Source organism: Nannocystis bainbridge (assembly GCF_028368995.1).
GTDB classification, from domain to species: domain Bacteria; phylum Myxococcota_A; class Polyangia; order Nannocystales; family Nannocystaceae; genus Nannocystis; species Nannocystis bainbridge.
The window spans coordinates 1-114675 of the sequence record NZ_JAQNDL010000004.1; the positions used below are offsets into that span (position 1 = coordinate 1).

The following is a 114675-nucleotide window of genomic DNA, read 5'->3' on the forward strand; positions in this document are numbered from 1 at the left end:
GCCGTACCGCCGTGAGCTGGGCCGATCGCCGTGGTGTGGTGATTGGCGAATAGGCGGAGTCGACGCGCGTCCGTGCGCATCGAGGTTTTCATGCGAACGATCATCGTGACCCTGTTGGCGCTCCTCTTCAGCGTGGCTGGTTGCAGCTTCACGCTCTCGTCGAACGGCGGCTGGGCGGACGGCCCCGGGTCGCGCATGGCCGGCCGCGGTCACGGCTGGGCCTCGACCGGCGATCCGGGCTGGCATGGCCGCGGCAAGCCGGCCCGCCGCGTCGAAGCGAGCGATCAGCCCGGGGCCAAGCAGCCGGCGATCGCGTGGGCTGGCGAGGCGCCGAAGAAGGCGAAGAAGCCGGCGATCACGTGGGCCGGGGAGGTGCCAAAGAAGGCGAAGAAGCCGGCGATCACGTGGGCCGGAGAGGCGCCGAAGAAGGCGAAGAAGCCGGCGATCACGTGGGCCGGGGAGGTGCCGAAGAAGGCGAAGAAGCCGGCGATCACGTGGGCCGGCAAGGCGCCGAGCAAGCGGCCGGTCCCGCGGGCCGACAAGCCGAAGCCGCCGGCGATCCAGTGGGCCGGGACCGTCCCGCCGGTCCCGCAGTGAGTCCCGAGGCGGGGGCTTCGGTTCGGTAAATGACATGAACGAATGGCCATGTCCGCGAGGACATGGCCGTTCGTGCATCCGCCTGACGAGAGACCTCGGTCCGGGGTTGGTCCGTCTTCAAGAGCTGGCCCGAGGGACAGGCGAATTCTCGCGCTCCCGCAGCGTCAACCCGCCAGCGGCTGCGGGTCCCACGCCGCCAGGGCCCGGTAGAACTGCGCCGGATCCATCCGCGGCGGCAGCCCAGCGACCTGGCCGTCGCCGAGCTCGATCGCCGTCCAGCCGCCGGCAGCGCGCTCGGCGAGGTCGAGGCTGAAGAAGCGACACGGCACGCGCCGTGCGAGTTCGGTGAATTCGGGCGGCGCGATCGAGTCGGCGATCTCCCACGCGGGTGACTCGATCAGGGGGCGCCCGTCGGCGATGAAGCGCCGCCACTCGCGAGGCAACGGCATGTCGCTCCTCGGGTCGTTCCCGAGCGGCACCAGGGGTTCGTAGGCGCGGAAGACCAGCCCGCCGACGAGGTCTTCCCCCTGGCGCGCGAGGAAGTTGCCGACGACGCGGCGGACCTCCGCGTCGTCGTCGGCGGCGCGGATGAAGCACGCGTCGTTCCACTCGTGCTTGCGCGACTTGACGTAGTCCTTGACGATCAGCGCGCGCGCGCCGAAGGGCGCCAGCGCGGCTGCGATCCGCGAGTCCTCGAGGCCCGCCGCGAGCGGCAGCACCACGGTCGCCGGGGTGTCGTCGCCGAGGTGCGGCAGCGCGGCCGGGAGCAGGTGCGCGCTGCGGTGAGCCGCCGGATCGTTGACGAGCTGCAGACCTCGCGCGAGCAGGCCGGCGTGCAGCGCGTCGTACGCCGCGAGCGGCATCATCCAGCCGCGGTAGATCGCGACCTCGATCCGCTCGCTCGCCGGGACCCGTCGCAAGGCCGCGCCGACGTCGCCACCGACCAGCGCCTCGAAGTCGCAGCACGACCACGCGAGCCCCGCTGCGTCGGCGGCCGCGACCTCGGGCGCGAACGCGCGGTCGGGGCTGCGAGGCAACAGCGGGTCCGTGCAGAACAGTACGCGCATGCGGGCATGATAGCGGGCGCCCGCGCGCGTCGCCGCGTCCGTGGTGCCGGCGCGTGCGCGACATCGGCCGGCGGCGGCCGGACGACCCTCTGTTACGATGCCGCCGTTCGGGGGGTGGAAGGGCTTTGAACGCCAACTTGGTCTCGGCGCTGACGGGCAACGCGGCGCTGTTCACATTCACCGCCGGCGCGGGCGATCTCGAGGTCATCCGCTTCGCCGGCGTCGAGGCGGTGTCCTCGCTGTTCGAGCTGCGCATCGAGCTGGCGGGCGGCGAGCTCGATCTCGAGGCGCTGGTCGACAAGCCGGCGCTGCTGACGATCGGCGGCCTCGAGGCGCCGCGCCACATCCACGGCCTGGTGTGCGGCGCCGAGTACAACGGCGAGCTGCGGCAGCACCACATCTACGAGGTCACGCTGGTGCCGCGGGCGTGGCGGCTGACGCGGCGCCAGGACAGCCGGATCTTCCAGCGCAAGACGACGAAGACGATCGTCGGCGAGGTGCTCGAGAAGGCCGGCATCCCGCGCGACTGGTTCCGCTTCGATCTGTTCGGCTCGTACAACCCGCGCGACTACTGCGTGCAGTACCGCGAGACGGACTGGGAATTCGTCAGCCGGCTGCTCGAGGAAGACGGCATCTATTATTACTTCGAGCACACCGCCGAGAAGCACGTGCTGGTGATGAGCGACAAGCCGGCCGCGCCGGCGATCGCCGGCTCACCGGAGGTGTGGTGGGCCCCGCCGCACGGGTTCGTGCGCGGGCAGGAGCACATCACGCGCTTTCGCATGGCCGAGGGCGTGCGCACCGGCAAGTCGTCGCTGCGCGACTTCAACCTGCACAAGCCCGACCAGCCGATGGAGGCCCACGAGACGGCGCAGCAGGCGGCCGACCTCGAGGTGTACGACTTCCCCGGCGACTACCAGGAGCCCGGCGGCCGCGCGTCCGACCAGGGCGCCGGCCTGGCGAAGATCCGGCTCGAGGCGATGCAGCACGATCGCCGGCGCGGCATCGGCGAGAGCGACTGCCCGCGGCTCGTGCCCGGCTACTCGTTCTCGCAGTCCGGCCACCAGCGCGGCGACCTCGACGGCGAGTACAAGCTGCTGCGCGTCGAGCACAAGGGCGAGCAGTCGCAGGTGCTCGAGCAGGACGCCAGCACCGAGTTCTTCTACAACAACAGCTTCGTGTGCATCGAGGCCAGGACGCCGTACCGACCGCCGCGCGTGACGCCGCGGCCGACAGTGCGAGGCGTGCAGACGGCGACGGTGGTCGGCCCGCCCAACGAGGAGATCTACGTCGACGAGCACGCCCGGGTGAAGGTGCAGTTCCACTGGGACCGCACCGACGGCTTCAGCGAGGACTCGTCGTGCTGGGTCCGCGTCAGCCAGCTGTGGGCCGGCAATTCGTGGGGGGCGATGTTCATCCCGCGGATCGGCCACGAGGTGCTGGTCGACTTCATCGAGGGCGACCCGGACCGGCCGGTGATCATCGGCCGGATCTATCACGGCCTCAACCTGCCGCCGTACCCGCTGCCGGAGCAGAAGACCAAGAGCACCATCAAGTCGGACACCTATCAGGGGGCCGGCTACAACGAGCTGCGCTTCGAGGACCAGAAGGGGATCGAGCAGATCTTCATGCACGCGCAGCGCAACCTCGACATCCGCGTGCTCAACGACCGGATGGAGAGCGTGCTCCACAACCGCCACCTGACCGTCGGCAGCAACGACGGCGGGTCGAAGATCGGCGACTACCACGAGAACATCTGGCGCGACCACCACTGGCGCATCGATCGCAACCGCAACGAGCACGTCGGCGGCGACCTGCGGATCCGCGTCGGCGGCATCGACGGGGTCGGCCACGTCGACACCGTGATCGAGGGCAACCGCCGCGAGCTGGTGATGCAGAGCCAGAGCCTCGAGATCAAGGCCGACCTCAAGATCAAGATCGGCGGCGGTCACCACGAGCAGGTGCTGGGCGACGTGCAACGCAAGGTCACCGGCACGCTGTCGGTCGAGGCGCTGCAGGAGGTCCACTACAAGTCGTCGAAGGTGGTGATCGAGGCGTCGCAGGGGCTGACCATCCGCGGCCCCGGCGGCTTCATCACCATCCACGCCGGCGGCATCGACATCGTCGGCACGCTGGTCAAGATCAACAGCGGCGGGCGGGCGCTCACCGGCACGCCGGCGGGCCCGCTCGACCCCGACGAGGCCAAGCCGATCGAGCCGACCAAACCCGAGCCGGCCGACAGCGGCGGCATCTGACCCGAGGGACATGTCATGCCGCCCGCAGCCCGCATCACTGACATGCATGTGTGCCCGGTGCCGACCCACGTCGGCGGCCCGGTGGTCGTCGGCGAGACCTCGGTGCTGATCGGCATGATGCCGGCCGCGCGCGAGGGCGACAAGCTGGTGTGCGCGACCGGCCCCGACAGCGTCGCCCGCGGCGAGCCGAGCGTCCTCATCGGCAACAAGCCGGCCGCGCGCCTCGGCGACCCGACCACCCACGGCGGTACGATCGTCGTCGGCTGCCCGACGGTGATCATCGGTTCGCTGGCGCAGGTCGAGGCGCTGCGCACCGACAAGCCGTTCTGCGAGGAGTGCGAGAAGGCCCGCAACCGCGTGCTGATCCTCGACCACCGCTACCACGACGACGAGCCGGTGCAGGAGGCCGAGTACGAGGTCGAGCTGCACGACGGCACGATCCTCAAGGGCAAGCTCGACGCCGAGGGGCGGGCCCGCATCGAGGGCGTGCCGGCCGAGCGCGCCCAGGTCACCTACGGGCCCGACGTGCGCAGCTGGGAGCGCAAGGACCAGACGCCGAACCCGAGCTTCGCGGAGTCGTTCGCCGACGGCGACGCCGACGCGCTCATCGACGCCGTCATGGGCGAGGAGCCGCAGACATGAGCGGCGGCAGTTACATGAGCGCCATCACCGACGTCGGTGATTGGATCTGGGGCCTCGTCCGCGGCGGCTTCAACGAGCAGCAGTCGATCAGCCAGATCATCGTCGACGCGATCATCGGTATGATCCCCGTCGTCGGCGACGTCACGGCGGTGCGCGACCTGCTGGCGGTGGTCATCCGCCTCGCCGATCACCCGGAGCGGCGCCAGGAGACCATGCAGTGGGTCGAGCTGACGATCTGCCTGTTCGCGCTTATCCCGGTGGCGGGCGGCGCGATCAAGGGCGTCGGTCGCCTGCTCGCGCGGGTCGGTCGCAACGCCGCCGAGGCGGCGCCGGTGCTGCGCGAGGCGGTCGAGCTGCTCAACCGCCTCGGCTCCGGCAACGCGGTCCGCTTCATGCGGGAGCTCGATCTGTCGCGCTACACCGCCGATCTGCAGCGTCACTTCCGCACGATGGTCGGGCGCGTCACCACCACGATCGACGCCATCATGCGCCGCGGTGGCCGCATCCTGCCCAGCAGCATGACCGAGCGGCTGCGCGAGCTGCGGGCGGCGATGCAGCAGCTGCTGGCGCTCGGCGACCGCATGATCCCGCAGGCGGTGCGCGACCTGAACGGGTGGCTGCGCACGGTCCAGCGCCACCTGTACGCCGGGACGCCGCACCAGATCCCGTCGAGCCTGCGCGCCGAGACGCGGGAGTTCGAGCGCGGCCTCATCCGCCAGCGCCGGCTGCCGCGGCAGGCCGAGCTGCCGTTCCCGCCGTCGACGCTCGCCAACTACCGCCACCGCGTGCCGTGGCCCGACCTGCGCACGGGCGGATTCCACAACCCGGCGTGGAACCCGTACCGCAACATCCGCACCTTCAGCGGCAACCTGCAGGCGGTGGCGCTGCGGCACCCGCGGAAGATCTACCGCATCATCGAGAACGAGGGCGGCCGCTCCGGCGCGTTCTGGTCGCTCGAGCGGCCGGCCAGCGGCCGCCGCTGGCGCGAGGACTACGCGGTGCTCGAGTCGTGGAACCGCGACGGCTACTACATCGAGTTCGAGATCCCGCCGGGCCAGACGCTCTACGTGTGGCAGGGCAGGGTGGCCAGCCAGGTCGAGACCGACGCGGCCAAGGCGACCTACGGGCAGGTGCTCAACGGCGGCGCGCAGCAGCTGCTGATCGACCTGCGTCACCCGAGCAACGCGTGGGCGACGAGCCGCGTCGAGCGGCTCCCGCTGCACCGCACCGGCTGGCGCGATCACATGGGCGTCAACGTGCCGAACGAGCAGACCCGTGCCATCCTGCTCGGGCAGACCGAGCGCGCCCAGCGGGTCGGCACCTACACCGCGGTCACGCGCGTCACCGGTGCGGGGGTCCGCGGTCAGCAGAGCCAGCAGCGGCAGCAGCAGCAGAGGCGACAGTGACGGAGCTCCAGACGACCGTTCGGCCGGTCACGCCAGCCGACTTCCCGCTCGACGATGCGACCCGCGCGCAGATCTTCTATCGCCTGCGCCGCTACGCGTCGCTGACCTACGTCAAGCGCTGCACGCTGCTGCTGCAGAAGTTCATCGCCGGGTTCGACGCGTGGGCCCGCAAGTCGGGGCCCGATCACACGCAGTTCGCCCGCAAGGCGCTGCAGTCGCTGTACCCGCCGCTGGCGGCGCTCGAGCAGGTGCCGGGCCTCCTGCTGAGCAATCAAAAGACGCGGGCCTACGACGCGCTGAGCCAGGCCGGCTTCCTCACCGAGCTGCTCGGCCAGGGCTTCGACGGCGGCATGCGCTGGGAGCCGTTCGGCTACAACTACGGCGAGCGGCCGAGCGTCGGTCTGTTCGCGTGGGCCGAGAAGGCGCTCGAGATGGCGGCGCAGATGCAGCGCACCGCCGAGGCCGGGTGGTCGCTGTCGCTGATGGCCCTGCAGCGCCCGGCGCCGCCGCACGCCCACCTCGAGCCGATGCCGCGGGCCGACGGCATCGTCATCGATCCGGACGAGGACGTGCCCGTCACCGGCGTGTGGGTGCCGCTCGACGTGCCGTACGGCTGCCCCAACTTCCTGGTCGAGGGCGTGCCGGCGCCGCTGCTGTCCGTCGAGACCCAGCGCGTCGACGCCGAGGGCTACCCCGGCGACCCCGAGAACCCGCCGATCGCCGCGCGCACCGACTACGTGTACGAGGAGCTGCCGACCCGCTGGCAGCTGGCGTGGGACGACATCCGCTACCGCGCCGGCGTCGAGATCGACGAGCCCGAGTTCCTCGACGACGAGACCGAACTGCCGGTGTGGCCGCCGGCCCACCCGCCGTCGCCATGACCACGAGCGCCGGCATCACCCGCCCGCGCCTCGTCGTCGAGGTGCTGTGGGGGCCCGAGCAGGGCAAGAAGGCGGTGATCGCCGCCGGCGGCGCGATCACGGTCGGGCGCGACGGCGCGGCCGGTCTGTGCCTGGCCCACGACGAGGCGCTGGCGCCGGTCCACTTCCAGCTGGCGTGGGACGGCCAGGTCGCGGCGCTGCAGTCGCTGGTGAACGAAGAGACATGTCTCGACGGACAGCCGGTGCGCGAGGGCAGCAGCGGCCACGGCGGCTGGGTGCGCGCGGGCCGGTCGGACCTGGCGCTGGCGATCGAGCGCCACACGCCGCTCGAGACGCCGCCGACGCCGGAGATGCTGGCCGCGGCGGCGCCGGCGGCCCTGGCCCTCAAGGCCGAGCCGGGCCGGCTGTTCGCGGTCGTCGACGCCTCGCGCGACGAGCGGGTGCGGGTGCTCCTGCGCGAGTCGCCGGCCCGCTACCGCTCGCTGTACGACGGCTGGCAGGGCGACGCGCTGGCCGAGAGCGCGCCGTACCTGGTCGAGCTCGGGCCGCCGCACCCGCAGCTCGTCGACGACCTGGTGATCGAGGGCTGGCACACCGACGACGCGCGGCGCGACGGCGACGGCGGCTGGGCGATCTTCCTCTCGGTGCCCGACGCGCGCGAGTTCGAGGCGGTGCGCCGCCACCTGCGCAAGTTCCTCATGGTCGACCTGCACCGCGAGAAGGTCTACTTCCGCTTCTACGACCCCCGCGTGCTGCAGGCGTTCGTGCCGACCTGCAACGCGGGCGAGCGGCTCGAGTTCCTCGCCGACATGGCGTGGCACGTCACCTGTCCGCAAGGACTGCTGACGTTCCGCGCCTGAGCGGCCGCGGCGCTGGCGGGCCGCGGGGCAGCCGCCTGAACGGGACCGAGTGACGCGCCGCGCACCCGCCAGGTCCCGCGCCCTGACGGCCGCACCGCCGCGTCCTCGTCGACGCAGGTCGCTCGACCGGCTGCCCGGGGCTGCGCCTCCGCGGCCCGGCGCTACGCTTGCCGCGGTGTGACCGATCTGCGGCCGACAGCCGAGCCCGTGCGCTCCTCCGCCCGCGCGCCCCGCGGCCCGACGGTGGACGTGTCTCATGGGACAGGTGAGTTGCGCGGCCCCGGGGCGCTGAGAGAGCTGTCCGAAGAGACAGCCGACGGCGAACCTCCCGAACCGCCAGCATCCGGCCTCACGGAGGCCCGGCCGTGAAGCTGAGAGCGCGCATCGCCGCGGCGCTGATCGTCGTCGCTGTCCCGGTGCTGGTCGGCGTGAGCGCCGTGTCGGAGCCGCTGCCCGGAGGCGTGGGCGCGCTGAGCCTCGGCTTCGGGCTCGGCGTCGCCGCGGCGCTCGGGATCGCCGGGCCGCTCGTGGGCCGGGTCCGCCGACTGGCCGCGGCCGCCCGCGACGCGGCCGACAGCGGCCATCGCCAGGAGATCGAGGTCCGCGGCGACGACGAGCTGGCCGAGCTGGCCCACACCCTCAACGCGGCCGGCCGGGCGGTGCGCGACCACGTCGCGCTCGGCGAGCGGCGCAACGCGGCCCTGCGCGACATCGTCGTCGACGCCACCCATGACGTGATGCTGCCGCTGACGGCCCTGCACGGCCACCTGGGCGAGCTCGGTCCGGGCGCGGCGCTGGCCGAGGTGAACCACATCGCCGGGCTGCTGCGCAACCTGGCCGCGGCGGCGGCGCTGGCGACCGAGGTGGCGCCGGCGCGCTCGACGTTCGACCTCAACGCGGTGCTCTTGCGGGTGGTGGTGCGCGCGACGGTGCCGGCGCGGCGGGCGGGGATCGAGGTGGTGTCGGCGGTGCCGGAGGTGACGGTGTGGATCGACGGCGACGCGCTGCTGGTCGAGCAGGCGCTGGTCAACCTGATCGACAACGCGATCGCCTACAACTTCCGCGGCGGCCACGTGGCGGTGGTGCTGGTCCGCCGCGGGCCCGAAGGGTTCGCGCTGCGGATCGAGGACGACGGCCCGGGCGTGAAGCCGTGCGAGCTGCCGCGCCTGACCGAACGCTACTTCCGCGGCGCCCACGGCGAGCAAGCCAGGCCGGGCGGGCGCGGGCTCGGGCTCCACATCACCGCCCGCGTGGCCGAGGCCCACGGCTTCTCGCTCGAGCTGGCCCGCGGGCCCTACGGCGGGCTATGCGTCGAGCTGCGCGGCCGCCGACGCGCGAGCCGGTGAGCGAGGCAGGATCGGCCGGACCGCGTGCGCTGCGGAGGCTCAGCGAGCCAGTGAGCGACGCGCGCCGAGGTATGCTCTTTAGAGCATGTCCTTACGGAAATGCTCTCGAAGACATGTTCGAGGGGGCATGTCCGCCAGGACATGCTCCGAGGATCGCTCAGCGAGCCGTGCCCCGGCCGCGGCGCTCCATCGGCGATCAGGGCTGCGGCGCGGGCGGGGGGCCGGCGAGCGCGTTGCGGAACTCGGGGGTCTGCGCCAGCTTGATCGAGCCGTCGAGGGTGGCGTCGCCGAACGCCTGCAGGAAGTTGTTGTTCTCCTGGCTGCGGCCCCAGCGGCTGCTCCGGCCAGCGACCGGGCCCTGCCACACCGTCGTGCTGCTGCGGTCGATCAGCCAGCCCTGGGCCATCAGCGACGCCTGGTAGGTGTTGCCCTCGACGATCCAGAACTGGTCGAGCTGCAGCTGCAGGGTGTGCGTCGCGGCCTGCGGGTCGGCGGTGACCGGGAAGCCGAGCGCCGCCAGCTCCTTGGCGAACACGTTGCGCACGTACTCGGTCGGGACCTGGCCGCCGGCGGCGTTGTAGACCGGCAGGTCGGGGTTGGCGTCCTCGCTGACGCCGAGCAGGTGCGGGTCCTGGACCTGCCGCTTGTCGACGATCTGGGCGATGAAGATGACGGTGCCCGGCGGGACCGGGACCAGGCCCGCGACCTTGGACGGGTCGGCCTTGTCGCTCGGCGAATAGACCAGCGGGAACGAGATGATGTCGGGCGACGAGGCGCAGGCGCCTGCGGTCAGCGCGGCCGTCAGGAGGCCGCAGGCGAGGAGCGAGGAGCGAGCGCGGTGCTGCATGGCGGGGTCACAGTAGCACCGCGTGGCGGGCCCGGCGACGCGGCCCGCCGGTGCAGCGAAACGGCCCGAGGTGACGCCGATCACCGCCGCTCGCGGCGGATGCGCAGACGAACGCAAGTGCAGTTGACGGCGTTCAAACGGGCTTTTCGGGCTCGACGCCGGACGCCTGCGCGCTGCAGACAAGCCGCGCGCGCAGGGGTATCGTCGCGGTGGTGCTCGCCAACCTCGACGCGATCGACTGGAAGTCCCTGCGGCACGCCTACGGGGAGGCGAGCGATGTCCCCAAGCTGATCCGCGCGCTCGTCAGCGATCACCCCGGCAAGCGAGAGGGCGCACTCGACGCGCTGTTCTCGACGATCTGGCACCAGGGCAGCGTGTACTCGGCGAGCCCCGCCGCGGTGCCGTTCCTGCTCGAGCTGCTCGAGGCCGAGGGGCAGGAGGATCTGCCCGCGATCCTCGAGCTGTTGGCCCACCTCGCCACCGGCACGCCCGACGAGGACGCCGAGCCCGCGGCCAATCCGGCCGTCGCCGCGCGCGAGGCCGTGTCGCGCGGGATGCCGGTGTACGCGCGCCAGCTCGTCCACTCCGAGCCGGCGGTGCGCGTCGCCGCGGCCTACTTGCTGGGGCTGTTCGCGGTCGAGGAGGCCCGGGCGCCGCTCGCCGCCGCCATCGAGGACGACGCCGAGCCGGCGGTGCGCGCCGTCGCAGCCTTCGCGCTCGGCTGCGTCGCCGACCCGACCCGCGCCGACGAGCTGCGCGCGCGCCTAGTCGACATCAGCGAGCATCCGGCGGTGCGCCTCTACGCCGGCCTCGGTCTGGCGCGCGGCGGCGCCCCGATCGAGGGCCCGCAGTTCGCCGCGCTCGCCGAGCTCGTCGACGACGTCGACCTGTTCGGCCAGCTCGACGAGCTGCACGACAACGCCGCCCGCATGAGCTATGGCCCGGTCGCCGACGGGCTGCTGCGCCTGCCCGCGGCCGATCGTCTGCGCCTGGCGCCGGCCCTCGGGCGCGCCCTCGAGGCGGTCCGCGGCCGCGACGCGCTCGGCCTGGCGACCGCGCTGCTGGGGCTCGCGTTCGCCGACGCGGCCGTGCCCGCGGGCGCGAGCGCGGCGGCTCTCGGCGACGTCCAGCGCGAGGCCCTCGTCAGCCTCGTGCGCGCCCCGGCGGCCTGGCGCTACGCCAACATCGCCACCGCGCTCGGCGACATCGGCCTGCCGGCGGCGCTGACCGAGCGCGCTACCCTGGCGGCGTGGCTCGGCGTCGACGCGGCCGATCTCGCCGAGGACGACGACGACGACGACGACGACGAGGCGGGCGAGGGCGACGACGAGGAGGACGCCGGCGTCGATGTCGAGGCGCCCGAGCCCGACTTCGACGAGCTCGACCGGATCGGTCGGTTCGTCGCCTGTCTCGACGGCCAGGACTGGCGCGAGGCCCGGCAGTGGTTCGCCTTCTATCAGCAGATGCGGGGGGTCGCCCGCGTCGAGCCGCCGGCGATCGGCCGCTACGAGGGCGCCCACGCCAACCTCGAGGCCGGCTACTGGCTCTACGACCGCGAGCTCTCGCGTTCGCTCGGCACCTGCGTGCCGCTCGAGCACATCCGCCTGGCCGTCGGTCGCAAGGACACCGACGACCAGGTGGCCCTGCGGATCCGCGTCGACGACGACTGCCTCGACGCGGTCCTCGCCGCGATCGTCCGCCACCAGGACCGCGTCACGCCGACCGACTTCACCGCCCTGGCGATCGACCTCATCGGCGCCGCCCCCGAAGTGCTGCTCGAGACCGGCAGGGCCCAGCGTGCCCGCCTCGGTCGCGCGGCCGGCAGCGCCTGAGCGATCGCCGACCCGGCGGCGCATGGATTTCGCGCTGCTGCGAGCTCACGACTTTCTCGTCACGTGGGCCCCGGGGCCCGCGAGCGCGGATGTCTCGAAGGACATCCTGCCGCCGGCGAACAATCACCGGACCCCATCGATCAATAATAGGAGGGGTGCTGCGATTGCAGATGAAGGGCCGTACATGCAACGATCGCCAGCGACCCGAGCGCCGCCATTGGCGTCTTTAAGCGGCTTCATGCTCGGCGGTTTGTGCGCGCCGGAGCCCGGGGAAACGGACCGGACCTGCGACCCCGGGGCGGCGAGCGGGCCCGTCGAGGCCGGCTGTCTCGAAGGACATCCCTACGAAGTTTTCCTGAGTCGGGGTCGTGGGTATGGGTCGGCGGGCTCGACGACCTTGCACCTGCGCAACCGACCCGGGCGGGGGGAGTGTGCACCGCACGGCGCACTTTCGCTGGCGAGCCGCCGCGCATAGCATCCCCGCTCATGCGTAGGATTGCCCTGTACCTCCCCCTGTCGGCCGCGATCGCGAGCCTCACCGCGTGCGGCGACGATGCGGTCGTCGACACCACCGCCTCGACCACCGACACCTCGACCACCGACGACTCGACCAGCACGAGCCCGGGCACGACGACCGCGCCGACCACCGGCGTGCCGACGACGACCGACCCGACGACCACGTCGACGACGACGACCACAGACACCACCGATACCACCGACACGACGACCGACTCGACGTCGACGACCGACACGACGACGACGACGACCGACACCACCGACACCGACACCACCGATTCGAGCACCACCGACGCCTCCGGTTGCGGCGACGGCGTGATCGTCGATCCCGAGGTGTGTGACGGCGCCGCGCTGGCCGATCAGGACTGTATCAGCCAGGGCTTCGACAGCGGCACGCTGGCGTGCGCGGACGACTGCAGCAAGTTCGACATCAGCGGCTGCGTGCTGGCCTCGTGCGGCAACGGCGTCCTCGAGGGCGCCGAGGCGTGCGACGGCGACGACCTCGCCGGCGAGGACTGCATCTCGCAGGGCTTCGAGGGCGGCGAGCTGACGTGCATGGACAACACGTGCGTGTTCGAGACGTCGGCCTGCTTCTCCTGCGGCGACGGCAGCATCAACGGCTCCGAGGTGTGCGACGGCGACGAGCTCGGCGGCGCTGACTGCGTCAGCGAGGGCTTCGAAGAGGGCACCGTGACCTGCGCGGCCGACTGCGGCTCGATCGTCACCACCGAGTGCAGCACCTGCGGCGACAACGTCCTCGCCGGCGCCGAGCTGTGTGACGGCGCCCTCCTCGGCGGCCAGACCTGCAAGACCCAGGGCGCCGACTTCGGCACCCTCAAGTGCTCGGCCGACTGCGGCTTCGACCTCTCGGCGTGCATCACCGCCGTCGAGGAGACGGAGCCCAACGACGACGGCATGGTCGCCACTATCACCAACGACTTCAGCGCCGCCAACGCCAACGGCCCGTTCAGCGTCGACACCCTGATCAAGGCCAAGATCGACCCGGTCGGCGACGACGACATCTTCGCCGTCCAGAACCCCGGCAACACCCCCGCGATCCTGCGCCTCGAGACCTTCAGCATGGAGGGTCCGGGCAACTGCGTCACCATCGACACGGTGGTCGAGCTCCGCACCGCCGCCAACACCCTGCTCGTCAGCAACGACGAGGACGGCATCGAGCACTGCTCGCTGATCTCGGGCTACATCATGCAGCCGAACGAGACCCTGTACGTGCGCGTGATCGACTTCGGCGACAACACCGCCATCACCGCCGGCTACCTGCTCGACATCCAGATCGATCCGGTGGTCTGCGGCGACGGCTGGGCCGGCCCCGGCGAGCAGTGCGACGACGGCAACCTCGCCAACGGCGACGGTTGCAGCAGCGCGTGCGCCCTCGAGGACGCGACCGCGGAGATCGAGCCCAACAACACCAACGCCCTGGCCGACGCGAACGGCATCGTCTCCACCGGCAACGGGCTGTTCACCGGCTCGGTCATGCCGGTCGGCGACCTCGACCGCTTCCGCTTCGACCTGGCGGCGCCGCAGTTCCTCCGCTTCGAGAGCTTCAGCGGCTTGAACAACTGCATCGGCGCGACCCACACGCTGCGGCTCTACAACGGCGCCAACACCCAGATCATCGCCGACACCGCCGCCTCGGGCATCGCGGGCTGCGCGGCCCTGGTGTTCCCGCTGCCGGCCGGCACCAGCTACCTCCACTTCGAGGAGACCGGCAACAACGCGGTCGTCGGCAGCTACGTGCTCGAGGCCAGGACCCTGACCGACGCCGGGACGGAGACCGAGCCGAACGAGACCAGCGCGGCCGCCAACCTCAACATCCAGAACGGCTCCGACGTGCTGGTGTACGGCGACCACTCGGTCGCCACCGACTCCGACTACTACCGCATCGACGTGCCGGCCGGCGCCTCGCTGCGCCTCGAGATCATCGAGGGCAACCGTGCCGTCGAGACCTGCGAGAGCAACGGCATCGACTCGCGCATCACCCTGTATAACGCGCAGGGCGTCGAGCTCGCCAACGACGACGACAGCGGCCGCGGCTTCTGCTCGGCGATCGACGGCACCGGCACCAGCCCGCTGCACGCCGGCGCGCACAACCTGGCCGCCGGGACCTACTACGCCCAGGTGCGCGCGTCGACGCTCGCCAACGGCGCCAACGCCCAGTTCATCTACCGGCTCGCCGCCACCGTGCGCAAGCCGTAAGCCCGCCGGCCCCGGCGCGCCCGGGGCCCGCGTGACCGTTCCACGAGCGGCCGTGTCCTCCGGGGCCCGGCCGCTTTCGCATGCCCGGACGGACATGCTCATGACGACATGTCTCGATAGACATGGCTCCTCGGGCATGTCCCAACGGACATGCCCATGAGGACAGCGCATTCGCGCTGTGGACCCGCGACGCGTCGCCGGTCCTCGCCGGTGCCGGCCTAGGGGATCTTGCGCAGCCGGACGTCGCCGGCGGGCCCGGAGATGTCGGTGAAGATGCCGGACAGGCTGGTCGGGCTCTCGACCTTGCCGGCGTAGAGCGCCAGGTAGCCGGTCTTTTCGTTGACCTGGCGCAGGGAGAACAAAGTCCCCCGCGTCGACGAGATCAGGGTCCCGTGGAACTGGCTCGGGTCGTCGCCCGGGAACACCAGGCGGCCGACGAAGTGCTCGGGGTCGAGCTGGATGATGATCAGCTCGGACGGCACGGTGGTGGGCGCGAGCTGCCCGTTGAGGGTGCGATCGAAGCTGAATTCCCAACGTCCGCTGAGGTCCATAGGGGCTCCCGAGGCCCGACCGTAGGCCCCCGCCCGGCGGCCGTCAACAACCTCGCGCGCGCGTGTTCGCCAGCGCGCGCGGGGGCGGCGCGTGGGCCTAGTTGTCCTCGTCGGGCTGGACGCTCTCGCGGTAGCTGACGAGCGGCTTGTCGTCGTCGAGCAGGGTGCCGATGAAGTCGCCGAGGTCGACGCCCTCCTCCTCGATCTCGGTGTCGAGGTACGAGATGATCGACACGCAGTGGCTGTCGTTGAGGCCGCGCCAGTAGGGCAGGTAGTACGCCATGTTCGGGTGCGGGTCGTACAGCGCGGTCATGAGGTCGGTGTCCTCGGCCCAGTACTCGTGGATCTTCTCCTTCGTCATGTTCGGGTAGAAGCGCTCGTACGAGTAGCGCGAGTAGTTGAAGTCGCGCTGGAAGAACACGGTGCTGAGGCGATCCTCCGGGTAGAGCGAGGCGAGGTGGGTGTTGAGCACGCCGAAGTCGTCCTCGATCTCGAAGCCCGGCGGCAGCGCGCTGAACACCGAGTCGACGTCCCACGACGAGCGGATCTTGTCGTGCAGCGGCCCGGACCAGCCGCCGCTGGGGAAGATCGGGCCCGAGTCGTTCATCAGGTAGCCGCGCTGGGCGTCGATCTTCGAGCGGAAGAAGTGATAGTTGATGAGCGAGCCGGCCCCGCCCGCGCTGCAGCCGGCGACGAACAGCCGGTCGGTGCCCGGGAACTGGTTGGCCATCCAGTCGGTCGCCGCCATCACGTTGTTGTGGCCGTTGTGGTGGAACTCGAGGTCCGGCGAGACGCCGTCGGGGTCCTGGTAGGTGATCACGTTGTTGCCCGTGTGCACGTCGCCGGTGCAGTACGGGATGAACACCATGTTCCAGTCCTTGGTGAGGCCCTCGACGTCGCGGCGCATCAGCGGCGACAGGTTCTTCGTCAGCGGGTCGTAGAGGAGGTTGTCAGGGATGCCGTCGGGGTGCGCGGCGCCGAGGTCGGCCTTGCCGGAGCAGGTGTCGAAGTCCCAACAGGCGCCGCCCGGCTCGAGCATGACGATGAGGTCCTTGGCGCCCTCGTGCCAGTTGACGAAGATCTTGTACTGGCTGTTGTTGCCGCACACCGCGCCCTCGAGCGGGACCGTGATCCACTGGTCGTACGCGGGCGGCTCGATCGGGCCGGTGGTCGAGGTGCCCGTCGTCGTGTCGTCGGAGGTGGTGGTCGGCGCGTCGGTGGTGCCGCCGGTGGTGGTCCCGCTGGTCGGCTCGGCGGTCGTCCCGGTGGGGCCCGTCGAGCTGTCCGTGTCGGGGATCACCGCAGTGCCGCTGACGGTGCCGCCGTCGTCGCCGCAGCCCGTGAACACCGCCAAAACACCCGCAAGCGCGAGCCTGTGTCGCAAAAATCCGTACTCGATGTGCATGCCACCGCTCCTCAGGACTCCCACGGTAGCAAAACTCACCTGCGGACCACGAGAGCATCGAAACGCCGTATCTCGTGCGTTTCCATGGCGAGTAGAAACCCCTCGCGCGGTACCGCCCGATCACACCCACAGGGCCGCACCGCTTGGTCAGGCCTCGTTCGTAGTGCCATGGTAGGCCAATGAGGCCTCCAGCGTACATCTCAGCCGCCTTCGTCGCCCTCTCGTTCGCCACTCCGGCCGCCGCCGACGAGCCGGCCGATGTCCTCGGCTTCCCGGTCGAGCCGACCGAGATCTACGGCGGCGAGGACACGGTGTCGTGCGGCTGGCCGACGACGGTGTCGATGCTGGGGCAGTGCACCGGAACGCTGGTTCACCCGGAAGTGGTCATCTTCGCGGCCCACTGCGGGTCGGGCTACAACGCGGTCATCCTCGGCGAGTCGATCAACGGCCCGAAGCGCCAGGTGCCGACTGAATTCTGCCAAACCTTCCCGAACGGCGGACCGGGGAACGGCCAGGATTTCGCGTTTTGCAAGCTGTCGCAGCCGCAGCTCGACATCCCGATCGTTCCGATCCTGATGGGTTGCGAGACCGACATCTTGAAGCCCGGTCAGCCGGTCACGATCGTCGGCTTCGGCAACGCCGACACCGGCCCGTACGGGGTCAAGCGCGAGGTGGTCACGACGATCAACAACATCACCGGCAACGGCGAGGTCGACATCGGCGGCGGCGGCAAGGACAGCTGCCAGGGCGACTCGGGCGGGCCGGTGTTCGTGCAGTTGGCCGACGGCTCGTGGCGCGTGTTCGGCATCACCTCGTACGGCGGGCAGTGCGGGACCGGCGGGATGTACTCGCAGATGCACCGCGGCATCGACTGGTTCGAGCAGCAGAGCGGCATCGACCTGACGCCGTGCCACAACGTCGACGGCACGTGGAACCCGACGCCCGCGTGCAAGGGCTTCCCGCTCGACCCTGGGACCGGCGCCGGCGACTGGGGCGGCGGCTGCGGCGGCGGTCCGCTCGGCGGCCAGAGCGTGACCTGCGGCTCGGCGGCCTGCGACGAGGCGGCCGACAAGGAGCCCCCGACGGTCAGCGTGCTGACACCGACCGACGAGACGGTGCTGACGGCCCCCGACATGACCTCCAACGTGTCGGCGTCGATCAGCGTCGGCGCGACCGACAACGCCGGCGGCTGCGGGGTCAAGGAGGTCCGCCTCCTCATCAACGACAAGGACGTCGGCGGGATCGACCTCGCCGAGCCGTACGAGTTCGCCAACGTGTCGTTCCCGACCGGCTGCTGGGAGGTCGGGGCCCAGGCGATCGACTGGGTCGGCAACGCGGCCTCGGCCGAGCCGGTGACGCTGTGCGTCAACCAGGATCCGCCGCCGCCGCCGCCGCCGCCGCCACCCGACACGACCGACGGCGACGACTCGGAGAGCGACGGGGACGGCGTCTCGGGCGAGACGGCCACCGGCGGGCCCACGACCGGCGGCTCCGACCCGTCCGGCACCGGCGGCGGCCCGATCACGACGGTCGGCCCCGCGACCGCGGGCGATACGGCCGGGAGCGGCGAGGGCGACGGCTGCGCGTGCGCGGCCGACAGCTCGGGCCCGAAGGGCGGGGCGCTGCTGCTGCTCGGGCTGGCGCTGCTCGGCCGCCGACGCCGGCGCTGAGCTGCCCGCCGGCACAGGTCACGGCGCGGGGCTCCGCGCCGTGATGCGTTTAATAAGGGTGAACGATCGGGCATGCTCTCGAGAACATGTCGTAGTGGACAAGGTCTCGAGGACATGACCTATCGGACATGTCCATTTCGTACATGTCGTTCCGGACATGTCTTTGGGGACATGGAAGATCAGAACTGGCCGGTGAGCGTCAGGCCGATGAAGCGGGGCGTCACGCCGGGGTGGAGCCGCAGCTCGCCGAGGCGCGACAGGCGGGAGCCGCGGGAGTACGAGACGCCGTAGGCGAGCAGGCCGGCGCCGGCGATCGCGAGCGACTGGCCGGCGGCGGTGAGGACCAGCCAGGTGCTCCAGCGGTCGCGCACGCAGTCCATGGTGAGCGTGCCGTTCTGCCGGCAGGTCTCGGCCCCGAACGCGTCGCGCCACAGAGCCACGCGCGAGCCGACGTACATGGCGAGGCCGAGAGCCAGCAGGCCCGCGCCGCCGCCCATGTAGGCCGGACCGATCCGCTGCCGACGATCGTGTCGGGCCCGGTTCCACGCGGCGAAGCGGCCGCGCACGGTCCCACCGCCGGCCGCCAGCCCGAGAGCGGCGAAGTTGAAGACCGGGGCGACGGCGGAGAAGCCGAGGTAGCGCAGCGACTCGTCGATGCAGTTGGTCACGGTGATGTTCAGCTCGGGGAAGACGTGCTGCTCGCCGCAGCCGCGGCGGAGGATGGCGATCCGCCACACGTGCGCGGTGAGCCCGAGGCCGCCCGCGACGCCGGCGCTGACCAGGAGGCCCAGCCCCGAGAGCGGCAGCGCCGGCGGGAGCTCGCGCGCGGGCGCAGGCGCGGGGGAGCGGACGAGCGTGAGCGACACGAGCAGCGCGAGCGCGGGCGACATCGCGGCAAGGTGGGCGCGATCGCGGCCCCGGGCCAGCGCACGCGCGGGGCGGGTCGGGCGGAGTCGTCGTCGCTGTGCGCGGCGTCGCAGCGGGCCGGAGCGGAGCGCGGCGGATCGTTCGCCTGCCCTGCGCGGCGCCGGCGAGTCGATCGACGGCGCCTCGACGCGTGCTGCGAGCGCGGCCGTGGCTGTTCGACGACCGGGGCGTTCATCGCCGTGTCGACCACCCGATCGCGCTGCCAGCCGGGCATCGGCCTGCGCGTGATCGCGGGGCGCGAGCACAGCCGGCGTTTGCAGGAGGAGCACGAGCCTCGAGGACAGGCCGCTCGCGGCGCGGCTGCGACGGAACAGGGAAGCCTCCGCTCCGCAGGTCCGAGGCAGGCGCGGCGATGGTTCGAGCGGCTGGCCGCGGATCGAAGCGATCCTGTCGCGCGGCCGAGCTCAGCCTTGAGCCGAGTGACGATGACTTCGGACGCCGCCGGCGCGCCGCTGTGAGTCAGCCCGACACACGCAGCGACGACACCGGCGACGGCCAAACTCGCCCCGCTCGCGGCAGTGCGCGCGGGAGCGGCGGGCGCGGCTCCGGAGGTCCGGAGCCGCCGCCCGCCGCGAACAGGCGGTCGTGCGAGACAGAGACCGCGACAGCGCTCGACGAGCGGCCGTGGACGCTCCTGCTTCGCGGATGGACATCATGCACGACACCGACAGGGACTCGTCCCCAAGTCTGGGCGGAGCCCCCGGTCCGGCAATCCGGCGGCGATGACCTGGGCCACGAACGGGTCGCGGACGGCGCCGCGGCGTCGGTTCCGCCGCGCCGCCGCATCGCCAGGTCGCGAACGGCGCTCGGACAGGTGTCGCCCGCGCAAGTGCCACGGGCGAGCTGTGCCGCTGATTACGGCCGATCGTTCAGAACGCGCCGCTGAGCCCGATGTAGGTCGGACCGAGGCGCGCACGCAGACGGGTCTTGCCGCGATCGCGGGTGCGCAGGAGCAGCATCGTGCCGGCGGTGCCGAGCAGGGCGCCGGCGGCCAGCAGCCCCGCGCCGCCCCAGTCGGTGTCGAACACGAAGCGGCAGCGGCCCGAGAGGTCGACATCGGCGCCGTCGCAGCGTCCGCCGTACTCCTCGCCGTCGAGCGCCAGCAGGCCGACGCCGGCCAGCACCAGCGGGATGCCGGAGAACAGCAGGCCCCAGCCGGCCCCGCGCAGCTTGAGCGTCTCGGGCGTGCGCCGCAGATCGATCTGCAGGCTCTCGCGCAGGCCGGCCACCGCGACCAGCTCGCGCTCCTCCGGGACGTACCCTTCGGACATGACCCGAACGACATGCTTGCCCTCGAGCACGTTGCGCTCGACCGGGGCGACGCCGACCAGCTGATCGTCGATGAACACCAGCGCGCCGGGCGGGGTGGTCGCGATCTCGAACGCCGGCGGCGGCTTGGCCAGGGTCTCGAGCTTGGCGAGCAGGCGGGCGGCCTGGTCGGCGGTCAGCGCCCGCAGCTCGGCCAGGCCGCACAGCTCGCAGCCGCGCTCGCTCTCGGCGGCGCGGCCGAGGTCGCGGGTGGCGATCAGCTCGAGCCGCAGGGTGTAGTCGCGGTCGCTGACGGTGACCTGGGCCCGCAGCACGAAGGCGGCGCCGAGCTGGTCGCGCAGCCGCCCCAGGCAGGCGTCGTCGTCGCACGGCCCGCCGGCCACGCGCGCCACCGCCTCGGCCTCGAGCAGCTGCAGCCGCCCGCGCCCGAGCCCGCCGCGGAGGTCCTGCTCGAGCTGCGAGGCGAGCAGCGGATCGTCGGCGCCGGTGATGGCGATCGGGGCGATGGCCAGCTTCGGTGCGTCGGCCTCGGCCGCCGCCGGGGCGGGCGCCGGGGCCGGGGCCGGGGCGGGCGGCTGGGCGGCCGCGGGCGCGGCGCTCAGCGACATGGCCAAAAGGACATGCACGGCGGGACATGCCCTGCGGAGCATGTCCAAAAAGGACATGTCCCGGACGACATGTTGTTCAGGACATGTCCGAGCGGCTTCAGCCACCGATCTTCTCCTTGACCTTGTCGAGCCGGCCGGCCGCCTTGGCGTTGCCGAGCTCGGCCGCCTTGTCGTACTGGACCTTGGCGTCGGGGTAGCGCAGGACCTTGAAGTAGGCGTCGCCGAGGCGGATCCGGAAATCGCCCTTCTTCGGCTCGGCCTTGACCGCGCGCTCGGCGAGCACCACGGCCTGCTCGAAGTGGCCGCGGTCGAACGCGACGTCGGACAGGCCCATCAGCGCCGCGCCGTTGCGGTTGTAAGCGGCGAGCGCCTGATTGAAGGCCCGCTCGGCCGCCGCGAAGTCGCCGCGTCGGCGCGCCGCCTCGCCCTCGGCCGTCAGCTCGTCCGAGCGCGCGCGGTCCTGGGCCGCCTTCGCCAATTGCTCCTCGGGCTCGGCGGCGGGCTCGGGGGGCGTGGCGACCGGCTTGGCGTCGGGCCGCGGCTCGGGCTTGCCGGGGCGCGGGCGCGGGGCGGCGGGCTCGGGCGTCGGGGCGACCGGCTCGGGCTCGGGCTTGGGCTCGGGCTCGGCGACGGGCGGCGGATCGGCTGGCTTTTCGGGCATGTCCGCGGGGACATCCCGGACCGCGTCGGGGCCGAGCAGCGAGGCCAGCAATTCGGTCTGGGTCGCGGCCCCGTGCTCGCGCACGAACTTGCGCAGGCGCTCGTCGCGGTGGCCGCGGTCGTGGTCGGCGAGGATCTCGAGCAGCTCGGCGGCGGCGACGTCGGCGGCCGTGAACTCGCCGCGCTCGGCCTTGGCCAGCAGCTCGGCCATCTGCCCGGGGGTGTAGAGGCCGCGCTCGCGCGCCGTCGGGTGATCGGGCTGGAACACCAGCGCCTGCGAGTAGAAGTCGCGGGCGAACGGCTTGCCGGCGTCGGTGTCCCAGTAGTTGTCGCCGAGCTCGGCGAGCGCGTCGGCGAACTCCTTGCGCAGCGCGTGGGCCTGCTCGCGCGCGGGCCGCTCGGCGGGGCCCTCGGTGCGATCGAGGGCGACGACGCGCAGGATCGAGGTGTCCTTCGGATCGGCGGCGGGCGGGTAGACCCAGTGGGCCGAGGCGCCGGCAGACCGGGCGTCGGCCGCGAGCTGGGCGATGTGGGCCAGCTCCTCGGCGGTCGGCGGGCGCTCGCGCGTGGCCAGCAGCACGGCGATCGCGGCGACCACGGCGGCAGCGATGGCGACGGCGGCGATCCGCCAGCGGCTCGGGCGCGCGACCACGAGGTCGCGGGTCAGCGCCTCGATCAAGAAATCCATCGACGGGTGGCGCCGGGCCGGGTCGACGGCGAGGCCGCGGACCAGCGCGTCGTGGATGAAGCCCGGCACCTCGTTCGCCGGGGCCTTGATCAGCTGGCCGGTGCACACGCTCTCGGCGAGGTCGATCAGGTTGTCGCCGGCGAACGGCGGGCGGGCGTACAGCGCGGTCCACAGGGCGACGCAGAAGCTGAACTGGTCGGAGCGCGCGTCGGTGGCGGACCCGAGGTGCTGCTCGGGCGACATGTACGCCGGCGTGCCCATGATCGTGCCGGCCATCGTCAGCGAGGTGCTGAAGGCGTTGTGCCGGCCGACGTGGAGCGCGACGCTGTCGCCGTTGTTTTCGGGCGCGACGCCCGGCTGCTGCCCGGCGGTGCCGGCGAGCCCGAAGTCGGCGACGCGGGCCCGCCCGTCGTTGCCGATGAGGACGTTGTCGGGCTTGAAGTCGCGGTGCACCAGGCCCTCGGCGTGCGCCGCCGCCAGCCCGCGCCCGGCCTGCACGAAGATGTCCCGGATCGGGCGCCAGGCATGCACCTGCTCCGAGAGCCATGCGCGAAGGGTCAGGCCCTTGACGAACTCCATGGCGACGTAGATCTGGCCGTCCTGCTCGTTGATCTCGTGGACCTGGACGACGTTGGGGTGCGACAGGCGAGCCATCGCCTGGGCCTCGCGGATCATGCGGTCGCGGGCGTTGGGATCCTGGGCGGCGTCGCGGAGGACCTTGATGGCGATCCGGCGATCGAGCTCCTCGTCGTAGGCGGCGTAGACGACGCCCATGGCGCCCTCGCCGAGCGTGCGCAGGACGGCGAAGCGGCCGAAGCGTGGCGGGGCGACCACGGGGCCGACCAGCGCGCCCGGCTGGGACGGCCGGGTCCGATCGAGCGCGAGGGCAGAGCTCGCGCGCGCCTGATCGAGCGAGTCCTCGAGCGGGCGATCGAGCGTCTCGAACAGCTCCTCGCGCGGCCGGGGGGCGATCATCTGCGCGGGCGTCTCGGCGACGAGGGTGGAGTCGACGGCACCGGTCCCGCGCGGCGTGTCGGGAGGTTCGCGCAGGGTGTCGAACTGGTTGTTCACGGCGAAGATGCGACCGGCGACCTCGGCCGTCGTGCCGCAAGGCTAGCGCCGAACGCCGCGGACGTGAAAGTGGCGAGTGCGCCCCCGCGAGCGATGCGCAGGGCAAAATCGCGCCAAAGGCCGCGATTGCCGGGCGCGGGCGCCTCGTTTACACCAAGTCGATGGCGAAGCCGGTGGGTCGGGGGCGAGCGAGCCTGGGGATCGTCGCAGCCGCGGCGCTGGCGGGTTGCCTCGACCGGAACCCGCAGTTCGAAGAGCCGCTGCCGACCACGAGCGACTCGAGCGGCGCGGACTCCACGGGAGATCCGACAGCCTCGACGACGTCCCAGGGGACCACCGGTTCGCTCACGGATCCTTCCACGAGCGCAACGTCGACGGTGGGCCCGATGACGACGACGACGATGCCGCTCGGAGCCTGCGGCGACGGGCAAGTCGGCCAGGACGAGGAGTGCGACGACGGCCTCGCCAACGCCGACGATGCGGCCTGCACCAGCGCGTGCAAGCAGGCGACGTGCGGGGACGGGCTGATCCACAAGGACATCGAGTTCTGCGAGGACCTCAACGACGACCCGGCCGACGGCTGCGTCGCGTGCTTCGTGCCCCACGTGTGCAAGGAAGTGCTCGACCGGGCGCCGGGCAGCCCGACGGGGCTCTACGTGATGGATCCGGACGGCCCGGGTCCGGGGCCGCTGGTGCCGGCGTACTGCGACATGACGCTCGACGGCGGCGGCTGGACCCGCGTCGAGCGCAGCCCGCTCGCCGACCCGATCGCGCGGGCCCTCTTCGTCGATGTCGAGGTCAACTACGACGACCCGACGAAGTCGCGCTACCGCATGGGTCGGGCCGCGCTGAACGTGGTGCAGCAGCACTCGAACGAGCTGTGGATCGACTGCGGCGGGACCGACCACCTGTGGACGGACTCGGACTTCCTGTTCGAAGGCGAGGACGCGCCGAACCCCTGCGACGCCGTCGGCGCGGTGCTCTACAAGGAGGCGCAGCTCAGCGACATCATCCTGAAGGATGTCGAGCTGTGCACCGGCTTCACCGGGCTCCTCGACGGCGATTGCGCGGGTGCGTGGCGCATCGACGAGGTGGAGCAGATGCTGTGCGGGCTCTCCAGCACGCCGTGGATCGACGGGCAGCCGTTCAGCGCCCAGAACTCCGACATCTTCGCCGCCGACCCGACGGTCCAGGAGCTGGAGCTCCACGATTGCCACAAGCCAGGGGCCATCCGCGCCGTGATGATGCGCTGAGGCGCGGCCGGAAAGCGCGCGACCGTGCGGACCCGCGTGCGCGCGTCGATTGTCGGCCGCGGCGGCGTCGACTACACCGAAGTCATGCGTGCAGAGCCGAGCGAGGTCGTCGCGGGCGTCGTCGTCGTCACGTTGGTGGCGGGTTGCCTCGAGACGAACCCGTGGTTCGAAGAGCCGACCGCCTCGGGGAGCGCGGGCACGACGGCGGTGGCGACGACCGCAGGCACGCTCGACGAGCCGCCGCCGACGAGCACGACGACGACCGAGACGACGACGAGCAGCGAGCCGACCGGGCCGATGACGACCGAGGGCGGCACGTCGTGGCCGTTGACGACGAGCACGACGGAGTCGTCGACGACGGGGTACCCGTCGACGTGTGGCGACGGCATGATCGAGGGTTTCGAGCAGTGTGACGACGGGCCCGACAACAGCGACGAGGGGTCCTGCACGCCGCTGTGCACGACCGCGACCTGCGGCGACGGCTTCGTCCACGCCGGCTTCGAGGACTGCGACGACGATGACGATCCGCACAACGGCTGCGTCGGCTGCATCGTCCCGCACGACTGCGCCGAGATCCTGCTCCACGCGCCGCAGGCGACCGACGGCGAGTATTTCGTGGATCCCGACGGACCGGAGCTGCTGCCGCCTATCCCGGTGTACTGCGAGATGACGACCGCGGGCGGCGGCTGGACGCTGGTGGAGCGCAGCCCCTTCGAAGATCCGATCGGGTTCGCGCTGTTCAAGGAGGCGCCCGTGAACATGGCCGCTCCGCTGTCGCCGCGCTACCGCATGCCGCGGGGCGCGATGGGGACGCTACGGGCCATCTCGGACGAGATGCGGCTCGACTGCCACGGCGACGACTACCTGCTGACGGCGGCGCAGTCGCTGTTCGCCGGCGAGTTCGCCCCGCCGGGCTGCAACAACGCGGGGCCGGTGCTCTACAAGGAGGCGCAGCTCAAGTCGTACATGCTTTCGAACGTGCAGCTGTGCACCGTGTTCGTCGGCAAGAACGACGGCCAGTGCTCCGGCGCGTGGAGCATCGACGAGGAGAACCAGTACGACTGCCTGCTCGAGGGCTACCCGTGGTCGGGCATGAACGAGGCGATCTCACCGCCGTCGGTCGACGCGTTCGCGGTCGATCCGCAGCACATCGACGGCAACCACGACTGCCACCAGCCGGGCGCGTCGCGCCGGATCTTGCTGCGCTGAATCGTCAAAGAGGGGCCGCCCGACGGATGCCGAAAATCATGCAGGACTCGAACCTGCATTGATCAGATGTTGAATCCGACGCGTGTACCATTTCCGCCAAAGATAGATGACGCCCGCCCACGTGGCGGCCCCTCGCGCCGAGGATGACCGCCCGCAGGCGGCGACGTCAAGCCGCGCCGAAGCCGCGAGGGCGGTCCTGCGCGGGTTCGGCGGCCCGGGCGAACCCGCGCGCTCGCGGCAATTGCTGGCGCGGCCGGGCTCGACTACACCGATGGGGATGCGCCTGGGCTTGGTTCGTGGGGGAGCACTGGTGGCGGCGACGTGCCTGTCGGCGTGCCTCGATCGCAACCCGCAGTTCGAGGAGCCGACGCTGGCGACGGCGACCGACCCGGGCGGTGCGACGACGACGAACGGGCCGCTCACGACGGATGTGCCGCCGACGCCGCCGGGCGAGACGACGGACGCACCAGGGACCACGCTCGGGCCCGTGACCACCGAGCAGGAGGACACGGAGGACACCGAGTCGCCGGTGACGATGACGTCGACGACGACGTCAGGCACGACCTCGGACAATTCGCAGTGCGGGAACGGGACGGTCGAGGGCCCCGAAGAGTGCGACGACCTCAACACCGATTGGGCCGACGGCTGCATCGATTGCATGGTGCCGCGCAGCTGCGCCGACGTGCGGCAGCTGGCGCCTTACGCGGGCTCGGGCGCGTACGTGATCGACGCCGACGGCGACGGGGGCTACCTCGCGGTGCCCGTGTATTGCGACATGAACACGACGGGCGGCGGCTGGACGGTGATCGAACGCAGCCCGCGCCAGGACCCGATCGGGGTGGCGCTGTTCACCGATTCGGCCGTGAACCCGGGCCAGCCGGACGAGCCGCGGTTCCGCCTGAAGAAGGACATGATGGAACTGCTGGTGCCGCAATCGGCGGAGATGCGCATCGACTGCGGCGGCGACGACTACCTGCTGGCCGCCGCGACGGCGCTGTTCAGCGGAGAAGGGATGCCGGTGTGCTCGATCGGGAAGGTGCTCTACAAGGAGGCGCAGCTCAAGGGCTTCGCGCTGACCGACGTCGAGCTGTGCACCGGCTTCCACGGGACGCAGGAGGGCTGCTTCGGCGCGTGGCACATCGACGAGTTCGACCAGGACAAGTGCGCGCTGAAGGTCTTCCCGTGGAGCGACATGGTCCCCGTCACGACCCCCAGCACCGATGCGTTCGCGGTCGACCCATCCACGTACGACGAGCAGAACCAGCCCCCGATCCACGATTGCCACCTGCCCGACGCGGTGCGGGTGGTGATGCTGCGGTGAAGTCGCTGATAGAAGGCGATTGCCAATAATGGTTAGACGTCTTTTGAGACATATCATCATTGTCATTGGACGATCGATGACATCGCTGATGCATCGCGGAGCTTGCAGGTGCGCGATCTCCTGATGGCGTCCCGCGCAAGGCTCTCTCGGCGCCTCGGGGCGTGACCGTCAGGCGTCTATCGGGATCGGAGCACGCGGATCGCGAGGTCCGCCCTACAGTATTTGTGGCCATCCACGGCATGGACCGGCCGCGGCGCCGCGAGAGCGAAGGCCAGGGTAGGTCGATCGGCGGTCACGTCGCAAGAGGTCGATCGGCGGTTGTGAGCGCGCGACCGGGCAGACCGTCCGGGCGACAACCCGCCCTGCAGCATGACCATTGTTCAGAGGCGGCGAACCGGCGACACGAGTGGATGTCGGTCGGATCGAGATGACGCTTTCGCGCCCGCAGGCTCCAGCGAGCTGATTCGCGCCCGGGGTGCCGCGCGCCCTCGTGCCTGCTCGCCTGCACAGGCTTGAACCGAAATCTGGATGCGGAGACCATGGGATCATGGTCGAGATAGTATTGCTCTGTATCCTCGCGCTCTCTTTATGCGGCCTCGGGCTCGTCGTTCACCGGTTGCGAGCGCTCAAGGCCTCTCACCTTGAATTAAAGCGCCGATTTTCTCCGGTGTTCGACCTCGAACGAGAGCGCCAGCGCGTCAAGGCGGAGGTGGACGAGGAGCGCCGGTGCTTCGCCGCCGAGCGTGCACGCGGTGCAGCGGAGATAGAGAGCGCTCGCTCGCAGGTGGCGTCGGAGCGCGCGACGTTTCTCGCGCAGCGCGTGGCAGCGGCCGCCGAACTGGAAGCGGAGCGGCGTCGACTCGAAGCCGAGCTGGACGGGGAATGTCGCCGCTCCGCCGCGGAGCTCGCCAAGGACCGTCAAGGCCTCGCTGCCGAGCGCCAGCGCGGTGCTGCGGAGTTGGAGGGCGCTCGTTTGCAGGTCGCCTCCGACGCCGCCGCCCTGGACACGACTCGCCGTCAGGTCGCAACAGAGGTCGCGGCCCAACGCGCAGCTGCGGTTGTCGAGGTCGAACAAATGCGCGTGGCCAGTGCCACGTTGCGGGCGGAGTTCGCAGCCCTCGACGAGGAGAGCAACCTGCAGTCTTTCGCCTTTTATAAGCCCCGATACGCGTTCACCAGCTCCGAGCATTATCAGCGCCAGCTCGAGGATACGCGAGATCGGCAGAAAGGCATGCTGAAGGACAAGGAGGCGGCGACCTGCGCCGAGGAGTGGCTGGTCAACGGCAGCAAGGCAGAAGGCCGCAAGCAGATAATCAGACCTTGAAGCTGATGCTGCGCGCGTTCAATGGCGAATGCGACGCGACCATCGCCAAGGTCCGCTACAACAACGTCGGTGTGATGGAGGCGAGGATCCGCAAGGCCTGGGAGGTCATCAACGGTTGCGCCGAGGTTCAGCGCTGCACGATCAGCCGCGGCTATCTCGATCTCAAGCTCGCGGAGCTGTCCCTCGTCCACGAGTACGAGGAGAAGGTCCAGCAGGAGAAAGACGAGCAGCGCCGGATCAAGGAGCAGATGCGAGAGGAAGAACAGGCCCTCCGCGAGCTGGAGAAGGTCAAGCAGGAGGCCGAGAAGGAAGAGAATCGCTTCGCAGAGGCGCTCAGGAAGGCCCAGGACGAGATCTTGCGGGCGTCAGGAGCGAAGCAGGAGAAGCTGCAGGCGCAGGTCGCCGAGTTGGAGCGGAAGCTGTCGGAGGCCCAAACGAACAAGGCACGCGCCGTCTCACGGGCGCAGATGACCCGCTCCGGGCATGTCTACATCATCTCGAACGTCGGGTCCTTCGGTGAGCACGTGTACAAGATCGGGATGACGCGCCGGCTCGACCCGATGGATCGGGTCAAGGAGCTCGGAGACGCCTCGGTCCCGTTCGAATTCGACGTCCATGCCATCATCTACACCGAGGACGCGCCGAAGCTGGAGAACGAGCTGCACAGGGCATTTCATCATCGGCGGGTCAATCGCGTGAACGAGCGCAAAGAGTTCTTCAATGTCTCGATTCTGGAGATCGCCGAGCACGTGCGCCGGCATCATCCTGCGAGCATCGAGATCGTCCACGAGGCCGAGGCCATGGAGTACAGGAAGACGCTGTCGATGAGCCTGGAGGCCGCGAATTTGGCGCCCGACCCGAAGCAGGCGCTCGTCAGGCCGGCTGTGAGGGTAGGCGCCTGAGAATCTCGCTGCGTGTCGAGGTTGTCCCCGGGACCCGCATCCTTGCGAATGCGGCCACGCGCGATGGTGGCAGCTCGAGGCCTCGGTTCGGGCGCCGCGGACTTTCAGCGATTCACAGGCAGAAAACGAGGGGCTGCCCGACGAGCGCCGTGGACATGCGGGAGTCGAACCCGCGGCCTTCAGTGTATGAGACTGACGTGATTACCGGTTTCACTAATGCTGGTGCCCGCCCACGTGGCAGCCCCTCGCCGGCGAGCATCGCCGGGGCGAGGGGCGGCGTCAAGGCGTCACTCGGACTTGCCGGGCTTGCCGTCTTTGCCGGCGGCCTCGCGCGCGCGCATGCCGTCGGTGGTGCGTGAGATCGGCGTGCCGCGCACCAGTTGGGACAGCAGCTCGGCCGGGCTCTTGCCGCCGAGCAGCGCGACCAGGTTCATGTTGCTGGCGGCGGCCTTGAGGACCTCGCTGTCGGCGGCGGCCTGCAGCGCGCCGACCAGCTCCTGCTGCAGCGCGCCGAGGCGTACGGCGTCGGCCTGCGCGAGCGCGGCGGCGCGGGCCTGCTCGACTTCGGAGAGGGCGCGCGCGTGCTCCTCGGTGGCGCGATCGACCAGCGCGCGCGCCTTGGCCTCGGCCTCGGCGGCGAGCACCCGCGCGGCCGCGGCGAGCTCGCCCTGCTCGCGCTCGCGGTCGCGCGCGGCCTCGAAGCTCAGGCGCTCGAGCTGCTGCTTGTGACGCAGGGCGTCGGCGTCGCGGCCGGCGACGAGCTGTTGCTTGAAGGCGGTGACGGTGTGCTCGTCCTGGGCCTCGGCCTTGGTGGTCTCGGCCATGCGCTGGCTGGCGCCGCGCTGCAAGGAGTGCTCGTCGGCGTCGAGGCTGTCGCGCAGGCGGGTCGAGTCGAGGCGGCGGCGCGACTGCTGGTCTTGCAGCTGCAAGGACACGGCCTCGCGCTGGACGTTGGCGAACAGCTCGGAGAGGGCAGGGTCGGCGACCTGGAAGCCGAGCACGTCGACGCCGCTCAGGACCATGCCGTTGTCGGCGAAGCGCAGCAGGCCGCCGTCGCCGTCGAGCAGGGTCTTGCGCACGACCGCGGGGAACTCGAGCAGCAGCTGGGTGGCCGCGAGCACGCGCGCCGCCTCGCGTACGCGGGCGCGCACGGTGTCGGCGAGCAGCTTGACCGGATCCTCGACGTGGAACCACTTCTCGGGCTCGCCGTCGAAGTGACCGGCGAGGCCGAGCTTGACCTTGAAGCGCACGAAGTCGGCCGACTCGATCTCGAAGTTGTCGGCGACGCGGCCGCCCTGGATCCGCAAGAAGCAGGTGGTGACGGTGGTGTGCCCGTCCTTGGTCTTGCCCTTCGAGAGCTTGAGCGCGGTCAGCTGCTCCTCGTACTCGAGCAGCTCGGTGCGCGGACCGACGACGACGCGCCGGCCGTGACGCGAGGTGATCAGCACGGCCTCGTTGTTGGGGACGATGACCGACAGCGCCCACGGGGTGACGACCTCGGCGGTGGTGTGCTTGTGCGGCTCGGCGTGGCCGATCCACAGGTTCCACTTGTCGTGGGGGACGCGCCGCTGCACGTGCTCCTCGCCGCGCGGGTCGACGAGGTACGAGGTCTCGCCGCGGACCATCTTGACCATGCCGGTCCGCTGGTCGCGGACGTACACGCCCGACTTTTGATCGATGCCGATGGCGTCGATGACGACGGCGTCGTGGTCGTTGCCGACGTGCGGCTCGCGGGTGACCGGGTTCAGCACCTCGGCCTCGATGAACGGGAAGAACACGCTCGGCAGGCCGCGCACCAGCAGCTCGGCGCCGGCCTCGTAGTGATCGCGGTCGAGCGGGGTGCCCGGCGGCAGGCGCCGGCTCAGCTCGTCGCGGCCGATCGGGGTGATGATGCGGAGGTACAGCGCCTGGTGCTCGCCGAGCTCGTAGGCGTCGTAGACGCGGCGCCGCGAGCCGCGCTGCAGGAAGGTGTCGTGCGGGCCGGGGAACACGCGCGCGGGGCCGCGGACGATCCGCGGGTTGCCGTCAGCGTCGAAAAGGAAGCAGAAATTCTTGGGCCCGAGGACCACGGCCCGCCGCGCGTAGGGGTCGGCCGCGACGCCGCGCCCGCCGTCGGCGGTCCGTTGCCGACGCTGCGAGGCGCGGTCGTTCCACGCCTCGTCGAGGGTCGCGAGGATCACGCCGCGCTCGCCGCTGGTGTAGTCCTGGCGGTGGCGGATCTCGTTCTTCACCACGCTGAACTGCTTGACCGACATGCCCTCGCCGACCTGCGACACCAGCTTGGCCAGCTCCTCCTGCGCGGCCGCGGGCAGGGTGCCGACGCCGTCATCCTCGCGGCCGCGGGCCTCGGTCTCCTCGAGCGCGGGCACGACCTCGATGCCGGTCGGCGGGATGAAGAACTGGGTGTGGCGGCCCTGGATGACGATGCGCTGGCCGATCCGCAGATTCGAAGGCGGGGCCTTGGTGGCCGGCTCGGGCTGGTTGCGGCGGGTGTCGTCGTCGGCGCCGTCGATGACGACGCTCGAGAGGCCGGCCGACTCGATCACGAGGCGGAAGTACGGGGCGGTCTCGTCGAGCGGGCCGACGACCTCGACCAGCAGGTATTGATTGGCGTTGAGCTTGTGCGCCGGGCGGACCTCGGCCGATTGCCCGGGGAACAGGGCGAAGGCGCACGGGCCGGGGATGATCTTCTTGGTCCCGAGCCGCAGCTCCTTCTCCTTGTTGCCGCCGGGCACGTAGGAGCCGTTGGGACCCTCGGGGTGATCGGTGACGACGGGGTTCTCGAGCAGGACGTACTCGCCGTCGCGGGCGATGATGAAGGGCCGCGCTTCCATCGGCGCCGGCTCGTAGCCGCCGCGTCCGTTCGAGCGGACGATGCGGTCGTTGGCGCTGGGCGTGAACTCGGTCGGGCCGATGTGGGTGAGGATCTCGCCCGACGTCTCGTTGAGCGACCACAAGAAGGAGCGACGCGGGACTGGGATCTTCTGCCGGTTCTCGATGGCCATCTTCGATCTCGCTGACGGCCGGCAGGATAGTCCGCGGCCGCGGCGATCGGAAGCGTCGGTCGAGGCGCGCGCCCGCGCGGGTCGATGTCACGCGGCACGGCGACGCGGCGTCATGCCGCCTTGAGCCCGAGCTTGGGGCAGATGTCCTGCATGACGCAGTTCGGGCAGTCGGGCTTCTTGGCAGTGCACACGTAGCGGCCGAGCAGGATCAGGGCCGGGCCGAAGAAGGTCCACTGGTCCTGGGGCACGAGCCGCATCAGATCGCGCTCGATGTCCGGCGGATCGCGGTGCTCGGACAGTCCCATGCGCCCGCTCAGGCGGATGACGTGGGTGTCGACGATGACGCCCGAAGGTATGTTGAAACATGTCGCAAGGACCACGTTGGCGGTCTTGCGGGCGACGCCGGGCAGGCGCACGAGGGCCTCGATCGACTGCGGGACCTCGCCGCCGTAGTCGGCGACGAGCATGCGACACGCGCCCTGGATCGCCTTGGCCTTCTGGCGAAAGGTGCCGGTCGGGCGCACGGCCTCCTCGAGCTCGGCGAGGTCGGCGTCGGCGAACGACTGGGCGTCGGGGTAGCGGGGGAAGAGGGTGCGGGTCACGGCGTTGACGCGCTCGTCGGTGCACTGGGCGGCGAGGATCGTGGCGACGAGCATGTGCACCGGGGTGTCCCAGTCGAGCTCGTAGCGAGCGTCCGGGTAGCTCTGGCGCAGGCGGTCGAGGAGCACGTCGATGTCGGGTCGCGGCATGGGGGAGGGAGTATGCCCCGGATGGCGCGCTCCGCGGGCGCCCGTCCGCCGGCTGGTCCGGGCCGGATCAAGCAGTTTTCCCCCGCGGGCCGCGGTCCGCTAGACTCCCGCGCGGATGGCCGAGACCGCACCGCCCCAGGGCCTGCAGCGCTACCAGATCATGGAGCCCCTCGGCGCGGGGTCCCAGGGACGCACGTTCCGCGCGATCGATCGCGAGACGGGGGCGGCGGTGGCGGTCAAGGTGCTGCACCTGCGCTCCCTCGGCGGCGACTGGAAGCCGTTCGATCTGTTCGAGCGCGAGTGCCAGGCGCTCGAGTCGCTGTCGCACCCGGGCATCCCGCGCTACGTCGATCGCTACACCAGCGACACCACCGGCGACTTCTTCCTGGTGATGGAGCTGGTCGAGGGGGCCCCGCTGTCGCAGCGTCTGGGCCGGGCCGGGGATCCGGCCGAGCTGCAGCGCTGGTTGACGGCGGTGCTCGACATCCTCGAGTACCTGCACGGGCGCCATCCGCCGGTGATCCACCGCGACATCAAGCCGTCGAACCTGATCCTGCGGCCCGACGGGCACCTGGTGCTGATCGATTTCGGCGGGGTGCGCCTCGCCGTGCGACCCGACGGCGGCTCGACGATGATCGGGACGTTCGGCTACATGGCGCCGGAGCAGCTGCACGGCGAGGCGACCCCGGCGACCGACATCTACGCGCTCGGGGCCACGATCGCGGCGCTGGCGGCCGGCATGCCGGCGGACCAGCTGCCGCGCAAGGGGCTGCAGATCGACCTCGAGCGGTGCGTGGCGCCGGGCCGGTTGCGAGATGTCCTTTCGGCCATGTTGGAGCCGGACCCGACGCGCCGGCTGGCCTCGTCGGCGGCGGTGCGCGCGGCCCTGGGGACCTCGGCCCGCCCGCGCCAGGCGAGCGAGCCGCGCCGGGCGTCGGCGCAGACGCAGGCGTCGTCGCAGGCGATGGAGCAGGCGCCGATGCCCGACTACCCGGCGCTGCGCAGCCTGCCGAAGTTCCTGCGGGTGTTCGTGTGGCTGTGGGCGTGGCTGGCGACCGGGCTGTTCTTCGTGATCGAGTTCGTGTTCGTGCCGATGGTGTTCGCGCTGCAGGCGTCGAGCCGCCGCTACAAGAAGAAGGCCCATCGCATGCGCCGGCTGCGGGCCCGCGAGGCCGACGCGCTCAGCTCGGTGCAGCGGATCCGCCGGCGCCTGCAGGCGATCGCCGACAACAGCGATCCGCGCGATCAGGCGGCGCTGCCCGAGGGTCGCGACCGCTAGGAGCCTGGCCGGGAAATCGCGCGCGCCGAATAGTGTCCGCAGTCGGTCGCGCCGCACTCGCCGCTGCTCGGTGAGGCTCCCCGCGCGGCGACAAGCGGGGCCGGCGACGCCCTCCTCAGGCGGGCACGGAGCGGCGGAGTGGGACGCAGGCGGGAGGGGCCGCAGGCAACCGCGCGCAGGCGCCATCGTCCGCGAAGCGCACACGAGTCTGTCCTAAACGACATATCACCATCGAAGCCTGAGGGCGCCGAGCACGTTGCCTGGGAGGGCCCCGCCGTGGCGAGGGACCTGCTCCGCCGCTCCGTGCCCGCCGTCAACCAGCTCTCCAGGCCCCGCGTCTTCGGACGCGCATATCTCAGGCCCGGGGAGAAAGCAAAAAGGACATGGCCCGAAGGCCATGTCCTTGCAACCGTCCGTCTCGACCAGGCGCACCCTTGCTTGGGTGCGTGTTGCGAGGGACATGTCCCGAAGGACATGCCCTCACGTCGAGCTCACTTGGGCGCCGGCGGGGGCGGGTTGGTGGTCGGCGGGGTCGCGGGCGGGGTGGTCCCGGCCGGCGGGGTGTCGGTGGCGGTGGCCGGGTCGGTCGGCGTGTCGCCGGCGGGCTCGGGCGGGTTCTCCAGGGCCGGATCGACGGGAGCGGGCTCGGCCGGGGTCTCGACAGCGGCGGGCTCGGGGTTGGCAGTGTCTGTCTGCCCCTTGTTGCAGCCGCTCATCAGCGAGGTTCCCGAGACGGCCATGATCACCGTCGTGATCGCAGCAACGATGGAGTGCTTTGAATTGCGCATGTTGTCCTTTCGGGGAGGTTGCAACCTCGTAACCTGTACTCGGGCTCGCCGTAAAGCAAAATCATCACACCACGTTCGATTGGGGGCAGGGGGCACCATTTTGCGAGCGGGCTCGACGGTAATTTGCGGCTTTCAGGGGCCCTGGGACCGCAATTCGAGCGATGGCGCGTAATCCGCCATGACTGCCATTTCATGGATTCTGCAGCGCAGGGAATCACCGTGGGGCGATCGATTGCGAATGGAGGAGGGCCGGCCCGGGGTCGCCCCCATGCACAGGACGTATGTCCGACGAATGCGCGATCGAGCATTCGGAGCGGACTCTACCGTATGGTTTGCCGACCCGGCGGGCAGCCTGTCACGCGGCGGTGCCACGAATGAAAGCGGGGCCCGAGGTCGTCGCAAGGACGCAGCGAGGATGCGGCGTGCTCGATCAGCCGCGCGCGACCCGGGCCAGCAGGCCGAGGCCCATGTTGGCGGCGTTGCAGACGATCATGACGACGCCGATCCACCAGAACTGGCGGCGCACGGCCGGGAGCTCGTCCTCGCGGGCGAACACGCGGCGCGGCCACAGGGTGAAGGTGACGTGGAGGAACAGCGCCAGCGAGACGAGCAGCAGGACGACCTTGGCGGCGACGAGCCACGACCACGCGGCGCCGTTGTCCCGGTGGGCGAGGGCGAGGGCGACGCCGCTGAGGACGATCGCGACGATGCCGGCGAGGACCTTGTAGCGGGCGCCGTGCACGACGCTGAAGATGAAGTCCTCGAACTCGCTGGCGCGGCTGAAGAACCGCTCGGCCCGCGGGTGGAGGATGAAGACGCTGAACACCATGGCGCCGATCCACACGCCACCGCCGAGCACGTGGATCCCGATCGGCAACAGCTCCGCGAGCGTCGCACCCATGGCGAAGCCGAGCGTATCACCTGCGCCGCGGTGCGGCGGCGGGCGCGAACGGAAGGCCCGGGCGAGCCCGGGAAACGCGGGATCGCGCGCATGTCGAGGTCGTGCGCGGCGCCGCAGCGGTGACGGCTCGCGGCGCCGCAGCGGAGACGGCTCGCGGCGCTGCGAAGATGATCACGTCTTCATCCGGCGCGCGCGAGCGGGGCCGGGGAAAGCGGGTAGGCTCGCCGGCCGGAGCTCCTCGCAGCATGAATCTCTTCGACATCTCGATCCCCCACATGAGCCGTACCCTGGGCCAGGTGCCGGTGTGGCTCGACAAGGCGCAGGCGACCGCGGACCTGCGCAAGTTCGACATCGGCGTGCTCCTCACCGCCCGGCTGACGCCCGACCAGTGGCACTTCACGCGCCAGGTCCAGGCCATGGTGCTCGGGCCGCTGCGGCTGGCCAACGTGCTGCGCGGGCAGGCGCCGCCGGACAACTTCGACATCGAGCCGACGGTCGCGGCGCTGCGCGCGAACGTGGCGCAGGCGCGCGAGAAGCTCGACGCGCTGCGCGGCGAGGAGTTCGCGGGCGCCGAGGCGCGGGTGATCCCGCTGCCGTTCTTGCCGGGCAAGGGCCTGCAGGCGGGGGACTTCGTGCAGCAGTTCTCGCTGCCGAACTTCTACTTCCACGCCGTCACCGCGTACTCGATCCTGCGCCACAACGGGGTCGACGTCGGCAAGCCCGACTTCCTCGCGCCGCTGGCGTTCCGCGACCTGTGAGCGCGGCCTGTGACGCGGCGCAAAGGTGCGCCGCGCGCGGATGACGGCGGCGATCGGGGCCCGGCGGGCGCGTGATAGAGTCCGCGCGCGCATGAGCTTCGATCCCGACGTGTTCGACTACGTGATCCTCGGCGGTGGTTCGGCCGGCTGCGTGCTGGCGGGGCGTCTCTCCGAGGATCCTTCGCTGCGAGTCCTGCTGCTCGAGACGGGCGATCGCGCCGAGCGGCACCCCGAGTCGCTGCGGGCCGACGGCTACAAGGACGCGTTCGTCAACGACGAGCTCTTGCATCACCGCTTCAGCGCGCCGCAGCCGGGCTGCGCCGGGCGGCCGCTGTTCCTCGGCTCGGGCCGCGGCATGGGCGGCAGCGGCTCGATCAACGCGATGGTGTACCTGCGCGGCTCGGAGGCCGACTTCCACGCGTGGGACGTGCCGGGCTGGGGCTGGTCCGACGTGGTGCCGGCCTACGAGCAGCTCGAGCGGGTGCTCGACGTGCGCCCGCGCGAGCCGACCGCGTTCACCGAGGCGTGCATCGCCAGCGCCGAGTCGGTCGGGTTCCACCGCGAGCGCGACCTCGACAACGGGCATTTGCTGGGCGCGCTCGGCTACGAGGCGATGAACTACCGCGGCGAGCAGCGGCGCAGCGCCTACGTCGCGTTCGTGCAGCCGCACCTCGATCGCATCAACCTGGTCGTGCGGACAGGTGCGCACGTGCACCGGCTGGTGCTCGACGATCGCCGGCGGGTGGTCGCGGTCGAGTACGAGGAGGGCGGGGCGCGGCGCACGGCGAAGGTCCGGCGCGAGGCGGTGCTGTGCGCCGGGGCGCTCGAGTCGCCCAAGCTGCTCATGCTGTCGGGGGTCGGGCCGCGCGACGTGCTGCGGGCGCACGGGGTCGAGCCGGCGTTCGACCTGCCGGGCGTCGGCGAGAACCTCCACGACCACCCGAACGTGCAGCTGTTTTATTACGGCAAGCGCGCGGTCGACTGCAATTATCCGCAGCTGTACGGGTTCCACCGCGCGCTGGCCGGCAGCGACCTGCCGCCCGACCAGGCCGACACCTGCTACGTGTTTTATCCGGCACGCTCGTCGTTCCGCGAGGCGACGATGCGCATGGTCCCGGCGCTGACGGTGCCGCCGGCGCTGTACCGGCGGACCCGCCTGCCGCAGGTGGTCAAGGCCGGCGTCGGCATGGCCTTTCGGCCAGGTTTCGTCCGGCGCGCGGTCGAGCGGGTCTACGGGCTGGTGGTCATCCTCGGCAAGCCGAAGAGCCGCGGCACGGTGCGGCTGGCGTCGGCCGACCCGCGCGCGCAGGCCGACATCGACCCGGCTTACTTCGCCGACCCGCAGGACATGGAGACGATGATCGCCGGCGTCCGCCTGGCCCGCGGGATCGCCGACGCCGAGGGGCTGCGGCCGTGGGGCGGGCCCGAGGTGCTGCCGGGGCGGTTCGTGCGCTCGGATCGGGCGCTGGCGGCGTTCGTGCGCCGGATGGCGATGACGACCTATCACTACGCCGGGACATGTCGCATGGGACAGGTCGCTGGCAGCGTGGTCGATGCGCAGCTGCGCGTGCGCGGCGTCGAGAACCTGCGGGTCGCCGACGCTTCGATCATCCCCGAGGTGCCGGTGTCGGCGCTGAACGCCCCGAGCATGATGATCGGCTGGCGCGCGGCCGACCTGCTGCGGGCGGCGGCCGGCTGAGCGCGGGGCCTCGATGACCGCGCCTCGGCCCGACGCCTCGTGGTCGTGGGACGGCTACCTGGCGCGCTGGGGGCTGGTGCCCGACGGCGCGGAGATCGTGACGCACGCGGCGCGGCTGCTGCCGGTCCTGCGCGGCGAGACCCCGGCGATGCTCAAGGTAGCGACCGAGCCCGACGAGCGCCACGGGCACATCCTGCTGCGCTGGTGGGCCGGCGAGGGCGCGGCGCGGCTCTACGAGGCCGAGGACGCGGCGCTGCTGCTCGAGCGGGCCACCGGCGGGCGCTCGCTCACCGGGCTGGCGCGCGGCGGCGGTGACGACGAGGCGACGAGCGTGCTGTGCGACGCGGTCGCGGCGCTGCACCGACCGCGCGCGGCGGCGATCCCCGCGGGCCTCGTCGAATTGCCGACCTGGTTCGCGGCGCTGGAGCCCGGGGCGCGGCGTCACGGCGGCCTGCTGCGCGAGGCCGTGGCGACGGCGACGCGCCTGCTCGGCGACCTGCGCGACGTGCGGCCGCTGCACGGCGACGTCCACCACGACAACGTCCTCGACTTCGGCGCTCGCGGCTGGCTGGTGATCGATCCGAAGCACCTGCTCGGTGAGCCGGGCTTCGACTACGCCACCCTCTTCGCCAATCCGGACATGGCGGGTGGTCCGGCGCTGGCCGTGCAGGAGGAGGTGTTCCGGCGCCGGCTCGCGCTCGTCGTGCAGCGCTCGGGCCTCGACCGCGCGCGCCTGCTCGACTGGATCCTCGCCTGGTCCGGGCTGTCGGCCGCGTGGATCCTCGATGACGGGGACGCGCCGACGGTCGACCTGCGGATCGCCGAGCTCGCGGCGCGCGCCCGCGGTGAAGTTCGAGATCGGTGACCGATGGGACATGTCCTTGTGGACATGTCCGAAAGGCGCGTCGTGCTTGCGGTCAGCGGCGGCGGAAGCGTGGGACGGCGCGATACAGGAGGATGTTCGCGCCGATGACCAGCCAGGCGATCGCGGTGACCCGCAGCGCCGTGCTCCACTCGTGCCAGCGCTGCCCCAGGTAGCGCTCGGGGCGGTCCCAGTAGACGAACGCGACCTCGGCGGGGGCGTCTGCGGACAGCAGCCTTCGGTAGCACGGCTCGTCGCCGGCGGGCACGCGCATCAGCACGTCGGTGGTGCTGGCCCAGGCGTCGCGGCAGCTGCTGTCGTAGGAGGAGAGGTCGCGGCAGGCGGCGTAGACGTGGACTGGCTCGCCGGGGCGGCTCGCGGTCGGCACGATCGGCGCGATCGCGTGGACGCGCGAGGACGAGGACTTGCCGCCCGAGTGGCGGTGGGACTGGCGCACGGCGCGGGCCGTGTCGACGCGGGCCTCGGTGACCTCCAGTCGGACCAGGTCGGAGCGGAGGGCGGCCTCGGGCCAGGTCACTGCCGCCTGATCGCCGAGGGTGACGCGCCCGTACTCGCCGAGCGGCACGCCGGCGAGGAAGGTGAGGGTGCTGGCGATGACGAGGCCGGCGAGGCCCCACACGCCGAGGGCGATCGCCGGCAGGCCGAGCAGGAGGGTGGTGAAGCCGCCGGCGAGGAGCGAGCCGGACAGGTAGGTCACGGCGGCGCCGAGCAGCAGCAGGGCGGCCGCGGCTGCGGTGGCGAGCCCGAACTCGCGCGCCTCGTCGAGCAGCTCTCGCATCCCGGGGGCGAGGATATCGGCGGAGCCGCCGGGCGACAATGGCGTGTTGCTGCATCGAAGCGGTCGCCTCCGCGCGGGGGCGGGGCGAGGAGAAGCGCTTTCGTGAGCCGGGGCGAGCGGAGGGCCGGCGGACGAATTCGCGGGATGCGGCGAGCGTGACGTGCTTTGCCGTGGACCGTTCGGCTGTCCCCTCGATGCCGGGAGGCGAGGCCGCGGACGAGGTCATGCGTATCGCGTCGCTGCGTCGGCCTCGGCCTTTGGCGTGAACCTCGGCCGAGGTCGTCTCGGGCCTGCGGCGACTGCTTCCATTCGCGGCCTCGGCTGCGGTGATTCCACGCGGCGGGCCCGCCCGGGGCGACGGGCTCGGCTGTCGCCTGGGCGAGCTCGACGGCCCGAACGGCGATTGTCGGCGGTGCTGGTGCGATGATTCGCGAGGCCGCGCGATTCGTTGCAGCCGCAAGGGATCGCGCTACGCTCCGGTCGGTCTTGCGGAGGAGAACACCATGGAATTCATCTGGACATTGATCGTGGGCCTGATCGCGGGCGCCCTCGCCAAGCTGGTCATGCCGGGCAAGGACGGCGGCGGCATCCTCGCCACCATGCTCCTCGGCATCGCCGGCTCGTTCGTCGCCGCGTTCCTCGGGCGCACGCTCGGCTGGTACGCGCACGTCGACGAGGGCCCGGGCATCATCGCCTCGATCATCGGCGCGCTGGTGCTGCTCGGCATCTACCGCCTCGCCATCGGTCGGAGGATGCGCGCCTGATCGCGGCTTTCTAGATTCGCCCCCGGCGGGCGGACGCGCGGCCCTCACCGCGTGAGTAGTTCATCGAGGGCCAGCATCCACTCGCCGGCGGGCGTCACCACCCAGGCACCGGCGGTGAGGCGCGCGCGCACGGCCGCCGCGGCCTCGGCCGGCAGGGCTTCGACGACCGCCATCGGCGCGAGCTGGGCAAAGGGGACGTCGTCGGCCAGCCGACGACAGCCCTCCGGCCAGGCGGCCAGGGCTACCCGTCGACCCTGCCGGTCGAGGACCGGTTGCAGCGCCGGCACGTCGGCCGCGAGCAGGGCGTCGAGGGCGACGTCGTCCCAGGTGGGCGCGACCTCGACGACGACGCCGTGGCCGGACAGGCTGGGATCTTCGGGCATGACCCCGAGTTCCTGTCCGATCGGCGCTGTGCTCATGGACAGGTCCCGAAGGTCAGCCACGCGCCGGCGCATGCGGGCGAGCAGGGTCGCGGCGTCGGGTCGGCGCGCGGGGTCGGGGTCGAGCGCGTCCTCGACGACCGCGCGGGCCTCGGGCGCGGCGCCGCCGAGGCTGCCGGCGGCGAGGGCGACCAGGAGGGCGGCGGCGCTGAAGATGTCGCTCGCGGAGGTGGGCGCCCGGCCGGCGCGGACCTCGGGGGCGGTGATCGTCAGCAGCTCCTCGAGCGCGCCGGTGCGGGTGGCGATGAGGCCGGCGATCGCGTCGGCGCCGAACGGGCCGAGCAGCGGGCGACCGGCGGCGTCACACACCAATTGCGCGGGCAGCAGCGAGCCGTGGACCAGGCCGCGCGCGTGGGCGGCGGCCAGGCCCTCGAGCAAGAAGGCGACCAGGGCGCGGGCCCGCGGCAGCGGCATGCCGGGCGGACGGATCAGCGCCCGCAGGTCGTTGCCGGCCTCGTACGGGAGGATGAGGATGCCGGCGCGGGCGTCGAACTGGACGATGCCGCGGATCGCCGGGTGCTCGAGCGCGGCGGCGGCGAGGGCCCGGCGCTGAAACGACTCGAGCGCGTCCTGGACCGCCGGGTCGCTGGCGCCGGCCTCTTGCAGCTCGGCGAGGAGGAGGTGGATCTCGACCTCGGCGAGGGTGACGCGATCGGTGCCCTCGTAGGCGGCCCCGGAGAAGCTGGGCGGCAGCGAGGCGCGCACGAGGAAGCGGGCCGGCACCGGCGCGCCCTCGGGGGCCTCGCCGCGGCCTTGCAGGACGATCTGGGCCGCGAGGTCGTGGCCGAGCGCCCCGAGCCCGCGCGCGAGCAGGCGGCTGAGCGCGGCGCGGTCGCCCCCGCCGGCGCGGATGGCCGCCTGGGCCCGCCGCACCGCCGCTTCGGCGTCGCCGAGCTCCCACGACAATTCGGCGGCGAGCTGCAGGGTCGGGCCGTGGCGCTCGGGCAGCGGCTCGAGCAGGGCCAGGGCCTCGCGCACGCGCTCGGCCTCGGCGAGCACGCGCGCGGCGGCCAGGCGATCGCCGGCGCGCACGAGGGCGCTGGCGCGGGCCTCGGGGTCGTGATCGCCGAGAGCGAGGATCCGGGCCGCGTCGGCGTGACGACCCTTGCGCTGCAGCAGGGCGGCGGCCTGCTGGCGGGTGTCGGCGTCGGCGGCGGTGAACACGGCGATGATGCGGTCGATGACGTCGGCCCGGCCGAGCTCGATCGCGGCGCGCAGGGCGTCGAGCGGGCGGCCGGCGCGGGCGTAGTGCTCGCAGGCGCCGGTGAACTCCCAGATCTGCTCGAGCACCCAGCCGGCCGCGGCGTGCCGGCCGGACAGCGCGAGCGCGTGGGCGAGGGCCTCGTGCCGCCCCTGGACGAGCATGCGCTGCTCGTCTTCGGTCAGCGGCTCGGGCGCGGCGGGCACGGCCGCCACCTCAGTGCTCCTCCGCGAACAGGTCGCGCGCGAGCTCGCGGTAGAACTCGAGGTGGTCGAACTTGAGGTCGGTGACGCCGAACAGCTGCCCGACCTCGTCGATGTGGTCGGCGATCATCTCGCCGCGGTAGTCGCCCCACTTGGCGCTCTCGACGGTGACGAGGCCGTCGTTGTCGCCGCGGGCCAGCTGCAGCAATGCGTAGCCCCAGCCGATCAGCGGGTCGACCAGATCGTGGCAACCGTTGCCGGGGATGAGGAAGCTGGCGGCGTCGCAGGTGCGGCCAGTGTAGCTGATGTACTGGACGCGCGGGTCGTCGGGGTTGGTCGGGTTGAACTCGTCCTGCATGTAGTGCTCGCTGAGCGAGTAGAACGAGGCCTCGGCGTCCGATTTCTGCTGGGCCGAGACGGCGCCGACGAAGTTGAGGAGGAAGCCGAGCGCGGCCTCGACCCCGCCGGGCGCGAGGCCGAGAGCGAGGTCGGTGATGTACGTGCCGCGGTGCGGGCTGGCGATGGTGACGAGCGCCGACACGCGGTCGCCGTAGCCGTGGGTGGCGACGACCGCCCGCGAGTCGATGCCGCCCTGGCTGTGGCCGAGGAGGTCGACCTTGCGCGCGCGCTGGGCCACCAAAAATTCGTCGAGCTGCTCGGCGAGCTGGCCGGAGCGCACGGTGCTGCTGTTGTACGGGTCGAGGACGGCGATCTCGATCGGGAAGCCGCGCGACTCGAGATCGGCGGTGACGCCATAGAAGTACGTGATCGGGCCGATCGCCTCGAAGCCGGTCCAGCCGTGGACGAGCACGATCGGGAAGCGGGTCGTCTCGCGCTCGCAGCCGATCACGCACACGAACTCGAGGTTGTAGTCGGCGGCGTCGTCGGGGCTGTCCGATCGGACATGCACGGCGAACTCGCCGGAGCGCGGCACGGCGAAGATCGCCTCGGCCGGGTCCTCGCCGCTGACGAGCGGGGGCGCGAGCCCGGCCTGCCACACCAGCGCGGTCGGCTCGTCGGGCCAGACGACGGTGGCTCGCAGCGGGCCGGGGCCGTCGGTGCGGGTGAGGCGGATCTGCCACGAGCTCTCGTCGGGCAGGGCGACGTACCAGCGGTGCTCGCTGCAGGCCGGCAAGGTCTCGCCCTTCACGTCCTCGCCGACGCCGAGGTAGTCGCGCTCGAGCAAGGACAATTGATTCGGGTCGCAGGCGGGCTCGCCGGTGGTGGTGGTCGTCATGCCCTGGCCGTGGGTGCCGCTGCCGGGGTCGTCGTCGCTGCCGGTGGTGGTCGGCGGATCGCCGGGCGGGTCGTCGCCGGTGGTGGTGCCGCTGCCGGTGGTTCCTGTCCCTTCGGTCAGGCCGGCCTCGGCGCCTCCGGCCCCGGAGTCGCCGCAGGCGAGGGTCAAGAGCGAGACCGCGAGCGCGGTGGTGAGCGCGGACGAGCGGGCAGCCGACACGGGGCGACTGTAGCAGCGCGGACGCGGGCTCCGGGAGGGCAGGCGGCCGCGAGGTGCGCGGCGCCGGTGCCGGCCCTTGCGGGGGTTGCTGCGGGGCTTTGCCGGGGCCGGCGCCTGGGCTATAGCCGGCCCATGGACGAGGCGAGCCGCTCCAAGCTGTTCTCCGGCGCCGCAGAGGCGCTGTTCGACGTGCGCGACGGGGCCCAGGTGGCCGTGGGAGGGTTCGGCCTGAGCGGCAACCCGGAGGCGTGCATCGAGGCGCTGGCGGCCTCGGGGGTGAAAGACCTCGTGATCGTGTCGAACAACTGCGGCAACCAGGGCCAAGGTCTGGCGGTGCTGCTGCAGCGGCGCCAGGTGGCGCGGGTGATCTGCAGCTTCGTCGGCGGCAACCCCGATCTGGAGCAGCAGATGCTGGCGGGGCAGGTCCAGGTCGAGCTCAATCCGCAGGGAACGCTGGCCGAACGGCTGCGCGCGGGCGGGTCGGGGATCCCGGCGTTCTTCACGCCGACAGGGGCGGGCACGGTGGTGGCGGAGGGCAAGGAGGTCCGCGAGTTCGCCGGGCGCCCGTGCGTGCTGGAGACGGCGCTCCAGCCCGACTTCGCCATCGTCCGCGCGGCCGTCGGCGATCCGCTCGGCAACCTCCGCTTCTATCGCACGACCCGCAACTTCAACCCGCTGGCGGCGATGGCGGCGCGGGTGACGATCGCGGAGGTCGACCGCCTCGTCGAGGTCGGCGAGCTCGACCCGGACGATGTCCACCTGCCGGGGATCTTCGTTCAGCGGGTGATCCACGTGCCCGCGCACAAGAACGTGATCGAGTACCGCACGACCCGACCGCGCGTCGGTTGAGCCGGCGGCCGCGGCGCTGGCCCCAGGCCGCAGCGGGCCCCGCAGACCCCGCCGGCGGGGCGTCCGCGCGCCTTCGCCGGTTTTTGTCAATTTTGCGAGATCGCGGCTAGCCTCAGCAGGCCGGAAGGACAGGCGAGGAGCGCAATGACGGAGGACATGATCGAAGACATCGAGGTCGAGTCGACCATCCCGCGCGCCCTGGTGATCCTGGCCGAAGGGGCAGAGGAGGCGGAGGCGGTGATCATCGTCGACATCCTCCGCCGCGGCGGGATCGACGTGGTGTTCGCCGGGCTCAACGGCGACGGCCCGGTGCTCTGCGGCCGCAAGATGAAGCTGAACCCGGACATCGCCCTGTCGGCGGTGACGGGCCACTTCCAGGCGATCGTGCTGCCCGGCGGAGCCGAAGGGGCGCGCCGCCTGGCCAGCTCGGAGGCGGTGGGCGAGCGCCTCCGCCACGCAGTGACCGACGGCCTGGTGGTCGGGGCGATCTGCGCGGCGCCGCTGGCCCTGCATGCCCACCAGGTGTTCGCCGGCAAGTCGATGACGTGCCACCCCAGCGTGGCCTCGCGCATCGCGCAGTACGGCAACCTGGTCCAAAAGCCAGTCGTCGAGGACGGCCAGCTGGTGACCAGCCAGGGCCTCGGCACGGCGATCATGTTCGGGCTGACGCTGGTCCGCAGGATCATGGGCGACGTGCGCGCGGCCGACGTCGAGCGCGGGCTGACGCTGCCGCGCTGAGCCAGCGAGCGCTGGAACTGCGGAACCTCGGCGCGTCGCAAAGGCGACGGGCCGAGGTTCGTCGCGTGGGTCGTGCGTAGAACGTTCGGCGACGAGGCGACGGGCAGAAGATCGACGCGCGGGTCGCTCGTGGATCGTTCGGCGACGCTTCGTGATGCCCCGAGGTTCGACGCGTGGGTCAGCGACGCTTCGTGATTCGACGGGCCGAGGTTCGACTCGCAGATCGTTCGGCGACGCTTCGTGACGGAGCTGGCGACCGGCGCGAGTGATGCCCCGGCGGGCGCTCACGCGGTCGCGCCGAGGGTGCGGGCGAGCGCGGGCGGCAGCGGGTAGGGCCGCTCGGGCGGCAGGAGGGCCTTGGCGCGCGCCTCCTGGCCGGCCTTGAGGTGGCCGTGGATCTTCCGCACCAGCGGCGTGAGGTCGGTGATGTCGACGGTCCACGCGTCGACGAAGCGGTCGATGATGTGGCGCGACAGGCCGACCTGGATGCTGTTGTGATTGAGGGTGGCGCCGCGGAGCGAGCGCTCGGGATCCCACTGGATGTGCACGGCGGCGGCCTCGAAGCGGGCCTGCCAGGCCTCCGGATCCTTGTCGACGCGAGGGTCGCGGCTGGTGAGCACGCCGGCGGCGAGCGCCTCCTCCCAGCCGGCGCGGGAGATCCGGACGGCGAGGATGTGCTCTTGCCCGGACTTCTGGCCCCAATTGCTGCGCTCCATCAGCCACAGGAACGAGGGCTTGATCCACGTCATGCGCGTCCGCGAAAACGGCGGGACGAACCGCTTGGCGGCGATCGCCGGCCTTGCGATCGCCGGGCCGTACGCCTGGTAGACGACGATCGTGCGGGCGTCGAAATCGGCGCGGATCGGGTTCATGCGACCGGCGAGGCTCGCATGAACTCTCGGCCGCTGCCACCGGCGGCGCGCGCCTCAGGGCCGCCGATCATTCGTGGACGTCAGGGGCGAAATGCGCGCTCCATTCACACGGGCGAGCGCCGGTGTGCTGATTCGCGCGGTCGCGCAGGGTGCCATGATTCGCGCGACGGAGCAGCGAGATACGTGCCGATGCGAGGGACCCCGGCCGCGCCTGGACGCGGCCGGGTAGCGCTCACTTCGCAATCGCGGGCGCGGCCGCGGGCGCGGGCCGGCGGGCGAGCTCGAAGTCGAAGCGGACGCGGCCGCCGACGACGTCGGCGGCCATGCGGAAGCCGCGGCCGGACAGCCACGACTGCAGGAAGTTGGCGCCGCGCGGGCCGTCCTCGAAGCTGCCGACCAGACGCCACAGGTCGGGCAGCTCGCCGTAAAAGGCAGGGTCGGTGTCCTTGTCGCGGGCGATGTCGGCGAGCAGCCACTTGAGGCGGTCCTGGCCGTCGGCGGCGGCGATCCAGCCGAACTCGACGTCCTTGTCGCCGAGGCGCACGGTGCCGGGGTCGGTGGCGAGGTAGAGCTGCACCGGCGCGCCGGTCTCGGTCAGGTTGCTGGTCTCGACCTTGGCGTCGACGCCGGGGACGGTGACCGGCGAGAAGCGCAGCGAGGCCATGGCGACGAGCGAACGAAACAGCGCCAGGTCCTGGCCCTGCACGCGCGAGTAGACGACGTAGTCGGACTGCAGGCCGCGGTCGCCGACCTGCAGGCTGCGCAGGCTGCCGCCGGTGCCCTCGACGCGGCCGACGATGTCGAGCACGGTGCGGATGATGCCGGCCTCCATGCCCTTCTGTTCGCGACCCCAGCGATCGAGCATGCCGAGCGCGCTCGGCCAGGTCTCGAGCCCGAGCACCACGCCGCCGAAGTCGCCGGCGTTGTCGAGCGCTTCGGAGAAGGCCCGCTCGTCGCGGCCGTAGAGGCCGATCGCGAGCTCGCTGAGGCCGGCCAGCGGCGGCAAGCCGGAGCTGCGCCAGCACGCCAGAGCGCCGTCGCACAGGCCGGCGAGGGTGGGCGCGCCGACGCCGGCGGACGGGCGCGAGAATGTCTTTTCGGCCAGGTCGGCGGCGGCGGCGTCGACGGGCTCCCAGGACAAAGTCATCTGGACCGCCTCGGGCTCGACGGAGGCCTCGAGGCGCATGCCGGCGAACATGCGCCGGGTCTCGCGCAGATGCTCGAGCGCGGCCCGCTGGGCGAGCGCGCGGGTGACCCGCTGCCCGCGCTGGCCGGCGTCGTCGTCCCAGCGCAGGCGACGGACGGCGCCGGTGATCTCGACGACCTCCGACAGCGCAGGCACGGCGCCGGCGTCGGCGTAGGCCGCGAAGTCGCCGCGCAGCGTCGAGAGCACCGGCAGGTTGGCCGGGGCCGCAGCCAGGCCGGTGGTGACGGTGGTGACGCGATCGGGGTCCCACGCCGCGCCGGTGCCGGCGGGGAAGAAGAACAGGTCGAGCACGACCGCGGCGGCCTCCTTGCGCGCGACCAGCAGCGCGCCGGCGTCGCCGAAGCAGAACTCGCTCGGGCCGATCTGTCCGCACAGGGTCGCGATCTCGGGCGGCCGCTCCTTGCGGACCGCGCGGGCGAGGAAGGCGGGCAGCGCCGCCGGATCTTTGGCCGGCAAGTGCACGCGGTTGTGGATCGCCAGGCTACCTGCCCCTCGGGACATGGCCTCCTGGTCAGGTGAGGGGCCGCTCGGCTCGGGCGGCGGCGGCGGCTTCCACGGATCGCCGAGGCCGTCGATGTCGGGCGGCAGCACCGGCTCGACCGGGATCGAGTCCTGGTACGGCTGCGGCGGGCTCGGGGGCGGCGGGACGGGCGGCGGCGGCACCGGGCGCCGGTTCGGCCGCGAGTCGGGCCACGGGGCGACGTCGGCCGGGGTGGTGCCGGCGCCGGGGAACGGGTTCGGCAGGGCCGGCGCGGCGCCGACGCGCTGCAGGGCCTCGCGCACGCCGGGCATGGTCACGGCGATCGGGCGGGCGATGGTGACGGTGACGAAGGCGTCAGGGTCGAGGCCGAGGCGAGCGGTGACGTCGTCGACGCGCAGGTCGAAGCCGAACTCGGCCCCCGCCTCGGCGAGGTCGCGCGCGCTGTCCGGATCGAGCGGGAGCGACTGCAGGGCCTTCTGGATCGTACCTGGCTTCAAAGCCAGGTAGACGAAACCACCCTCGACGAACCCGGGGCCCTGGACGACCGCGGCGCGCTCGAGCGGCGGCATGCGGGCGTGGATGGCCCGCAGCGCGGGATCGGAGGGATCGTCAGGGCTGCCGGCGCCGCCGCGGCCGCAGGCGAGGGCGAGGACGGCGGCGAGACCGAGGCCGAGGCGAGGACGCGCGAGGGCGACTGGCATCGGCGAAGGATACGCCGACCCAGCGGCGTCAAACAGCCCTCGTCCTCGGACCGTCGAATCATCACAGCGGCGCCGGCGGTGCGCCGCTCGAAAACGGTCGCACGGCGCCGGCGGGCCGCGAGGCGCGAGCTATTTGGCGCACCAGATCTCGTACTCGACGAGCATGCCCGGGATCGCCAGGGCGTCGACGAACCGCAGGGTGCCGGCCGCCGGCTTGATGTTCACCGGGGCGAAGTAGTCGGCGAACAGGCCGAGGATCGCGTTGAACTCGGAGTCGGTGACGTCGGAGGTCAGCGTGAACTCGATACGGACGATGTCCTTGCGCTCGTAGCCGGCGTCGTCGAGGTATTCGTCGAAGTTGTCGAGGATGTACTGCGTCTGCCCCACCGCGTCGTTGGGGTGCTGGATCTGCCCGGTCGAGTCGTGCGCGCCGTGGCCGGCGATGAGGAACAGCTCGTCGATGTTCCGCAGCTTGAGGCCCCAATTGAAGACCGCGCCGAAGTCGGGCGCCGCGGGGTTCGGCACCGCGATCTTCTTGAAGTCGCCGCTATTGTGATTGCCGTTGCCATGGCCGTTGCCGTGGCCGTTACCATGGCCGTTACCGTTACCGTTACCGTGACCCCAGCCACCCGATACGATCTGGGGCGCCGTGATCGACAACGAGAGCGCGAGGAGAATCGTCGAAATAAAAACTGGCCGCTGCATCCCACACCTCCAACGCGAATGATTGTCGAGGACCGCGATGCACGTGTCAATCATCGACGATGCGCATGCATCAACTTTGGCGTAGTGCGACGTACCTTGCTTCACTTCACCCACGGCGGCTGACAGGTGGTTATTGCCGCGGCGCGCAGGAACATGGCGCAAGCCGCCTTCGCGGGGCGAGTTCACCTATGATCATTGTGCCGTGGGGGCGAACATGCCGGCCCGCGCGGCGCGCTCGGGCCCGGCCTGTCCGCACCCGCGCGAACGCGGTAATCGCGGGAATGGGAGCCCCACAATGTGTATAGTGAATCGTGTGGGGGCGCGAATCCGGGGGCGCGCAAATGGCAAATGGGGACGTCGCTGCAGGCGGGGCGTGATGAGCACTCGATGGCAGACGACCCCGGTCGGGGGCCAGCGTGGTCACCTGTCCGCGGCCTGCCGTCGCGGGCGCGGCGACAGGGTTCGGGACAATTCCCGGGGCGGCCGCTCGCGGAGGCGGCCGTCCGGATATGCTCGCCGCGATGTACTTCGTGCTCCGCTACGAACTCGTCGACGATTACCTCGAACGCCGGACGCCGCTGCGGCCCGAACACCTGGCGCTGGCCCGCGCTGCCGTCGAACGCGGCGAATTGCGGCTCGGCGGCGCGCTGGCCGAGCCGGCCGACGAGGCGCTGCTGGTGTTCCGCGGGCCCGATGCTTCGGCCGCCGAGGCGTTCGCGGGCGCCGACCCGTACGTGCGCGAGGGGCTGGTGCGGCGCTGGACCGTGCGGCCGTGGACCGTGGTGATCGGGGCCGACTTCCCGGGCTGAGCGCCACGGTCGAGGCCGCTGGTCGTCACATTGGCGAGCGTGGGCCGCCGACGCTGAGGATATGTCCTCCGGGACATGTCCTCGCGGCGACGGGCAGCGTGCGATCCAGCCGCGCCGCGTGATGGTCTCCGGGACAGGTCGGGCCTGCGCGGACGGGTGGGCCCGCTGGACGGTTTTGCAGCGCGTCGGGGCGGACGCGGCCGAGAGCGGGCCGTTTCGCGCTTGACAAGTATGCTTTCCATGGTGGAAAGCATACGCGTCATGTCTGAAAGCGAGCCGAATCGGGTGCGCGCGGTGCGGGAGGCCCGGGGCCTGTCGCAGACCGAGCTGGCGGCGCTGGCCAGCCTGTCGCGGCAGAGCGTGGGCGCGATCGAGGCCGGGCGGGCCACGCCGGCGGTCGACGTGGCGCTGCGGCTGGCGCGGGCGCTGGACTGCAGGGTCGAGGAGCTGTTCGCGCTCGCCGCCGCGGACGCGCGGATCGAGGCCGAGCCGGCGACGCCGGTGCAGGCCGGGCGCGTCGCGCTGGCGCACCTCGGCGGCCGCTGGATCGCGCATCCGCTGGTCGGCGAGGCGATGCGGCTCGGGGCCGACGCGGTCGTGAGCGGGGCGGGGCGGCGTCGCGGTCGGGTCGAGGTCGAGCTGGTGCGACCGCGCGCCGAGGCGCAGGACAACCTGGTGGTGATGGGCTGCGCGGCGGCCCTGGGCGTGCTTGCCGATCGCCTGAGCGCGCGGGCGGGGGCCGGGCGGGTGGTCTGGCTGCCGCGCTCGAGCACGCAGGCGCTGGCGGCCCTGGCGGCCCAGCACACGCACGTGGCCGGGGTGCATCTGGTCGACGGGCGCACCGGCGAGGCCAACGTGCCCGACGTGCGCCGCCACGCCGCCGGGGCGATCGTGCTGATCACGCTGGCGCGGTGGGAGGCGGGGCTGCTGCTGGCGCCCGGCAATCCGCGGAAGATCCGCGGGGCGGCCGACCTCGGGCGTCGCGGGCTGCGGCTGGTCGCGCGCGAGACCGGCTCGGGTTCGCGGCGGCTGCTCGAGCGCGAGCTGCAGCGCGCCGGCCTGGCGACGACCCTGGCCAGCGCGGCGCCGGTGCGGGCCAGCGGCCACCTCGAGGTCGCGCAGGCGATCGCCAGCGGCGCGGGTGAGGTCGGGGTGGCCACGCGTGACGCCGCGATCGCGTTCGGCCTCGATTTCGTGCCTCTGTGCGAGGAGCGCTACGATCTGGCGATCCCGCAGGCGCTGGTGAACGATCCGCGACTCTTGCGGTTCCTCGACGCGATGACCTCGGCGGCGTTCCGCCGCGAGCTGTCGGCGCTCGGCTACGACGTGCGCGGCTGCGGCGACCGCGTGGCGGAGCTCGATGCCGCCTGACCTTTGGAGCAGATCATGAAGACACGGGTGTTTGCGATGATGGCGGCGCTGGCGGCCTGCGTGCCGCAGGCGACGACGACGGCCAGCGACGGCGAGACGGCCACGGCGGCGACCACGGAGACCGGGACCACCGACGCGGCGCCGACGACTGGCGACACGACCGGGGCGCCGGCCCAGTGCGAGACGTTCCCGCCGTACCGCATCGACGTGCAGGCCGAGCCGAACGGGCTCTACTACCGCGTCGACGAGGCGCGGCTGTACATCGCCGACGACGACAACAACCGGGTGCTGGTGCGCGACGAGGACGAGACGCTCGCGGTGTTCACCGAGATCCCGAACCCCTCGGGCGACCCGGGCTCGGACGGCCTCGGCGACCTCGATTTCGCGGCCGACGGCGCGCTCTACCTGCCGCGCTTCGGCTTCGGCATGCCCGGGCTGGGGGCGATCTTCCGCGTCGCCGCGGACGGCACGGCGGAGGCGATCGCGGGCGTCGACGACGAGTGGCGGCGGGTCGGCCTCGACTACGACGACGCGCGCGGGCTGCTCTACGTGGCCACCTACTCGCGCGACGCCGACGACGTGTACACCGGCTGGATCGCCAGCGTCGATCCGGTCGCCGGCGTCGAGACGATGATCGTCGGCGGCCTGTCCAAGCCGGTCGGGATCGCGGTGCTCGGCGACACCCTGTTCGTCGGCGACCAGGCCCAGCGCCAGCTGTTCAAGCTCGACCTCGAGGCCGCCGCGCCGGCGCTGACGCTGGTGTCGGACGAGTTCGAGTCGCTCGACCTGATGGAGACCACGCCCGACGGGGCGCTGCTGGTGCTGTCCTACGACACCGCCAACAGCACCGGCCGCGTCTATCGCGTGACGCAGGACGGGGCGATCACCACCGTCGCGGAGGGTGACTGGGAGCCGCGCGGGATCGCCTTTGACGGCGTCAGCCGGATCTTCGTGTCGGCCCGCGACACCCAGCAGATCGTGGTCGTGCCGGCCTGCTAGGCGCCCGTGGGACCGATGATGGGCTTCATCGCGGCGGTCGTGCTGGCCGCGCCGGCCGACGAGGTCACCAGCGTGCCGGTGCCCGCGCGGGCCGAGGTCGTGGATGGCGCGAAGGACATGCCCGATGCGGCAGGTTCTCAAGGACATGTCAACAAGGACATGTCCTCGGGGACTGACACGGAGCGCGCGCCGCCCGTGCGGGTGCTCGAGGACCTGCCCGTGAGCCAGACCTCGCCGGCCGGGCCGAAGGCGCCCGCGGTCGTCCCCGGAGCTGTCGCCAAGGACATGCCCCAAAAGTCAGACTCTGCGGCCAGGCCGCTGCGCGAGAGGTTCGAGTTCTTCCCGTACGGGTGGGTCCGCACCGACGCGACCTGGTACTCGGCGCCGCGCGAGGGCTACAGCAACATCAGCCTGGCCGGGGCGCGGCTCGGCGGCGGGGTCGTGGTCGGGCCTGTGACGGCGTTCGTGACGATCGAGGCGGCCCAGGCCAAGGGGCCGCAGCTGTTCGACGCGTTCATCGCCTGGGCCGCGGCGCCGCGGCTGCGGCTGCGCGCGGGCCAGTTCAAGGCGCCGTTCGGGCTCCGCTTCAACGCGCCCGATCTCGTCGACGAGCTGCCGCGGGCGCCGCTGTCGATGCTGGCCGCCACGCCCGGGCGGCAGGTCGGGCTCGAGGTCGCCTACGATTTCTGGCGCTGGGCCGAGGTTACCGCCGCGGTGTTCTCGGGCATCGGCCAGAACCGCGAGGCCAACAACACCAAGATCGCGTTTGCCGGCAAGCTGCAGGTCAACCCGCTGGCGTTCCTGCCGCGCGGGCCGCAGCTGATCCTGGTGGCGTCGGTGTTCGGGTACCACAAGACCAATGGCTTCACGCCGACGGTGACCACCGGGTTCGGCTTCGATTTCTTCCACGGCCTGCCGAGCACCGGGGCGGCGCGCCGCTTCACCGCCGGCGGCGGGCTGTTCTGGCGGTTCCTGTCGGCCCGCGGCGAGTTCTTCTACACCCGCGACTCGCGCGAGCGCGACACCGACGGCGACCCGTTCACGCCCGGCGATCCGCTGCCGCAGCTGATCGGCGCCGGCGGTTACGCGCAGATCGGGGCGGTGGTGACGGGGCAGGACAAGGACCCGGCGACGCTGCTGCCGCGGCTGGCGAGCCGGCGCGTGCGCGACAGCGCGGTCGAGCTGTCGGCCCGCTTCGAGCGCTTCCGCGTCGGCGCCCGCGACGTGGTCGGCAACGGGATCCTTGCGACTTCGGCGGGGATCAACTGGGTGCTGCTGCAACACCTACGGGTGTTCGCGGCGGTGAACTGGCAGCGGCTCGAGACGGCAGTGCCGGAGCTCCCGCAAGCGTCGTCGTGGGGCGTGACGGGCGGGGTGGCCGGCTTCTTCCTCGGCCGCGCCGGCCGCGGCGACTGACCGGCGCGCACAGGGTCTATCAGACATGCTCTCGAGGGCATGTCGTCGAGGACATGTCGCGATGGGCATGTCCTTAGGGTCATCTCGCGCGCCCGCCTGGGCAGCGACATGGCCGCGAAGACATGTTCGATGTTTCATCGATGCTGGCGAATTGTCGCACCTCGGACGCTGAGATTCGGCGCAGGTCGCCTGCAAGCGCGCGTCCGTGCGGCCCCGAGGGGGGATGTCCGGGAGGACAGGTTGTGCAGCGGTTGCGAGGACGCGCGGGGCCGCCCGAACCGGCGCTCGTGGGCGCGTCGGCGGCCCGCGGACGTGTGCATCTGCGTTCGCCGGAAGCCGCCCGGGACACGGCCCAGGCGCGCTCTCGGGCCGCCCGGCGCGCCGCTGGCATGCGGCCGACATGGTGTACCCTGCCGGGCCATGACGCGATGGATGATCGGACCGATGGCCGCGCTGGCGGTGGGTTGTGCACAGGGAGCGCCGCTCGACGGCGACTCCAGCGGGACCCTCGGCACGACCGCGGCCACGGCGATGCCGACCTCGACCGAGCCGACCACCGGGACGGGGCCGACCACCGAGCCGGGCGAGACGACGACGACGAGCACGACTGACGGCGAGACCCTTGCGACGGCGACAGAGACCTCGACGAGCACGACCGACAGCGAGCCGACGGTGCTCGGCGAGTACTACCCGTTCGACGCGGTCCACTCGCCGATCACCGCCGACATCGCGGCGGCCCTGGACGCGATCGCGGCCAAGGGCGTCAAGACCGACGGCGTGTTCGCCAAGGTCGGCGGCTCGTCCACCGCCAGCACCAACTTCATGCACTGCCTCGCCGACGCCATGCAGATCATGGAGCTGCCGGTGGAGCTGCAGCCGACCGTCGATTACTTCAACGCGACGGCGGCGGGGCCGGGCGCGACGTCGTTCAGCCGCGCCAGCCTGGCGGCGATGGCCGGGTGGGGCGCGGCGGACGTGCTGGCGCCGCTGGCGAACGAGGTCACCGAGATCCTGCCGCGCTTCGCCCTCGTGCTGCTCGGCACCGCCGAGCTCGAGGTGCCGCCGCCCGACGGCGTGTTCAACTTCGCCGACAACCTCGTGTCCGTGGTCGACACGCTGATCGCCGGCGGCACCATCCCGATCCTCTCGACCATGCCGAACCGCACCATGCCGGCCGGCATCGACGTCTACGTCCCGCGCTACAACGCCTTTGTCCGGGCGCTCGCGCAGGGCCGCAAGATCCCCCTGATCGACCTCAACCTCGTGCTCGCCGGCCTGCCGGGCTTCGGGCTCGCGGCCGACGGCGTCGACCTCAGCGTCGCGCTCGCCGGCGACATGGTCACGCCGACCCCGTGCGCGTTCGGCTTCTCGGGCACCACCAGCGGCTACAACCGCCGCAACCTGGCGACCGTCGAGGCGCTCGCGCGCGTCAAGCCGGTGGTGGTCGACGGGGCCGCGCCGCCCGACGCGACGGCGCCGCTGCTCATGGGCGCCGGCACGCTGGACGAGCCGATCGTGATCCCGGGCCTGCCGTTCGTCGACATGCGCAGCACCGCCGACAGCCCGAGCGACGCGATCGACAGCTACGCCGGCGCGTGCATGACGATGGGTGAGGACGGGCCCGAGTTCGTGTACGAGCTCAACATCACCGAGGCCACGTCGATCCGCGCGCTGGTGTTCGACCAGGGCACCGTCGACGTCGACCTCCACCTGATGACGCAGACCGACGCGGCGACGTGCGTGAAGCGGGCCGACCGCGAGCTCGAGGGGCCGCTGCAGCCGGGCACCTACTACCTCGCCGTCGACACGCTCGGGACCGCGACGCCCGGCGAGTTCGCCATCGTGGTGCTTTCCGAGGGTTGAGCGCGATCGCGCTCCGGCGCCTGCGTGGCCGCCCGAGGGCCTCCAGTGCAGGGCTGGGGCCGCCTGACCCAAAGAGCAGGCGCCCCGGATCATCCGTGCCGCGGCCCCTCGCCGGGCGGGGGCCGGGGGCCGCGTGCGTCAGGGTGAGAACGGGGCGGACAGCTGTTACAGTGCAGCCCCGAACCCCATGAAGCACGCGCAGGACGAGCTGGTCTGGATCGACGGGACCGGGGCCGCACACCCGCTGGGCGAGGTCGCCACCCAGCGGATGCGCACCCGCGAAGGTGCGTTCCGGGTCATGCCGTCGCCGCGGCACCTGGTGTTCATGCGCTACGTCGGCGCCGACGGCCGCCGCGATCGTGAAGACGGCGCGGTGGTCCGGATCGCCGGCGAAATCACCGGGCCGGGAGCGATGGCCGACGTGATCGCCCTGCTGGCGCAGGTCGGCTGGCGCGGCGAGCTGGTGGTGCAGGACTCCGAGCACGCGCGCAGCCTGTTCTTCGAGCACGGCTCGATCGTCGGCGTGCAGTCGAACGCGGGCGACGAGCTGCTCGGCAACATCGCCTACCGCTTCGGCGTGGTCCACGAGGAGGTGCTCGGCGACGTGCTCATCCGGGCCCGCAAAACCGGCGAGCGGTTCGGCGTGGCGGCGGTGGCGATGGGCGCCCTCAGCGAGGAGCAGGTGCTGAGCCTGCTCGGGCGCCAGGTCGAGGAGGTGGTGTTCTCGGTGCTGATGGCGGACGACGGGCTCTACGCGTTCCTCGACGGCTACGAGGAGTCGCGCCTGCCGTTCCGCCAGGTCCACAGCGCGACGTCGCTGCTGATGCACCTGATCGTGCGCCTCGACGGCATCCGCTACTTCCGCCCGTGGATCCCGTCGTCGCAGTACATCCCGAAGAAGCGGCCCGGCGCGGTCGCCCCGGGCAACGAGGTGCTGGCGCTGTGGAGCGCGATCGACGGGGTGCAGAGCGTCGAGCAGCTCGGCCGCTCGACCGGCCTCGGCGAGTTCCAGGTCACCGAGATGCTGTTCCAGCTGACGCAGTCGCAGCACGTGATCATCCTGCCGCCGCGGCTGCGCGGCGGGGCGGCGGAGGCGGTCGAGCTGGCCAACACGGCGCTGCGGGCGATCCACCAGCGCGCCGACATGGCCGGGCGCGGCACGGTGTTCCGCAACGCGATGGCGGGGTTCGCCCGCGGCTCGTACGACGACCTGTTCCGCGGGGCGGGGCCGTTCGAGCACGGCGGCTTCAACGGGCAGATGATCGACCGCAACGCCAGTCACACCTGCCGCGCCCTCGGCGGCGAGCCGGAGGCGCTGGTGCGGGAGATGATGTACGACTACGTCGCGTTCGCGCTGCTGTCGTGCGGGGCCTCGATCGGCAAGCCCGACGAGCAGGCGCTGAGCCGCGAGGTCGAGCCGCTGCTGGCCAAACTGCGCCCGGCCAGTCAGTCGGGCATGTATCGCCTCACGAAGTGAGCGGCGGGTCGGCGCTCACGGCAGGATTGGCGAGTCGTCGTCGTCGTAGACGTTGCCCTCGATGATCGGGTTGGGGTCGTCGAGGGTCCACGGGCCGTAGCCGTGGTCGCGGCCGAAGCGGTTGTGGAGGATCTGGGTGCCCATCGGCACGGTCTCGCCCTCGCCGCGGATGTTGAGGGTGTAGCCGCCGCCGGCGAACCAGTTGCACTCGAGCACGAGGTCGATGGTGGCGCCGCCGAGGTCGCCGGTCTGCACCGCGGCGTTGCTGGCCCCGGAGATGTCGTTGTGGCGCAGGGTCACGCCGGCGCCGCCGGTCGACTGCACGCCGTCGTTGTGCTCACCCTCGCCGTTGGACAGGTCGTGCACCCAGCAGTCCTCGATCAGGACGTTGCTGTCGGCCTTGAACCCGTCGGCGGTGCCGTGCACGTTGAGCCGCCGCGCGGTGTAGTTGGCGAACGAGATCGCCGCCGTGGCGTCGCCGGACAGGCCCTCGATCTCGCTGTCCTCGACGACGAGGCCGACGTTGTCCTCGTCGAAGTAGCGGATCGGGTAGTAGTCGCTGCTGCGGATCCGTACGTTGCGGATGGTGACGTTGTCGGCGAGCACGGTGATCTCGCCGTCGATGTCGAGGCCCTCGACGACGGCGCCGTCCTCGTCGATCTTGATCGAGCCGCTCGGCACGAGGCGCACGCCCTGCGGCACGCCGGTGTTGTCGGGGCCGGGGCGGGGGCCGTCGCAGGGGCCGAGCGGCTCGCCGGTGGTCGTGCTCGTGGTGTCGGCGGGGTCGCCCGTGGTGGGGTCGCCGGTGGTCGGGGCCGTCGGCTCGGCGGTCGACGTGGTGGTCGCGGGCTCGCTGGTGGCCTCGCTCGTGCCGGTCGAGGTCGGTCCGGCGTCCGAGGTCGAGGTCGCGGTGCCGGCGGTGGTGCCGGGGCCAGCCGTCGTCTCGCCTTCGGTCTCGGACGGCCCGGGCGCGCCTCCGCAGGCCATCCACAGCGTCATGCTCGCAACCCACTTGAAGCTCCGCATCGGCCTGCCCTCCGCGCGGCATCTTCGGCGGGGCGGGGCGAAGCGTCAATCGGGCGCGTCGCGGCGCGAGGGCGCCCGTGACGCCGCCAGACCCCGGCCGGGCTCACCGTGCGGTCTGTCTCCGGGGGCATGTTTAAAAGGACATGCTCTCAGGGACATGCGCGAAAGGGCATGACTCTCAGGGCATGTTGCCGGGATACAGGGCAGTGACGGCGGCGTCGAGGTCGAGCTCGAGCGCGACCGGCTGGTCGTGGTCGAAGGTCTCGAGGTAGCGATCCCAGTCGCAGCGGGCGTTGGCGGCCAGGCGGACGCCGCGGGGTGAGGGCGCCAGGCGGAAGGCGAGGGCGCACACGTCCTGGCCGTTGGGGTAGAGGGTGACGGGACGGTCGAGCAGGGCGCCGACGAGTTCGTCGAGGGCGCGGAGGTCGACGACCACCTCGGCGCCGATCAGGGCCTCGGGCGAGGACGGGCCGGGGATGACGGTGCCGGCCAGCCACAGCGTCTGGCCGGCATGATCCAGCGCGAGGTTCCAGTCGGCCTCGGGCGCGAGGCAGTGATAGACCGTGAGCGAGGCGCTGGCGAAGGTCCAGGTCTGGTCGGCGATCCGGAGCTGACTCATGCGCGTCCATACCACGGACGCGCAAACGCGGGCACCTGGCCGAAGCACCAGGTGCCCGCGGCGGGGTTCGGGGCTCAGTTCGGGCCGGCGCCGCTGCAGGCGCCCGGGTCGGACTGCCACTTGTCGCAGTAGCGGTTGGCGAGCACGGCCCCGCGGCTGCCGCCGAAATCGCCGCAGCCGGCGAAGTCATCGAGGGCGTCGAGGCAGGTCGGGTACTCGTAGTTCACCTCGGCGTCGTCGAGCATCTTGAGGCGCATCTGATCGCCGACACAGACAGCGCCGTCGGGGCCCCACTCGGCCTCGATGCCCCAGTTCTGCAGGGTCGAGGTGGCGGGCGCCTGGATGGTCGGGCTCAGCCCGTCGAACACGTCGATCGGCGTGCCGGTGAAGGTGTGCGGGGTGCCGTCGCCGCAGTAGTCGGCGCGGGCCATGCGGGTGCAGGCCTGGTGGTGATCGGCGAGAGAGACGCCGCCGACGGTGGCCCACGGGCGATAACCCCACTCGACGCACTTGGCGAGCACGGCGTCACGGCAGGCGAAGGTGACGACGCTGGCGTCGTCGTGGCGGTCGCCGGTGGTGGTGTCCCACCAGTTGGCGATGGCGATCGCCTGGGTCGGCTGGCCGTTGTGGTCGTAGCAGAGGCTGCTCCAGGTGTTGGTCTGCGAGTCCTCGACGGAGATGTCGTAGAACCACACGTCACCGTCGGGGTCGGCAGGGTCGAGGTAGATGTCGTCGAAGCGGAGGACGTAGACCTCGCTGCCGCCCACCAGGGTGAGCAGCGAGCCGATGAGGTCGTCGCCGCTGACCTGCTGCGGCGTGCCGTCGACTTCGATGGTGGCGGAGAAGCTGCTGCCGTTGAGGTTGATGCCGTTGAGGTTGATGCCGTTGTACGACCAGGAGTTCATGCGCATCCCGTTGAGGTTGATGCCGTTCATGCGCATGCCGTTGAAGTGTTCGCCGTTCATCTCGGCGGAGTTCAGGGCGAGTCCGTTGCCAACGTCGTTCCGCAGCGTAACTGCGGGTTGAACGTCGTTTTCAACGACATCACAGGCCACAACCGAACCGACCAGTGCCAGCCAAATCCCTCGAGTCATGGGCCCATCTTCTCCTGTCCGAACGACATGATCGAGGTCCTCGGAACGCGCAAGTTGCGGTATTTGGTGCGGACGAACAGCCCCAGCCGTCATCGCTTGCGGCCCGTCACGGGAGCCATGGCGTTCGTGCGTCGTTCGCTTACACCTGGCGGATGCCGCGGGATGCCATGCAACGGCAAACCTCGCGCGGCGCCAAACTCGGAACGAAATCGCGGCGGTGTCACGCGAGACGATTCGCGTCACACCGCCGCGTTCTCTCCGTCCCACATGCTCGCCGCCGCGACATGCAGACGGAGGATTCACCGACTCCGATCGCCGACTCGGGCCGGCCGCCCGCGATCACGCGCCGGAGGCGATCGGCGTGACGTCGGAGGGGATCGGTGCAGCGCGACCAGGCACGATGCCGCGCTCGGCGAAGTCGGCCATGATCTTGTGGGTGCGCTCCATGACCTGCGCCAGCTCGGCGTCGGAGAGACCCTTGGTCTCGATCGGCGCGCCGACGTAGATCGTGATCCTGGACGGCGTGAGCAGGAACGAGCCCTTCTGCATCAGCTCGAACATGCCGTGCGTGGCCAGCGGAATGACGGGGAGGCCGGCGATGCGGGCCATCCAGAACACGCCGCGCTTGAACTCGGCGACCTTGCCGTCGAGCGTGCGGTGAGCCTCGGGGAAGGCGAGGATCGAGATGCCCTTCTTGGCCCGGTCGCGCGCGGCCTCGGCGATGGCGCGGTAGCGGTTGGAACCGGTGGGCACCGGGATGCCGTCGGCGAGCTTCATGATCCAGCCGTACATCGGGACCTTGAACTGCCAGGCGTTCATCAGCCCGCAGAAGGCGTGGGGGATCGAGGCGCAGGCGGCGTGCGCGTCGAGCAGGTTGACGTGATTCATCATGAACACGCCGCGCCGCTCGGGGTCGAAGTCGGGGTCATAGATGATCTCGACCCGCGACAGGGTGATCTTGAGGACCGCGCCCATGCCGGGCCCGCCGATGTAGTTATGGGTCTTGCGCGACGGGACGACGGTGGACACCGCGGCCCACGTGACGGCGACGGCGCCCATCCACACGAAGGAGGCCGACCACGCGACCGCAGAGTAGACGACCTGAGCTGCCTTCTTGATGAAATTGAAAACCATGGGGGTTCACGTCCGGACGTCGAGCGCGCCAGGGACGACCTCGAGCCGGCGCGGGTTGATCTTGATCATCTCGCCGTCGACCATCACGTCGATGTCCTCGGCGAGGCGGAGGTCGAGGCCAGGGGCCTGATAGCAGCGTACGGCCGGGTTGTGGACGTGCGTGCCGCTGAAGATCTTGGGGAAGGTGCGGAGCAGGCCGATGCGGCCGAGATGACCTACGCGGATGATGTCGAGCAGGCCGTCGCGGGTGTTGGCGTCGGGCGCCATCATCATCTTGCCGCCGGTGAAGCGGCTGTTGTTGAAGGAGAGGAAGGTCAGCGGCTCGCGGTCCTCGGGCTGACCGTCGATCTGCATCGGGAAGGTGTAGGACCGCAGCGCGGCGACCCGCAGCACGGTGCTCAGCGTGTAGCCGAACTCGCCGAGGCGGGAGAAGTTGCGGTTGCGGGTGGCGCCGACGTCGGCGACAAAGCCGATGCTGAAGATGTTGATGAAGTGCAGCTCGCCGCGGGTGTGGGTGCAGCGGACGAGGTCGCACGGCCGGGTCTTGCCGGCGATGATGGCGTCGATGGCGTACTCGGCCCCCTGATCGGTGAAGTCGCGCAGGAAGGAGTTGCCGGTCCCGAGCGGCAGCATGCCGAGCGAGGGCCGCTCGCCGGCCGGGAGAGCGCCGGAGAAGATGCCGTTGATCAGCTCGTAGCTGGTGCCGTCGCCGCCGACGGCGATGAAGTGACGACGACCGGCGGCGACAGCCTCGCGCGCGAGCTCGGTGGCCTGGCCGGCGGCCCGCGTCTCGACGACGTCGACCTTGACGCCGGATTGGCGCAGGCGGTCGACGACCGCAGGCGCTCGCTTGCCACACACGCCGCCGCCGGCGGCTGGGTTGACGACTGCGAGGAGGGCGGCAGGATCGTGCATGCGGGCATGCTATCAGGCCCCGGAGGGCCGTGGAGGCATCAGGCCCGGAGGGCCGTGGGGACGGTGCGGCGAGAGGTGGCGAGCAGAGGCGGGCGTGAGCCGGGCGGCGCGGCCGCGGCGGCTCACAGCTCGCGCAGGGCGGCGTCGCGGCCGAGCGGCCTCAGCTCGGCGGCGAGCGGGTCGCGCTTGATCTTCTGCGAGGCGGTGCGCGGGAATTCGTGGTCCCACAGCACGTAGGCGGAGATCCGCTTGTAGTCGGCGAGCTTGAGGTTGCGCCGACGGAAGGCCTCGACGAGCGCGGCCCGAGCGGCCTCGTCTGCGCCCGCCTTGGGGCGCACGACGACGACGAGCTGCTCGTCGGTGAGCTTGCCGGTCGGCCACACGTAGTTGGCCGCGAACACGCAGAACTCCTCGCAGTCGTCGATGTCGCCGAAGGCGGCCTCGATGTCCTCGGGGTAGACGTTCTTGCCGCCCTCGGTGACGATCATGTTCTTGGTGCGGCCGACCAGCTTGAGGTGACCGGCGGCGTCGAGCTTGCCGAGGTCGCCGGTGCGCAACCAGCCGTCGACGAGGGCCTCGCGCGTCAGCTCGGGCGCGTCGAGGTAGCCGAGCATGACGGTCGGTCCGCGCACCCACACCTCGCCGACGCCGCTGGCGTTGACGTCGCGCAGCTCGAGCTCGGTGCCCTCGACGGGCTTGCCGACGCTGTCGCCGCGGAACGGCTTGAGGTCGTTGACGGTGAGCACGGTGCCGGCCTCGGTGAGGCCGTAGCCGATGGCGACCGGCAGGCCGAGGCGGTTGAAGTACTCGGCGCTGCCGCGGTCGACGAAGCCGCCGCCGCAGACCATGAGCCGCAGCTTGCCGCCGAAGTACTCGTGGATCGGCGCGAGCAAGGTCTTGCTGAGCCCGTGGTTGGGCGCCTGGCGGGTGGCGTACTCGTTCACGTCCATGAGGCCGTCGAGCACGAGCCGCTGCCAGGTGGGCAGCTCGGCGATCTTGTCCTTGATCTTCTTCTCGAGGGTCTTGAGGATCGTCGGCACCAGCGCCATGTGGGTGATGCCGTAGCGCTTCATGGTGCTGGCCAGGTAGGCCGGCCGCAGGGTGCGCTGGTGGACCACGGCGCCGCCCATCATCAGCGCGAGCAAGAAGCCGCACATGAAGTCGATGGCGTGGTTGGTCGGGAGGATCGAGAAGTAACGATCGCCGTCGCTCAGCGGGTAGAGGTTGCCGAGGGTCTCGGCCTGGGCGAGGTAGTTGGCGTGCGTCAGCTGGCAACCCTTGGGGGTGCCGCCGGTGCCCGAGGAGTAGACGATGCAGGCGACGTCCTCGCGGGCGCGCGGGTGGTAGGTGAAACCTGCCCCTGCGGACAGGTCCTCCCAGCGCAGGGCGCGGCCGACGGCGGCGCCCTCGGGCGCCTCGGTGACGATGACGAGGGTGCGCTCGAAGATCGCCGGATCCTCGCGCTGCAGCTTGTCCCACGCCGGCCACTCGGCGAGCACGACGCGGGGGCGGCAGTGGGCGAGCAGGGCGTGCTGCTCGGGCGCGGTCAGCTTGTAGTCGATCGGGACCAGGACGGCGCCGGCCCACAGGGCCCCGGTCGCGCCGATCAGCCACTTCGACTGGTTCTGCATGACGATCGCGCAGCGATCGCCGGGGCCGAAGCCGTGGACCTGCAGGCCGGCGGCGAACCGCTGAGCGGCGACCCGCAGCTCGGCGAAGGTGTGGCGCGAGTTCTCGCGGTGGCGATCGGCCTCGATCAGCGCGGTCCGACTCTTGTACGTGATGGTGGCGTCACGCAGCGCCTCGCCGAGGCAGGACAGCTTTCCCAGGTCGAGCATCTAGCGCCTCGCGTCGATCTTCTGCGCCAGGGCGGCGAACGTCTTGATGCCCTGCAGCTCGTAGTCGGGCAGCTCGACGTCGAACTCGTCCTCGACGTCGGAGATGAGCTCGACGGCCTGGAAGCTGTCGATGCCGAGGTTCTCGAACAGGTCGTCCTCGGCGCGGAGCTTGGCCGGGTCGGCGCCGAAGCGCTTGGCGGCGAGACGGATGAGGGTGCCTACGGTGTCGCTCATGGCAGGTACGGTCTCAGGTCGGTGGACTCGACGAAGCGCTGGAGGGCGGCCAGCAGGGCCGGACCCTCGGCGAGGCGGACGAACAGCTCGCGCTCGGCGAGCAGCTCGTCCTTCGGGAGCTTCTTGATGAAGGCCTTGGCGGCCTTGCGCGCGGTGGGATCGAACTTGCCGGTCTGGGCCGCGAGCGCGCGCGCGGCGGTGAGGCCCTCGCCGCTGGCGACGACCTGGCTGACGAGGCCGGCGGCCTGGGCCCGCTTGGCGTTGATGCTGCGGCCGCTGAGCAGGAGGTCGCGGATGAGGCCGTTGCCGACGTCGCGGCGCAGGCGAGGGATGCCGCCGAAGCCGGGGATGATGCCGAGGCGCAGCTCGGGGAAGCAGAAGCGGGCGGTCTTCTCGGCGATGAGGACGTCGCAGGTGAGCGCGAGCTCGAAGCCGCCGCCGAAGCAGATGCCGTGCACGACGCCGACGGTGGTCAGCGGCAGCATGTCGAGGTCGTCCATGACGCCGTGGATGGCGTCGATGAACTGGCGCAGCTGCGGGCCGTGCTGGTCCCGGGGCGCGTCGCTGAGGCCGCGGTGCAGCTCACGCAGGTCGGCGCCGGCGCAGAAGCCCTGGCGCAGGCCGCTGCGCACGATCAGGGTGTGCGCGGCCGGATCGACCTGGTCGAGGAAGCGCCGCAGCCCGGCGAGCATGCCGGTGCCGATCTCGTTGCACGGCGGCGCAGCGAGGGTCAGCTCGTAGACGCCTTCGCTGTAGGTCCAGTCGATCATGACGCGTAGACCTTGTCGATCTCGGCGCGGTAGCGCTGCTCGACGGCGCGGCGGCGCAGCTTCTGGTTGGCGGTCAGCAGGGCGTTCTCGATCGTGAACGGCTCGGCGACGCGGACGAAGCCGCGGACCTTCTTGTAGTGCGGGACGCTGGCGTTGACGACCTCGAGCGCGGCGTCGATCGCCTCCTTGGGCACGTCGCCGGGCACGATGATGCTGAGGTACGGCCGCGCGTGGCCGACGAGCATGCACTGCTCGGCCTTCGGGCACGCCGCGAGGAACTTCTCCTCGATCGGCTCGGGGGCGATGTTGTGGCCCGACTCGGGGACGAGGATGTTCTTGACGCGGCCGATGATGCGGACGTTGCCGGTGGCGTCGAGGTCGCCCTGGTCGCCGGTGTGGAACCAGCCGTCCTTGATGGCCTCGGCGGTGGCCTGCTCGCGGCCCCAGTAGCCGGCGAAGATGCCAGGGCCGCGCACCAGCAGCTCACCCTCGTCGGAGATCTTGATCTCGCAGCCGCCGATGGCGTGGCCGACGTAGCCGGGGCGCACGCCGCCGGGCTGGTCCATGGTGACGATCGCGGTGGTCTCGGTGAGGCCGTAGACCTGGTAGACCTGCACGCCGACCAGCTCGAACCACCACTGCGTCTCCTCGGCCAGCGCCGCCGAGCCGCAGATCAGGAACTCGAGGCTGGGGCCGATCTGCTGCTTGATCTTGCTGAAGACCAGCTTCTTGGCGGCGGCCAGAGTGAGCTTGTCGACGAGGCTCGCCTTGCCCTCGCGCACGGCGCGGAAGGCCGCCTGGCCGCGGTTATAGAGGGCGAGGGCGAGGCCGCCGCGCTCGCCGATCTTCTTGCCGACGCCGGTCTTGATCCGCTCGAGCACCGCGGGGACGTTGAGGTAGTAGTGCGGGTCGGCGGCGCCCATCTCGGCGACGAGCTGCTGCAGGTCGGTCGACAGCAGCAGCGGGTTGCCGCGGTACAGCTGCGTCCACAGCATGATGCGCGAGCCGGCGAAGCAGAACGGCAGGAAGTGGAACACCTTGTCGGCCCGCTGCCCGCCGGTGATGCGGTCGACGCTGCTGCGGGTCTGCGGCAGCATGTAGTCGACGTTGGCGCGGGTGAGGACGACGCCCTTGGGCTCGCCGCTGGTGCCGGAGGTGTAAATGATGGTGACCGGGTCGGCGGGCGCGACCGGGCGCGGGGGCTCGTGCACGGGCTCGCCGCGGAGGACGTCGTGGAGGTCCTCGATCGGGCAGTGCTCGGGCCAGGCGTCGCGCAGGCCGGCGGCGAGCTCGGGGCCGTCGGCGACGACCAGCACCGGCGCGCAGTCCTTGACCATCACCGCCAGCTCCTTGGGATCCTGGCGGCTGTAGAGCGGGACGACGATGGCGCCCTCGAACAGGATGGCGAGGTCGGCGGCGATCCAGCGCGCCGAGTTGGGCGCGAGCAGGGCGACGCGGTCGCCGGGCTTGACGCCGCGGCCGCGGAGGAAGCCGCGCGCGTGAGCGACGAGGTGCAGCAGCTGCGCGGCCGAGGTGGGCCGGCGCTCCTTGCCGTGGAGCTCGACGAGGAGCTGGTCCTCGCGGGTCTTCTGGATCGCGGCGTGGATGACTTCGAGGAAGTTGTCGCTCATGCGTGGCGGTCCAGCAGGCGCTGCACGTTGGCCGGCAGCGGCGGGAGGTGGGCTTCCCAGGTGCGCGGCAGGTCGCGCCGGGGGAACTGGGGATAGACGCGCACGACCTCGTCCATGAAGTCGATGCCCATCTGGCCCATGAGCCGCAGCTGGGCCGGGACGGCGCGGGCGATGTCGGCGCTGATGCCCTCGGCGTCGCGCCACAAGCGGCGCAGGGTGTGCAGCAGCTTGTCGCCGAGGCCCTCCTCGTCGACCTCGAAGAACATGTCGGGGTGGCCGCGATCGTTCATGAGGTTGCGGATGCGCTCGTCCATGGTGACGCCGGCGGACGGCACGAGGCCGGGCATCGAGGTGACGATCGCGTGGAAGCGCGAGCTGATCATCATGCTGCAGTTGCGCAGCACGCTGACGAGGTCGTACATGTCGTGCTCGTCGCTGATGAACAGCGCGCCGCCGCGGTCGAGCCGGGGCAGCAGGTCCTCGCAGGCATGGCGATCGAGCTGCTCCATGCCGACGAGGATGGTGAAGAAGTCGCGCTCCTGGGCGAACGCGTTGACGCCGTCGGCCAGGGCCTGGATGTACGCGTTGTACTTCTTGTCGGCCGACTCGCTGTGGTGGTGGAAGTAAAAGGCGCTGTAGTGCTCGTGCTTGTACTGACCGCCGAGCTTGTAGGCGGCGTACTTGAGCAGGTCGGGCTTGACCGGCCACCAGAACGGGTTGATCGGGCAGACGACGAGGACCTTCTGGCGGCCGTCCCAGCCGGCTTCGCGCAGCAGTTGGGCGCCGCGCGACAGCGGCGCGGGGTCGAAGGTCCAGGCGGTGTCGGCACCGGAGGTGGTGCGGATGCCGAGCTCGCCGAGGACGTTGCGCGAGGGCTCGTTGCGGCAGATGACCAGAGACTTCTTGCAGGCGTCGCGCACGAAGTCGCGGAGCGCCGGGGTCATGTTGCCGGCCTCGGCGCCGTAGCCGACGCTGACCTTGTTCTCGGCGTTGGCCAGCCCGAGCGCGCCGGCCATGAAGCAGGTCAGCGCGCTGGCGAACTTCGACTTGAACATCGAGCCCTCGCAGGCGATGACGCCGTGGTGCTTGGGCACCTCGGTGGCGAGGAACTTCGGGAACACCGCCGGCATCTCGATCTGATGCACGGTCCGGAAGTAGCCGCGCGTCAGCTGCTCGTCGACGGTCATGATCGACAGCTCGAGGTCGTCGTCGCCGACGACGTGACGCAGCTGGCGGATCATCTCCTCGACGCGGACGTCGGCGCCGGTGTTGCGCGTGCCGACGTAGCCGGCGAGCAGCAGCTTGAGCGGCTTGCCCGGCTTCCACAGCTCGGGCGACATGCCGAGGACGTGGCGGACGGCGACGCCCTCGATGGCGGCGGCGACGGTGGCCTGCAGGGCGCGGTCGGGGTCGACGACGTCCTTGACCTTGTCCCAGATCTTGCTGGTGGTCTTCTTGACGGGTGCGCTCTTGGACATGTTCGAAGGGCTAGGCTACCTGCCGCACCTGGGCGCCGCCGGGCCAGGGCTTGTACGGGTAGCTGAAGTTGTTGTCGACCGCGAAGCGGTAGAGGCCGTAGGCGTAGCGGTCGAACGGCGCCGGCGCTTCGCCGAGAGCGTCGACGACCCGGCGGTTGTCGAACACGGTGTCGAAGGTCAAGTAAGGCAGGAACACCTTGAGCAGCGAGGCGGGCAGCGACAGGCCCCAGCCGCGCGGGGTGTTGGAGGCGGTCTCGACGACGCGGTTGAAGGCGCCGTTGAGGCCGGGGACGAAGCGGTGCTTGACCGGGTGGCCGGCGCGCCGCATGGCGTCGACGACCTGGCGGTAGGTCAGCGAGGCGGTGCCCGAGCTGAGGCTGTAGGCGTCGTGCTCGAGCTTGTCGCGCTGGTGGAGGGTGACGATCGCCTTGGACACGTAGTCGGCCGGGACGATGTCGAGCCGCCAGTCGGGGTGGAACGGCAGCACCGGCAGCTTGGCGAGCATGACGAAGGCCCGCACCATGTCGAACTGCACGGTCTCGGGGAACCGGCTGTCGCCGAGCACGATCGACGGGCGCAGGACCAGCTGCTGCACGTCGGGCAGCAGCTCGTGCAGCATGTGCTCGCAGAACTTCTTGGTCCGCGCGTACGGGTCGTAGTCGGACTTGTCCCAGTCGATCGTGTTGTCCTCGGTGACGACCTCGTGCTTGCGCTCGCCGGCGACCGCGACCGTGCTGATGTCGGTGAAGCGGCGCAGGCCGTGCAGGTCCCGGGCGTCGCGCGCGAGCTTGAGGACGCTCAGCGTGCCGCGCAGGTTGACGTTGAAGCACGCCTTGGACGACTTGCGGTTGAGCGACGCGGCGCAGTGGATGACCGAGTCCATGGTCCGGACCAGCCGCTCGCGCGCCTCGGCCTCGAGGCCGAGGCCGGGGAAGGTCAGGTCGCCGAGGTAGAGGTCGCAGCGGGTGCGGACGAGGTCGAGGAAGCGCGGGAAGTCCATGTGCAGCTGCATGGACTTCCACAGCCGCTGCTCGGCCTCGGCCGGGTCCTTGGCGCGGACGAGGAGGGCCAGCCGCTCGCTCGGGTACTCGTCGAGCAGGCCGGCGGCGACGTACGAGCCGATGTATCCGGTGGCTCCGGTGAGGAAGATGGCCATGATGTCAGACGACCTCGGCGTGGGGCGCGGGCGCGGCCTCGGGGGAGCGCAGGCGGAAGGGGTGGCGCGGAGCGTAGCTCTCGGGGGTCTTGTTCTCGAACAGCGGGAAGCACCACTTGCGCAGCCCGGGGATGTGGACGTCGATCCAGTAGTGGCGCCAGTCGATGCTGCGCGGGTCGCAGTCCCACTCGGGCTCGAGCACGGGGTGCCGCAGCAGGTTGCGGGTCACGAACGCGAAGTGGTTGTCGTGGATGAACGGCAGGTAGAGCTCGCACATGCGCTCGATCTTGTCGATCGACTCGAGCGCGCCCTCGGTGTGCTCGACGAGGTCGCCGAGGCGGCGGCGCACGAACTCCGGCCAGCCCTTCGGCGGGTCGCGCAGCCACTCGTCGACCGACTCGGTCATCTTGCGGATGTTCTCGATCCGCATCGGGTGCTCGGGCGTGACGGCGATCGCGTCCCAGCGCGACTTGACGACCCGATCGAGGGTGGTGTCGCCGCGGGTGCGGAGGTGCTTGCGGTGGGCCAGCGCGACCAGCTCGACGGCGCGGTCGATGGTCAGCAGGTTGAGGTCGGAGCTGCCGCTCTGGTAGACCGGCGCGTGCTCGCCCCGCATCAGCGCGGCGCCGGCGACGGTCATGCCGCGGCAGACGTAGTCGACGGGGATGATGTCGAACGGGTTGCCGCGCTTGCACGGCAGGTGGCGGAACCAGCTGCCGAGCGCGTAGCTCAGCGGGCCGCAGGTGTTGAAGCCCTGGTTCCACCCGGGGAACGGGTAGCTCATCGAGCTCTCGACGATCGCCGGGCGGAACATGGTCCAGCGGCCGGGATCGAGGCGGCGGGCGATCCACGCCTCGGCCATGCTCTTGGTGAACGTGTAGATGTTGGTGAAGCCCCAGCGGCCGGCGCGGCGCTGGCCCTCGGCGACCATCGCGTCCTTGAGCAGGTTGCGCTTGATCCGGCGGGCGGTGTTGCGCACCAACATCGCGTTGTTCTCGTCGCCGCCCTTGTCGCGGATCTGCTTGACCGCGTCGTCGTGGGCGCGCTTGTCCATCTCGGGCGACTCGTGCTCGGCGAGGATGGCCTCGATGCTGGCCTGGATCTCGACGGACTCGGCCTCGACGTCGAACGGGTCGCCGGACGGCGAGAGGTCGGGGCGGATCTCCTCGGGGATGAGGCCGTTGCGCTTGCCGGTGACGTAGCAGGTCGAGACGTGCAGCATCACCGCCTTGTCGCAGGCGGCGACGAAGTTGGCGGCGTTGCGGGCACCCTCGACGTTGGTCGTCATGGCGTCGCGCAGGTCGGGGTCGAAGTCGACGAGGCCGGCGCAGTTGATGACGAGGTCGATGTCGCGGCGCAGGCGGGCCAGCACCTCGGGGTCCTCGACGCCCATGTCGGGCAGCGAGACGTCGCCGGACACGACCTCGATGCGCTCGCTGATGAAGCGGCTCATCTCGGGGCCGTACTTCTCGTGCAGCGGGCGGAAGCAGGGCGAGGTCTGGACCTGGCGCTCGAACCGGTCGGCGGCCGGGCGCAGGGCCTTCTTGCGGGTGAGCACGTAGACCTTGCCGATGTCCGGCACGTGCTGCAGCAGCATCGCCAGCCAGACCTTGCCGAGGAAGCCGGTGACTCCGGTGAGCAGGACGTGGCGGCCGGCGTAGCTGTGCTTGATCGAGAGCGGCGTGTTCACGGGTGTCCTCCGGTTCCTGTCCCCAAGGTCAGTCGCGATAATCGATGATCGGCCAGTCGGCGTCCTTGGCGCTGCGGCGCAGGACGAAGTCGGGGTTGACCGCGCACGGGCCACCGACGCGCGACAGCAACAGCATGTCGGGGCCGTGGGCCCCGTAGGCGCTGCAGCGCGCCAGCTCGAGGTCGTGGGCGGCGGCGTAGTCGTCGAGCCAGCGGCCGCCGACGTTCGAGCCGATGACCGGATCGAGCAGTCTGCCGGTGGCCTCGCTGTCCTCGAACTCGATGCGGTTGTAGACCAGCTCGTCGTAGTGCTTGAGGTGGCGCGAGAGCGGCTTCATGATCGGCTCGATGCTGTCGGACAGCAGCACGACCCGCCGACCCTCGGCCTTGAGGCGCTTGAGCAGCTCGACGCCCTGATCGAGGATGGTGTCCTTCAGGACGTCCTCGGCGTACTCCTCGCACAGGACCTCGACGCGGTCCTGGCTCATGCCGCGGATGGCGAGGTGGGCCAGGCGGTGGGCCAGGGCGCGGTCGGTCTGCCCGAGCAGGCGGTGGACCGGGGCGGCCAGACCGACGAGGCCGAGGCGGACGGCCCGCTCGCCGAACTTCTTGGCGTTGCCGGCCAGATAGGCCGCCGCGCTGAGCACGCCGCGGGCGAGCAGGATGCCTTCGACGCGGACGAATGCTGCCGTGTTGGTTTGTGTCATCGACCAGGCTCGCGGCCTAGTTAGCGCACCCGAGGCCGGCGTTACAAGCATGCGCGAGGTGACTCGAATGCCTGCGAAGGCCGCTGCGCAGGCCGGTTTACGCGTGCACGAGGCTTCGCAGGAAGGGCCGTAAACGGGGCCTGGCGCCCTCTCGCGCGGCTTTGGTGGCCTCGGTCGCGTGCGGCCGAGATAGTTGTGCGCTTGACTAAATAGTTGGTGATGTCGATTGATCGCGCGTTTAAGAAATTCCTTCGCCGTCGCGGCGGTCGGGGCATCACCGGTGGGACGCGCGTCGAGGTGCGCTATCGTGTGGCCGTGACCGCCCCGCTGCTCGTGTGCGCCGCCGAGGTCGAGGGCCGCGGGCTGGCCTCGCCGCTGTACCTCGGGGTCGGCAAGGTCGCGGCGGCGGTGGCGATGACGCGGGCGCTGCTCGAGCGGCGGCCGGCGTGGGTGCTGCTGTTCGGGGTCTGCGGCGCCTATCCCGAAGGACATGGCCCCGGGGGCAGGCTCGACGTCGGCGACGTGTGCCTGGTCGGCGACGAGTGGCTGGGCGACGAGGGGGTCGCGGTCGACGACGGGTTTTTGACGCTGGCGCAGCTGGGCCTGGGCTCGGTCGGGCCGCTCATGGCCGATGGCGGGCGCACGGCCGCGGCGGCGCGCTCGCTCGGGGCGCCGATCGTGCGCGGGGCGACGGTCAGCGGCTGCAGCGGGACGGACGCGAGCTCGCGGGCGCTGGCCGGGCGGACCGGGGCGACGGTGGAGACGATGGAGGGCGCAGCGGTGGCGTGGGCCTGCGCGGCCGCGGGGGTGCCGTGGGTGCAGCTGCGCTGCGTGAGCAACCGGACCGGCCAGCGCGCCGCTGGCGGGTGGGACCTGCCGCGCGCGGTGGCCGGGGTGCAGGCGGCGCTGCAGCGACTGCAGGCCGCAGACTGGGGGAACGAATGAGCGAGCCGCTGCCGATCGGGTTCTCGCCGTGTCCGAACGACACGTGGATGTTCGACGCGCTGGTCCGGGTGCCGGAGTTCGTGCCGGGGCTGCGGCCGCTGCCGTGGCTGGCCGACATCGAGGCGCTCAACGAGCGCGCGCTGGCCGGCGAGGCGCCGCTGCCGGTGACGAAGCTGAGCGCGCACGGGCTGTATTGGGTCGAGCGCGACTACCTGGTCTTGCGGACAGGTGCGGCGCTGGGCCGCGGCTGCGGGCCGCTGGTGGTGGCCCGCGAGAAGGCCGAGCTGGCGGCGCTGGCCGGGCGCAAGATCGCCATCCCGGGGGCCTATACGACCGCGCACCTGCTGCTCCGCTGCTTCGCGCCGGCGTCGGCGACGGTGGTGCCGATGCGCTTCGATCGCATCATGCCGGCGGTGGCGGCCGGGGAGGTCGACGCGGGGCTGGTGATCCACGAGGCGCGGTTCGTGTTCCGCGACCACGGGCTCGAGCAGGTGGCGGACCTCGGCGAGGTGTGGGAGGCGGCCACGGGGCTGCCGCTGCCGCTGGGGGTGATCGCGGCCCATCGCTCGCTGCCGGCCGGGCAGGTGCGCGCGGTCGAGGAGGCGATCGCCCGCTCGATCGCGGCGGCGGAGGCGGACCCGGCCGCGGCGTGGCCGTTCGTCAAGGCGCACGCGCAGGAGCTGAGCGACGAGGTGTGCCGGCAGCACATCGCGCTGTACGTCAACGAGTTCTCGCGCGACATGGGCGCGGAGGGCGCGGCGGCGCTCGAGGAGCTGCGGCGGCGCGGGCAGGCGGCCGGGCTGCTGCCGCGCTGAGGGGGCGAGGTTGTCGCGCCGGGGGGCGGACCTCGGCGAGGCGAGCGTCATCGGGCATATCGCCGAGGACATGCCGTCGGGGCATGCTCCTCAGGACATGATGTCGAGGACATGTCGCGCGGGACATGTCCTGAAAGGACTCAGGGGGCCAGGGCCTCGAAGTAGAGGCGGCCGTCTCGCTCCTGGGCCTGCACGCCGAAGGCCGCGCCGAGGAGCTCGGGGCTGAAGACGTCGCCGCAGGGGCCGACGCGGGCGCGGCCGGCGGCGAGCAGGATGGCGTCGTCGGCGTGGCGGCGGGCGAGGTCGAGGTCGTGCTCGGCGACGAGCACGGCCACGCCCTCGCGCGCGAGGGTCCGCAGGTGGCGGTAGAGGCCGAGCGCGTGGCCGATGTCGAGGCCGGCGGCCGGCTCGTCGAGGATGACCACGGCGGCCTCGGCGGCGAGCATGCGCGCGAGCATGACGCGCTGGCGCTCGCCGCCGCTGAGCCGGCCGATCGGGCGGTCGGCGAAGGCGGTCAGGCCGAGGCGCGCGAGCGCGGCGTCGGCGGCGTCGGCGTCGGCGGCGCGCGGCGGACCGAAGCGGGGAAGGTTGGGCAGACGGCCGAGGAGGACGACCTCCCGCACGTGGAGGTCGAACTCGACGGGGGAGTGCTGCGGCAAATAGGCGAGCCGGCGAGCGCGAGCCGACGGGGCGAGCTCGGCGAGGCGGTCGCCGAGCAGCTCGACGTGGCCGGCCTGCGGACGGTCGAGGCCGGCGAGGGTGCGCAGCAGGGTCGACTTGCCGGCGCCGTTGGGGCCGGCGACCACGCAGATCCGTCCCCGGCGGAGATCGAGGTCGAGGGCCTCGTAGAGGACCCGCTCGGCGAGCCGACAGGTCAGGCCGCGAGCGGCGAGGGCGGGCGCCTCGGTCATGCAGGGCATTAATAGGAGGGAGGTGGGGGGGCCGGGCAAGCCCGCAGGCAAGAGGTGGCGCACGCGCGGGTGCGGGCGCGGCGGCGCGGGATCGACTAGTGTTCGCCGCATGTCGCTCGTCCAGCTCAGGGCCAGCAAGACGGCGCCGCCGCGAGACCTGCGGGCGTTCCTGCCGATGACGCGCGAGGAGATGGACGCGCGCGGCTGGGACGAGCTCGACGTGCTCCTCATCAACGGCGACGCCTACGTCGACCACCCGGCGTTCGGCGGGGCGCTGATCGGGCGGTTCCTCGAGGGCCGCGGGCTGCGGGTCGGGATGATCGCGCAGCCGCGCTGGGATGACCCGCAGGACATCTCGCGGCTGGGCCGGCCGCGGCTGTTCGTCGGCATCACCGCCGGCAACCTCGACTCGATGCTGAACAAGCTGACGGCGCAGAAGAAGATGCGCGGCGAGGATCAATACTCGCCCGACGGCGCGCTCGAGCAGCGGCCGAACCGCGCCAGCATCGTCTACTCGAACCTGGCCCGGCAGGCGTTCCCGGGGCTGCCGGTGGTGCTCGGCGGCATCGAGGCGAGCCTGCGGCGGATCGCCCACTTCGACTACTGGAGCGACCAGGTGCGCCGCAGCGTGTTGGTCGACAGCAAGGCCGACTTGCTGATCTTCGGCATGGGCGAGCGGCCGGTGTGGGAGGTCGCGCGGCGGCTCAAAGCCGGCGAGGACATCAGCACGATCCGCGACGTCCGCGGCACCGCGGTGATGCTGCCGAAGGGCCAGTGGGAGAGCCTGCCGAAGAGCCGCTACGTGCGCGACGGGCTGACGCTGCACCTGCCGAGCTTCGAGGCGGTGAGCGTCGACAAGGACGCGTTCCTCGAGATGTCGCGGGCGTTCCAGCACGAGACCAACCCGGGCAACGGGCGGCCGATGATCCAGCCGCACGGCGACCGGGCGCTCTACTGCAACCCGCCGGCGTACCCGCTCGAGATGCGCGACATGGACGCGCTCTACGACCTGCCGTTCGTGCGCCGGCCGCACTGGACCTACGCGGGCAGCAAGATCCCCGCGTTCGAGACGGTCAAGCACTCGATCGTGACGATGCGCGGCTGCTTCGGCGGCTGCACGTTCTGCTCGATCACCGAGCACGAGGGCCGCATCATCCAGTCGCGCTCGGCCGAGAGCGTGCTGCGGGAGATCCGGACGCTGCGGCGCATGGACGACTTCCGCGGCGTGATCTCGGACGTCGGCGGGCCGACGGCCAACATGTACCGGATGCGCTGCAAGAGCGAGCAGATCGAGAGCGCGTGCCGCAAGCTGTCGTGCGTGCACCCGGGCGTGTGCGAGAACCTCGACACCGACCACGGGCCGCTGGTCGACCTGCTGAAGAAGGTGCGCAAGTCCGAGGGTGTGCGGCGCGTCTTCATCGCCTCCGGCGTGCGCTACGACCTGGCAGAACGATCTCCGGCGTTCATCCGCGAGCTCGCCACGCATCACACCGGCGGACAATTGTCCGTGGCGCCCGAGCACGTGAAGGACGACGTGCTCGCCAAGATGAAGAAGCCCGGGGTCGCCAGCTACGAGCGCTTCGCCGAGCAGTTCACGTGCGCGAGCGAGGCCGCGGGCAAGGACCAGCACCTGGTGCCGTACTTCATCTCCGGGCACCCCGGCAGCACGCTCGACGACATGGTCGATCTCGCGCTGTGGCTCAAGGCGCGAGGCGTACGGCCACGGCAGGTCCAGGACTTCATCCCCACGCCGATGAGCATGGCGACCTGCATGTACCACACGGGCCGCGATCCGTTCACGCGCGAGCCGGTCTACACGGCCAAGGAGCTGCGCGAGAAGAAGCTGCAGAAGTCGCTCCTTCTTTACTGGGATCCAGCGCAGCACCACCTCGCCCGCGAGGCGCTGCGGCGAGCGGGACGGCAAGGGCTCATCGGTCACGCGCCGTCGTGTCTGGTGCCGCCGGAGGGAGGAGGAGCGACGCGTACACACGGCGCGTCGTCTGTCCCCAACACCAGGCGGCCGCGGCGCGGGCTCGGGGCCGCCGGGCCGTGAACCACTCGGACCGATGGCCGCGCCGGCCGGGTCCGAACGCCGCGCCGACGTCGTCCGAAGAGGTTCGCCCGCGCCCCCGCTAGATCACGTTCAAGCGCGAGGACGGTAGTTCCGCGTCACAGCCGAGATGGCTAAGATGCCCCAACTTTATGACGATGATGCGGCGTGCGACGCGAGTGTTGGCGACTGTCACTGTGATCTCGAGCCTGGCTGCCTGTGAATCGCTGCTCGAGCCGAAGACCAAGGTCGCGCTGGCCATTTCGCATCACGGCACGCGCAACACCAGCGGGGTCCTGCCGAACTACGGCGAGCCCGACGCGGCCCGCGTGTTCGTCAACGACATGGGCTGGGAGGTCAACCTCGCCGAGGGCGTCATCGTGATGACCGCGGCCCAGGTCGAGTCGTGCGCCGGCGAGAGCTTCGACTTCGAGCTGCCGTACGGCCCGTTCCCCGAGTACCAGCTGTCGCAGGATCAGGACCTCGTCGACTTCGCCTCCGTCGAGCTGCCCGAAGGGACATATTGCAAGCTGCGCGTCGAGTACGGCCGCTACCAGTCGTCGCTGGCCGAGCAGGCGTTCGACACGCCGTACGCGCTCAAGGGCCACGCGCAGGTCGAGGGGCTGACGGTCTATCTGGCCGGCACGGCGAAGGATCCGTCGGGCAAGCACGAGGGCGCCAACTGGAAGTTCCAGACCAACCAGACCAGCATCGTCGAGCTCGACCTCAGCAAGGCCGAGGACGGGCGGCCGTTCGCGATCACGGGCAAGGAGCCGGGCGGCAGGGCGCTGACGGTCGCCAAGACCTATGACGCGTTCTTCCGCGGGATCGATTTCGCGGACTACGACACCGAGGCGGTGAGCGGCCGCCTGCTCGAGGTGCTCAACGCCGACACGTACGTGCGCGTCGGCTCCCAGATCTTCTGAGCCCGGCCAGCGCCATCAGCACGCACAGGCCGAGCGCGCCGCCGGTGTCACCACCGGCGGCGCAGCTGCATCCGTCGTCGCGGTTCGGGTCGGTGACCAGGCAGTCGCACGCCTCGCAGGTGTCGGTGCGGAGGTCGACACCTGTCTCTTGGTTCAGCCAGCACAGGGCGGCGTACGGGATGGCGTAGAAGCCGCCCTTGCCGCACGTGTAGCCGCGCGAGGTGACGCCCGCGAGCACGACCTCGCCGGTGCGGAGGGTGACGAACGCGGGGCCGCCGGAGTCGCCCTGGCACGAGTCCTGGCCGTCGCCGCCGGCCTGAAACTCGAGGCCGGTCGCGCTGAAGCGGACGATCTCGACCTCGACCTGGCGCTTGAAGCCGTTGAGGTTCTTCTCGTCGTCGCCGAAGCCGACCACGGTGATCGGGGCGCCGATGTACATGGCGTCGTCCCAGTCGGCCTGGGCGGTGAGCGGCCGCGTCGGCGAGACGCCGGCGAGCGGCTCCTCGAGCTCGACGTAGCCGTAGTCCCAGATGTCGACCTTGCACACGTCGGTGTCGGTGCCGCAAAACTCGGGATGCGAGCCGTGGCCGGCGACGGCGACGACCTGCTGGAAGTCGGACCACACGTCGTCGCCGACGACGACGTGCATGCGCGCGGGCGAGGGGTTGCTGTCGAGGCAGTGCGCGGCGGTCAGCACGATCGTCGGGCTGACGAGCGTGCCGGTGCACATGGTGTCGCCGATGAGGATCGCCACGGTGCTCGACCACGAGCCCGGCGCGACCTTCTCCCCGCCGTAGATCGGCGTGGGCGCGGGCACGGGCGCGGTCCACGGAGTCGGCGAAGCGAGGAGGGCGACGAGGCCGAGCTGCAACATGCGATAAGAATAACCCGGGTGGGCGGCGATCCACGGCGATCTGCGGCGATCCGGCCCGCGTACCGCGCAAACGGTGTCGCGGATCGAAAATGCCCGGAGGCGCGAGCATGGACCCGGGACAGCGCCGCTGCGATCTGCTACCGATCGCCAGACCGACCCGGGGAGGCGCGTGCCGACGAATCTCTTCGCTTATCCGAACCTGGTCTCGGAGCCAGGTCAGCTCCCGCTTCGCTCGCAGCTCGACCACGACTTCACCGACGCGCTGGCCCACATCGCCCGGATCCGCACCCGCCGGCGGCTCGAGCGAGACCCGGTGTTCCGCACGATCCGCCCGCAGCTCGATCGGGTGCTCCGCGGCTTCGAGTGGGACCTGGAGCCGACGCTGGGGCACTCGCTGGCGCCACGACGGCCGGGGCTCGTGCGTGCGGTGGCGTGGAATGTCGAGCGCGGCAAGCGCTTCGAGGGCCTGCACGCGCTCCTCACCGGCGACCCGGAGCTGTCGGCCGCCGACCTGCTGCTGCTGACCGAGGTCGACATCGGCATGGGTCGCTCGGGCAACCGCAACGTGCCGAAGGAGCTCGCCCACGCGCTCGGCATGGGCTACGTGTTCGCCAACTATCACCTGGTGCTGGTCGAGGGCGATCGCGGCGAGCGCGGCCACGGGGTGCCCAACACCAAGGCGATGCACGGCTGCGCCCTGCTGACGCGCTTCCCGGTGCTCCGCTTCGAGGCGGTCGAGCTGCTGGAGCGGCGCGACAAGTTCCACGCGACCGAGAAGCGGATCGGCAACAAGCGCGCGCTGCTGTGCGAGCTGCTGCTGCCCGACGGGCCGCTGACGGTGGCGCTGGTCCACCTCGATCCGTTCGCGGGGCCGCGCGACCGGGCCCGCGACATCCGCGAGATCGTCACCCGCCTGCGTGAGTTCGGCGGCGAGCGCATGCTGCTCGGCGGCGACCTCAACACCAATACGTACGACCTCAGCAGCGGCCGCGGCCTGGCGTACAACTTCTTCTACAAGCTGACGCGCTTCGGCATCGAGGGCATGGCGGCCCAGTACATGAAGCCGGAGGAGCACTTCGAGCGGGCCGTGTTCGCGGCGATGCGCGAGGGCGGGTTCGAGATCGACGGCTTCAACGACTTCACCCGCGGGACCATCTACTACGACATCTACGACCCGGAGATCTTCCGCAAGGCGCTCGACTACATGCCCAAGGCGATGCGCCGGGTGATGTGGACGTACCTCGAGCGCCGATTGGCGCCGTGGGGCGGGCGGGTGCCGCTGCGCGTGGACTGGTTCGCGGGCAAGGGCCTGCGCCCGCGCGAGCCGCAGGTGATCGAGCGCCCGGTGGCCGACGGCAAGCTGGTGTCGGACCACAACCCGATCGTGGTCGACCTCGAGCTCGGCGCCATGGCGCCCGGCGACGAGCCGGAGGAGTGAGACCGATCGGGCATGTCCAAAGGGGCATGTCCGAACAGGAATGTCTGAAGGGGCATGGTCTTCGGGAAATGTCCTGAAGACCATGCGCGGTGCGGGCAGGCAGGGGCGCCAACCCGCGGGCGACAGGTCAGCTCTGGGGCTTGCTGTCCGCAGAGACAGGCGGAGGCGGCGCGGCGAGCAGGTCGGTGCCGACCTTGCGGGCGAGCGACAGGACCTCGCCGATCCCGCGGGCGACCATCGCGGACGGATCGGCGCCCTCGCCGAACGCGGTGATGTTGACCTCGCCGAACTTGTGCGCGAACGCGCCGGCGATCGCGGGCAGGCCGGTCTCGACCAGGGCCATGCGGATCCGGTCGTCGGAGACGAGGTTGTCGACCTCGCGCGCGGCCCGGGCGACGGCCGCCCGCACCTCGCCGGCCAGGCGCTCGAGCTGCAGCTCGCGCTCCTTGAGCCGCGCCGCCGCGGCGCTCTCGAGGTCCTTCAGCTCGGTGTTGGCCTTGTTGCGCTGCATCGCCAGCGCCGCACCGAGCTCGACCTCGCGTTGCTGGGTCGCGTGCTTGACGTCGAGCAGCTGGCGCTCGGCCTCGGCGTACTTGCGCTCGCGCGCGAGCTGAGCCAGCCGCACGGCCTCGGCCTGGGTCGCCTTCTCCTGCTCGATCTGGGTCTTGGCCCGCAGCTCACCGAGCAGGCGCGCCTGCTCGCGGGCGCCTCGCTCCTCGGCGAGCTCGGTGGCGGCCTTGAGCTCGGCGAGGGCTCGCAGTTGGTCGCGCACGCGCTGCTCCTCGGCGGCGCGCGCAGCCAGCTCCTCGCGCTTGGCGGCCTCGGCGAGCTCGGTCTGCATGGTGCGGCTCTCGGCCTGGGCCTTGAGCTCGCGGGTCGCGGTCTCGCTGGCGATCCGGGCCTCCTCGATCTGGCGCGCCGAGGTGGCCTCGAGGGTGGCGACCTCGCGGGCGCTCTCCATCTCGGCCATGCGGGCGCGCAGGGCCAACTCGGCGCGGAACCTGGCCTGCATGTCCTGGAACACGGTGTCGGACAGGATCTGGACGTTCTGGATCTCGACGGTGTCGAGGATGACGCCCCAGCCCGAGGCGGAGGTGTCGTCGGTGCGGCCGCGGCCCTCGACGATCGGCACCAGCTCGGACATGAGCTCGCGCGCGATCGACTCCTTGCGGCGCGTCATGGCGTCCTCGACGCGCAGGTTGGCGACGAGGCGGCGCGTGGCGCCGACGAACATCTCGGTGAGGATCTCGCCGAGCTTCTCCTGCGCGCGCTCGCTGTACGAGAAGTTGAGCATGCGGAAGGTCAGCTCGGGCTCGGCGATCCGGTAGACGGCGAGGCCGGTGATCTGCACGCCGACCTTCTCGAGGGTGACCTGATCGGCGGTGAACTGAAGGCGGTTGATGGTGGTCGGGATGACGGCGACGCTGTCCCACGGCCACTTGAAGCAGCTCGCGCCCTGACCGGTGCTGGGGCGACGGATCCGCCCGCGGCGGACGTGGATGAGGTACTCGCTGGGCTTGGCGGTGATGAAGCCCCAGCGCTTCATCTTCTCGGGGTCCTCCACGGGCTTGCCCTGGCGCCAGGCGTGGTCGGTGGGAGCGGGCATGGTGGGGGCGGGCTTGGCTGTCATCGTTCGACTCCTGCGCGAGTCCCCTTAGCAGGCGCCGTGCCAGCGGCCGTGACGGGCCCGTGACGCGGTGTCTCTGGCGTGGAGGCCGGTCGTCAGGCTCGCGACGGTGGGGCGGGGGTGTATCGAAACGAGACGGGTGGATCGTTCTGAGGCACCTGCTGCGAACGGCCGATGCGGACCGGCTCAGGCGCGGATCTTGAGGGTCTTGATCTTGCGCAGGAGGGTGGCCCGGCCGATGCCCATGGCCCGCGCGGCGCCGCTGCGGTTGCCGTCGTGGGCGGCGAGGACGGCCTCGATGTAGAGCTTCTCCATCTCGTCCCAAGAGAGGCGGGCCAGGTCGGGGCCGCCGCGACCGGCCTTACGGCCCGCGGGCGGGAGCTCGCGCGGGTCGGCAGGCAAGGGCAGGTCGGCGACCTCGATGGCGTCGCCGGTGCTGAGGACGACGGCGCCCTCGATGCAGTTCTCGAGCTCGCGGATGTTGCCGGGCCAGCTGTGGGCGTGCAGGCGGGCGAGCGCGGGCGGTGCGAAGCGCACGACGGGCTTGTTGTGGCGCTGGGCAAAGTTGGCGAGGAAGTGGTAGGCGAGCTGCTCGAGGTCCTCGGGGCCGCGCTCGCGCAGCGGCGGCATGGCCAGCGAGAGCACGCGCAGGCGGTAGTAGAGGTCCTCGCGGAAGCGCTGGCGCGCGACCATGTCCTCGAGGTTGCGGTTGGTGGCGGCGAGGATCCGGACGTCGACCTTGAGGGTCTTGCGCCCGCCGACCCGCTCGAACTCGCGGTCCTGCAGGACCCGCAGCAGCTTGCTCTGGAGAGTGAGGGGGACCTCGCCGAGCTCGTCGAGGAAGACGGTGCCGCCGTCGGCGGCCTCGAACTTGCCGACGCTGCGCTGGTCAGCCCCGGTGTACGCGCCGCGCTCGTGGCCAAAGAGCTCGTTTTCGATCAAGGTGGCAGGCAGCGAGGCGCAGTCGACGGCGACGAAGGGCCGGCCGGCGCGCGGGCTGTTGTAGTGGATCGCCCGCGCGATCAAGCCCTTGCCAGTGCCGGTCTCGCCGGTGATGAGGACCGTGGCGTCGGTGCCGGCCGCCCGTGTCACGAGATCGTAGACGCGTCTCATCCGTGCGCCGCCGCCGACGACGCCGTTGAAGCGGTAGCGCAGCGGTCCGCCGGTGGGGGCCCGCAGCTGTCCATAAAGACTGGTGCTCTCGACGAGCATGGCGACCTGGCTGGCGAGGGCGCGCAGCAGGGCCTCGTCGTCGTCGTCGAAGGCGGCGCCCTTCTTGTTGAGCAGCTGGAGCACGCCGAGGATCTCGCCGGCGCGATCGAGGACCGGGACGCACAGCATCGAGCGCGTGGCGTAGTTGGTGGCGCGATCGATGGCGCCGTAGAAGCGCGGGTCGCCCTCGGTGTGCGAGAGGTTGATGGCCTCGCCAGTGCGCGCGACGTGACCGGCGATGCCCTGACCCACCTTGAGCCGGATCTCGCGCAGCTCCGGCAGGTGCGCGGCCTTGCTGAACAGCTCGCCGCGAGCCCGATCGACGAGGTAAAAGGTGCCGCGATCGGCGTCCATGGCCCTGGTGACGGTGTCGATGACCTGCTCGAGCAAGGCGTCGAGGTCGACCTCGCGGCGCACCAGCTCGCCGAGCGCGAACAGCACGCTGTCACGATCGACGCGCGTGCGCCGCGGAGTGGCGTCGCCGGTCGCCGGTTTCGCAGGTCTCTTGCGCGCTGCTGGCTCCATTCGAGCGAGTGTATCAGAATGAGACGGTGGCTCAAACCGACGCGTGGGTTCGCGCACCGGGCTTCGCGCGCATGGATCCGCGAGAGCGGCGCATGGAGCCGCGCCGCACGGATGCAGGCGGTTGACGTCCGCGCAGGCGCCACGCGATAAAAATCGCCATGCGAAAGATTGAGAGCTTGAAGGTGCTGGGGATCGGGGCGCTCGTGGGCGCGCTCCTCGTGGTGGGGTGCGGCGACGACAAGAACGGCGACACGACCGCGGACACGATCACGGAGACCGGCACGCCGACGGGCACGGAGAGCGGCACCTCGACGAGCACGGAGACCGGCGTGCCGACGGGCACGGAGACCGACACTTCGACGGGCACCGAGACCGAGACGGGGACGAGCACCGACACGCCGACGACCTCGGACACCGAGGGCGGGGCGATGTGCAACCCGAAAGTCCAGGACTGCCCGAGCGGCCAGAAGTGCGTGGCCTTCGACTCGATGGCGATGAACTACTGGGACGCCAACAAGTGCGTCGAGGAGCCGATGAACGGCGGGGCGGTCGGCGACCCATGCAACATCAACATGGGCGAGTCGGTGTTCAGTGGGCTCGACAACTGTTCGAAGGGGACGATCTGCCTCAACTTCGATTTCGCCACCGGCCAGGGCGGGACGTGCACGGCGTACTGCGGCGAGGGCAACACCTGCGGCGACGGTGAGCTGTGCCTCGAGTCGGCGAACGAGGGGGTGCTGCCGGTCTGCCTGAAGTCGTGCGACCCACTGCTGCAGGACTGCGGCGACATGCAAGGCTGCTACGGCGACCCGTCGTTCGGCGGCTTCATCTGCTTCGCGCCCGACCCCGGTGAGAACATCGGCGACGACAACTCGCCGTGCGAGTACACGAACGCGTGCCTGGCAGGCTTCAGTTGTCAGGCAGCCGAGACGGTCGAGGGCTGCATGGGCGCGATGGGCTGCTGCACGCCGTACTGCTCGATCGCCGACGGCGACGCGGACTGCGCCCCGAGCGAAGACTGCGTGGCGTTCTTCGCCGACCCTCCGCCCGGTACGGAGGATGTCGGGGTGTGCGTGATCCCGAGCTGAGGAAGCGCGAGGCGTGAGCGCCTCGTCGGAGCGATCGAAGGAGCCGCGACGAGCTCGTCGCGGCTCTTTTGTCGTGACGCCTCGTCGGTGAGAGCGCAGGGTCGCGACGAGGAGCACCGCGGATCTCGGAGTGCGTCGCGGGGCGTCGGGATCGAGGAACGCAAAGAGCCGCGACGAGGATCGTCGCGGCCCCGGGAGCGCGCGTCGTGACGCGATGACGATCAGTTGGCGGCGCGCGCGTTGGGACGAGCGAAGATCCGGTCGAAGGCGTCCTGGACCTCCTCGGACATGTCGGTGGGGGCACCGAAGCCGATGAGGTAGAAGGGACGGTCGCGCACGGTGACGCGCCAGACTTGCATCGGCTGGCCGTCAGTCAGCTCGTCGATGAGGCCGGCGCGCAGAGTCGCGGGCTCCTCGACGTAGAGGGGGGCGACGGCCGCGACGCGGCTGCCGAGGTCCTTGTCGCCGGTGCCCGAGAGGAACAGACCCTCGTGCGTGGCGAGCGTGAGGTGCTCCAGGCCGGTCCGCTGGGCAACGGCCCGAAGGTAGAGATCCCCGGCGGTCCAGGGGCTTTCGCTGCGATCTTGGCGTCGTTCGTGCGTCATCCGACAAAAACTCCGGTGTGGGTGATGTAGGATAAACGCCGACCGACGCCGGGACAAAATTTCGGCGGAACGTGAGGCGCTCAGGGCGAGCGCCGCGCGCTTTTGCCCGTCTCGGGCTTCGGCGCCTCGCCAAACACCTCTCGCAGCACCTGGTCGGCCGGGATGAGCTCGACCTCGTCCCGATCGAGCTCCGCCATCCGCTGCTTCAGCGCCTTGCCCAGGGGGACCTCGTCGGCGTCCGTGAGCATTCGCGAAGGGCGCCTTGCAAAAGAATCGCTCGTCATTGCGATTCCGTAGCATGACGCGCGATGTTGAGCTGGGAAAAAGTGTCGGTCTCCATCCCGACGCCCGAAGAGAGACCGAAGAGGCGTGCGCTTTTGCCGCGCAACTCGGGCCCTTCCACGTGCGGCGGCTCGAGCTGGCCATCCGCCATGCCTTCGAAGCCATGGCCCGATTCCCCAGCGCCTGGCCGCCGTACCTCTTCGGCACCCGGCGCTGTTTCCTCCTCGGGCTGCCGTACTTCTTCGTCTACCGCAAGCGGCGGCGCGTCGAGGTGGTGGCGCTTTGCCATCACCGGCAACGGCCGGGGCTGTGGCGGCAGCGGCTGTCAGAAGATTTGCCAGTCGATCGCCGGGTGGCCGATGTCCTCGAGAGCGGCGTTGATGGCCGAGAACGGCCGGCTGCCGAGGAACTTTGGGCCCTTGCCGAGGATCGGCGAGGGGTGGGGAGCGACCAGGATGCGGTGGCGGCGCTCGTCGATGAGGGCGGCCTTCTTCCTGGCGAAGTCACCCCACAGCGCGAACACCAGCGGCTCGCTGCGGCCGCTCAGGGCGCGGATGACGGCGTCGGTGAACTTCTCCCAGCCCTTGTTCTTGTGCGAGCCAGGCGTGTGGGCGCGGACGGTGAGGACCGTGTTGAGCAGCAGGACGCCCTGCTCGGCCCACGACTGCAGGTTGCCGTGGGTCGGGACGCCGGCCCCGAGGTCCGCCGCCAGCTCCTTGAAGATGTTGGCCAGCGAGGCGGGAGGCTTGACCCCCGGCAGGACCGAGAAGCAGAGGCCGTGGGCCTGGCCCTCGTCGTGGTACGGGTCCTGGCCGAGCACCACGACCTTGACCTGCTCGAACGGGGTCAGCTCGAAGGCGCGAAACAGGTCTTCTTCGGGTGGATAAACCGTATTGTTTTCGCGGTCATGGCTGACGAAGTCGACGAGGTCCTTGAAGTATGGCTTGGCCATCTCCTCGGCCAGTACGCCGTGCCAGCTGCCAGGCAAGGTCCAGTTGCCGTAGCCGTACATGCGGGACCTCCTAGGCGATCCGGCGGATGGTCTCGGACAGCAGGGCCACACCGAAGCCCGTGCCGCGGTTCTTGGGGAAGCTCGGGCCGGCCAGGTCGATGTGGCACCACTGCGCCTTGGTGTCGTCCATGTGCCAGTAGACGAACTGCGCGGCGCAGGCCGACTGGGCGTTCATGCGATTCTTTACGGAGTTGACCATATCTGCAATATTGCTCTCGAATTCTTGCTTGTAGAATTCGGGCGCGAACGGCAGCGGGTGGACCAGGTCGCCCGAGTGCTTGCCGGCGGCGATGATGGTCTGCTCGAGCTGCTCGTCGTTGCTGACGACGACGGCGTGCAGCAGGCCGGTCGAGATCATCTGGGCGCCGGTGAGGGTGGCGGCGTCGAACACGATCTCGGCGCCCAGGACCCGCGCGGCGTAGCTGACGCCGTCGGCGAGCAAGAGGCGGCCCTCGGCGTCGGTGTTGTTGATCTCGACCGTCTTGCCGGAGTGCATGCGCAGGATGTCGTCGGGCTTGTAGGCGCCCGGGCCGACCGCATTCTCGGCGATGCAGAGGACCAGCGACAGCTTGTGCTTGCAAGCATTGGCGGCCAGCACGCAGAAGGCCCCCAGCACCGCGGCCGCGCCGCCGCAGTCGCCCTTCATCGTGTTCATCGCCCCGCTGATCTTGAGACTGAGGCCGCCGGTGTCGTAGGTGATGCCCTTGCCGACCAGGGCGATCGAGCGGCCGCCGCCCGCGGCCGGCGTGTACTGGGCGATGAGCATGCGCGGCGGCTTGACCGCGCAGCGGCCGACGGCGTGGAGGCCGGCGAGGCCCTCCTGGAGGAGGGCGTCGCCGACGATCTCGCGCACCTCGACCCGGGGAATCGCGGCCAGCAGTTCGCGCGCGCGAGTTGCGAACTCCTCGGGATTGAGCTCGGTCGGCGGGGTGTCGACGTGCAGCGCGGCGACCCGTGTGGCGTGCATCGTCGACTCGACCTCGGGCGGGATCGGGATCGGTTGGCCCGCGAGGTCGAGCGCCAGGATCTGGACCTCGGCGCCGCTGCTCGCGCCGCTCTTGCTCGAATACAACGGCAGCGCGCGGCCGATGGCGTTGACGGTGGCGAGCAGGTGCGCGGGGTCAGGCAGGATGACGACGATGCCGGCCTTGCTGCCGCCGAGGTCCGCCCCGGCCACCACCCGCCGCACGCTCTCGGCGCGGCTCGGCGAATTGTAGCGAGAACCGTGGTCCGGGAGCACGCCGAGCAGCAGGCGCCGCGGCTCCCCGATGCCGGTCAGGGTGCCGGACACCGACCCGAGCTCGCCCGGCTTGGTGTCACGCGCGAGTTCGGCGAGCAGCGCCTGCGCCGGCGCCGGCAAGAACGCCGGCAACTCGCCGGAGAGGACGCTTGCCGCCGCGACGACGAGGACGGCGCGGCTGCCGTGGAGCAGAGCGGGAATGGTCGGGGCGAAGCTCAGGGTCGTGGGCACGGCCGGGAGCATGCCACAAGCCGTCGACCGCGTCGTCCCGCGCCTCTACGCGCGCGCCATTGCGGCGACTGCCGCCGGGTTTTGCCGAAGACGCGCAAGACCGGGGGAAGGTGTGTTAACGTCACAGGGTCCCCCGAGAAGCCATGAGCAAACCGGAAGACCAAGCACAAGCAGACCCCCTGCTGGGGACGACTTTCGCTCGGCGCTATCTGATCGAGCGCCGGCTCGGCCGCGGTGGGATGGGCGTCGTGTACCAGGCGACGCAGATCGATCTGAATCGTACGGTGGTCCTCAAGGTGCTGGCGCCCGATTGGGTCGGCGACTCGGAGGCCCTGGCCCGCTTCGAACGCGAGGCCCGCGGGCTGTCCAGCCTGCAGCACCCGAACATCGTGACCATCCACGACTTCGGCAAGGTCGACGGCCGGGCCTTCATCGTCATGGAGTACGTCCAGGGCGAGACGCTCGACCGCTTTGTCCGCCGCCGCAACCACCTCGTGCTTGGCGACTTCGTGCCGATCGCGGCGCAGGTGCTCAAGGGCCTCGGCGAGGCTCACTCCCGCGGCATCATCCACCGCGACATCAAGCCCGCCAACATCATGCTGTGCGAGCGGCAGGGGCGGGCCAACTACGTCAAGATCCTCGACTTCGGGCTCGCCAAGCTGGTGTCCGGCTCGTCCGACATCACCAAGCAGAACGTGCTCGGGACGCCGACCTGCCTGTCGCCGGAGCAGATCCTGGGCGAGAAGATCGACCAGCGCGTCGATGTTTACGCGGTCGGCATCCTGTTCTACTTCATGCTGACGGGCGTGATGCCGTTCCAGGCCGACAACGACGCGTCGGTCCTGTACAAGCACGTCCACGAGAAGCCGCAGCCGATCCAGGATCTGCTGCCGGCCGACAGCGGGGCACCCGAGGGGGTGCTGGAGCTCATCAGCCGGTGTCTCGAGAAGAGCCGCGAGCGCCGGCCCCGCGACGCCAACGAGGTGGTCGAGGGGCTCATCGATCAGGTGCCGTTCTCGATGTTCCGCCTGCCGCGGGCGCAGCCGCGGACCGAGCCGCTGGAGCCCGAGGAGCCGCAGAGCAGCACCGAGCACAGCAAGCCGATCCCGTCGCCCGAGAACATCGTGGTCGGCACGTTCGGCCGGCCGCGGTCGGCACCGGCCGCGGCGGCCGCGCCGCTTGCGCAGGGGATCCCGGGTGGGCCGCAGACGATGCCGTCGTCGGTGATGCCGATCACGGCTCAGTTCCCGCAGGCCACGCTCGACCAGCTCAAGGCCCAGGGTATCCCGCTCGAGGGCGGCAGCCTGGTGCAGAGCCAGGACGGGCGCACGCTGCTGGTGGTCGGACCGCAGGCGCAGGAGGCCGCGGCTCGGCAGCGCACGCTGAACCTCGTCTACGGCGGGGTCGCGGCGCTCACGGTGATCGCGCTGCTGGTGTTCGTGTTCGGCGGCGGGCCAGGCGAGGCCGAGGCCGACCGCCCGGAGGTGGCGACCCGCGACGAGGGCGGGCGCGAGCAGCTCGAGGGCAACCTCGACAAGATCGCGCAGCTCATCGACGAGGGCAAGCTGCCGCAGGCGGAGCGCAAGCTCGAGAGCGCGGAGGAGGAGTTCGCCCGCGACCCCGAGCTGTCCGACCGAGCCGACGAGCTGCGGTCGCGGCTCGAAGTGATGAAGGCGCTGGCCAGCGCCCGCAAGCACGAGCGCGACGGCGATCGCATCAGCGCGGTCAAGGGCTACCGCGACGTGCTGGCGCTCGACGCCGGCAACGGCGAGGCCAAGCAGCGGATCAAGGGGCTCTACCCCAACCTCAACCCCGACATGGGGTTTGCGATCATCACGATCCGCTCGGCGCCGGTGACCGCGGAGGTCACGCTCGACGGCGGGCCGCTCGGCTCGACCCCGATCGAGGTGCCGCTGCACGCCGGCAAATACACCATCTCGCTCACGGCGCCGGGGTATGGGCCGATGCAAACCGCGCTGAGCGTCAGCGCGGCCAAGGACCAGCCCTACGATTACATGCTCAGCAAGTCGGGGGCGCCGGCGAACCCCCAGCCGCAGGTCGAGCAGCCCAGGCAGCCCACGGGCGGCGGGACCAAGCGGCCCGTGGGCGGCGGGACCAAAAAACCGCCCGACGGGCAGGTCAAGCCGCGGCCCAACCCTGCGCCGGACGACGATTTGTTGCCGGTCGGTCCCAGCAAAAAGCGGTAGTCTCCAGCTCTCGGGTTCGCGAGGGTCGCGCGCGTCGACCCGCCCTGAAGGCCCCCCAATGAACAAGCCGATCGTCACTCTCGTGGCCGCTGCTGTCCTCGCCTCGAGCATGCCCGCCCGCTCGGCAGCGGCTGCGGTGTACGTCCCGATCGCCGTGCGCGCGGCGCTGGCCCAGCCGGCGCCGACCGACGCGAACGGCGAGACGTTCGAGAGCCTGGCCGAGCAGGCGCGGGCCAAGTACCGCGAGAAGGACTACGCCGGCGCGGTCGTGCTGTTCGAGCGGGCCTACGCGCTCCAGCCCGACCCGGCGATCCTCTTCAACATCGGCCGGATCCAGGAGCAGGCGAACAACGTCGACGCGGCGATCGCCTACTACCAGAAGTTCATCGCCGACGAGTCGGTCGACATCGGCTTGCGCGACACGGCGCTGCAGCGGCTCGCCACGCTCGAGAAGATCGTCGAGATCCGCGAGAAGGAGTCGGCGAAGTCCAAGCCGAAGCCCGAGCCGAACAAGCAGCCGGAGACCGACCAGCCGGTCGGACCGCAGGTGGGGCCGCAGACGCCGCCGAGCGACGACAAGGCGGCGCAGAACCGGGCCAAGATCATGCGGCCGATCGGCTACACGATGGCCGGCGTCGGCGCGGCGCTGCTGATCGGCGGCGGGGTCGCGGGTGGCCTGGCGAAGGGCCAGGAGAACAATTTCGAGGGCGCGGAGACGCTCGACGAGCAGCGCGAGGCCGGTCGAAAGGGCAGGTCGCTGGCGGCCACCGCCGACGGGCTGTTCATCGCCGGCGGCGTGCTCGCCGTGGTCGGCCTGGTCCTCATGTTCGTGCCCAAGGCGCGCAAGTCGAAGGCCGTACAGGCGATGCAGCCCAAGGTCTCGCCGAGCCAGCTCGGGCTCGGTTACGTCTATCGGTTCTGAGCCGCGAACGCTGGAGCTTTGCGACCATGTCGTCTGTCTTCTCGCATCTGCTGGTCCGGTTCTCTGTCTGCGGCGCTCTCGGGGTGATCGCGGGCGCGTGCTCGGCAACCCTCGACTTCACCGAGTGCTACGACGACGCCGACTGCGCGTCGTTCTTCGACGACGACAAGCCGATGTACTGCGCAGGCAGCGTCTGCCAGACGCGCGAGAAGGGCTGCGACGCCAACTCGCAGTGCGCGGGCCTCGGCGAGGCGTTCATCTGCGCGACCTCGAGTGCGCCGCGCAAGTGCGCGTCGACGACGTCCGACGAGTGCGGCGCGCCGATCTATCCCGGCGGGGAGGTCAGCGACGACGTCGCGTTCATCGGCGTGATGCTGCCGAAGACCGGCGCCGACGCCGAGCTCGGCGAGGCGATGGAGAAGGGCGTGCTGGCGGCGGTCGAGGAGTTCAACGCCAGCGGCGAGCTGCCGAACGGCGACAAGATCGCGCTGGTCGTGTGCGACACCAAGGGCGAGGTCGCGTCGGCGACGTCGGCCGCGCGTCACCTCGGCGACACGCTGACGATCCCGGTCCTCATCGGCCCGGTCGACGACCTCGAGTTCACCGCGGTCGTCGATCAGGTGACGTTCGCCCAGGGCGTCAACGCGTTCACGATGGGGCCGATGGTCACGGCCGACATGACCGAGCTCGACACCACGACCGGCAGCGGCCTGGTGTTCCAGGCGATGGCCGGCGCCAAGTACCAGGGCCCCGCGCTGGGCGCCCGGATCGGGGCCGACTTCACCGGCGACCCGACGGCCGACGCGGTCCTGCTGCTGTCGGAGGACGCCTACGGCTACGGGCTCTACAACGCGGTGGCGACCGAGGACACGAGCCCCAAGCAGATCCCGCAGGTCCCGGGCAGCCAGTTCATCGCCTCGTACCGCGGGCTCGACGACGCGGCCAAGGGCGCCAAGGGCAAGCTCGACACGGCGCTCAAGACCTTCCCGGCGCCGCCGATGCTGATCCTGCTCGGACGCTCCGAGGTGGCCGAGATCATCAAGCACTACAAGTCCACCGGCGCTCCGCTGCCGCAGAAGATCTACGTGCCGAAGCGGGCGATGCCGGCGGTCGCGGCGCTGAAGGATCCGGAGCTCGTCGACATCGTCGTCGCCATCGCGCCGGAGCTCGACACGCCGCAGCTGGCCAAGCTGCGGACCCGGCTCGGCGAGTCGGACCTCGCGCCCGAGGCCGCGCTGGCGTACGACGCGACCATGGCGTCGCTGTTCGGCATGGCCGCGGTGAAGGCCGACATCATCGTCGGCCTGCGCGTCGCCGACGCGTTCAAGAAGCTGTCCGACAAGGCCGGCGCCGCGATCGATTTCGGCACCGGGCCGAAGATGTTCGTGCCCGCGGCGCTCACGGCGTTCCAGTCGAACAAGACCGTCGACCTGGTCGGCATCACCGGCGCGCTCGACTTCGACACCCGCGGCGAGGTGTGCAGCCCGATCGCCGCCTACAAGCTCGACGGCAAGGGCGGCTGGACGAAGACCGCCGTGTACACGCCGGCCTGCCCGGATGCCTCCGGCACCTGGGCGCCCGCGCCCTGAGGCGAGGCGCCCGCAGGAGGTGACCGCCAGGACATGTCCTGGCGGTCATGCTGCTTTCGGGCACCGTGTCGCGCGGTCGCCGAGGCGCGCTCGGCGGCCATGGCTCAAGGGACATGCTCGAACGGGCATGTCCGCTCGGACATGCCCGTGTGGACATGCCTCGAAGGTCAGCCGAACAGGCTCGGGTCGAGCGCGCTCTCGTCGTTCGACTGGATGCTCTTGCCGAGGGCGATCGCCTGGGGGAGCAGGGCGGCGACGAAGAACTCGAGGTTGCGCTGCTTGCCGACCAGGAGCGGCTCGTCGCCGCGGGTCTCGCGGAGGCGGGCGGCGACCAGCGCCTGCTCGACGGTCTCGAGGGCGAGCAGGACCAGGCCGAACATGCGGGTGAACGGGACGGCCTGCGTCATCGCGGCCTCGACCTTGCGCGCCTTGCCGAGGCCCGCGAGGTGCATCGCGCTGGCGGCCAGCAGCTGCACGGCCTTGCCGATCGCCTCGGCGGGGCCGGCGAGCCCGGCCTCGGCGGCGACGGTGAGCCGGCCCTGGGCCTCCTGCATCCAGTCGATGAACAGCGCGCCGCCGCTGACCCGCAGCTTGCGGCCGACCAGGTCCATCGCCTGGATGCCGTTGGTGCCCTCGTAGATCGAGCAGATCTTGACGTCGCGGACGAGCTGCTCGACGGGGTACTCGCCGATGTAGCCGTAGCCGCCGTAGACCTGGACCGCGCTGACTGCGACCTCGAAGCCGAGGTCGGTGCAGGTGGCCTTGAGGATCGGCGTGAGCAGGTCGACGCGGCCGCGCAGGCGCTCGCGCTCGGCCGGGTCCTCGGCGGCGTGCTCGCGGTCGACGACCAGCGCCATGCGCAGCAGCAGCGACCGCATCGCCTCGACGTAGACCTTCTGCGTCATCAGCATGCGGCGGACGTCGGGGTGCTGGACGATCGCCACGCTCGGCGCGTCCTGGCTGCGAGCCTCGCGGATCGACTGGCCCTGGATCCGCTCGTGGGCGTAGCCGCGGGCGAAGTTGTAGGCCGCGGCCGCGATCGCGTGGCCCTGCACGGCGACGCCGAGGCGCGCCTCGTTCATCATCAGGAACATCAGCTCGATGCCCTGGTTCTCCTGGCCGAGCAGGACGCCGCGGCACGGGGCGTCGCCGCCGAGGCCGAGCACGCAGGTCGAGGAGCCGTGGATGCCCATCTTCTCCTCGATGCGCAGGACGGTGGCGCCGTTGCGGGCCCCGAGCGCGCCGCCGGCGTCGAACTCGAACTTCGGGACCATGAAGAGCGACAGGCCCTTGGTCCCCTTGCCGGCGTTCGGGGTGCGGGCGAGCACCAGGTGGACGATGTTGGCGGTGAGATCCTGGTCGCCGCCGCTGATGAAGATCTTCTCGCCCTCGAGCAGATAAACGCCGGGCTCATCCGTGGGGGTGGCACGACAGCGGTTGTCGCCGACCGAGCTGCCGGCGCCGGCCTCGGTGAGGCACATGGTCCCGCCCCACTCGCCGGTGAACATCTTGCGGGCGACCATCTCCCGCGTGGCCGCCGGGCCGTGGTCGACGATGACCCGCGCGGCGCCGACGGTGAGGCCGGGGTACATCATGAACGCCATGCAGGCGCCGCACAGCATCTCGCTCAGGCTGAGATGGATGGCGAAGGGCAGGCCGCTGCCGCCGAGCTCGCTGGGCGCCGAGGGCGCCAGCCAGCCGCCGTCGCGCAGGACCTCCCAGGCCTCGCGGTAGCCCTTCGGGGTCGTCACGTTGCCCTGGCCGTCGAAGTGGCAGCCCTCGCGATCGCCCGGGGCGTTGATCGGCGCCAGGACCTCCCGCGCCAGCCGCTCGCCCTCGGCGAGGGTGGCCTCGTAGACCTCGCGGTCGAGGTCGGCGAAGCGGGGGATCGCCGCGAGCTGCTCGTGGGCGGCGAGTTGGTCGAAGAGGACGAAATGGAGATCGCGGAGGTCGACGGAGAAGCTGGAGGTGCTCACGATTCCTCGCTTTGGGCCGCGGCGCGCAGGCGCCGTCGCACTGTGTTACTTCCTCGAACCGAGGGCGTCCAGGCCACAGGCACGGGCTCGCGCCGAAGTTCGGGGGATCGGGCCCCCAAAGCGGGCGGGCCTCGCTTCCACGCGGTTCGTGAGGATGCAACCGTCGGCGACGCGCCCCCGAGCGACGAGGACCGCCAAATTGTCACGCGTGGCGCAGGTGCTCCTGTTCAACAAGCCCTACGGGGTGCTGACCCAATTCACGGATCGCGAGGGGCGGCCGACGTTGGCGAATTTCATCGAAGTCCCGGGCGTCTACGCCGCCGGGCGCCTCGATTTCGACAGCGAGGGCCTGGTGCTGCTGACCGACGATGGGGCCTTGCAGCACCAGCTCAGCGATCCGCGCCACAAGTGGCCGAAGACGTATTGGGTGCAGGTCGAGGGCACGGCCCAGGAGACGGCGCTGGACCGCCTGCGGGCCGGGGTGGTCCTGCGTGACGGCCCGACCGCGCCCGCCGAGGTGAGGCTCATGGACCCACCGCCATTGTGGGAGCGAACGCCGCCGATCCGCACGCGGCTGTCGATCCCGACCTGCTGGTTGGAGCTGGTGCTGCGCGAGGGCCGAAACCGCCAGGTGCGGCGCATGACGGCCGCGGTCGGGCTGCCGACGCTGCGTCTGGTTCGCTGGGCGATCGGACCCTGGACGCTCGAGGGTCTCGCGCCAGGGCAGTGGCGGGCGCTCACGGCCGAGGAGGCGCGGTCCCGGGGTCCGCGCCAGCTTTTCCGCCCGCGGCGGCCGTGCTAGCGTCCGACGAGCGCGATGGCGACGAACGAAGGGAGCCGCGACTCCGGCCAGGCTGGCGAGGATCGATCGGGGCCGCGGTTGACCGCGGTCATCGTCGATCCTCCGGACTCGCTCCCGTCGGCGCCCGTGGTCGTGCCCGGCGGCGACGACGATTTCGCGGAGGAGTACGAGGCGGCGCTCGAGAACCAAATCTCGGCGGCGCACTTCTCGATCGAGCTCGGTCGGGTATCCCAGGAGGTCGAGAGCGACGGAGCGCCGACCAGCGTGGACGGCGAGCCCCAGGGCGAGGACGTCGAGACCGTCGAGCGCACCGCGGCCCAGAGCCTCAGGGGCAAGGCGGCGGCCAAGCGTGACGGTCTGTTCGGCCAGGTGCTGGCCGACCGCTACCGGATCCTCGATCTCATCGGCAAGGGCGGGATGGGCAAGGTCTACCTCGCCGAGCACGTGGCGCTCGGCAAGAGGGTCGCCGTCAAGGTCCTGAACCCGGCCTATACCAACCGCCCCGATCAGGTGAAGCGGTTCCTCCGCGAGGCCCGGGCGGCGTCGACGATCGGCCACGAGAACGTCATCGACATCACCGACTTCGGGGCGATGCCCAACGGCCAGGTGTTCTTCGCCATGGAGCACCTGCAGGGCGACGACCTCGGCAAGATCCTCAAGAAGGGGCCGATGACGTGGGCGCGGGCCCGGCGGGTGATGCTGCAGATCTGCCGCGCGCTGCAGGCCGCCCACACCCACGGGATCATCCACCGGGACATGAAGCCGGAGAACTGCTTCCTGATCCAGCGCAACGGGATCCGCGACTTCGTCAAGGTGCTCGACTTCGGGATCGCCAAGTTCCTCGAGGAGAACCGCGACGGCGGCACCAACCCGCTGACGCAGGTGGGGGCGCTGATCGGCACGCCGGAGTACATGGCGCCCGAGCAGATCCACGGCGACCCGGCCGACCAGCGGATGGACATCTACGCGGTCGGCTGCATCCTCTATCAGCTGCTCACCGGCAACCTCCCGTTCACCGACAAGACGATGTACGGGGTGCTGTCGCAGCAGGTGAACGCCAAGCCGGTGCCGCCGCGGCAGCTGGCGCCCGACGCCGACATCCCGGTCGAGGTCGAGGCGGTCATCCTCAAGGCGATGGAGAAGGACAAGACCCAGCGTTATCAGACGATGGGCGAGCTGATCGAGGCGATCGTCGCCACGCCGCGCGGGACCGCCGTCGACGCCGGGCGGACGACGACCAACCTCGAGGCGGCGGCCCAGGCGGCGCGCCTGGCCGTGGGCATGGGCATGGGCGGGTCGCTGAGCGCGGGCCCCAACCCGGTGACGCCCGACGATTCGTTGCTGACGCAAGGACTCAGCAGCGCCTCGGGCCTGCGCCCGACGTCGCTGTCGCTGCCGTGGCGCGGCGGGACGATGGACGCGCAGATGCTGACGCGCCTGGTGTTCGGCCTCGGCGCGGTGGTGCTGGCGCTGGTGGTCGGGCTGGTGTGCGCGCTCAACCGCGGCGACGACCCGAAGCCGCCGGTCGACAAGCCGAGCGAGCTGGCGGCGGCCTCGGCGGGCGCGCCCGAGGCGGTGAAGCCGGTCGAGACGGCGCCCGAGACCCAGATCGAGGCCAAGCCGGACACGAAGGTCGAGCCGACGGCCGAGCCGAAGAAGCCGGACGACGAGCCGCCGATCGTGGTCGACGACGAGGCCAAGAAAGATCCGGCCAGCAAGAAGCCGGTCGAGGCCAAGAAGCCGCCGCCGGTCAAGAAGTCCGAGCCGGCCACGCCGAAGAACGAAGAGGCGTCGGCCAACTGGCCCGAGCTGCTGGGGCCGATGGAGCGCTCGCAGGCGCTGAAGAGCTATCGCGCCGAGTTCGAGACCTGCCGGACGATCAGCACCCCGAAGGGCAAGACCTACAAGCTGCGGCTCAAGGTCGACGGGCCCAAGGGTCGGGTCACCGACGCGACCTCCGACGACACGAGCGCGGAGGCGAAGTGCCTGGCGCGGGCCTTCAAGACCAAGGTCCGGTTCGTGAACTCTCGCAAGACGCCGCAAGAGTTCACGATCGTCGTGCCGCTCTGATGCGGGTCGCGTTCAGCACGCTCGGCTGCCGCCTCAACCAGTTCGAGTCCGACGCCCTCGAACAGATGGCCCGCGCGGCCGGCCACACGGTCGTCGACGCCGAGGCCGCGCCCGAGGTCGTGGTCGTCAACACCTGCACGATCACCCACGAGGCCGACGCCGACGCCCGTCAGCACGTCCGCCGGGCCGCGCGTGCCGGGGCTCGCGTGGTGGTCACCGGTTGCTGGGCGACGGCCGCCCCGGCCGAGGCGGCGGCGCTGCCCGGAGTGGCGTTGGTGGTCGGCAACCGCGAGAAGGAGCGGCTCTTCGACATGCTCGGAGAGACATGTTCTGAAGAACATGTCCCGGAGATCCACGTGGCGCCGGTCGACCTGCTGCGGCGGGTCCGCGTGGCCCGGCTGCGCCCGGCCGCCGACCCGCGCCGCAGCCGGGCGTACCTGAAGATCCAGGACGGCTGCGACTACCGCTGCAGCTTCTGCGTGGTGCCGCAGGTGCGGGGTCGCAGCGCGAGCGTGGCGCCGGACGAGGTGCAGGCGCAGCTGCGGGAGCTCGTCGCGGCCGGGGTGCCGGAGGTCGTGCTGACCGGGGTGCACCTCGGGATCTACGGCCGCGACCTGCGGCCGCGCGCGACGCTCTCGGGGCTGGTAGAGGGCCTGCTGCCGCAGCTCGGCGCGGCGCGGCTGCGGCTTGGTTCGGTCGATCCGCACGAGGTCGACGAGCGGTTGATCGCGCTGCTCGCGAGCGACCCGCGGCTGTGCCCGTACCTCCACTTGCCGGTGCAGAGCGGCGACGACGACACGCTGCGTCGGATGCGACGGGCGCACACCGCCGCCGACCTGCGGGCGCTGGTGCCTCGCCTGGCGGTCGCGGTGCCGGGCATCGGCGTGGGCACCGACGTGATCGTCGGCTTCCCCGGCGAGTCGGACGAGGCGTTCGCGGCCACCCACGCGCTGCTGGCCGCGCTGCCGCTGGCGTACCTGCACGTGTTCGCTTACTCGCCGCGCGCGGGCACCGATGCGGCCTGTCTCTCGGGACAGATCGATGCGGCGGTCAAGCAGACGCGGGGTGCGGCGCTGCGGGCCCTGTCGGCGAGCAAGCAGCGGGCGTTCGCGGCCGGGCAGGTCGGTCGCACGCTGGCCGCCGTGATCCACCGGACGCGCCACCGCCGGACGGGGCTGCTGGTCGGTCGCGCGGGCAACGGGCTGACGGTGCTGCTGCCGGGCGGCGAGGCGCTGCTGGGCCGGGCGGTGCACGTCGAGGTCGAGCGCGCCGAGGGGACGCTGGCGGTCGGTCGCGCGGTCGCGTGAGCGTGCGTGGCGCTGATGATCGCGAGCTCGCGGTCGCGTGCGAGCTAGCGAGGCCGCGCGACTCGGCGGTCGCGTGCGAGCTAGCGAGGCCGCGCGACTCGGCGGTCGCGTGCGAGCTAGCGAGGCGACGCGACGCGGTGGTCGCGTCGTCACGAGCCGAGCCGGGGCCAGGCTGGCCGCGAGGACATGTCCTGGCGGCCAGACGGGCTCAGAGCTTCAGCTTCATGCCGTCGCGGGCGGCGACGGTGCCGGGGAACGCCTCTTGGGCGGCCGCCTCGATCTTGCGCAGCATCTCGTCGTCGTGCGCCGGGTCGTGGCTGTAGAGGACGAGCTTGCCGACGTGGGCGGCGCGGGCCAGCTTGACGGCCTCGGCGAAGGTGCTGTGGCCCCAACCCTGCTTGCCGGCGCTGTACTCCTCGGAGGTGTACTGGGCGTCGTAGATCAGCACGTCGGCCCCTTCGGCCAGGTCGCGCAGGGTCTCGTTGATGTGGTCGGGGGCGTGCTCGGTGTCGGTGGCGAACACGATCGACTTGCCGCGCTCGTCGACGCGGAAGGCGGTGCTCTCCTGCGGGTGCGGCAGCGGGATGTGCCGCAGCGTCGCCTCGGCGATCGTCGTGACCTCTTGCGGCAGCAGGTGATGGAAGTGCTTGGTGGAGCCCATCACGTCGAGGCCGACCGGGAAGAACGGCGTCGACATCTGCCGGTCGAGGACCGCGCGCGCGTCCTTGGTGCAGTAGATGTGGAGGCGGAAGTCCGGCATGAAGGCCGGCGGGAAGAACGGGAAGCCCTGGATGTGATCCCAGTGTGCGTGGGTCAGAAACAGGTGAATGCACCGCGAGTGCGCGGCTCGGGTCTGCACGAGGCGGATGCCGAGCTCACGGATGCCCGAGCCCGAGTCGAGGATGACGGTGTCCGTCGTGCTCTCGAGCGAAATCTGAAGGCAGGGCGTGTTGCCGCCGAACTCTGCGTACCGCGGCCCGGAAACTGGAATGCTGCCCCGGGTGCCCCAGAAAGTCACTTCCATGGGGCGCTATCCTTCGCTGGCTGCATGTTTCGCCGATGATAGGGCAGAACAAATTCGGCTGGCAAGCACGGGCCCATGGCACCTCGGAGGTCGGACGGAGATGATATCGCAGTCCGGCCGCCGAGGGACAGGCGCACCAGGCGTTCGCGAGCCGGATCGCGTGGCGCGGAGAGCCTGCGGGGGAGTCGGGAAACGCCGGGGTTTTTCGCCGTCCGCGGGGCCCAGGGCGCGGCGAAGCCCCCGGGAGGCCGGCTATGACGGCGAGCCAGGTGGGGGCGACAGCGGCCCACATGGCGCACGGCGCGTGGGGCGGCGCCGCCGATTTCGCGCGTGGCTGCCGGTTCATGGCGAGGCGCACGGGTTTATTTGCGGGGCCGATCCCCGCCGAGTCAGCCGATGATCATGTCCTCGCGGCGAGCCACTCCCCCGGCCGCGAAGCGATCCGGGGACCAGCGCGCGAGCATCGGGTGGGCCTCGCCGAGGCCGAGCCAGCGCGCGAGCAGCCGGCCCACCGCGGGCGCCATCATGAAGCCGTGGCCGGTGAAGCCGCACACCTGCACGAAGTCGGGGTGGCCGGGGCTGGGGCCGACGATCGCGTCGCCGTCGGGCGAGACGTCGTAAGGGCCGACCCACTGGCGCAGGACCTTCATCGCCGCGGTGATCGGCATCAGGCGCGTGAGCGTGGCGCTGAGGTGGGTGAGGAAGCGGAGGCTCGAGTGGAGGGTGAGGCTCTCGTCGCTGCCGTCGGGCGCGTCGGGCAGGCTGATGCCGGTGACGAGCTCGCCGCGGGTGCTCTGGGAGAAGTAGAGGCCGGTCGTGAGGTCGACGACCAGCGGATCGAGGAACGGCTTGAGCGGCTCGCTCGAGAGGATCTCGTGGCGGTGCGGGCGGTTGGGCAGGTCGATGCCGAGCTGGCGGTTGAGCGCGCCCGACCACGCGCCGGTGGCGTTGACGACCCGGCGCGCGCGCACGACCTCGCCGGTATGGAGGTGCAGCGCGTAGCCGCGGGCCAGCGGCTCGACGCGCACGACGCTGGTGTGTGTGCGCAGGGTGACGCCGCGCTCGACGGCCCGGGCGGCGTAGCCCCACACGAAGGCCCAGGGGAACACGACGCCGTCGTCGGGATTGAAGGTGGCGAGCCGGACCTCGGCGACTTCGAGCTGGGGGACGATCGCCCGCGCCTCGGCGGCGGTCAGCAGGCGGGTCGGCGCGCCGACCTCGGCGTGGAGCTGGACGTTGCGCTCGAGCCGGCGCTCGCCGGCCTCGCTGCGGGCGAGGAACAGGTAGCCGCCCTGGCGGAACCACAGGTTGATGCCGAGCTGCTGCGCGAGGTCCTTGCACAGCTCGATGCTCTCCATCATCAGGCGCACGTTGCCGGCGTCGCCCCACTGCATGCGCACGCCGCCGCCGTTGCGGCCCGAGGCGCCGCTGACGAGGTAGCTGCGCTCGATGACGGCGATCGACAGCGGCGGCCTGGCCTTGCCGCCGGACAGCAGGGCGAGGTGGTAGGCGAGGCCCAGGCCCATGATGCCGCCGCCGATCACGGCGACGTCGACGTCGGCCGGCAGCGGGGTGTCGGCGCGGCCCATCGCTACGGTCATGGCGAGGGGTCCTCCGGGACTTCCGTGGCACCGGCCGCGAGGGCGCCGAAGGTGACGGGCTCGACCGGCGGGCGGGCGGTGAACGGGCGCAGCGCGGCGGGCGAGATCAGGCCGCGGGCGACGAGCAGCCGCCCGAGCGCGGACAGGCACTCCTTGCCCTGGCACGGCCCGGTGCCGAGGCCGGTGTAGCGCTTGATCTCCTCGACGTCGGACAGACCGGCGGCGATCGCCCGCTCGATCTCCGTCAGCGTGACGTCCTCGCAGCGACAGACGAAGGTGCGCGCGGTCATGGCAGGGTCCGGAGCGGCAGGGCGAGCGAGGATGTCCGCGAGGACAGATCGCAAAACGCGAGGATGGGGCGACGTCCGCGGAGCGACGGCGAGGATCGGAGGATGCGCGGCGACGCGAGGCCACGCGCGTCTCCGGGGGCTGCCCGTAGGGACAGGTGGTGAGGAGTCGAGAGGTCGAGGCGACGCGGGCGGGACGATGGCGTACGCGAGGCGAGGTCGCGCGGGCCGGCGGTGGATGTCCGCGAGGACAGGTGGTACGGCCGGCGGCCGGCGGCTTCAGGCGCGGGCATGGCTGTCCTTGGGGGCAGGTGAGTCGGCGAGCGCGCGCAGCAGGGCGGCGGCGCAGCGAGCGACGGTGCCGCGGATCTCGGCCGGGGTGGTGGCGCCCGCGAGCTCGCCCACGGCCCACAGCGTCCACGGCGGGGGCGGGGCGGTCTGGGCGTCGGCGGCCTCGAGCGGGTGGGCAGCCGGGCCAGCGGCGATCCGGCCGTCGGCGTCGCAAACCGGGGCGAAGCCGGCCCCGGTGAACTGGATCGGCGCGCCGGCCTGGGCGGCCAGCTCGAACGCGGGGGCGGGATCGGGGGCGAGGGCGACGAGGTCGCAGCGGAGGGTCCGGCCGTCGACCAACTGCACGCCCTTGACCCGCCGCGCGCCGAGCAGCTTGCGCACCTGGGCCGGGGCGACTCGCTCGGCCGCCAGCGTGCCGGCCAAAAGCTCGGCCCGGGCGCCCTCGCCGATGACGACGACGCGGGCGTCGAGGCGACGACCTGTCTGTTCGAGCATGTCCGCGAGGCCACGCGCCGAGACGACCCCGGGCAGGTCGTTGTTGGCCAGCGGGATGGTCGGCTCGTGGGCGCCGACGGCCAGGACCACGTGGCGCGGGCGCAGGCGGTGGAGCACCGGCGGCTGCTCGGAGGCGGCCGCCCACAGCCGCTCGTGCGGGTAGCAGGCGAACACGCCGACGCCGGCGAGGAGGTCGGTCGGCAGGTCGGGGCCGGCGAGGGCGGCGGCGGGCCGGCGCTCGACCACCAGCGGCGGGTGGCCGGCGGCGGCGAGGGCGGCCGCGAGCGCGCGCCCGGATCGACCTGCCCCAATGACCATGACCTCGGGGACATGGTCGATGAGACAGGCGGCCTCGGCGGGCGGGGCGTCGGGCAGCTCGCCGAAGCCGGCCAGCTCGCGGGCGACGCCCTGCATCACCTGGTTGGCGATCCGCGGGTAGACGACGAGGTGGTGATGGTCGATGCCGCGGCGGAACACCTGGTCGACGAGGGCGGTCGGGTCGAGGCCGCCGTAGGTGTTCTGGGGCTCGACGAACATGTCCTCGCGGACAGGTGTGAGGCAGGCCCGCTGGTTGGGCCGGCCGTCGACGCGCACGAGGCAGGTGCCGCAGCCGCCGTGCAGGCAGGCGGGGCCGCGCAGCCGGCGGTACTTGGCGCTGCGGCTGGTGGCGAGCTCGCCGGCGGCGATCAGGGCGGAGGCGACGGTGTCGCCCGGACAGGCGGGGATGGCGGCGCCGTCCCAGCGGAGCGTGAGCGTCGGCGGCCCGGGCGGCGCGAGCAAGGGTGCCTTGGGCACGCGCCTGCGATAGCACGCCGGACCGCGGGAGGACACGGGACCCGACGCCGGCGCGGCTTGCCCTCGGTCACGATCGCCGGCGCAGGGGCGAGAATTCCGAGGCCGCGACCGGCGATGCACACCCGGTCGGCGCGACCGGAGGGCGGGGCGACGCGGCGCGGCGGCGGATGCGAGACCGAGGACAGCGCGACGCGGTGCGGGGGTGGATGCGGGCCCCGGTGCGCGCTCGCAGAGGTGGTCACGTCGGTTCGGGATCGCGGGGCGAGGCGAGCCGAGGCGCCCGGCACTGCGGCGGGCACGGTCTGGCGGCCGCGTCGCGTCTGTGGCGATGTCGGTCTCGCCTCGTGCAGGGGTATGCGCGCCCGAGGATTCGGACCGCGGGTTCGACCGGGGTCAGGCGCGGGGCGGGCGGGCGCCGAATATGGCGGTGCCGACCCGGACCATCGTCGCGCCTTCCTCGATCGCGACCTCGAAGTCGGCGCTCATGCCCATCGAGAGGTGGACCAGGTCGACGCCCGGGCGCGCGATCGCGGCTTCACGGCGCGCCAGCTCGCGCAGGCGGGCGAAGTGGGGCCGGGTCTGCTCCGGATCGCCCTCGGGCGGGATCGCCATCAGGCCGACGCAGCGCAGCTCGGGCCGGGCGGCCACCCGATCGAGCAGCGCCGGCAGCTCGCTCGCGGTGACCCCGGCCTTTTGCGCCTCGTCGCCGACGTTGACCTCGACCAGGAGCTCGAGCGGGGTGGTGGCGCCTCGACCGGCGCGCAGGCGCGCGACCTCGCGGGCGAGCTCGTCGACGAGGGTGGGCCGGTCGACGGTGTGGACCAGGGCGCCGACGCCGACGACCTTGCGCACCTTGTTGGTCTGCAGCGGGCCGATGAAGTGCCAGCGGGGTGGCGTGACGGCGACGTCGACGACCTCGACCTTGGCCACCAGCTCCTGGGCGTAGTTCTCGCCGAAGTCGCCCAGGCCGGCGTGGCAGGCCGCGATCACGGCCTCGGGCGGCTGCTTCTTGCTGACGCCGATCAGCGTCGGCACCGGACCGGGGCCGCGCCGGGCCACGGCGGCGGCGACCCGGGCGCGCACGGCGGCGAGGTTGGCGGCGATGTCGTCTGGCGTCAAGGACATGGCGTGAAGGACATGTTGGAAAGAGAAGGTCGAGAGCGCGGAGCCGCGGGGCGATGTCTCGAAGGACATGGCGCGAGAGACAGGTGAGTCGGCTACTGCGGCAGGCAGACGCTCGGCGCGGCGGCGCCGGCGAAGGTCGGGCCCATGTCGCGGTAGGTGTGGGCGCGCCAGAAGTCGCGCGGGTCCTCGGCGAGCTGCAGGGTGCGGTCGTCGCCGCTGCCGGTGACGGTGATCGCGGTCTCGAGCCCGTCGTGACGCAGCGGGAACGCCAGGGCCAGGCGATCGCCGCGCTGGCGGAAGGTCAGGGTCTCGGTGGTCCACTCGTCGTAGTCGCCGCGGTGGTGCCAGCCGACGCCGCGGCCGTCGATCGCCTGCGGCTGGAACTGGTAGATCGAGAAGCCCATGCCGCCGGTGGCGTAGCGGACCTCCTCGCCCCACAGGCGGCCGCCGATCCGCTCGGCGGCGGCGGGCTCGGCGGCGATGAAACCTGGCTCGCGGGACAGGTCGATCGCGGCCGGGGCGGCGGCGGTGATACCTGGCTCTCGGGACAGGTCGTTGGCGAGCGCTCCGGGGGCGCGCGGCAGGTCGCTCGTGGGATCGAAGCAGGGGGCGCCGGTGGTGGCGGCCGCGGGGGCCTTGAAGTAGCGGGCGCCGGGCTCGCGTGGGTCGTCGTCGAGGACCAGCCAGGTGCGGCCGCTCTGCGCCTCGTAGCGATAGGGGACGGTCCGCCGCTCGCCGGTCTTGCGGAAGGTCAGCTCGAGCACGCCGGCGTCGGCCCGGTAGTCGAAGCTGTGGGTGTTGGTGAGGCCGACCTTGCCGTAGCGGTAGAGGCCGAAGCCGCCCTCGTGAAAGAACCAGAAGCGCATGGGGTCGCCCTCGGCGAGGGCGTCCCAGCGGTGCCACACGCCCAGGAGCTCGGGGTCGACGGCGTCGGCGGTGCAGCTGTCCTCGGGGACAGGTTGCTCGGCGACCTCGGTCGCCTCGACGGCGATGAACGGGGCCGACAGCGCGAGGACCGCGAGGAAGTAGACGCTCGAGAAGCAGAAGGGGCGCCGCATGCCGGGATGGTAGCACGCGCGGCCGCCAGGCCCGCCGGGGCAGGGATGGGAGCAGCCGGCCGGAGTGCCGCGGCCGGGCCCGGGCGGGATCGAAGGCGAATGCGGCGGGGGCGTGCGAGCGAGGCGAAGCACACGAGGCAGCGGCGGCGTTGGCCGCGACGGGCGTTCGAGAGTCGGCCGCGAGGCGAAGCACACGAGGCAGCGGCGGCGTTGGCCGCGACGGGCGTTCCTGAGTGGGCGGCGAAGCGAAGCACAGAGGCAGCGGCGGCGTTGGCCGCGACGGGCGTTCCTGAGTGGGCGGCGAAGCGAAGCACAGAGGCAGCGGCGGCGTTGGACGCGACGGGCGTTCCTGAGTGGGCGGCGAGGCATGCGAGGTAGCGGAGGTCGCGGGAGGCGGGCGAGCGAGGCGAAGCGCACGGGGCCGGGTTCGGTGCGGGAGGGACGCGAGGTTGCGGGCGCGGCCGCGATCCGGCAGACAGGCGGACCATGACCGAGCTCGCTCCGCCCAGCCCGCCCATCCTCGTGCTCGCCTCGGCTTCGCCGCGCCGGGCCGAACTGCTCCGCTCGGCGGGGATCGCGTTCACGCAGGCCCCGGTCGACTGCGACGAGGCGTGGCTGCCCGACGAGCGGGCGCCGGCGTACGTCGAGCGGGTGGCGCGGGCCAAGGCCGACCTGGCCTTGCGGCCAGGTGCAGTGGTGCTGGCGGCCGACACGACGGTCTGGATCGAAGACCAGGTCGCGCCGCTGATGAAGGCGGAGAGCCGCGAGGAGGCGGCGACGATGCTGAAGCGGCTGGCCGGGCGCTCGCACTTCACGACGACGGCGGTGGCGATCGCCGACACACGCGGGGCGGAGGTCCGCTGGCACCCGTTCGCGGTGACGACGCGGGTGTGGTTCCGGCCGCTGACGGCGGCGCAGATCGGTCGCTACCTCGACACCCAGGAGTGGCGCGACAAGGCGGGGGCGTACGGGATCCAGGGGGCGGCGGCGGGGCTGGTGCGCCAGATCGAGGGCAGCTACACGAACGTGGTCGGGCTGCCGCTGGCGGAGGTGGTCGAGCTGCTCGAAAAGCTCGGCGTCGGTTGAGGCGAGGGCGGAGCCTCGGGGGCGCGAGCTGTCGCTGAACCGGGGCCCGGGGACCGATGGGGGTCCGAGCGGCGGGAGAGGTCAGCCGATGACACGCCGCGGCTCGCCGGCGCTGATGTCCCTTCGACCATGTCCAGAAGGACAGCGAGGTCTCCGCGGTCGGCGTACCCGCCGGCTCGCAAAGTGCTGGCCAAACGGACATGTCCTCACGGACATGTGCGGTTCACGTCGGCGGGCCGAGCTTGTCGCCGACTTCGTACAGGAAATGAGCCGACCGTGAGGACATGTCCTCGAGGTCAGCCGCGGTTCACGTCGGCGGGCCGAGCTTGTCGCCGACTTCGCACAGGAAGTGCGAGCTGCTGGCGCCCTTGCCGTTCATCGGGAAGGCGAAGTAGCCGGTGAGCACGGGGGGCTGGACGTCCAGCTTCCAGTCGTAGAAGAGCGAGCAGCCAGCGCAGTTGGTGGTGCCGGGCTGACCGGCGAAGATCTTGTCGGAGACCCAGTAGGGCTGGTCGAGGTCCGGGTTCGCGGGGTCGGGCTTGAGGGCCCACTGCGGGCAGTCCTCGCTGTTGAGCGGCTTGCCCACGCAGCTCTGGCCGGGGGTGACGGGGTAGATGCCGAGGATCGAGAGGTAGCCGGCGACGTCGCTGTCGACGTCGAGGTTCGGGGTGTAGTCGCCGGTGTCGTGGACCGCGCCGAAATCGGTTGCGCTCGCGGCGATGAAGGCGGCCCGCAGGTGCCGGTCGCTGCGCGGCGCGAGCAGCCGCAGGCCCCAGGTAGCGCACTTCTGCTCGGCCTCGGCCGCGGTGAGCGGCTGGGGCAGGAAGGTGTCGAGGTCGAGCACGGTGCCCGAGGCGTATTTTAGAAAGGAGTAACCGCCGCCGTCGGCCTCCATGTCGCACCAGGCGGTGAACATCAGGTCTTCGCGGCGGAGGACGTAGAGGCCAGTCGGGACCGCGTCGCCAAACGAGTTCTTGATCTCGAGGCACGAGCTGGCGCGGGAGCAGTCGGCGAGGCAGCCGTAGTGCGGGTTGGGGTCGTCGCAGGTCTCGCCCTCGTCGGCCTGGACCATGGAGTCGCCGCAGCGCGGGGCCCAATCGTCGCAGTAGCGGCCGCACTGGCCGTACTTGCCGTTCTTGTGCTTGCCGTCGTCGCACAGCTCGTCGCCGGCCTTGATCAGGCCGTCGCCGCAGACGTTCCAGCGGCAGGCGGAGGTGCACTCGGCGTCGTCGGCGTTGGCCTCGCCCTGATCGCAGAGCTCGGGCGGATCGATCTTGCCGTTGCCGCACGGGTCGGGCCCGGCGTCGGTGGTCGAGCCGCTGTCACTGTCGCCGTGGCCCGGGTCGACCGTGGTGGTCATGATGCCGGGGTAAGTGGTCGAGCCGTCGCTGCCGGGGCCGCTGCTGGTCGAGGACGCGGGCAGGGTCGGGTCGTTCTGGCCGGCGTTGCGATCGAGGCAGCCCGCGAGCAGCAGCGCCAACCCGCAGCGGCCCAAGACTCCGATCTGGACGCGAGGAGAGATGCGTGGGTGCATGCGGCTCGTCCCGACGCAGGAAGAGAACAATGGGCGCGACCGAATTGCAATGCTTGCACACGCAAGCACCGCACGTCGCGGCGCCGCCGGGCTCGGCCGTCAGCAGCCGCGAGGACAAACCCTTGCTGACGAGAGTGCGAGCTGGCTTACAAAAATTGCAGTTACTCGTTCGGGGTCGTCACGCGCTGCGGCTGGACACGAGAGCCGCGGAGCATGTCCTGGAACGGGTTGTCGTCGCGCCACACGTCGCCGGCGAGCATGCTGATGAGGCCCTTGCGCAGCATCGGGTCGGGGGTGCGGGCGAAGAACAGGTGCGACACCATGCGCGTGTGATAAAAGCGGCGGATCAGCTGTTCGAAGCTGACGTAGGCGACTTCCATCGACGCGTGCACGGGGGCCATGAGATCGGCCGCACCCTCGCGCCCAGCGGCGAGCGCGGGGACGAGGGCGTCGACGGTGCGCTCGGCGCCCAACATCGCCAGCGAGACGCCGGAGGAGAACACGGGATCGAGGAAGGCGCAGGCGTCGCCGACGCAGGCCCAGCGCGGGCCGGAGGGGCGGGTGTTCTTGTAGCTCCAGTTGCGGATCGTCCGCGTGTCGCTGCGCCGGGCCCCGGCGGTGAGGCGGCGACACAGCGGGGAGGCGGCGAGCGCGGCCTCGAAGGCGTCGTCGTCGAGCTTGCCACGCCACTTGACGAGGCCGACGCTGAGGCGCCCGCCGTGCATCGGGATCAGCCAGTGCCAGCCGTCCTCGACGATCAGGACCTTGATGTTGCCCTGGTCGCCGAGCTCCTGGCGGACGTCGGGGGCGAGGTCGTCGAAGTGACAGAAGACGGCGGCGCGCCCGAGCTCGTGCAGCGGGGCGATCGTGCGGGCGCCGCGGCCGAGCATGGCGTCCTGGCCGGTGCAGTCGAGGAGGAAGCGGGCCCGGTGCTCGCCGCGGTCGCTGGTGACGCGCACGTGATCGTCGGCGATGGCGATGTCGGTGACGCGCTCGCGGAAGCGGATGTCGGCGCCGCGGCTGACGGCGACGTCGGCGAGCATCTTGTCGAAGGCGGCGCGGTCGACCTGCCAGGCGTGCGCGGGGGTGCCGTCGAGGCCGTCGGCGAAGCTGAAGAACGCGTACTCGCCGGTGCGCTCGTCGATGAACTCGGCGCCCTGCTTGTACTGCCAGCGCGTGCGATCCATGGCGACGCCGAGGCGGGCGAAGATCGGCAGGTCGATCGGCAGCAGCGACTCGCCGATGTGGAAGCGCGGGAACACGTCCCGGTCGAGCGTGACGGCCCGGACGCCCGCCTGCGCGAGCAAGTTGGCGGCGGTCGAGCCGGCCGGGCCGGCCCCGACGATCAGGACGTCGTGCATGACCGGGTCATACCATGCCGCCGTTGATGCCGATCACCTGACCGGTGATGTACGCGGCGGCGTCGCTGGCGAGGAAGGCGACCACGGCGGCGACTTCGGGGGCGGTGCCCAGCCGCTGCGCGGGGATCCGCGGCATGACGTGCTCGAGCGGGACGTCCTTGATCATGTCGGTGTCGACGAGGCCGGGGGCGACGGCGTTGACGGTGACGCCCTTGCGAGCGAGCTCGAGCGCGAGGGATTTTGTCGCGCCGATGACGCCGGCCTTGGCCGCGGCGTAGGCGACCTGGCCGCGGTTGCCGAGCTGAGCCGAGACGGAGCTCATGGTGATGATCCGGCCCCATTTGCGCCGCACCATCGGCATGATCACGGGGCGGGTGACGTTGTAGAAGCCGCCGAGGCTGGTCCGAAGGACAGCCTCCCAGTCGGCCCGCTCGAGCGCGGGGAACGGGGCGTCGCGGGCGATGCCGGCGTTGTTGACGACGACCCCGAGCGGGCGCGGGTCGGCCAGGATCGCGGCCATGGCGGCGTCGGCGGCCGCGTCGTCGCCGACGTCGAAGCGGCTCAGCACGGCCTCGCCGCCAGCGGCGCGGATCCGGGCGGCGACGGCCTCGGCGGCGGCGTCGTCGCTGCGATAGTTGAGGACGATCGGGTGACCGGCGGCGGCGAGGGCCTCCGCGATCGCGGCGCCGATCCCTCGACTGGCGCCGGTGACGAGCGCGCGCGGCTTCATGCGGGGCTCCCTGCGGGGGTGGTGACGGTGGTGACGGGGGTGGTGGTCACGACGGAGAGGATGGCCTCGGCCAGCGGCTGACCGCGGCGGGTGACGGCGGCCCGGTACTCGGCCATGGCGCCGGCGAACACGCGGGTGGCGACGATCTGCAGCGGGTCGCCGACGGCCAGGTGTTCGGCGTGCAGCTCGAAGTTGCGGCAGGCGGCGATGAGGCCGACGGCCGGCGGCTGACCGCTGGCGCGGGCGCCGAGGCCGGCGAAGGCGGCGATCGCCTGGGCCATGTACTCGAGCAGGGCCGAGGCGTGGACGCGGCCGTCGACGAGGAACAGGTTGCCCGGGTGGACGACGGCGGCGCAGGTGATGCCGTCGTCGTCGGCGGCGACGACCTCGTCGAGCAGCAGCATCGGCGGGCGCTGCGGGACCAGCTCGGCCACCGGCGGGAAGGCGGTCATGCGCCGGCTCCGAGCGCGCACTGCCAGCCGACCGCGAGGTGCGGCTCGAGGGCGACGCGCGCCGCGGCGCCGGCGGCCAGGGCGTCGAGCAGGGCGATCGCGGGGGCGCACGGGCTGGCGGCCAGGGCGGCCGGGATGACGCGTGGCCCCGGGGACATGTCGCAGGGGCCATGTTCGAGGCGACATGTCCTCGCGGGCATGTCGCTCGGGCCAGCCGCGGACAGGGCGAAGGCGGCGGCGAACGGGTCCCAGCGGCGGCCGGCGGCCAGCGGCTCGGGCAGCGGCTCCTCGGCGATCACGAGCACGACGTCGCCCTCGCCGGCGGCGACCAGGGCGGCGCACTCGAGCAGGCCCATGGCGAGGGTCGAGGGCCCGGCCGAGATGGCGGCGTTGCCGGCCCGGTTGCCGGTGGCGATCGAGACGTAGCCGGCGGCCGTGTTGTGGACGCTGTTGTGGAATTTGGTCGGCGACAGCGGCTCGCCGGCGACCAGCAGGGCGGCGAGCAGGTCGAGGGTGGTCCGGATCTCGCCGTAGACGGAGCCGTAGACGAAGGTGGCGGCGGCGCGATCGAGGCCGCCGTCGTGCAGGGCCTGGGCGGCGACCTCGGCGGCCATGCGGGTGAGCAGGCTGGTGCGCCGGCGCATCATCGGCGGCAGCAGCTCGGCTCGGGGGGCGGCGTCGGCGGAGGTGACCTGTCCTTCGGGACAGGCGTCGGGCCGGGCCCTCCAGGCGGCGACGTCGGGGTAGCCGGGCGACCAGAAGCCGAGGCCGCGGACGGAAAAGGCGAGCGCGCTCATGCCGGGCCCCCGACGAGGACGCTGCAGTTGCTGCCGCCGAACGCGAACGAGTTGCTGAGGGCGGCGCGGGTCGGGACGTCGCGGCGGGCGGTGACGACGTCGACGGCGAGGCTGTCGTCGAGCGGGTCGGCGCCGACGCTGGCGGGCAGGTAGCCGCCGGCGATGGCGTCGACGACGAAGGCGACCTCGGTGGCGCCGGCGGCCCCGAGCATGTGGCCGGTGTAGCCCTTGGTGGCGACCACGGCGGGCGCGCGGGCGCCGGCGAACACGGCCCGGATCGCGGCGCTCTCCATGCTGTCGTTCTGCTTGGTGCCGGTGCCGTGGGCGTTGACGTGGTCGACGTCGGCGGCGGACAGGCCGGCGTGTTGCAGGGCGCGCTCCATCGCCATGCGGGCGCCGAGGCCCTCGGGGTGCGGGCTGGTCATGTGGTAGGCGTCGGAGCTCTCGCCGACGCCGAGCAGGCGGGCCGGGCCTTCACCTGTCCTTTCGACCAGGAGCAGGGCGGCGCCCTCGCCGATGTTGATGCCGGCGCGCTCGCGCGAGAAGGGGCGACATGGCTTCGAGGACAGGACCTCGAGGCCAGCGAAGCCGCGCACGGTGAGGCGACACAGGCTGTCGACGCCGCCGACGAGCACGGCGTCGCAGAGGTCGGCGGCGAGCAGGCGCTGGGCCGAGGCGAACACCTTGGCGCTCGAGGAGCAGGCGGTCGAGACGACGTAGGCCGGGCCGCCGAGGCCGCCGCCGAGCACGCGCGCGAGGTGGAGGACGGCGTCGAGGGCGTGCGAGTGCTCGACGTCGTAGTGGGGCGGGAGGGCGCCGCCGTGGGCGTGAGCGTGGGCGTAAGCGGTCTCGCTGGCCTCGATGCCGCCGGTGCTGGTGCCGAGCACGATGGCGACCCGATGGGCGCCCCAGCGAGCGCTCGCGCGGGCGAGCGGGGCCTGCAGCTCGGCGAGGGCGACGGCGGCGATGCGCGCCTGGCGAGTGTCGCGGACGACGCCGAGAGACGCGGGCAGCGGCGGCAGCGGGGTCGGGATGGCGCCGACGACCGCGTCGAGCTCGAACTCGGCCGGGCACGGGCCGAGGCCGGAGCGACCGGCCCGCAGGGCGGCGAGCACGGCGGCGGTGCTGTCGCCCATGCCGTTGCAGAGGGCCATGGCGGTGATCGGGAAGGGCTGCATGGCGCGGCGAGGCGAAAGGCGCGGCGGTCAGAGGCCGGGGGCCGGGAAGGCGCGCAGGAACTCGCGCACGCGGCCGCGGTGGACGTCGCAGCGAGCGTCGTCGGCCTTCTCGACGGCGAGGGTGATGGCGTCGGCGATCAGGTCGGCGACGACGGGCATGTGGTGGGCCTCGATGCCGCGCGAGGTGATGGCGGCGAGGCCGATCCGCAGGCCCGAGGGATCGAACGGCTTGCGCGGGTCGAAGGGGATGGCGTTGGCGTTGAGCTCGATGCCGCAGCGGTTGAGCACGCGGGCGACGTGGCGGCCGCCTTGACCGGTGGCGGTGAGGTCGAGCAGCAGCAGGTGATTGTCGGTGCCGCCGGAGACGAGCGTGTGGCCGCGCGCGATCAGGGCCTCGGCGAGGGCGCGGGCGTTGGCGACGATGTGGTGGGCGTAGTCGCGGAAGCTCGGCTGCAGCGCCTCGCGGAAGGCGACGGCCTTGGCGGCGGTGGCGTGGCAGTGCGGGCCGCCCTGCAGGCCGGGGAACACGGCCTTGTCGATCGCGGCGGCGTGCTCGGCCTTGCTGAGGATCAGGCCGCCGCGCGGGCCCCGGAGGGTCTTGTGCGTGGTGGTGGTGACGACGTCGGCGTGCGGCACCGGGCTCGGGTGAGCGCCGCCGGCGACGAGGCCGGCGATGTGCGCGATGTCGGCCGCGAGGTAGGCCCCGACCTCGCGCGCGATCGCGGCGAAGCCGGCGAAGTCGAGCTGGCGCGGGTAGGCGGAGTGACCGACCCAGATGAGCTTGGGCCGGTTGGCCAGCGCGAGGTCGCGGACCTCGTCGAGGTCGATGCGGTGGTCGTCGCGGCGGACGCCGTACTGGACGGCCTTGTAGTAGATGCCGGTGGCGCTGACCTTCCAGCCGTGGGTGAGGTGACCGCCCGCGGGGAGGGCGAGACCCATGATGGTGTCGCCGGTCTGGCACAGGGCCAGCAGCGCGGCCAGGTTGGCCGGCGAACCGCTGTACGGCTGGACGTTGGCGTGATCGGCCCCGAACAGCTCGCGCGCGCGGGCGACGGCGAGCGACTCGATCGGGTCGATGAAGTCCATGCCCTCGTAGTACCGCTTGCCCGGATAACCCTCGGCGTACTTGTTGGTGAGGCTGGTGCCGGTGGCCGCGAGCACGGCCTTCGACGCGTAGTTCTCGCTGGCGATGAGGCGCAGGCTGTCGCGCTGACGCGCGTCCTCCTGCTCGATCAACGCGAAGATCTCGGGGTCGGCGGCGGAGAGCTCGGGATCGCGGGCGTGCATCGACCGAGGTTTTCAGGCCCGGAGGGCCGCGGAGTCAAGCCTCCCGGCGCGCCGCGTCGGCCGGGGCCGCGACGCGGCGTGGGCCGATCGCCGCGGGCCCGGACGGCGAATGTCGTTTCGCGTCCGGCCGCGGTGGCGCTGCGGCCGCTCCCCTGCAAACAGGGGCGGCGGTGGCCTCCCGGCCCACAACGGCGCCGTGCCTTGGTACCATGCCGGCGTGGGTGAGGCGGCGAGGACGGGCGAGGGGCCTTTCACGGGCGGCCCGCCGAGCGCGCGCAGCACCGCCGGGAGCCTGCCCGCCCTCGACCATTCGCACCTGACGGGGGGCGAGACGCTGGCGGAGTCGCCGGCCATCGACGAGGTACAGGCGCTCCAATTCGAGCGCGGGGCGGCGATCGAGCGCTACACGGTGCTGGAGCGCATCGGCGCGGGGGCGATGGGCGTGGTCTACACGGCCTACGACCCGCGGCTCGACCGGCGGGTGGCGCTCAAGATCATGCACGCCCGGCCGGGCCACCACGCCGACGAGATCGTCGGCCGGCTGCTGCGCGAGGCCCAGGCGCTGGCGCGGCTGCAGCACCCGAACGTGGTCGTCATCTACGACGCCAACCGGATCGGCGAGCTGGTGTACCTGACGATGGAGCTGGTCGACGGCTCGAACCTGTCGCGCTGGCTCAAGGACGGCAAGCGCACCAGCGCCGAGATCCTCGACACCTTCGCGGCCGCCGGCCGCGGGCTGGCGGCCGCGCACAAGGCGGGGATCGTGCACCGCGACTTCAAGCCCGACAACGTGCTGGTCGGCCGTGATGGCCGCGTGCGCGTGGTCGACTTCGGCATCGCCCGCGGCGCCGACGGGCCCGAGTTCACGGCTGTCCCTACGGACATGTCCGAAAATATCTCGACGCCGCCGAGC

General features: G+C 71.5%; 92 protein-coding genes and 3 pseudogenes (1 of these 95 only partly in view). 43 read left to right on the forward strand and 52 right to left on the reverse strand.

The genetic code is table 11. The features are described 5' to 3' along the window. Nucleotides 1–90: 90 nt before the first annotated feature. The gene (locus tag POL25_RS37365; protein WP_272091160.1) at nucleotides 91–597 is read left to right on the forward strand and encodes a hypothetical protein; all 507 of its coding nucleotides are present in this window, start codon (nucleotides 91–93) and stop codon (nucleotides 595–597) included. A gap of 164 nt (nucleotides 598–761) precedes the next feature. Here POL25_RS37365 and POL25_RS37370 read toward each other — a convergent pair whose 3' ends face one another. Then, complete coding sequence (locus tag POL25_RS37370; RefSeq protein WP_272091161.1) at nucleotides 762–1664, reverse strand: ATP-grasp domain-containing protein; 903 nt, start codon at nucleotides 1662–1664, stop codon at nucleotides 762–764. 125 nt (nucleotides 1665–1789) lie between these two features. On the opposite strand from POL25_RS37370, the gene POL25_RS37375 reads away from it, so the two are divergent. The 6 genes and pseudogenes from POL25_RS37375 (at nucleotide 1790) to POL25_RS37400 (ending at nucleotide 9054) form a co-directional block, all read left to right on the forward strand. Continuing rightward, the gene (locus POL25_RS37375) at nucleotides 1790–3919 is read left to right on the forward strand and encodes a type VI secretion system Vgr family protein (RefSeq protein WP_272091162.1); all 2130 of its coding nucleotides are present in this window, start codon (nucleotides 1790–1792) and stop codon (nucleotides 3917–3919) included. A gap of 15 nt (nucleotides 3920–3934) precedes the next feature. Continuing rightward, nucleotides 3935–4204, forward strand: a pseudogene (locus POL25_RS45100) (PAAR domain-containing contractile injection system baseplate protein); the annotation flags it as partial. A gap of 353 nt (nucleotides 4205–4557) precedes the next feature. Then, entirely contained in the window at nucleotides 4558–5967 is a 1410-nt protein-coding gene (locus POL25_RS37385) for a hypothetical protein (protein WP_272091164.1), read from the forward strand. Beyond that, the gene (locus tag POL25_RS44715) at nucleotides 5964–6848 is read left to right on the forward strand and encodes an Imm72 family immunity protein (RefSeq protein WP_272091165.1); all 885 of its coding nucleotides are present in this window, start codon (nucleotides 5964–5966) and stop codon (nucleotides 6846–6848) included. Before POL25_RS37385 ends, POL25_RS44715 begins: the two co-directional genes overlap by 4 nt. Beyond that, complete coding sequence (locus tag POL25_RS37395) at nucleotides 6845–7708, forward strand: DUF4123 domain-containing protein (RefSeq protein ID WP_272091166.1); 864 nt, start codon at nucleotides 6845–6847, stop codon at nucleotides 7706–7708. The genes POL25_RS44715 and POL25_RS37395 overlap by 4 nt, the downstream gene beginning before the upstream one ends. A 365-nt stretch (nucleotides 7709–8073) precedes the next feature. Beyond that, the gene (locus POL25_RS37400; RefSeq protein ID WP_272091167.1) at nucleotides 8074–9054 is read left to right on the forward strand and encodes a sensor histidine kinase; all 981 of its coding nucleotides are present in this window, start codon (nucleotides 8074–8076) and stop codon (nucleotides 9052–9054) included. Between the two features lie 196 nt (nucleotides 9055–9250). Here the strand turns inward: POL25_RS37400 and POL25_RS37405 are convergent, their stop codons facing one another. Beyond that, complete coding sequence (locus POL25_RS37405) at nucleotides 9251–9901, reverse strand: hypothetical protein (protein WP_272091168.1); 651 nt, start codon at nucleotides 9899–9901, stop codon at nucleotides 9251–9253. A 212-nt stretch (nucleotides 9902–10113) separates the two neighbouring features. On the opposite strand from POL25_RS37405, the gene POL25_RS37410 reads away from it, so the two are divergent. Further along, a complete protein-coding gene (locus POL25_RS37410) occupies nucleotides 10114–11733 on the forward strand; it encodes a HEAT repeat domain-containing protein (protein ID WP_272091169.1) in 1620 nt (539 codons plus the stop codon). 486 nt (nucleotides 11734–12219) lie between these two features. Further along, entirely contained in the window at nucleotides 12220–14466 is a 2247-nt protein-coding gene (locus POL25_RS37415) for a DUF4215 domain-containing protein (RefSeq protein ID WP_272091170.1), read from the forward strand. 218 nt (nucleotides 14467–14684) lie between these two features. Here POL25_RS37415 and POL25_RS37420 read toward each other — a convergent pair whose 3' ends face one another. After that, entirely contained in the window at nucleotides 14685–15017 is a 333-nt protein-coding gene (locus tag POL25_RS37420) for a hypothetical protein (protein WP_272091171.1), read from the reverse strand. Between the two features lie 97 nt (nucleotides 15018–15114). Continuing rightward, nucleotides 15115–16422, reverse strand: coding sequence for a pectin acetylesterase-family hydrolase (locus tag POL25_RS37425; RefSeq protein WP_272091172.1), 1308 nt, complete (start codon nucleotides 16420–16422; stop codon nucleotides 15115–15117). Nucleotides 16423–16601: 179 nt separating this feature from the next. On the opposite strand from POL25_RS37425, the gene POL25_RS37430 reads away from it, so the two are divergent. Further along, on the forward strand, nucleotides 16602–18092 hold the full coding sequence (locus tag POL25_RS37430; RefSeq protein WP_272091173.1) for a S1 family peptidase: 1491 nt from the start codon (nucleotides 16602–16604) through the stop codon (nucleotides 18090–18092). A 179-nt stretch (nucleotides 18093–18271) separates the two neighbouring features. Here the strand turns inward: POL25_RS37430 and POL25_RS37435 are convergent, their stop codons facing one another. The 3 genes from POL25_RS37435 to POL25_RS37445 form a co-directional block, all read right to left on the reverse strand. Next, entirely contained in the window at nucleotides 18272–18982 is a 711-nt protein-coding gene (locus tag POL25_RS37435; protein WP_272091174.1) for a hypothetical protein, read from the reverse strand. 906 nt (nucleotides 18983–19888) lie between these two features. Next, nucleotides 19889–20896, reverse strand: coding sequence for a PEGA domain-containing protein (locus tag POL25_RS37440; RefSeq protein ID WP_272091175.1), 1008 nt, complete (start codon nucleotides 20894–20896; stop codon nucleotides 19889–19891). Nucleotides 20897–20993: 97 nt separating this feature from the next. Continuing rightward, entirely contained in the window at nucleotides 20994–23315 is a 2322-nt protein-coding gene (locus tag POL25_RS37445) for a serine/threonine-protein kinase (RefSeq protein WP_272091176.1), read from the reverse strand. 161 nt (nucleotides 23316–23476) lie between these two features. Between POL25_RS37445 and POL25_RS37450 the strand changes: the two genes are divergently transcribed. From POL25_RS37450 to POL25_RS45185, 5 genes and pseudogenes are all read left to right on the forward strand, one after another. Beyond that, a complete protein-coding gene (locus POL25_RS37450; RefSeq protein ID WP_272091177.1) occupies nucleotides 23477–24568 on the forward strand; it encodes a fibrinogen-like YCDxxxxGGGW domain-containing protein in 1092 nt (363 codons plus the stop codon). A gap of 84 nt (nucleotides 24569–24652) precedes the next feature. Continuing rightward, nucleotides 24653–25777, forward strand: coding sequence for a fibrinogen-like YCDxxxxGGGW domain-containing protein (locus tag POL25_RS37455; protein ID WP_272091178.1), 1125 nt, complete (start codon nucleotides 24653–24655; stop codon nucleotides 25775–25777). 277 nt (nucleotides 25778–26054) lie between these two features. Then, nucleotides 26055–27098: a fibrinogen-like YCDxxxxGGGW domain-containing protein gene (locus tag POL25_RS37460; protein ID WP_272091179.1), complete on the forward strand. Its 1044-nt coding sequence runs from the start codon at nucleotides 26055–26057 to the stop codon at nucleotides 27096–27098. Between the two features lie 1231 nt (nucleotides 27099–28329). Continuing rightward, nucleotides 28330–28574, forward strand: a pseudogene (locus tag POL25_RS45180) (SNIPE associated domain-containing protein); the annotation flags it as partial. 387 nt (nucleotides 28575–28961) lie between these two features. Then, nucleotides 28962–29324, forward strand: coding sequence for a GIY-YIG nuclease family protein (locus POL25_RS45185; RefSeq protein ID WP_506417458.1), 363 nt, complete (start codon nucleotides 28962–28964; stop codon nucleotides 29322–29324). 287 nt (nucleotides 29325–29611) lie between these two features. Here POL25_RS45185 and POL25_RS37475 read toward each other — a convergent pair whose 3' ends face one another. Further along, nucleotides 29612–32329, reverse strand: coding sequence for a hypothetical protein (locus POL25_RS37475; RefSeq protein WP_272091181.1), 2718 nt, complete (start codon nucleotides 32327–32329; stop codon nucleotides 29612–29614). Nucleotides 32330–32439: 110 nt separating this feature from the next. Continuing rightward, entirely contained in the window at nucleotides 32440–33078 is a 639-nt protein-coding gene (nth, locus tag POL25_RS37480) for an endonuclease III (RefSeq protein ID WP_272091182.1), read from the reverse strand. 115 nt (nucleotides 33079–33193) lie between these two features. Here nth and POL25_RS37485 point away from each other — a divergent pair, with 115 nt between their 5' ends. After that, nucleotides 33194–34357 carry a serine/threonine-protein kinase gene (locus tag POL25_RS37485; RefSeq protein WP_272091183.1) on the forward strand — a complete coding sequence of 388 codons (1164 nt, stop codon included), beginning with the start codon at nucleotides 33194–33196 and terminating at the stop codon, nucleotides 34355–34357. Between the two features lie 491 nt (nucleotides 34358–34848). Here POL25_RS37485 and POL25_RS37490 read toward each other — a convergent pair whose 3' ends face one another. Together POL25_RS37490 and POL25_RS37495 are read right to left on the reverse strand one after the other, a co-directional pair. After that, nucleotides 34849–35097, reverse strand: coding sequence for a hypothetical protein (locus POL25_RS37490; RefSeq protein ID WP_272091184.1), 249 nt, complete (start codon nucleotides 35095–35097; stop codon nucleotides 34849–34851). A gap of 478 nt (nucleotides 35098–35575) precedes the next feature. Continuing rightward, on the reverse strand, nucleotides 35576–36046 hold the full coding sequence (locus POL25_RS37495; RefSeq protein ID WP_272091185.1) for a hypothetical protein: 471 nt from the start codon (nucleotides 36044–36046) through the stop codon (nucleotides 35576–35578). Nucleotides 36047–36291: 245 nt separating this feature from the next. Here POL25_RS37495 and POL25_RS37500 point away from each other — a divergent pair, with 245 nt between their 5' ends. From POL25_RS37500 to POL25_RS37510, 3 genes are all read left to right on the forward strand, one after another. Next, a complete protein-coding gene (locus POL25_RS37500; RefSeq protein ID WP_272091186.1) occupies nucleotides 36292–36804 on the forward strand; it encodes a DUF1993 domain-containing protein in 513 nt (170 codons plus the stop codon). Nucleotides 36805–36895: 91 nt separating this feature from the next. Further along, complete coding sequence (locus tag POL25_RS37505; protein ID WP_272091187.1) at nucleotides 36896–38503, forward strand: GMC family oxidoreductase; 1608 nt, start codon at nucleotides 36896–36898, stop codon at nucleotides 38501–38503. 13 nt (nucleotides 38504–38516) lie between these two features. Continuing rightward, nucleotides 38517–39368, forward strand: a complete 852-nt coding sequence (locus POL25_RS37510) for an aminoglycoside phosphotransferase family protein (protein ID WP_272091188.1) — start codon at nucleotides 38517–38519, stop codon at nucleotides 39366–39368. A 52-nt stretch (nucleotides 39369–39420) separates the two neighbouring features. On the opposite strand, the gene POL25_RS37515 is transcribed toward POL25_RS37510, so the two are convergent. After that, on the reverse strand, nucleotides 39421–40164 hold the full coding sequence (locus POL25_RS37515; protein WP_272091189.1) for a hypothetical protein: 744 nt from the start codon (nucleotides 40162–40164) through the stop codon (nucleotides 39421–39423). 503 nt (nucleotides 40165–40667) lie between these two features. Between POL25_RS37515 and POL25_RS37520 the strand changes: the two genes are divergently transcribed. Continuing rightward, nucleotides 40668–40928, forward strand: a complete 261-nt coding sequence (locus tag POL25_RS37520; RefSeq protein ID WP_272091190.1) for a GlsB/YeaQ/YmgE family stress response membrane protein — start codon at nucleotides 40668–40670, stop codon at nucleotides 40926–40928. 44 nt (nucleotides 40929–40972) lie between these two features. Here POL25_RS37520 and POL25_RS37525 read toward each other — a convergent pair whose 3' ends face one another. Together POL25_RS37525 and POL25_RS37530 are read right to left on the reverse strand one after the other, a co-directional pair. Beyond that, nucleotides 40973–42784 carry a protein kinase family protein gene (locus tag POL25_RS37525; protein ID WP_272091191.1) on the reverse strand — a complete coding sequence of 604 codons (1812 nt, stop codon included), beginning with the start codon at nucleotides 42782–42784 and terminating at the stop codon, nucleotides 40973–40975. 1 nt (nucleotide 42785) lies between these two features. Further along, on the reverse strand, nucleotides 42786–44228 hold the full coding sequence (locus POL25_RS37530; RefSeq protein ID WP_272091192.1) for an esterase/lipase family protein: 1443 nt from the start codon (nucleotides 44226–44228) through the stop codon (nucleotides 42786–42788). A gap of 132 nt (nucleotides 44229–44360) precedes the next feature. Here POL25_RS37530 and POL25_RS37535 point away from each other — a divergent pair, with 132 nt between their 5' ends. Continuing rightward, nucleotides 44361–45077, forward strand: a complete 717-nt coding sequence (locus POL25_RS37535) for a CoA transferase subunit A (RefSeq protein ID WP_272091193.1) — start codon at nucleotides 44361–44363, stop codon at nucleotides 45075–45077. Between the two features lie 156 nt (nucleotides 45078–45233). Beyond that, nucleotides 45234–45815 (forward strand): DJ-1 family glyoxalase III, encoded by a 582-nt coding sequence (locus tag POL25_RS37540; protein WP_272091194.1) that lies wholly within the window; start codon nucleotides 45234–45236, stop codon nucleotides 45813–45815. 284 nt (nucleotides 45816–46099) lie between these two features. Here POL25_RS37540 and POL25_RS37545 read toward each other — a convergent pair whose 3' ends face one another. The 3 genes from POL25_RS37545 to POL25_RS37555 all read right to left on the reverse strand — a co-directional run bounded on the left by POL25_RS37545 (nucleotide 46100) and on the right by POL25_RS37555 (nucleotide 49736). Next, a complete protein-coding gene (locus tag POL25_RS37545; RefSeq protein ID WP_272091195.1) occupies nucleotides 46100–46687 on the reverse strand; it encodes a DUF4291 domain-containing protein in 588 nt (195 codons plus the stop codon). 232 nt (nucleotides 46688–46919) lie between these two features. Next, complete coding sequence (locus POL25_RS37550; RefSeq protein WP_272091196.1) at nucleotides 46920–49076, reverse strand: hypothetical protein; 2157 nt, start codon at nucleotides 49074–49076, stop codon at nucleotides 46920–46922. 129 nt (nucleotides 49077–49205) lie between these two features. Next, entirely contained in the window at nucleotides 49206–49736 is a 531-nt protein-coding gene (locus POL25_RS37555; protein WP_272091197.1) for a Rid family hydrolase, read from the reverse strand. 566 nt (nucleotides 49737–50302) lie between these two features. Here POL25_RS37555 and POL25_RS37560 point away from each other — a divergent pair. The 6 genes from POL25_RS37560 (at nucleotide 50303) to POL25_RS37585 (ending at nucleotide 57716) form a co-directional block, all read left to right on the forward strand. Beyond that, on the forward strand, nucleotides 50303–50590 hold the full coding sequence (locus tag POL25_RS37560) for a YciI-like protein (RefSeq protein ID WP_272091198.1): 288 nt from the start codon (nucleotides 50303–50305) through the stop codon (nucleotides 50588–50590). 261 nt (nucleotides 50591–50851) lie between these two features. After that, a complete protein-coding gene (locus POL25_RS37565) occupies nucleotides 50852–51961 on the forward strand; it encodes an XRE family transcriptional regulator (RefSeq protein ID WP_272091199.1) in 1110 nt (369 codons plus the stop codon). 15 nt (nucleotides 51962–51976) lie between these two features. Beyond that, nucleotides 51977–52960, forward strand: coding sequence for an NHL repeat-containing protein (locus POL25_RS37570; protein WP_272091200.1), 984 nt, complete (start codon nucleotides 51977–51979; stop codon nucleotides 52958–52960). A 15-nt stretch (nucleotides 52961–52975) separates the two neighbouring features. Continuing rightward, entirely contained in the window at nucleotides 52976–54376 is a 1401-nt protein-coding gene (locus POL25_RS37575; RefSeq protein WP_272091201.1) for a putative porin, read from the forward strand. A gap of 420 nt (nucleotides 54377–54796) precedes the next feature. Then, a complete protein-coding gene (locus POL25_RS37580; protein ID WP_272091202.1) occupies nucleotides 54797–56239 on the forward strand; it encodes an SGNH/GDSL hydrolase family protein in 1443 nt (480 codons plus the stop codon). 187 nt (nucleotides 56240–56426) lie between these two features. Continuing rightward, nucleotides 56427–57716, forward strand: coding sequence for a DUF4388 domain-containing protein (locus POL25_RS37585; RefSeq protein WP_272091203.1), 1290 nt, complete (start codon nucleotides 56427–56429; stop codon nucleotides 57714–57716). Nucleotides 57717–57731: 15 nt separating this feature from the next. On the opposite strand, the gene POL25_RS37590 is transcribed toward POL25_RS37585, so the two are convergent. The 13 genes from POL25_RS37590 to POL25_RS37650 form a co-directional block, all read right to left on the reverse strand. Then, complete coding sequence (locus POL25_RS37590; protein ID WP_272091204.1) at nucleotides 57732–58742, reverse strand: right-handed parallel beta-helix repeat-containing protein; 1011 nt, start codon at nucleotides 58740–58742, stop codon at nucleotides 57732–57734. Between the two features lie 178 nt (nucleotides 58743–58920). After that, complete coding sequence (locus POL25_RS37595) at nucleotides 58921–59361, reverse strand: hypothetical protein (RefSeq protein WP_272091205.1); 441 nt, start codon at nucleotides 59359–59361, stop codon at nucleotides 58921–58923. Between the two features lie 74 nt (nucleotides 59362–59435). Next, entirely contained in the window at nucleotides 59436–60326 is an 891-nt protein-coding gene (locus POL25_RS37600; protein ID WP_272091206.1) for an ADYC domain-containing protein, read from the reverse strand. A gap of 468 nt (nucleotides 60327–60794) precedes the next feature. Continuing rightward, entirely contained in the window at nucleotides 60795–61589 is a 795-nt protein-coding gene (locus POL25_RS37605) for a lysophospholipid acyltransferase family protein (protein WP_272091207.1), read from the reverse strand. Nucleotides 61590–61595: 6 nt separating this feature from the next. Beyond that, nucleotides 61596–62504 carry a diacylglycerol/lipid kinase family protein gene (locus POL25_RS37610; protein WP_272091208.1) on the reverse strand — a complete coding sequence of 303 codons (909 nt, stop codon included), beginning with the start codon at nucleotides 62502–62504 and terminating at the stop codon, nucleotides 61596–61598. Between the two features lie 122 nt (nucleotides 62505–62626). Next, nucleotides 62627–64342 (reverse strand): AMP-binding protein, encoded by a 1716-nt coding sequence (locus POL25_RS37615; RefSeq protein WP_272091209.1) that lies wholly within the window; start codon nucleotides 64340–64342, stop codon nucleotides 62627–62629. Beyond that, nucleotides 64343–64576, reverse strand: a complete 234-nt coding sequence (locus POL25_RS37620) for an acyl carrier protein (RefSeq protein ID WP_272091210.1) — start codon at nucleotides 64574–64576, stop codon at nucleotides 64343–64345. After that, on the reverse strand, nucleotides 64573–65346 hold the full coding sequence (locus POL25_RS37625; RefSeq protein ID WP_272091211.1) for an enoyl-CoA hydratase/isomerase family protein: 774 nt from the start codon (nucleotides 65344–65346) through the stop codon (nucleotides 64573–64575). The genes POL25_RS37620 and POL25_RS37625 overlap by 4 nt, the downstream gene beginning before the upstream one ends. Then, the gene (locus tag POL25_RS37630; RefSeq protein WP_272091212.1) at nucleotides 65343–66977 is read right to left on the reverse strand and encodes an AMP-dependent synthetase/ligase; all 1635 of its coding nucleotides are present in this window, start codon (nucleotides 66975–66977) and stop codon (nucleotides 65343–65345) included. Before POL25_RS37630 ends, POL25_RS37625 begins: the two co-directional genes overlap by 4 nt. Next, nucleotides 66974–68455, reverse strand: a complete 1482-nt coding sequence (locus POL25_RS37635; RefSeq protein WP_272091213.1) for a polysaccharide pyruvyl transferase family protein — start codon at nucleotides 68453–68455, stop codon at nucleotides 66974–66976. The genes POL25_RS37630 and POL25_RS37635 overlap by 4 nt, the downstream gene beginning before the upstream one ends. A gap of 10 nt (nucleotides 68456–68465) precedes the next feature. Further along, entirely contained in the window at nucleotides 68466–69611 is a 1146-nt protein-coding gene (locus POL25_RS37640; RefSeq protein WP_272091214.1) for an SDR family oxidoreductase, read from the reverse strand. A 4-nt stretch (nucleotides 69612–69615) separates the two neighbouring features. Continuing rightward, nucleotides 69616–71301 carry an SDR family oxidoreductase gene (locus POL25_RS37645; RefSeq protein ID WP_272091215.1) on the reverse strand — a complete coding sequence of 562 codons (1686 nt, stop codon included), beginning with the start codon at nucleotides 71299–71301 and terminating at the stop codon, nucleotides 69616–69618. A gap of 28 nt (nucleotides 71302–71329) precedes the next feature. Continuing rightward, nucleotides 71330–72007 carry an HAD family hydrolase gene (locus POL25_RS37650; protein ID WP_272091216.1) on the reverse strand — a complete coding sequence of 226 codons (678 nt, stop codon included), beginning with the start codon at nucleotides 72005–72007 and terminating at the stop codon, nucleotides 71330–71332. A 315-nt stretch (nucleotides 72008–72322) separates the two neighbouring features. Here POL25_RS37650 and mqnB point away from each other — a divergent pair, with 315 nt between their 5' ends. Together mqnB and POL25_RS37660 are read left to right on the forward strand one after the other, a co-directional pair. Continuing rightward, nucleotides 72323–72952, forward strand: a complete 630-nt coding sequence (mqnB, locus tag POL25_RS37655; RefSeq protein WP_272091217.1) for a futalosine hydrolase — start codon at nucleotides 72323–72325, stop codon at nucleotides 72950–72952. After that, nucleotides 72949–73767 carry a 1,4-dihydroxy-6-naphtoate synthase gene (locus POL25_RS37660; protein WP_272091218.1) on the forward strand — a complete coding sequence of 273 codons (819 nt, stop codon included), beginning with the start codon at nucleotides 72949–72951 and terminating at the stop codon, nucleotides 73765–73767. The genes mqnB and POL25_RS37660 overlap by 4 nt, the downstream gene beginning before the upstream one ends. Before the next feature lie 140 nt (nucleotides 73768–73907). On the opposite strand, the gene POL25_RS37665 is transcribed toward POL25_RS37660, so the two are convergent. Next, the gene (locus tag POL25_RS37665) at nucleotides 73908–74678 is read right to left on the reverse strand and encodes an ABC transporter ATP-binding protein (RefSeq protein ID WP_272091219.1); all 771 of its coding nucleotides are present in this window, start codon (nucleotides 74676–74678) and stop codon (nucleotides 73908–73910) included. A 109-nt stretch (nucleotides 74679–74787) separates the two neighbouring features. Here POL25_RS37665 and POL25_RS37670 point away from each other — a divergent pair, with 109 nt between their 5' ends. Continuing rightward, complete coding sequence (locus POL25_RS37670; RefSeq protein ID WP_272091220.1) at nucleotides 74788–76731, forward strand: YgiQ family radical SAM protein; 1944 nt, start codon at nucleotides 74788–74790, stop codon at nucleotides 76729–76731. Between the two features lie 194 nt (nucleotides 76732–76925). After that, nucleotides 76926–77654 (forward strand): hypothetical protein, encoded by a 729-nt coding sequence (locus POL25_RS37675; protein WP_272091221.1) that lies wholly within the window; start codon nucleotides 76926–76928, stop codon nucleotides 77652–77654. Here POL25_RS37675 and POL25_RS37680 read toward each other — a convergent pair. Beyond that, nucleotides 77611–78528 (reverse strand): S1 family peptidase, encoded by a 918-nt coding sequence (locus tag POL25_RS37680; RefSeq protein ID WP_272091222.1) that lies wholly within the window; start codon nucleotides 78526–78528, stop codon nucleotides 77611–77613. The two genes, POL25_RS37675 and POL25_RS37680, sit on opposite strands and share 44 nt — an antisense overlap. A 169-nt stretch (nucleotides 78529–78697) precedes the next feature. On the opposite strand from POL25_RS37680, the gene POL25_RS37685 reads away from it, so the two are divergent. After that, nucleotides 78698–79966, forward strand: a complete 1269-nt coding sequence (locus tag POL25_RS37685) for an endonuclease/exonuclease/phosphatase family protein (protein WP_272091223.1) — start codon at nucleotides 78698–78700, stop codon at nucleotides 79964–79966. A gap of 127 nt (nucleotides 79967–80093) precedes the next feature. On the opposite strand, the gene POL25_RS37690 is transcribed toward POL25_RS37685, so the two are convergent. Together POL25_RS37690 and POL25_RS37695 are read right to left on the reverse strand one after the other, a co-directional pair. Beyond that, the gene (locus POL25_RS37690; protein WP_272091224.1) at nucleotides 80094–81596 is read right to left on the reverse strand and encodes an SPFH domain-containing protein; all 1503 of its coding nucleotides are present in this window, start codon (nucleotides 81594–81596) and stop codon (nucleotides 80094–80096) included. Nucleotides 81597–81779: 183 nt separating this feature from the next. Next, a complete protein-coding gene (locus POL25_RS37695) occupies nucleotides 81780–83330 on the reverse strand; it encodes a sigma-54-dependent Fis family transcriptional regulator (protein WP_272091225.1) in 1551 nt (516 codons plus the stop codon). Between the two features lie 158 nt (nucleotides 83331–83488). On the opposite strand from POL25_RS37695, the gene POL25_RS37700 reads away from it, so the two are divergent. Beyond that, entirely contained in the window at nucleotides 83489–84418 is a 930-nt protein-coding gene (locus POL25_RS37700) for a hypothetical protein (RefSeq protein ID WP_272091226.1), read from the forward strand. Between the two features lie 221 nt (nucleotides 84419–84639). On the opposite strand, the gene POL25_RS37705 is transcribed toward POL25_RS37700, so the two are convergent. Together POL25_RS37705 and POL25_RS37710 are read right to left on the reverse strand one after the other, a co-directional pair. Continuing rightward, the gene (locus POL25_RS37705; protein ID WP_272091227.1) at nucleotides 84640–85023 is read right to left on the reverse strand and encodes a hypothetical protein; all 384 of its coding nucleotides are present in this window, start codon (nucleotides 85021–85023) and stop codon (nucleotides 84640–84642) included. A gap of 80 nt (nucleotides 85024–85103) precedes the next feature. Beyond that, on the reverse strand, nucleotides 85104–85271 hold the full coding sequence (locus POL25_RS37710; protein WP_272091228.1) for a hypothetical protein: 168 nt from the start codon (nucleotides 85269–85271) through the stop codon (nucleotides 85104–85106). A 50-nt stretch (nucleotides 85272–85321) separates the two neighbouring features. Here POL25_RS37710 and POL25_RS45105 point away from each other — a divergent pair. Next, nucleotides 85322–85546, forward strand: a pseudogene (locus tag POL25_RS45105) (hypothetical protein); the annotation flags it as partial. A gap of 84 nt (nucleotides 85547–85630) precedes the next feature. On the opposite strand, the gene ung reads toward POL25_RS45105, so the two are convergent. Continuing rightward, complete coding sequence (ung, locus tag POL25_RS37720; RefSeq protein WP_272091230.1) at nucleotides 85631–86317, reverse strand: uracil-DNA glycosylase; 687 nt, start codon at nucleotides 86315–86317, stop codon at nucleotides 85631–85633. Between the two features lie 10 nt (nucleotides 86318–86327). Next, the gene (locus POL25_RS37725) at nucleotides 86328–87788 is read right to left on the reverse strand and encodes a leucyl aminopeptidase family protein (RefSeq protein WP_272091231.1); all 1461 of its coding nucleotides are present in this window, start codon (nucleotides 87786–87788) and stop codon (nucleotides 86328–86330) included. Nucleotides 87789–87931: 143 nt separating this feature from the next. On the opposite strand from POL25_RS37725, the gene POL25_RS37730 reads away from it, so the two are divergent. The 3 genes from POL25_RS37730 to POL25_RS37740 are packed head-to-tail and all read left to right on the forward strand — an operon-like array spanning nucleotide 87932 to nucleotide 92506. Then, nucleotides 87932–89995, forward strand: a complete 2064-nt coding sequence (locus POL25_RS37730) for a serine/threonine-protein kinase (RefSeq protein ID WP_272091232.1) — start codon at nucleotides 87932–87934, stop codon at nucleotides 89993–89995. A gap of 58 nt (nucleotides 89996–90053) precedes the next feature. After that, complete coding sequence (locus POL25_RS37735; protein ID WP_272091233.1) at nucleotides 90054–90917, forward strand: tetratricopeptide repeat protein; 864 nt, start codon at nucleotides 90054–90056, stop codon at nucleotides 90915–90917. A 26-nt stretch (nucleotides 90918–90943) separates the two neighbouring features. Further along, nucleotides 90944–92506, forward strand: coding sequence for an ABC transporter substrate-binding protein (locus POL25_RS37740; RefSeq protein WP_272091234.1), 1563 nt, complete (start codon nucleotides 90944–90946; stop codon nucleotides 92504–92506). Between the two features lie 167 nt (nucleotides 92507–92673). Here POL25_RS37740 and POL25_RS37745 read toward each other — a convergent pair whose 3' ends face one another. Continuing rightward, nucleotides 92674–94482, reverse strand: a complete 1809-nt coding sequence (locus POL25_RS37745) for an acyl-CoA dehydrogenase (RefSeq protein WP_272091235.1) — start codon at nucleotides 94480–94482, stop codon at nucleotides 92674–92676. 154 nt (nucleotides 94483–94636) lie between these two features. Between POL25_RS37745 and POL25_RS37750 the strand changes: the two genes are divergently transcribed. The 3 genes from POL25_RS37750 to mtaB are packed head-to-tail and all read left to right on the forward strand — an operon-like array spanning nucleotide 94637 to nucleotide 98661. Continuing rightward, on the forward strand, nucleotides 94637–95284 hold the full coding sequence (locus tag POL25_RS37750) for a pseudouridine synthase (RefSeq protein WP_373372141.1): 648 nt from the start codon (nucleotides 94637–94639) through the stop codon (nucleotides 95282–95284). Nucleotides 95285–95299: 15 nt separating this feature from the next. Then, nucleotides 95300–97354, forward strand: coding sequence for a serine/threonine-protein kinase (locus POL25_RS37755; RefSeq protein WP_272091237.1), 2055 nt, complete (start codon nucleotides 95300–95302; stop codon nucleotides 97352–97354). Then, nucleotides 97354–98661, forward strand: a complete 1308-nt coding sequence (gene mtaB, locus POL25_RS37760) for a tRNA (N(6)-L-threonylcarbamoyladenosine(37)-C(2))-methylthiotransferase MtaB (protein ID WP_272091238.1) — start codon at nucleotides 97354–97356, stop codon at nucleotides 98659–98661. The genes POL25_RS37755 and mtaB overlap by 1 nt, the downstream gene beginning before the upstream one ends. A gap of 208 nt (nucleotides 98662–98869) precedes the next feature. On the opposite strand, the gene POL25_RS37765 is transcribed toward mtaB, so the two are convergent. The 6 genes from POL25_RS37765 to POL25_RS37790 form a co-directional block, all read right to left on the reverse strand. Beyond that, on the reverse strand, nucleotides 98870–99685 hold the full coding sequence (locus tag POL25_RS37765) for an MBL fold metallo-hydrolase (protein ID WP_272091239.1): 816 nt from the start codon (nucleotides 99683–99685) through the stop codon (nucleotides 98870–98872). Nucleotides 99686–100074: 389 nt separating this feature from the next. Then, nucleotides 100075–101286, reverse strand: coding sequence for an NAD(P)/FAD-dependent oxidoreductase (locus POL25_RS37770; protein WP_272091240.1), 1212 nt, complete (start codon nucleotides 101284–101286; stop codon nucleotides 100075–100077). Then, nucleotides 101283–101576, reverse strand: coding sequence for a (2Fe-2S)-binding protein (locus POL25_RS37775; RefSeq protein WP_272091241.1), 294 nt, complete (start codon nucleotides 101574–101576; stop codon nucleotides 101283–101285). The genes POL25_RS37770 and POL25_RS37775 overlap by 4 nt, the downstream gene beginning before the upstream one ends. A 276-nt stretch (nucleotides 101577–101852) precedes the next feature. Continuing rightward, on the reverse strand, nucleotides 101853–103154 hold the full coding sequence (locus POL25_RS37780) for a 2Fe-2S iron-sulfur cluster-binding protein (RefSeq protein WP_272091242.1): 1302 nt from the start codon (nucleotides 103152–103154) through the stop codon (nucleotides 101853–101855). A 393-nt stretch (nucleotides 103155–103547) separates the two neighbouring features. Continuing rightward, entirely contained in the window at nucleotides 103548–104279 is a 732-nt protein-coding gene (locus POL25_RS37785) for a YggS family pyridoxal phosphate-dependent enzyme (protein ID WP_272091243.1), read from the reverse strand. 92 nt (nucleotides 104280–104371) lie between these two features. Further along, nucleotides 104372–105337 (reverse strand): hypothetical protein, encoded by a 966-nt coding sequence (locus POL25_RS37790; protein ID WP_272091244.1) that lies wholly within the window; start codon nucleotides 105335–105337, stop codon nucleotides 104372–104374. A gap of 486 nt (nucleotides 105338–105823) precedes the next feature. Here POL25_RS37790 and POL25_RS37795 point away from each other — a divergent pair, with 486 nt between their 5' ends. Then, the gene (locus POL25_RS37795; protein WP_272091245.1) at nucleotides 105824–106423 is read left to right on the forward strand and encodes a Maf family protein; all 600 of its coding nucleotides are present in this window, start codon (nucleotides 105824–105826) and stop codon (nucleotides 106421–106423) included. A gap of 307 nt (nucleotides 106424–106730) precedes the next feature. Here POL25_RS37795 and POL25_RS37800 read toward each other — a convergent pair whose 3' ends face one another. From POL25_RS37800 to glyA, 7 genes are all read right to left on the reverse strand, one after another. Continuing rightward, nucleotides 106731–107957, reverse strand: a complete 1227-nt coding sequence (locus POL25_RS37800) for a fibrinogen-like YCDxxxxGGGW domain-containing protein (protein WP_272091246.1) — start codon at nucleotides 107955–107957, stop codon at nucleotides 106731–106733. Between the two features lie 161 nt (nucleotides 107958–108118). Beyond that, complete coding sequence (locus tag POL25_RS37805) at nucleotides 108119–109318, reverse strand: NAD(P)/FAD-dependent oxidoreductase (RefSeq protein ID WP_272091247.1); 1200 nt, start codon at nucleotides 109316–109318, stop codon at nucleotides 108119–108121. Between the two features lie 7 nt (nucleotides 109319–109325). Next, complete coding sequence (gene fabG / locus POL25_RS37810; protein ID WP_272091248.1) at nucleotides 109326–110048, reverse strand: 3-oxoacyl-ACP reductase FabG; 723 nt, start codon at nucleotides 110046–110048, stop codon at nucleotides 109326–109328. Continuing rightward, entirely contained in the window at nucleotides 110045–110500 is a 456-nt protein-coding gene (locus POL25_RS37815; protein WP_272091249.1) for a hotdog family protein, read from the reverse strand. The genes fabG and POL25_RS37815 overlap by 4 nt, the downstream gene beginning before the upstream one ends. Continuing rightward, nucleotides 110497–111297, reverse strand: a complete 801-nt coding sequence (locus tag POL25_RS37820) for a beta-ketoacyl synthase chain length factor (protein WP_272091250.1) — start codon at nucleotides 111295–111297, stop codon at nucleotides 110497–110499. The genes POL25_RS37815 and POL25_RS37820 overlap by 4 nt, the downstream gene beginning before the upstream one ends. Beyond that, a complete protein-coding gene (locus tag POL25_RS37825) occupies nucleotides 111294–112475 on the reverse strand; it encodes a beta-ketoacyl-ACP synthase (protein WP_272091251.1) in 1182 nt (393 codons plus the stop codon). Before POL25_RS37825 ends, POL25_RS37820 begins: the two co-directional genes overlap by 4 nt. A gap of 27 nt (nucleotides 112476–112502) precedes the next feature. Continuing rightward, nucleotides 112503–113762, reverse strand: coding sequence for a serine hydroxymethyltransferase (gene glyA, locus POL25_RS37830; RefSeq protein ID WP_272091252.1), 1260 nt, complete (start codon nucleotides 113760–113762; stop codon nucleotides 112503–112505). 196 nt (nucleotides 113763–113958) lie between these two features. On the opposite strand from glyA, the gene POL25_RS37835 reads away from it, so the two are divergent. Beyond that, nucleotides 113959–114675: the 5' end (the start) of a serine/threonine-protein kinase gene (locus POL25_RS37835; RefSeq protein ID WP_272091253.1), read on the forward strand. Its footprint extends 2280 nt past the window's final position; only the first 717 of its 2997 coding nucleotides appear in the window; it begins with the start codon at nucleotides 113959–113961; the stop codon falls past the right edge of the window.

What these genes read in the sequence shown, in the direction of transcription:
- POL25_RS37365 (WP_272091160.1), top strand. Translation starts at nt 91, where the DNA reads ATGCGAACGATCATCGTGACCCTGTTGGCGCTCCTCTTCAGCGTGGCT.
- POL25_RS37370 (WP_272091161.1), bottom strand. Translation starts at nt 1,664, where the DNA reads ATGCGCGTACTGTTCTGCACGGACCCGCTGTTGCCTCGCAGCCCCGAC.
- POL25_RS37385 (WP_272091164.1), top strand. Translation starts at nt 4,558, where the DNA reads ATGAGCGGCGGCAGTTACATGAGCGCCATCACCGACGTCGGTGATTGG.
- POL25_RS37395 (WP_272091166.1), top strand. Translation starts at nt 6,845, where the DNA reads ATGACCACGAGCGCCGGCATCACCCGCCCGCGCCTCGTCGTCGAGGTG.
- POL25_RS37405 (WP_272091168.1), bottom strand. Translation starts at nt 9,901, where the DNA reads ATGCAGCACCGCGCTCGCTCCTCGCTCCTCGCCTGCGGCCTCCTGACG.
- POL25_RS37415 (WP_272091170.1), top strand. Translation starts at nt 12,220, where the DNA reads ATGCGTAGGATTGCCCTGTACCTCCCCCTGTCGGCCGCGATCGCGAGC.
- POL25_RS37420 (WP_272091171.1), bottom strand. Translation starts at nt 15,017, where the DNA reads ATGGACCTCAGCGGACGTTGGGAATTCAGCTTCGATCGCACCCTCAAC.
- POL25_RS37425 (WP_272091172.1), bottom strand. Translation starts at nt 16,422, where the DNA reads ATGCACATCGAGTACGGATTTTTGCGACACAGGCTCGCGCTTGCGGGT.
- POL25_RS37430 (WP_272091173.1), top strand. Translation starts at nt 16,602, where the DNA reads ATGAGGCCTCCAGCGTACATCTCAGCCGCCTTCGTCGCCCTCTCGTTC.
- POL25_RS37435 (WP_272091174.1), bottom strand. Translation starts at nt 18,982, where the DNA reads ATGTCGCCCGCGCTCGCGCTGCTCGTGTCGCTCACGCTCGTCCGCTCC.
- POL25_RS37440 (WP_272091175.1), bottom strand. Translation starts at nt 20,896, where the DNA reads ATGTCGCTGAGCGCCGCGCCCGCGGCCGCCCAGCCGCCCGCCCCGGCC.
- POL25_RS37450 (WP_272091177.1), top strand. Translation starts at nt 23,477, where the DNA reads ATGGCGAAGCCGGTGGGTCGGGGGCGAGCGAGCCTGGGGATCGTCGCA.
- POL25_RS37455 (WP_272091178.1), top strand. Translation starts at nt 24,653, where the DNA reads ATGCGTGCAGAGCCGAGCGAGGTCGTCGCGGGCGTCGTCGTCGTCACG.
- POL25_RS37460 (WP_272091179.1), top strand. Translation starts at nt 26,055, where the DNA reads ATGCGCCTGGGCTTGGTTCGTGGGGGAGCACTGGTGGCGGCGACGTGC.
- POL25_RS45185 (WP_506417458.1), top strand. Translation starts at nt 28,962, where the DNA reads ATGACGCGCCGGCTCGACCCGATGGATCGGGTCAAGGAGCTCGGAGAC.
- POL25_RS37475 (WP_272091181.1), bottom strand. Translation starts at nt 32,329, where the DNA reads ATGGCCATCGAGAACCGGCAGAAGATCCCAGTCCCGCGTCGCTCCTTC.
- nth (WP_272091182.1), bottom strand. Translation starts at nt 33,078, where the DNA reads ATGCCGCGACCCGACATCGACGTGCTCCTCGACCGCCTGCGCCAGAGC.
- POL25_RS37485 (WP_272091183.1), top strand. Translation starts at nt 33,194, where the DNA reads ATGGCCGAGACCGCACCGCCCCAGGGCCTGCAGCGCTACCAGATCATG.
- POL25_RS37490 (WP_272091184.1), bottom strand. Translation starts at nt 35,097, where the DNA reads ATGGCCGTCTCGGGAACCTCGCTGATGAGCGGCTGCAACAAGGGGCAG.
- POL25_RS37495 (WP_272091185.1), bottom strand. Translation starts at nt 36,046, where the DNA reads ATGGGTGCGACGCTCGCGGAGCTGTTGCCGATCGGGATCCACGTGCTC.
- POL25_RS37500 (WP_272091186.1), top strand. Translation starts at nt 36,292, where the DNA reads ATGAATCTCTTCGACATCTCGATCCCCCACATGAGCCGTACCCTGGGC.
- POL25_RS37505 (WP_272091187.1), top strand. Translation starts at nt 36,896, where the DNA reads ATGAGCTTCGATCCCGACGTGTTCGACTACGTGATCCTCGGCGGTGGT.
- POL25_RS37510 (WP_272091188.1), top strand. Translation starts at nt 38,517, where the DNA reads ATGACCGCGCCTCGGCCCGACGCCTCGTGGTCGTGGGACGGCTACCTG.
- POL25_RS37515 (WP_272091189.1), bottom strand. Translation starts at nt 40,164, where the DNA reads ATGCGAGAGCTGCTCGACGAGGCGCGCGAGTTCGGGCTCGCCACCGCA.
- POL25_RS37520 (WP_272091190.1), top strand. Translation starts at nt 40,668, where the DNA reads ATGGAATTCATCTGGACATTGATCGTGGGCCTGATCGCGGGCGCCCTC.
- POL25_RS37535 (WP_272091193.1), top strand. Translation starts at nt 44,361, where the DNA reads ATGGACGAGGCGAGCCGCTCCAAGCTGTTCTCCGGCGCCGCAGAGGCG.
- POL25_RS37540 (WP_272091194.1), top strand. Translation starts at nt 45,234, where the DNA reads ATGATCGAAGACATCGAGGTCGAGTCGACCATCCCGCGCGCCCTGGTG.
- POL25_RS37545 (WP_272091195.1), bottom strand. Translation starts at nt 46,687, where the DNA reads ATGAACCCGATCCGCGCCGATTTCGACGCCCGCACGATCGTCGTCTAC.
- POL25_RS37550 (WP_272091196.1), bottom strand. Translation starts at nt 49,076, where the DNA reads ATGCCAGTCGCCCTCGCGCGTCCTCGCCTCGGCCTCGGTCTCGCCGCC.
- POL25_RS37560 (WP_272091198.1), top strand. Translation starts at nt 50,303, where the DNA reads ATGTACTTCGTGCTCCGCTACGAACTCGTCGACGATTACCTCGAACGC.
- POL25_RS37565 (WP_272091199.1), top strand. Translation starts at nt 50,852, where the DNA reads ATGTCTGAAAGCGAGCCGAATCGGGTGCGCGCGGTGCGGGAGGCCCGG.
- POL25_RS37570 (WP_272091200.1), top strand. Translation starts at nt 51,977, where the DNA reads ATGAAGACACGGGTGTTTGCGATGATGGCGGCGCTGGCGGCCTGCGTG.
- POL25_RS37575 (WP_272091201.1), top strand. Translation starts at nt 52,976, where the DNA reads ATGATGGGCTTCATCGCGGCGGTCGTGCTGGCCGCGCCGGCCGACGAG.
- POL25_RS37580 (WP_272091202.1), top strand. Translation starts at nt 54,797, where the DNA reads ATGACGCGATGGATGATCGGACCGATGGCCGCGCTGGCGGTGGGTTGT.
- POL25_RS37585 (WP_272091203.1), top strand. Translation starts at nt 56,427, where the DNA reads ATGAAGCACGCGCAGGACGAGCTGGTCTGGATCGACGGGACCGGGGCC.
- POL25_RS37590 (WP_272091204.1), bottom strand. Translation starts at nt 58,742, where the DNA reads ATGCGGAGCTTCAAGTGGGTTGCGAGCATGACGCTGTGGATGGCCTGC.
- POL25_RS37595 (WP_272091205.1), bottom strand. Translation starts at nt 59,361, where the DNA reads ATGAGTCAGCTCCGGATCGCCGACCAGACCTGGACCTTCGCCAGCGCC.
- POL25_RS37600 (WP_272091206.1), bottom strand. Translation starts at nt 60,326, where the DNA reads ATGAACGGCGAACACTTCAACGGCATGCGCATGAACGGCATCAACCTC.
- POL25_RS37605 (WP_272091207.1), bottom strand. Translation starts at nt 61,589, where the DNA reads ATGGTTTTCAATTTCATCAAGAAGGCAGCTCAGGTCGTCTACTCTGCG.
- POL25_RS37610 (WP_272091208.1), bottom strand. Translation starts at nt 62,504, where the DNA reads ATGCACGATCCTGCCGCCCTCCTCGCAGTCGTCAACCCAGCCGCCGGC.
- POL25_RS37615 (WP_272091209.1), bottom strand. Translation starts at nt 64,342, where the DNA reads ATGCTCGACCTGGGAAAGCTGTCCTGCCTCGGCGAGGCGCTGCGTGAC.
- POL25_RS37620 (WP_272091210.1), bottom strand. Translation starts at nt 64,576, where the DNA reads ATGAGCGACACCGTAGGCACCCTCATCCGTCTCGCCGCCAAGCGCTTC.
- POL25_RS37625 (WP_272091211.1), bottom strand. Translation starts at nt 65,346, where the DNA reads ATGATCGACTGGACCTACAGCGAAGGCGTCTACGAGCTGACCCTCGCT.
- POL25_RS37630 (WP_272091212.1), bottom strand. Translation starts at nt 66,977, where the DNA reads ATGAGCGACAACTTCCTCGAAGTCATCCACGCCGCGATCCAGAAGACC.
- POL25_RS37635 (WP_272091213.1), bottom strand. Translation starts at nt 68,455, where the DNA reads ATGTCCAAGAGCGCACCCGTCAAGAAGACCACCAGCAAGATCTGGGAC.
- POL25_RS37640 (WP_272091214.1), bottom strand. Translation starts at nt 69,611, where the DNA reads ATGGCCATCTTCCTCACCGGAGCCACCGGATACATCGGCTCGTACGTC.
- POL25_RS37650 (WP_272091216.1), bottom strand. Translation starts at nt 72,007, where the DNA reads ATGACACAAACCAACACGGCAGCATTCGTCCGCGTCGAAGGCATCCTG.
- POL25_RS37660 (WP_272091218.1), top strand. Translation starts at nt 72,949, where the DNA reads ATGAGCGAGCCGCTGCCGATCGGGTTCTCGCCGTGTCCGAACGACACG.
- POL25_RS37665 (WP_272091219.1), bottom strand. Translation starts at nt 74,678, where the DNA reads ATGACCGAGGCGCCCGCCCTCGCCGCTCGCGGCCTGACCTGTCGGCTC.
- POL25_RS37670 (WP_272091220.1), top strand. Translation starts at nt 74,788, where the DNA reads ATGTCGCTCGTCCAGCTCAGGGCCAGCAAGACGGCGCCGCCGCGAGAC.
- POL25_RS37680 (WP_272091222.1), bottom strand. Translation starts at nt 78,528, where the DNA reads ATGTTGCAGCTCGGCCTCGTCGCCCTCCTCGCTTCGCCGACTCCGTGG.
- POL25_RS37690 (WP_272091224.1), bottom strand. Translation starts at nt 81,596, where the DNA reads ATGACAGCCAAGCCCGCCCCCACCATGCCCGCTCCCACCGACCACGCC.
- POL25_RS37695 (WP_272091225.1), bottom strand. Translation starts at nt 83,330, where the DNA reads ATGGAGCCAGCAGCGCGCAAGAGACCTGCGAAACCGGCGACCGGCGAC.
- POL25_RS37700 (WP_272091226.1), top strand. Translation starts at nt 83,489, where the DNA reads ATGCGAAAGATTGAGAGCTTGAAGGTGCTGGGGATCGGGGCGCTCGTG.
- POL25_RS37705 (WP_272091227.1), bottom strand. Translation starts at nt 85,023, where the DNA reads ATGACGCACGAACGACGCCAAGATCGCAGCGAAAGCCCCTGGACCGCC.
- POL25_RS37710 (WP_272091228.1), bottom strand. Translation starts at nt 85,271, where the DNA reads ATGCTCACGGACGCCGACGAGGTCCCCCTGGGCAAGGCGCTGAAGCAG.
- ung (WP_272091230.1), bottom strand. Translation starts at nt 86,317, where the DNA reads ATGTACGGCTACGGCAACTGGACCTTGCCTGGCAGCTGGCACGGCGTA.
- POL25_RS37730 (WP_272091232.1), top strand. Translation starts at nt 87,932, where the DNA reads ATGAGCAAACCGGAAGACCAAGCACAAGCAGACCCCCTGCTGGGGACG.
- POL25_RS37735 (WP_272091233.1), top strand. Translation starts at nt 90,054, where the DNA reads ATGAACAAGCCGATCGTCACTCTCGTGGCCGCTGCTGTCCTCGCCTCG.
- POL25_RS37740 (WP_272091234.1), top strand. Translation starts at nt 90,944, where the DNA reads ATGTCGTCTGTCTTCTCGCATCTGCTGGTCCGGTTCTCTGTCTGCGGC.
- POL25_RS37750 (WP_373372141.1), top strand. Translation starts at nt 94,637, where the DNA reads ATGCAACCGTCGGCGACGCGCCCCCGAGCGACGAGGACCGCCAAATTG.
- POL25_RS37755 (WP_272091237.1), top strand. Translation starts at nt 95,300, where the DNA reads ATGGCGACGAACGAAGGGAGCCGCGACTCCGGCCAGGCTGGCGAGGAT.
- mtaB (WP_272091238.1), top strand. Translation starts at nt 97,354, where the DNA reads ATGCGGGTCGCGTTCAGCACGCTCGGCTGCCGCCTCAACCAGTTCGAG.
- POL25_RS37765 (WP_272091239.1), bottom strand. Translation starts at nt 99,685, where the DNA reads ATGGAAGTGACTTTCTGGGGCACCCGGGGCAGCATTCCAGTTTCCGGG.
- POL25_RS37770 (WP_272091240.1), bottom strand. Translation starts at nt 101,286, where the DNA reads ATGACCGTAGCGATGGGCCGCGCCGACACCCCGCTGCCGGCCGACGTC.
- POL25_RS37775 (WP_272091241.1), bottom strand. Translation starts at nt 101,576, where the DNA reads ATGACCGCGCGCACCTTCGTCTGTCGCTGCGAGGACGTCACGCTGACG.
- POL25_RS37785 (WP_272091243.1), bottom strand. Translation starts at nt 104,279, where the DNA reads ATGTCCTTGACGCCAGACGACATCGCCGCCAACCTCGCCGCCGTGCGC.
- POL25_RS37790 (WP_272091244.1), bottom strand. Translation starts at nt 105,337, where the DNA reads ATGCGGCGCCCCTTCTGCTTCTCGAGCGTCTACTTCCTCGCGGTCCTC.
- POL25_RS37795 (WP_272091245.1), top strand. Translation starts at nt 105,824, where the DNA reads ATGACCGAGCTCGCTCCGCCCAGCCCGCCCATCCTCGTGCTCGCCTCG.
- POL25_RS37800 (WP_272091246.1), bottom strand. Translation starts at nt 107,957, where the DNA reads ATGCACCCACGCATCTCTCCTCGCGTCCAGATCGGAGTCTTGGGCCGC.
- POL25_RS37805 (WP_272091247.1), bottom strand. Translation starts at nt 109,318, where the DNA reads ATGCACGACGTCCTGATCGTCGGGGCCGGCCCGGCCGGCTCGACCGCC.
- fabG (WP_272091248.1), bottom strand. Translation starts at nt 110,048, where the DNA reads ATGAAGCCGCGCGCGCTCGTCACCGGCGCCAGTCGAGGGATCGGCGCC.
- POL25_RS37815 (WP_272091249.1), bottom strand. Translation starts at nt 110,500, where the DNA reads ATGACCGCCTTCCCGCCGGTGGCCGAGCTGGTCCCGCAGCGCCCGCCG.
- POL25_RS37820 (WP_272091250.1), bottom strand. Translation starts at nt 111,297, where the DNA reads ATGAGCGCGCTCGCCTTTTCCGTCCGCGGCCTCGGCTTCTGGTCGCCC.
- POL25_RS37825 (WP_272091251.1), bottom strand. Translation starts at nt 112,475, where the DNA reads ATGCAGCCCTTCCCGATCACCGCCATGGCCCTCTGCAACGGCATGGGC.
- glyA (WP_272091252.1), bottom strand. Translation starts at nt 113,762, where the DNA reads ATGCACGCCCGCGATCCCGAGCTCTCCGCCGCCGACCCCGAGATCTTC.